The following is a 112,707-nucleotide window of genomic DNA, read 5'->3' as shown; positions in this document are numbered from 1 at the left end:
TCTCCGACCGCTCGGCGAGTTCGCCCAGCACGCGGCAGTCGATCGCGTGGACCTCGATCCCCGCATCCGGCCGGCGCAGGCCGACGATCCGGTCGCCCGGCACCGGGTGGCAGCATGTAGCCAAGTCGTAAGCCACGCCGGGGGTCAGGCCCTTGATCGAGATCGCACTCGATTGCGGCGCCAGCGCATGCGTCACGTCCGCACCCGCCGAGCCCGGCATCAGCGCTTCCATCACCGCCGCATCCGATAAGGTCCGCCGCGCGATCGCCACCATCAGCGACGGTTCGTCCGGCAGTTTCAGCCGCTTCAGCGCGAGCCCGAGCGCCTCGGTGCCGATCTGCGCGGGCAGGCGCGTGACGATGTCGTCGTACAAGGTCTGGCCCAGCGCGAGTTGCTCGACGCGCTCCTTCTGGCGCAGATGCCGGCGGATCGCAGCGAGCGCCTTGCCGGTCGTCGCGACGTTGAGCCATTGCGGCTGCGGCGACTGGCCCTTCGACCGGAGGATCTGCACCTGGTCGCCATTCTCGATCACCGTCGACAGCGGCACGACGCGGCCGTTGACCTTAGCACCGACCGCCTGATCGCCGAGATCGGTGTGCACCGCGTACGCAAAGTCGATCGAGGTCGCGCCCTTAGGCAGCTGGATCAGCTCGCCCTTCGGCGTGAACGCGAAGATGCGATCGGTATACATCGCCATACGCGTGTGTTCGAGCAGCTCTTCGGGACTCTCGGCGGTATCGAGGATCTCGACGAGATCGCGGATCCAGCTCACCTGGCGGTCGCTGCCGTTGATCTGCTGCTTGTACGCCCAGTGCGCCGCCAGCCCGAACTCAGCCTGTGCGTGCATGTCGGCGGTGCGTATCTGGATCTCGATCCGCGCGCTGTCGGCATGGATCACGGACGTGTGCAGCGAGCGATAGCCGTTGCGCTTGGGGGTCGAGATGTAATCCTTGAACCGGCCCGGCACCATCGGCCAGCGCTGGTGGATGATCCCGAGTACCCTGTAGCAATCCTCCTCGGTCGGCACGATCGCGCGGAACGCCATCACGTCGGACAGTTGTTCGAAGCTGATGTGACGCTCCGACATCTTGCGGAAGATCGAATAGGGATGCTTCTCGCGCCCCGAGATTTCCGCCTCGACGCCGGCGCGTGCGAGCACCGCTTTCAACCCGGATGCGATCTTTTCGATGCGGTCGCCGTCGCCCTGCTTGAGCTGTTCGAGGCGGCGGTTGATCGATTCGGACGCTTCGGGTTCGAGCTGTTCGAACGCGAGCGACTGCATCTCGCGCATGAACTCGTACATGCCGATCCGCTCGGCGAGCGGCGCGTAGATGTCCATCGTCTCCTTGGCGATGCGACGGCGCTTCTCGGGTTTGGCGATGTGGTGCAGCGTCCGCATGTTGTGCAAGCGGTCGGCGAGCTTGACCAGCAGGACGCGGATGTCGTCGGACATCGCCAGCAGGAATTTCCGCAAATTCTCCGCGGCGCGCTCGTTCTCGGTCTGCGCCTCGATCTTGCTGAGCTTGGTTACACCGTCGACGAGGCGCGCGACCGAGGCACCAAACAGTCGCTCGATCTCCTCGGGCGTGGCGACCGTGTCTTCGATCGTGTCGTGAAGGATTGCGGTCGCGATCGTCTCGGCATCGAGATGCAGGTCGGTGAGGATTCCCGCCACCTCGATCGGATGGCTGAAATACGGATCGCCGCTCGCACGCTTCTGCGACCCGTGCGCCTGCATCGAGAAGACGTAGGCGCGGTTCAGCAGGGCCTCATCGGCGTCGGGATCGTAGTCGAGGACGCGATCGACCAGTTCATATTGGCGCAGCACCCGCCATAGATGGGGCCGCGTGGGGACTTTTGGCAACAAAAAGCATCGCATCACTGTGATCTAATGATTGGATGACGTGGGTATGATCGGCAGATTAGCGGGGCGTTTCGCTTCTGCGGGTTATGCGGTAGGTTCGCGGTCGACGAGGATGACGTGATGGGCAAATTGCGCGAGCCATTGCTGGAATGCAGCCTGCCCGCCGCGCTGGAGGCGATGGGCGAGCGCTGGTCGTTCCTGATCCTGCGCGCGGCGTTCAACGGCCTGCATCATTTCGAGGAGTTTCAGTCGGAACTCGGCATCGCGCGCAACATCCTGGCGAACCGGCTGGCGCGGCTGGTCGAGCACGGGATACTGGAGCGGCAGCCTATCCCGGAGGATCGGCGGAAGATCGCTTATGGGCTGACCGACAAGGGGTTCGCGCTGCTGCCGACGATGATCGCGCTGCGGCAGTGGGGCGAGCGGTGGGAGACGTGCGTGCCGGCCTTCCCGATCTTGGTCGACGAACGCGATCGGCGGCCTTTGCAGCCGGTGTCGGTGCGGTCGCATGACGGCCGCGTGCTGGGGAAGGGGGACCTGATCTGGGCGCTTCCGGGGGAAGTTGCCGGGGATGGGGTGGAGGCTGCAGCCGAAGCCGAAGCGGCGGAGTAGCCCTTCTGCTCCCCTCCCTGGAAGGGAGGGGCTGGGGGTGGGTCGGCTTGGTGCTGGTGCTATTCTCGCCAACAGGCCAACCCACCCCCTACCCCTCCCTTCCAGGGAGGGGAGACCGTTGCATTAGCCGGTAGGTAGCGACTCCAGCACAGTGCGGATCGCATCTGGCAGGGCTACCGGCCGCCCAGTCTCAAGATCGACGTGGACGCTGACCATGGAAATCACCGTGTGCAACTCCCCCGTCTGCGCATGGGCGAGTTCGAACCGCTTCGTCAGGCTGGTGGTGCCGAGCTTCTCGATCCGCACGAACGCCTCCACCGTATCCCCGAGGCGGAACGGCTTGAGGTAATCGATCTCGGTCCGGCGTACGTTGAACTCGGTGGTCGGCCAGACCTTCGGTAGAGCCTCCGCAATCCCGGTCCATTCCCAGAACTCGGTCACCGCGACGTCGGCATATTCGAGGTAGCGCGAGTTGAAGACGATGCGCTGGCCGTCGATCTCGGCATAGCGCACGCGGAGCTTCGTCGAGAAGGCGAAACCGGGCCGCATCAGAAGATCAGCCGGACGCCGACGATCGCCAGCACGGTGGCGAGGACCGGGACCAGCACGCGGTCCGAGACGCGCGTCGCGATCAGGCTGCCGACGATGATGCCGGGGATCGAGCCGATCAGCAGCGACACCAGCAGGTCGACATCGACCGAGCCGAGGATCCAGTGGCCGATCCCGCCGAGCAGCGTCAGCGGCACCGCGTGCGCGATGTCCGAGCCGACCAGCCGGTTGATCGGCAGCGTCGGGTAGAGGATGAGAAGCGCGGTCATGCCCAGTGCGCCGGCGCCTACCGAGGTGAGCGAAACGAGCACGCCGAGGACCGCGCCGAGCAGGATCGTCAGCATCGCCTGCCGCTCGCCGCCGACGGTGCCCACGCGAGGGGTCAGCCATGCGACGATCTTGCCGCGCAGGAACGTCGCGATCGCCGACAGGATCAGCGTCACGCCGAGCACGACGGTGATCGCGTGGCCGGTATCTGACGATTTCTCGCCGAGATGGTTGAGCACGAGCAACGTCGCGATCGCCGCGGGGACGCTGCCGGTCGCAAGCCTGCGCACAACCTGCCAGTCGACCGTGCCGCGCCAGCCATGCACCGTCGTCCCGACCGTCTTGGTCGCGGAGGCGTAGAGGAGGTCGGTGCCGACAGCGGTGGCCGGGTGGAAGCCGAAGACTAGTACCAGCAATGGCGTCATCAGCGATCCACCGCCGACACCCGTCAGACCGACGATGAGGCCGACGAGCACGCCGGCCACCGAATACAGCGGATTGATATCCACGCGGGAGGCTTAGCCGGCGCCGCGCGCGGGCGTGTTGACGCCCATCGACTGGAGATACTTCTTCACGTTGCGCGCCGCCTGGCGGAGCCGTTGTTCGTTCTCGACCATCGCGATTCTCACATAACCTTCGCCGTTTTCGCCATAACCCACGCCTGGAGCAACGGCGACATGCGCGTGAGTCAGCAATTGTTTGGTGAACTCAAGGCTGCCTAAATGCGCGAGCGCCGGCGGCAGTGGGGCCCAGGCGAACATGGACGCGCGAGGGCTCGGGATGTCCCAGCCGGCGCGGCCGAAGCTCTCGACCAGCACGTCGCGCCGCTTGTGATAGAGCTGGCGGTTGCGCTCGACGATGTCCTGCGGGCCGTTGAGCGCGGCGCAGGCGGCGGCCTGGATCGGCGTGAACGCGCCGTAATCGAGATACGATTTCACCCGGCTCATAGCCGCAATCAACGTCTTGTTGCCGACCGCGAAGCCGATCCGCCAGCCGGCCATCGAATAGGTCTTGCTGAGCGATGTGAACTCGATCGCGATGTCCTTCGCGCCCGGCACCTGGAGGATCGAGGGTGTCGGATTGCCGTCGTAATACAGCTCGGAATAGGCGAGGTCGGAGATGATCCAGACCTTGTTCTCCTTCGCCCATGCGACCAGCCGTTCGTAGAAGGCGAGATCAACCGCCTCGGCCGTCGGGTTCGACGGATAGTTGACCACCAGGATCGACGGGCGCGGGACGGTGAACGCCATCGCGCGCTCGAGACTCTCGAAATACGCCTCGTCGGGGGTCGTCGGTACCGCGCGGATCGTCGCGCCGGCGATGATGAAGCCGAAGGTGTGGATCGGATAGGACGGGTTGGGCGCGAGCACGACGTCGCCGGGCGCGGTGATCGCGGTGGCGAGACTGGCGAGGCCCTCCTTCGAACCCATCGTGACGACGACCTCGGTCTCGGGATCGACGTCGACCCCGAACCGGCGGCCATAGTAGTTCGCCTGCGCCTTGCGGAGCCCGGGAATGCCCTTCGACTGCGAATAGCCGTGCGCGCTGGGCTTGCGCGCGACTTCGACGAGCTTCTCGATGACGTGCTCGGGGGGCGGCAGGTCGGGATTGCCCATGCCGAGATCGATGATGTCCTCCCCGCCCGCGCGCGCCGCCGCCCGCATCGCGTTCACTTCGGCGATGACATAGGGGGGTAAGCGTTTGATGCGGTAGAAGTCTTCGGACATGATCAGCCTCTAGCTGGAGGAGCGGGTGCTGTACCGCAGGTGAGCGGGGGCGTCATCCGCCTCATTCGTCGCGCCTGCAAAAGCTGGGGTATTCCGTTACCAAACCGCGCCGTCACCCCGGACATGTTCCGGGGGCCACCGTTCCGCGTTCTCACGTCTCTCGATTGTGCGGAACGGTGGATGCCGGAACGAGCCCGGCATGACGGAGAATTAAGATGGACTAACAAACGCTCCGCCATCCTGACGAAAGTCAGGATCCAGGGTAACTGGGGATGCGGTTCGTGGCTCTGGATCCTGACTTTCGTCAGGATGACGGGACGGTGTGGGTGACGGGACCGTGCGCCAGCGACCGCCCCGCTTCCGCTCGCCCCGCGACTGCGGTAGGCTCCAGAAAAATCAGAGGATGCCATGGCCGAAACCCAGCCCGACGCGCCGACTCTCCCCGATCTCCAGCACTGGACCTGGGTGATGGGCCGCGCACAGCAGATGATGATGGAGCAGGGGCTCGCGGCGATGCAGGCCAAGCCCGAAGCGATCCCGGCGATCCCCGGCTTTACCGACCCCGCCACGCTGGAACGCGCGCGAGATTTCTGGACCGAGAGCGTGACGCTGTGGCAGCGTTTCCTCGATCCCGCCAAGGCACCCGAACCCGCGCCCGTCACCGACAAGCGCTTCAAGGCGCCGCAGTGGCGCGAGCCGGTGTTCGACCTGATCCGTCAGAGTTACGAACTGATCGGCGACCACATGCTGCGCGGCGTCGAGGCAGTCGACGGGCTCGACCCCAAGCAGAAGGAGCAGTTGCGGTTCGCGACCAAGGGGTTCGTCGATGCGATGAGCCCGACCAACTTCGCGCTGACCAACCCGCAGGTGATCGAGAAGACGATCGAGACGCGCGGCGAGAATTTGCTCAAGGGCCTCAAGAACATGATGGCCGATCTCGGCCGCGGGCAGCTGACGCATACGCCGGAGGGCGCGTTCGAGCTCGGTCGCAACCTGGCGATGACGCCGGGCAAGGTGGTCAAGCGCACCCCGCTCTACGAGCTGATCCAGTATAGCCCGACGACCGAGACCGTGCTGGCGACGCCGCTCGTCATCTTCCCGCCGTGGATCAACCGGTTCTACATCCTCGACCTGACGCCGGAGAAGAGCTTCATCCGCTGGGCGGTGGAGCAGGGCATCACCGTGTTCATGGTGTCGTGGAAATCGGCGGACGCAAGCATGAAGGACGTCGTCTGGGACGATTACGTCGCCGCGCAGGTCGAGGCGATCGATACGGTGCGGGATGCGCTCGACGTGCCGGCGGTGCATACGATCGGCTATTGCGTGGCGGGAACGACGCTGGCTGCGACGCTCGCGTTGCTCACCGCGCGTGACGAGGCGGCGAAGGTGGCGAGCGCGACGTTCTTCACAGCGCAGGTCGACTTCGCGCAGGCTGGCGAGTTGCAGCATTTCATCGACGACGAGCAGTTGAAGATGGTCGCGTCGCTGTCGCCCGAGGGGTTCCTCGACGGGCGGTATATGGCGACGACGTTCAACCTGCTGCGCGGGCGCGATCTGATCTGGAACTACGTCACGCAGAATTACCTGCTCGGCCAGGACTACGTGCCGTTCGACTTGCTTCACTGGAACGGCGACACCACTAACCTGCCGGCGCAATGGCATCTGAGCTACCTGACCGATCTGTACCGCGACAATCGACTGGTGGCGGGCACGATGACGGTGGACGGCACGCCGATCGACCTGACCAAGGTCGCGACGCCGAGCTATGTCCAGGCGGGGCGCGAGGATCATATCGCGCCCGCCCAAAGCGTCTGGAAACTTACCGAACTGTTTGCGGGGCCGCTCAAATTCGTCCTGGCCGGCTCGGGGCATATCGCCGGCGTGGTCAACCCGCCGGCCGCAGGGAAGTATCAGTTCTGGACCAACCCGGCCCCGTACACGACCCTCGACGACTTCGTAGCGGGTGCGACCGAGACGAAGGGAAGCTGGTGGCCCGACTGGATCTTGTGGTTGCGGGCTCTCGGCGCCGAGACCGTCGCTGCGGACGGAGCGCGACTGCCGGGTGAGGGCGCATTTAAGGCGCTCGGCGATGCACCCGGCGAGTATGTTAAGACCCGGTAGCGCTCCCTTACGTGCACGTCATGGTGCAGTGCACAATTCCATTGTGCGCTGCCAGATTACGTGTATGAGCGATCACGACATAACTCCGAAGAGAGGTGCGTGGATGGTGGATATCGTGAAACGGACGGCCAAGGCCGGATCGAAGACTGTCGCCCTCGCGAAGCCGGTCGCGGCCGTAAAGGCCGCGACCGGCAAACTCTCTACCCGGACTGTCGCCAAGCCGGTGAAACCGGCACCCGAGCCGATCGCCAAGACGCCGGCACCTCAACCTCTCGCGGCTGCTTTTGAATCGCCGCAACCGGATACTTCCGCCCCGAATTCGGCCGCTGCGCCCTCGGGGATCCCTGCAAGCGAAACAAAGGACGCCGTTATGGATACGATCCAGAGCATCACCGAGAAGACCAAGGCCCTCTTCACGGGCGCGAACACCGCCGAATTCAACGAGCAGGCCAAGGGCGCGATGGAAAAGTCGGCGAAGATGGCAGAAGATTTCGTCGCATTCGGCAAGGGCAACATCGAGGCACTGGTCGAATCGTCGAAGATCGCCGCCAAGAACGTCGAGGCGCTCGGCCAGGAAGCTGCCGACTACGCCAAGACCTCGTTCGAGAGCGCGAGCGAAGCCGCCAAGACGCTGGCCGCTGCAAAGTCGCCGACCGAGTTCATGAAGCTCCAGGGCGATTATGCGCGCACCGCGTTCGACATGATGATCGCCGAAGGTTCGCGCTCGACCGAGCGGATGCTCAAGATGTTCGGCGAGTTCGCACAGCCGATCTCGAACCGCGTCGCGGTCGCGACCGACAAGATGAAGATCTCGGCCTGAGGCCAGACCGCGCTGCCACCAGGTGACGCAACTACAAAGGGGCGGCCGTCATGCACGGTCGCCCTTTTTCGTGCGCGGTTTTAACGTGGCCTGTGCGGGCGCCCCCTTGCCCTTGCCCCCCGGCATGCCATATTTTGTCGGCATGCTGTTGACCCCTGAAATGAACCTGGCCGTTATGATGGCCGAACGCCGCGACGATGGTGGCGAGGACGGCAATGACGGCACCGGTGCCGGCATCGCAACCAAGACGCGCGCCAAGACGAAACAGCCGACGCCGTACCGCGTGCTGATGCTCAACGACGACTATACGCCGATGGAATTCGTCGTGCTTTGTCTCCAGCGATTCTTTCGCATGGACATGGAAGCGGCGACGCGCGTCATGTTGCATGTCCACCAGAAGGGCGTCGGGGTCTGCGGGACCTTCAGCTACGAAGTGGCGGAAACCAAGGTGTCGCAGGTGATGGACTTCGCCAAGCAGAACCAGCATCCGTTGCAGTGCACGCTCGAAAAGGCGTGATCGTAGTCACAGGGCGAGATGAAGTTCTCTGACGCGTTTCCGCGAGAAGAGCTTGCTTGGTCTTGCCAAACGGGTAGCGGTGAACACCGAGCTAGGTCATTGCTTGCTCCGGCTCTGGCGCCATCTTGTCTTCGGGTAAGAATTGACGAAGACGTTTACCGTGCGGGCGGAAGCCAGCGCAGGTCCAGCCCATCGAACCGGTCGATGTAATTAGCCTCCTGCGCCAGCAGAGTTTCCTTGAGCAGCGTTACCCGACCCGCTTCGCGGCGGATCAACCCGTCCCCCTCGAGTTGGCGCAGCATCCGGTTGACGTGCACCGCGGTAAGCCCGGTCGCGTCGCCGATCTCCTCCTGGGTCAGCCCGAGCGTGAAAGTATCGCCGAGCGCCCGGTTTCGCATGCGCATCCGGTTGCGCATCTCGATCAGCAAAGCCGCGATCCGTGCCTTTGCCGACGTGCGGCCGAGCGCCGCGAGCCGATCGGTCAGCGCCACCTTTTCCATCTGGTTCATCACCATGATGATCGCCGACAGCCGCGGATGATCGGTGACCAGCGCGGTGATCGCGGCGCGATCGAACGGGCACACGGTGCAATCGGTCAGCGCCACCACCGTCTCCGGCGAATCACGATACACCAGGGCGGATACCGCGAGCATGTCGCCGGCATAGAGGAAGCGCAGAATCTGGCGGCTGCCATCGTCAAGCAGCACATAGCTCATCGCCATGCCGCGTTGCAGGATGAAGAGTTCGGCCTGCGGATCATGCTCGCGCACGATAACCGCGCCGCGACGCAACTCGCGCGGGCGACCCTCCATCCGCGCTAGCGCAGCCTTTTCGTTCACCGACAAGTCGATGAGATCGCCGACGCGGTCGGCGAAGCAGCTGTCCGGCACTCTGTAATGGTCCCCAATGTTCGAGAACCACAGAGCAAAGCTGTGATTTGCGCGCATTAAAGTCGATCAAGCGGGGCGTTCCCCGTCCGGACGCCGACCGCGGGGCCCTATCCGTGGACAGCATCCACCTGTCGTTGCGATCCGTGCGGGCCCCTTGCGCAGAACGCCAGCCGCGATACACACCGGCGATGGACCGTATTCTCATTCGTGGCGGCAATCGCCTGTCCGGGCGCCTGCCCATTTCCGGTGCGAAGAACGCCGCGCTCACGCTGATGCCGTGCGCGTTGCTAACCGAAGAACCGCTGACGCTGCGAAACTTGCCGCGGCTGGCGGACGTCGATGGCTTCGGCCACTTGCTCAATCAGCTCGGGGCGTCGACTGCGATCCAGGGTACGCGGCCAGAGGATTTCGGCCGGGTCATGACGATCCGCGCGGGGAACCTGACCTCGACCGAGGCGCCCTACGACATCGTACGGAAGATGCGCGCGTCGATCCTGGTGCTCGGCCCGTTGCTCGGGCGTGGTGGCGAGGCGACGGTGTCGCTGCCCGGCGGCTGCGCGATCGGCAATCGCCCGATCGACCTGCATCTGCGCGCACTCGAGGCGATCGGTGCGGAACTCGAGATGGCGGCGGGCTATGTAAAGGCGACTGCACCGGGCGGACGCCTGACGGGCGGACGGTACCGCTTCCCGATCGTGTCGGTCGGCGCGACCGAGAACGTCGTGATGGCGGCAGTGCTCGCCAAGGGCACCAGCGTGATCGAGAACGCCGCGCGCGAGCCGGAGATCGTCGACCTGTGCAACTGCCTGGTCGCGATGGGCGCGTCGATCGACGGGATCGGCACCGAGACGCTGACGATCGAAGGCCGCGATCGGTTGCACGGCGCGACCTATGCGGTGATGCCCGACCGGATCGAGGCAGGCAGCTATGCCTGCGCCGCGGCGATCACCGGCGGCGACCTGGAACTGGTCGGCGTGACGCAATCGGACATGGGCGCGACGTTCGATGCGCTGGTCGAGGCGGGTGTTTCCGTGACGCCCACGAAGGACGGCGTGCGCGTCGCCTCGGACGGCGTGCTCAAGCCGTTGACGCTGTCGACTGCGCCGTATCCGGGGTTCGCGACCGACATGCAGGCGCAGTTCATGGCGATGCTGTGCATGGCCGACGGCGCCAGTGTCCTGACTGAGACGATCTTCGAGAACCGCTACATGCACGTGCCCGAGTTGGCGCGGATGGGGGCGGATATCCAGGTGCGCGGGCGGACGGCCGTGGTGCGCGGAGTCGACAAGCTGGTCGGCGCGCAGGTTATGGCGACCGATTTGCGGGCCTCTATGAGCTTGATCCTGGCTGGGTTGGCGGCGGACGGCGAGACGTCTGTGGGGCGGGTGTATCACCTCGACCGCGGGTATGAGCGTCTTGAGGAGAAGCTGAGCGCGGTTGGGGCGGATATCGAGCGTGCTAGCGACGGGTGAGGGTGCTTGATGTCGTAGTTTGAGAGGGAGTAGGTTGCGTGGCGTTTGGCGGTGGCATTCTTGTACCTCGCGGACGCTGTGGGGATCGGTCCAAGCGGTGCTACCTGTCCTAGTTCCCCCGCGAAGGCGGGGGCCCAGGATCTAGCAATACCGTCCTTGGTAATCCGGTAGACACCTTACTCAGCGCCGCCGGCAAAGCCGCCGTCGGACGGGTTCGGCTAGCCGACCCGCCGGCCGTGCCGGGCGCTGCCTGCTTCGCTTTGCTCGCGGTCAAATGGCGCGGACGTTGCCGCGCCTGCGCCCGTCAGTACATGTGCTGCCCGCCATTGATGCTCAGCGTCGACCCGGTCACGAACCCACCCTCCTCCGAGCACAGGAACGCCACGCCCCGCGCGATCTCGGTGGCTTGGCCCAGTCGCCCGACCGGGATCTTCGCAACGATCTTCTCCAGCACGTCGGCCGGAACAGCCGCGACCATGTCCGTATCGATATACCCAGGCGCGATCGCGTTGACCGTCACGCCCGCGCGCGCGCCCTCTTGGGCGAGGGCTTTCGTGAACCCGTGGATGCCGGACTTGGCCGCAGCATAGTTCACCTGGCCGTACTGCCCGGCCTGCCCGTTGATCGAGCCGATGTTGACGATCCGCCCCCATTTGCGCGTCCGCATGCCGGGGAACACCGCCTTGGCCATGTTGAAACACCCGCCAAGATTGGTGTCCATCACCTCTTTCCAATCCTGGTACGTCATTTTCAGGATGGTGCCGTCGCGGGTGATGCCGGCGTTGTTCACGACGATATCGACATCGCCCAGATCGGCGGCGACCTGCGCGCAGCCGGCCTGGCACGCATCATAGTCGGCGACGTCCCACTTGTACGCCTTGATGCCAGTACGCTCGGTAAATTCGCGGGCGCGGTCGTCGTTGCCGGCATAGGTTGCGGCTACGGTCAGGCCCATGTCCTGCAATACGAGACTGATCGCTTCGCCGATTCCGCGCGTACCACCGGTTACAATTGCGACGCGTGCCATCAGTCTCTCTCCTCAGTGTTTTGCCGAAGGCTAGCCAGCCCGCACCCATCCTTCAAGCTCGCGCGCCAAAATGCTGCGCAACATTTGCACGCCGACGGGGCTGTCGTTGAGGCACGGGAGATAGGCGAAGTGCGTGCCGCCCGCTTCCTCGAAGCTCTCGCGGCCGCGGATCGACAGTTCCTCCAGCGTTTCCAGGCAATCCGCGGAGAAGCCCGGCGCGAAGATCGCCACCTTGGTCTTGCCCGCCTTCGCCAGCGCAACGAGCGTCTCGTCGGTCGCTGGTCCCAGCCACTTCTGCGGCCCGAATCGTGACTGGAACGCGATCGTCAGCTCGCGCCCCATCCGCTCGCCGAGCAACCGCGCGGTCTTCTGGCAGTGGCAGTGATACGGATCGCCCTGTTGCAACGTCCGCTTCGGCATCCCGTGGAAGCTGGCCACGATTGCGTCCGGCGTGAAATCGAGCGCCGACAGCCCCTCTTCGAGCGAGTCCTTCAGCGCACCGATATACAGCGTGTCGTCATAGTAAGGCGGCAGGGTACGTATCGCCGGCTGCCAGCGCAGACCGGCGAGATGCTTGAACGCTTTGTCGTTCGCGGTCGCGGTCGTTGCGGCGCAATATTGCGGGTAGAGGGGTGCGAGCAGGATGCGTTCGCAGCCCGCCGCCTTCATCGCCGTCAGCCGGTCCGAAATCGACGGATTGCCGTAGCGCATCGCCCAGTCGACGAGCACTTCCGGTCCGAACGAGTATTTCAAAGCCGCCGCCTGCAACCTCGTGATCGCGGCGAGCGGCGAACCGTCCTCGCGCCAGACCTGCGCATAGGCGTGCGCGGACTTTTTCGGGCGCGTGTTGAGGATGATGCCGCGCAGAATCGGTTGCCACGCGATCTGCGGGATCTCCACCACGCGCGAATCGGACAGGAACTCGCCGAGATAGCGCTTCACCGATTTCGCATCGGGGCCATCGGGCGTGCCGAGGTTCATCAGCAGCACGCCGATCTTGGGTTTTGGAATCGGGGGGTGATCGGGGGGCAGGGTCATGACGCGGGTCTTAAAGGCAAATTGCGGATGCGAAAGCCCGTTGACGCATAGAGTGCGTTGGCGATCGCAGGCGCGACCGCGGGAACGCCGAGTTCGCCGACGCCGCCGGGGGCTTCGTCGCTGCGAATGACCTCGACGGTGATGTCCGGCGTGTCGGCGAGGCGGGGCAGGCCGATCGTGTCGAACCCGCGTGCGTCTGCTAGGCCGCGGGTGAAGCCGGTCGGGGCGCCGAGTGCGGCAGCCATGCCGAAGATCAGCCCGCCCTCGATCTGCTGGCGGACGATGTCGGGGTTGATCTGCGCGCCGCAATCGACCGCGGCGACGAGGCGGTCGATCACTGGGCGCTGGTCCGCGCCCATATGCGCCTCCGCCATCACAGCGATGTAGCTGCCGCGGAACGCGTGGGCTGCGATGCCCTGGCCGCTGCCGGCGACGCCGCCGTCCCAGCCGCCGAGCGCTGCGGCGGTCGAGAGACAGCGCGCGAGTCGCGGTTCGCCGCCGAGCATGGGGATGCGGAACGACATCGGTTCGGACTGAGCAGTGCGCGCGAGTTCGTCGAGGAAGCATTCGGTGAAGAACGCGGTGTAGCCATGCGCGCCGCCGCGGAGGTGGCCGGTCGGGATGCCGATCTCGGCGGGGTGATGCTCGATCGCGTAGGCTGGAATGCGATAGACGGGCGCCGCGCCCGCGACGGCGTAGCGATCGCCTTTGACGCCGATCAGCGCGGCTTCGGTTGCGAGGCCCGGCATCATCCGGCGTGCCATCTCGGCGCCGGTGGAGGGGGCTGCGATGTTTGCCGACCAGCCCATGATCGCGCCGTTGGGGGCGAGGCGTGCGGCCATCTTCGCGACGGCGGGTGGGCGGTAGTGATCGTGGAGAGAGTCCTCGCCGCGCGACCAGACGAGGCTGACCGGGCGGCGGAGTTTGACCGCGAGCACTGCCGCCTGTTCGGCAACGTCGTGTTCGAGCGCGGCGCCGAACGATCCGCCGATCAGCATCGGATGGACGACGACGGCATCCTCGCTGAGGTCCGCCGCGCGCGCCGCGGCCGATCGCGCAAGTCCCGGCGCTTGCGTTGCTAGCCAGAGTTCGAGGCGGCCGTTGGAGAATGAGGCGGTTGCGCTGCGGGTCTCGATCGCTGCGTGGAGGCCAAGGCCGGCGCGGTAGGTCGTGGTGACGAGCTTGGCGCCCTGGAAGGTTGCGGCGACATCTCCCGCGGACGCCATCTGCGTGCCGGGACGGGCTAGCGCGGCGTCGAATGCTGCGTCGATAGACCTGGTATCAGGGAGGGGAGCGTCGTTCTCGAACCGCGGCGCGAGTGCGTCGAGCGCCTTTTGTGCGGCCCACCCTGTCGTCGCAACGGCCGCCACCCAGCGCGGGTTCTCGACCACCGACAGCACGCCGCGGATGCGGTCGGCGGCGGCGCGGTCGACCTTTGTCAGGCGCCCGCCGACCGGGCCCTGACGGATCGCAGCGTGGACCATGTCGGCGAGGCGGACGTCGGCAGCGAAATTGGCCGAGCCGTCGACTTTCGAGGGTGTGTCGAGGCGGGGGACCGACTTGCCGACAAGCTTGCCGGCGCCCTGGATGCCGAGCGGGAGTGGATCGGGGAGGGTGAACTTCGCGGCCTCCTCGGCGAGTTCGGCGAAGCGGATGCGCTTGGCGCCGAAGGTGCAGAAGCCGGCGTCGACGTTGACCTGGGTCCAGTCGGCGTCCCAGCGCTTGGCCGCTGCCATGCAGAGCAGCGTGCGGGCGCCTGCGCCGGCCTCGCGACAGGCTTGCTCGAACATCCGGATCGAACTCGACCCGCCGGTGAGCATTGGTTGCGGGAGGCTGTCCGGGAGCCGGTCGAACAGGCCCTCGAACAGGTCGTGCGCGCCGATCGGGTTGGCGTAGAGCGGGTTGAGCGGGGCGGGTTCGACACCGACTGTACGCCAGTCCGCGCCAAGCTCGTCCGCGACGATCTGGGGGAGGGTGGTGTAGACGCCCTGGCCGTGTTCGACCTGCGGGACGGCGATGGTGACGTGGCCGTCGGTGCCGATCTTGAGCCATGCGCCGAACAGGGTTTCGCCGGGGTTGGCGACGAGGTTTGGGGCGTAGGTTCGCGGCCAGAGACCCCAGGCTACGACGAGGCCGATCCCCGCGCCGCCGCCGACGAGTATGCTGCGCCTGTTGATCATGCGGTGCCCTCTAATCCTTCTCCCCCACGGGGAGAAGGTAGCGCAGGGGTGAGATTCCGATCTCGTCATCCTGACGAAAGTCACGATCCAGTGCCATGCAGGTCTCGTTCCGTTACCCTGGATCCTGACTTTCGTCAGGATGACGGCGGTGTGTGGGGGTATCTGCCTGTCTGACTTACTAAGCTAGCGCTCGGTATTTTGCTTTGAGCGACACCTTGTCGATCTTCTCCGTCCCCAGCCTTGGGAGCGGCTGCTCGGAAACCCAGATCCGCTGCGGCACCTTGAATGCGGCAATGTGCTGGTGGAGGAACGCGCTCAGATCGTCGGAGGTCAGCGTTTCGCCGTCCTGCGGGACGACCACCGCGCCGGGGACCTCGCCGAACCGCTCGTCCGCCAGCCCGAACACGGCAGCCTCCGCGACCGCCGGGTGCTCGTACAGCGCCGCTTCCACCTCCTGGCACGAGATGTTCTCGCCGCCGCGGATGATGATGTCCTTTTTGCGGTCGACGATGAACAGATAGCCGTCTTCGTCCAGGTAACCGATGTCGCCGGTCCGGAAATAGCCGTCCGACGTGAACGCCGCGGCGGTCGCGTCGGGACGGTTCCAATATTCCTTGAAGTTGCAGATCGTGCGGATGCAGACCTCGCCGCGCTGGCCTTGGTCGACCGGGTGGCCGGCATCGTCGAGAATGGCCAGGTCGACCAAGGGCGCGCCGGGGCGGCCGGCGGAATTGGGCTTGGCGAGGTAATTGCTGCGCCAGTTGCCGGTGCCGACCGCGTTGGTCTCGGTGAGGCCGTAGCCGATCAGCGGCGCGCTGCCGCCCATCTCCGCGTCAATTCGGCGGACGTGATCGACCGGGCGGGGTGCGCCCCCCGCGGCGAAGTCGGTGACAGTCGACAGGTCGTAGTTCGCGCGATCGGGGTGGTTTAGGATCTCGAAGCTCATCAGCGGCACGCCGACGAAATAGGTCACGCCTTCCGCCTCGATCAGCCGCATCGCCTCGCCTGCATCCCATTTCGGCATCAGCACGAGCTTGCGCCCCATCGCGAAGCTCTGGAGGAACACGGGGACCTCGCCGGTGATGTGGAACAGCGGGATCGTCAGCAGCGCGACCGGCTGGCCGACCGGCGGATTGCCTTGCGCGGTGGCGATCCCGACCATCATCATGACCTGGCCGAGATAGTTGAAGATGCCCTGCACGACCGCACGGTGTTCGGAGAGCGCACCCTTCGATTGGCCTGTCGAGCCCGATGTGAACAGGATCGTCGCATGATCCTCTGGCCCGAGCAGCGGCAGGTCGGCGGTGTGGTCGTCCTTTGCCAACACGGCGCCGAGCGCAGCGTCGAGCGGTCGCGAATCGTCGATCTCGACGACTGGCGCGCGCAAAGCCGAAATCTGCGCGAGGCGCTTCACGCGCGGCGGATCGGCGAACACGAGTGCGCAATCGACCTCGTTGATCGCGGTCTCCAGCTCCTCCGACTGCCACCAGCCGTTGAGCAACGTCGCGACGCCGCCGGCCATGACGATGCCCATGTAGAGGACGATCCACGACGGCGAGTTGCGCATCGCGATGCCGACGCGGTCGCCTTTTGCGATCCCGTACCCGCCGACGAGGGCGCGGGCGGTGCGCTCGGCGGCGGCGTAGAATGCGCCGAACGTCAGCCGTTGGGCGCCCGAGACGAGGAAGACGGCGTCGCGATGCTCGTTGGCGTAGTGCGCGAAATAATAGCTGAGCGCAGGCGGCGCGGCGGCGATCGTCGGCAGCGTGATGCCGAACCGCTCGACCGAACCGAGCGCTAGCATGCCGTCCGGCGCGGTCAGCGCGGCCATCGTCGAATCCATAGCTGCATCGAGCTCGGTCCGCATATCGCTCTCCCACTTGGTCTTATCGTTGTCCGTCTTTATGCAGGGGTGAACGCGTGGGGAAAAGCCTTTGATCCTGTCGACCATTTCAGCTGCCGTCGGCAGTCACATCCGCTTCGAGGATCTGGGGCTGCACCCCGACGTCTTCTCGATCGGCTTCTTCACGCTGCGCTGGTACAGCCTTGCCTATATCGGCGGGATCCTGCTCGGCTGGTGGTATCTGCTGAAGCTGCTCGCGCAGCCCGGCGCACCGATGGCGCGACGGCATGCCGACGACCTGGTGTTCTACGCGACGCTCGGCATCATCCTCGGCGGGCGGCTTGGTTACGTGATCTTCTACGCGCCCGAGATGTTCCTGCATCCGCTGCGGATCTTTCGGCTCTGGGATGGCGGGATGTCGTTCCACGGCGGGGTGATCGGCACGTCGATCGGGCTGATCCTGTTCGCGCGGAAGCACCAGCTCAACTGGTTGCGCGTGCACGATTATATCGCGTGCTGTGTGCCGTTCGGACTGTTCTTCGGGCGGCTGGCGAACTTCGTGAATGGCGAGCTGTGGGGCAAGCCGACCGATGTCGCGTGGGGGATTATCTTCGAGCGCACCGTGCCGTTCGGGATGGTCGAGCCGGCGCGGCATCCGAGCCAGCTGTACGAGGCGGGGCTGGAGGGCGTGGTCCTGTTCGCGCTGCTGTGGTTCGCGTTCTGGAAGACCAAGGCGCGGTATGATCCGGGCAAGCTCGTCGGGTTGTTCGTGCTAGGGTACGGGATCGCGCGGTTTACCGTCGAGTTCTTCCGTGAGCCGGATTCGCAGCTGCGGGCGTTTGCCGAGCATACCGGGCTGCACATGGGGCAGTGGTTGTGCGTGCCGATGATCGTCGGCGGCGCGTATCTGGTGGCGACGTCGGCCAAGCGCCGCGTGCGGGTCGAGCCGATCGCAGGGACGCAGAGCGTCGCTTAACTAGCACCACCTACCCTTCCTTGTTCTCCCGCGAAGGCGGGAGCCCAGATTGGATCCCCGCCTTCGCGGGGACACAAGGCTCTTCTGTGATGACCGACACCGCCCTCCCCGAACGCCTCGCCCGCGCGATCGCGCTCGCCGGTCCGATTCCCGTTGCGCAGTATATGGCGGCCGCCAACGCGCAGTATTATGCGACGCGCGATCCGCTGGGGGCGGGGGGCGACTTTACCACGGCGCCCGAGATCAGCCAGATGTTCGGCGAGCTTGTCGGGCTGTGGTGTGCCGATCTTTGGGACCGTGCGGGGCGGCTGGACACGGCTTGGGTCGAGCTCGGGCCGGGCCGGGGAACGCTTGCTGCCGATGCTGCGCGGGCTATGGCGAAGGCGGGGCTTGAGCCTCCGATGCATTTCGTCGAGACCAGCCCGGCGCTGCGTGACGCGCAGGCCGAGCGTGTCCCCTCCGCGACGTGGCACGATACGATCGACACGCTGCCCACCGATCGCCCGCTGATCGTCGTCGCCAACGAGTTCTTCGATGCGCTGCCGATCCGGCAGTTGGTCAAGCGCGAGCAGTGGCACGAACGCCTGGTCGCGGCGCAGGACCTGCTGTTCCTGCCGATCGCGGGCAAACCCCTCCCCGACGCCGTGATCCCCGAGCCGTTCCGCGACGCGCCCGCGGGCTCGATCCTCGAAACCTCGCCTGCTGCCGTGACGATCATCCGCGGTCTCGCCGAGCGGCTCGTCGCGCAGGGCGGTGCGCTGATCGCGATAGACTATGGCTATGAAGGCCCCGCGCTTGGCGACACGTTGCAGGCGGTGCGCGGGCACGCGTTCGCCAACCCGTTCGAGGCGCCGGGCGAGCATGACCTGACCGCACATGTCGACTTTACCACGCTCGCGGCGGCGGCGCAGGCCGAGAGCGCGGTCGCGTGGGGGCCGGTGACGCAGCGCGACCTGCTCGGTGCGCTCGGGATCGATTCGCGAACGTCGGCGCTTGCCAAGGCGTCGCCCGCGCGGGTGGAAGTATTGGCGGCGGATCGGAGGAGATTGATGGACGACATGGGGACACTTTTCAAAGCGCTCGCGATTACTGCGCCGAATTGGCCGACACCGGCGGCGTTTGCGGGTTCGGGCGCATGATCGCCTATCGCGATGCCGTGCCGGCCGATGGTGCAGAACTCGCCGCGATGGCGAAGCGGTCGTTCACCGACACGTTCGGTACACTGTACCGTCCTGAAGACCTTGCCACGTTTCTCGATCAGACGTTCGGGGAGAAGGGGCTACCGGCTCAGTTGTCCGACCCTGCCTTCACTGTGCGCGTCGCGGTAGACGGGGCGGGTGAGATCGTGGGGTTTGCCAAGATCGGACCTGTCGCGTTTCCCGGTGACTGGCCCGCGACTGCTATCGAACTTCACCAGCTTTACGTGCGTGGTGATCAGCATGGGGCGGGCGTTGGCCCGGCGTTGATGGACCGGGCAATCGATGTCGCGCGGGCTGAGGGGCGGACAGAGATGATCCTGAGCGTGTATGTGGATAACCACCGGGCGCATCGGTTCTACCAGCGGTACGGCTTCGTCGAGATCGGGCGGTATGTGTTCATGGTCGGGGAGCAGCCTGACGATGATCGGATCATGCGGCTCGTGCTGTGATGGTCGGTAGTGCATGGGAATGCGCCGACACTGGCAGAATACACCTCCCCGGCGGAGGCCGGGGCGTAGTTGGAAAGGTCGTGGTAACAGCTTGCTGTCCGTCGCCAGCAACGTCTCCCAACTGGGCCCCGGCCTCCGCCGGGGTGGGAGTTAAGTTTGATGTTGGGTAATATAAAGTGACCATCGAACCCATCCGCGCGAAGGCGCTTGGCGACATCCCGCACGGCTTTCTCGGCCGTCGTGGTGGCGTGTCGACCGGTGCGTATGCGAGCCTCAACGTCGGTATCGGCTCCGACGACGACCCTGCGGCCATCGCCGAGAACCGTCGCCGCGCGAGCGAAGCCGTTCTCCCCGGCGCGAAACTCGTCGGCCTCTACCAGGTCCATTCCGCCGACGCGGTCACCGTGATCGAGCCATTCGACGACGCCATCCGCCCCCATGCCGACGCCCTGGTGACCAACCGTCCCAGCCTTGCGCTCGGCATCCTCACCGCCGACTGCGCGCCCGTGCTGTTCGCCGACGCGCAGGCCGGCGTTGTCGCCGCGGCCCACGCCGGCTGGAAGGGCGCGCTCAGCGGCGTCATGGATGCGACGATCCTTGCGATGGAGACGATCGGCGCGTACCGCGACCGGATCGTCGCCGCGGTCGGACCGTGCATCGCGCGTGCCAGCTACGAGGTGGACGATGCGTTCATCCGCCGGTTCTGCGAGGCGGATCCAGAGAACGAACGCTTCTTCGCCGACGGGCGCGCGGATCATTATCAGTTCGACCTGGAGGCCTATGTCGTAAGCCGCCTCGCCGTTGCCGGGATCGGCCGGATCGAGGCGTTGGGACTCGACACGTATGGGGATGAGGATCGCTTCTTCAGCTACCGACGCGCGACCCATCGCGGCGAACCGTCCTACGGGCGCCAGATCAGCATCATCGGGCTATAACGGGTCCCAAATTCCGCATCGCTCGTTTAGGCTCCGCACATCGGCCCGCGCCAGACGGGCCACGCAGGAGCATATGATGTCCGATATTCCGAATGACGCCGCCGGTACCGAAGCCGATTTGACCGGTGTAGCGGCGCGCGTCGCGCCCAAGCCTGAAGTCGAGAAGATCGGCGGGCGGAAACTGAAGCCGTCGACGCTGATGATGGGCCATGGTTACGACCCCGCGCTGTCGGAAGGCTCGCTGAAGCCGCCGATCTTCCTGACCTCGACCTTCGTGTTCCCCAACGCGGCGGCGGGCAAGCGCCATTTCGAAGGCGTGACCGGCAAGCGTCCGGGCGGTGCGGAGGGCCTCGTCTATTCGCGCTTCAACGGGCCGAACCAGGAAATCCTCGAGGATCGTCTCGGCGTGTGGGAAGAGGCGGAGGACGCGCTCGCCTTCTCGTCGGGCATGTCGGCGATCGCGACGCTGTTTCTCGCGATGGTCAAGCCGGGTGATACCATCGTGCATTCGGGGCCGTTGTACGCGGCGACCGAGACGCTGATCGGCCGCGTGCTCGGCAAGTTCGGGGTGAAGTGGCTCGACTTCCCCGCGGGTGCGACGCGCGAGGAGATCGACGCGGTGATGACCGAGGCAGCGACCGGCAACGTCGCGCTGATCTATCTGGAAAGCCCGGCGAACCCGACCAACGCACTGGTCGACGTCGAGGCGGTCGCGGCCAGCCGTGACGCCATCTTCAAGGGTGAGAAGCCGCCGATCGCGATCGACAACACCTTCCTCGGGCCGCTCTGGTTCCAGCCGCTCAAGCATGGTGCGGATATCGTCGTGTACTCGCTGACGAAATATGTCGGCGGGCATTCGGATCTCGTCGCGGGCGGCGTGCTCGGCACGAAGGAGCATATCAACACGATTCGCACGATGCGGAACACGATCGGGACGATCACCGATCCGAATACCGCGTGGATGCTGTTGCGATCGCTGGAGACTTTGGAACTGCGCATGAGTCGTGCGGGCGAGAATGCGGCGAAGGTCTGCGGCTTCCTGCGGCATCATCCGAAGGTGGAGCGGGTCGCGTATCTTGGGTTTCTCGCGGACGAGCCGGGTATGGAGCGACAGGCGGATATCTATCGTCGCCATTGCACCGGCGGCGGCTCGACCTTCTCGCTGTATTTGAAGGGCGGCGAGCGCGAGAGCTTCGCGTTCCTCGACGCGCTGAAGATCGCCAAGCTGGCGGTGTCTTTGGGGGGGACCGAGACGCTGGCGAGCCATCCGGCTGGTATGACGCATCTGTCGGTGCCGGATGCGCGCAAGCAGGCGCTCGGGATTACTGACAACCTTGTCCGCATCTCGATCGGAGTCGAGGATCCGGACGACCTGATCGCCGATTTCGAGCAGGCGCTGGAGACGATCTGATATCAACCTCCGTCATGCCGGGCTTGTTCCGGCATCCACCGTGCCGCACAATTGATCGAGAATAGTGCGCGGCACGGTGGACCCCGGAACAAGCCCGGGGTGACAGGTTTTTGGGATGAACTCCGCGTCCTGACCCGCTAGCATCCCACCGATGCCAACCTTCACCCCTATCCCGCAGCACGAGTTCGTTGCCGCGATCCACATCCTTGCCGCCAAGTTGGTCGAGGATACCGCGTGGAAACCCGATTACATCATCGGGATCGGTCGCGGCGGGCTCGTGCCGGCGGTGTTCCTAAGCCATGCGATCGGCCTGCCGACCCTATCGGTCGATTATTCGAGTCAGGTGAAGGACTTCGCCGACGAACCGCTGGTGAAGCTCGCCGCTCGGACGCGCGACGGTGAGCGGCTGTTGTTCCTCGACGACATCAACGATTCGGGGCGGACGATCACGCATCTGCGTCGTGCGCTGGCGGCTGCGGGTGCTGTCGAGGGCGCGGTGCGGTTCGCGATGCTGATCGACAATGTCAGCTCGGCCGAGCGGATCGAGTATAGCGCGCGGGTTATCGATCGCACGGTGACCAAGGACTGGTTCGTGTTTCCTTGGGAGGCGGTCGCGCCGGCGTCCGCGATTGCCGAGGATGCGGCGGAAGTGCCTGAGCGGATCGCCTGATTGCGCACCCCCGTCATCCTGACGAAAGTCAGGATCCAGGGTAACTGACCACCGTCGATCGTGGTTCTGGGTCCTGACTTTCGTCAGGATGACGGGGGAATGTTGGGTCCTGCGCTGTCATCGCGGGTATTGCTCGACTGCAGACGAACAAAGGGCCGGCTTCCGAACGGGAAGCCGGCCCTCGCCCTCGATACGCTACGCGAGGGAACTGGGAAACTGGTTGGGCCTGCACGGGCGGGACGTCGGCAGAGCCGTCGCCTGTCCGATCTGGGGTCAGGTCAGGCGCTGCCTGCCCGCCGTCCGTGCCGGCGGCTGCCCGCTTTCGCGAGCACCCGTCCGGCCGGTGCCGGGCTTACCGCCGGCAATATCCGGGGTTGTCCGACTTATCGATCGCGTTGCCGGCCAGGCCACCACCGGCAGCACCGAGGACTGCGCCGAGCGTCCGGTCACCACGACCTGCGATGGTGTGACCGAGCAGGCCGCCGGCGAGGGCACCGATGATCGTGCCGCCGGTGTTGTCGCAACCGCGACGGCTGCGTGCGTTGTAGTTGTAGCGACGATCGTTGCCGCGATACTCGCGATAGCCACGGTCGTAGCCACCATCGCGGTACCCGCCCTGATAGCCACCTTGATAACCGTCGTAGCCACGCTCGTAGCGCGAACCCCAGCGCTGTGCATCGGCAGCGGCGGGAACGAGGGCGGTCGCACCCAATGCGAGGGCACTGGCCGCGAGGGTAAAAGTCTTGAACATCGTGCGTCTCCCGTTGGGGATTTCGGCGGCGGCGGGGGCCGTGCTTCCATCCTCGATGAGCCGCTTATGGGTGATTCGCATTGAGCCGACCCTGAATGTCTCCGTTATCCGCTGTTCATGCTTCCGTGGACCGTCGGACGCCGTATGAGGACGCGATGCGGCGCCTGATCACTGTCCTGTTCGTTTGCGTCAGCGTCTGCGCGATCGTGCCGACCTGGTCCGGGGAAGCGCGGCTCGACCTGCTTGGCAAGAACGCGCAATTGACCGTGACCCGCGTCATGCTCGATGGCACAGACCCGCGGCACGTCCGGGTCGGCGGGCTGACGTATCTAGGCGGCGTGGTGCTCGACAGTCGCGATCCGGCGTTCGGCGGCTTCTCGTCGCTCGATGTCGCGCGTTCCGGCACGGGCAATCGGTTCACGTTGCTCAGCGACGGCGGCAATGTCGTCCGGTTCGACATGGGGCAGGACTGGCGACCGCACGCGCTCGCGTTCGCCAACCTGCCCGCCGGGCCCGGCATCGGTTGGGAAAAAGGCGATCGCGACAGCGAGTCGATGGTGATCGATCCCGGCACGGGCCAGATCTGGGTAGGCTTCGAGTATCGCAATGCGATCTGGCGATATGCGCCCGGCTTTGCGGGATACGAGGCACGCGTAAGCCCCGAGGCGATGCGAAAATGGCCGGCCAATGGCGGTGCGGAATCGATGGCCCGGATGCCGGATGGCCGGTTCGTGGTCGTGAGCGAAGTGGCGCACGTGCGTCCCGCGGACTGGACTCGTTCGGAAGACGAGCGGTTGCACACGCGACAGGCGCTGATTTTCGCGAGTGATCCGACGCGGGCCGGGCCGCCGCAACGTTTCGCCTACGAGCCTTATGGCCACTATGATCCGTCGGACGCTACCGCGCTGCCAAATGGCGACCTGCTTGTGCTCGATCGCGGTTTCAGCCTGCCCTTCCGGTGGTCCAACCGGATATCCCGGGTTGTCGCCAGCGACGTGGCGGCGGGACGCATCGCGCGGGGGCGATTGATCGCGACGATCGATGCACCGCTGATCCACGACAATTTCGAGGGGATCGATACCACCGTAGAGAATGGCAAGACGATCGTCTGGATCGTGTCCGACGACAACCAGATGTTCCTTCAGCGCACGCTGCTGCTGAAGTTCCGATTCGATAGCTGAGGCCATGAACGCCGACGGCCCGCCCTGCGGTGTGCAGGGCGGGCCGCGGTGATCGTCTCGAACGTCGCTGTTAGGCGGCGACTGCCGACGATGCGATCTTCTTCACGACTTCGCGCTTCAAGCGACGAACGCGCAGCGACAACTTGTCGTCCGAAACCTTCACCAGCCAGTTGTCGAGGCCGCCATTGTGCTCGACGGTGCGCAGGCCGTGCGTCGAGACGCGCAGCTTGACGCCCTTCTCGAGCGCGTCGGAGAGCAAAGTGACGTTCTGCAGGTTCGGCAGGAACGTGCGCTTGGTCTTGTTGTTGGCGTGGGAGACGTTGTTCCCGACCATCCGGCCCTTGCCGGTCAGTTCGCAGATGCGCGACATGTGATTACCTATTCAAGTGTCGGGAGGAACCCCGGAAAGGCGCGCGGATAGCCGTCACGCCGGCTTTCGTCAACCGATTGTGCGCATAGCGTGTCTTGCGATCCACGCGAAACGTGTTGTGCAACCGGCTGCGTTCGGCGACGTTGTTACGCTATCGAACTGTTCAATAAAAGGGGATGTCTCATGCGTACGCTCTTGTCACTCGTCGCGATCGCCGTGCTCGTCGTGGTCGGCCTGATGTATTTCGGGATCATCAACATCGACCAGACCCGCCAGGGCGTCGTCCAGGCGCCCAAGTTCCAGGCCGACGTCGCCAAGGTCACGCTCGGCACCGAGAACAAGACCGTGGCCGTCCCGACGATCAACGTCGAGAAGCCCGCCAACAGCCAGGCGCCGAACTGAGGTTTACGTAAGGAAGCGGGGCGGGCAGGGCCTCGGGCCATGTTCCCCGTCCCCGAACCCATGCGCCGCGCGCTCGATGCGGCTCGCGATGCGGCGTTGGCTGGGGAAGTCCCGGTCGGCGCCGTTGTCGTGAAGGACGGGGTCGTTATTGCCGTGGGCGCCAATGCGCCGCGAGCTTTGTGCGATCCGACCGCGCATGCCGAGATCCAGGCGATTCGCGCGGCGGCTTTGGCGCTGGGGAGCGATCGGCTCGAGGGGTGCGATCTGTGGGTGACCCTCGAGCCCTGCGCGATGTGCGCCGGCGCCATCGCACATGCTCGAATCGCGCGGCTCTATTATGGGGCGGCGGATGCGAAGGGCGGCGCGGTCGAGCATGGGCCGCGGTTTTTCGGGCAGCTGACATGTCATCATCGGCTTGAGGTCTACGCGGGGATTGCAGAGACCGAGGCGGCGATGATCCTGCGTGAGTTCTTCGCGAGTCGCCGGTAGAAATTCAGCTCAAGACTGCCAAACCACTCTTCTCCGTCATGCCGGGTTCGTTCCGGCATCCACGCTTCCGCACGTTTGAGAGAATTGCGTTGCGGAACCGTGGACCCCGGAACCAGTCCGGGGTGACAGATGGGTTAGCCCTCAAGACTCTTCGAGGCCTGCTCGAACAGGTCCTTCGACAGCCCCGGCGTCCGTACGATTCGCTCCAGTTCCGCGCGCATCAGCCCCGCGCGCGCCGCATCGAACCGCCGCCATCGACCCAGCGGCGGCAGGAGTTTCGCCGCAGTCTGCGGGTTCAGGCGATCGAGTGCGATCAACTGGTCCGCCAGGAACCGATAGCCGCTTCCGTCCGCCGCGTTGAAGGCGCGCTGGTTCGCCCCGAACGCGCCGATCAACGAGCGGGCGCGGTTGGGGTTGTTCAGGCTGAAGTCGGCATGCTCGGCGAGCGCCGCGACGATCGCACCGGTATCGTCGCGCGACGACTGCGCCTGCGCCTGGAACCACTTGTCGAGCACCAGCGGGTTGTCGCAATATTGGCTGTAGAAGATGTCGAGGGCGGTGGTGCGGATCTCGGACTCGCTGCTTACCAGCGTCGTCAGCGCACCCATCCGGTCGGTCATGTTGTCCGCCGACTCGAACTGCGCGAAGGCCAGGTCCGCCGCATCGTCCGCGCCGCTCGCCGCGATATAGCCGAGCGCGACAGTGCGCAGCCGGCGCAGGCCCTTGCCCTCGGGCGTGTAGGCGTAGGGCTGTCCCTCGCCACGCACGTACGCCTGCCGCCACTTCGCCTCCAGCCGCGTGCCGAGATCGCGGCGCAAGGCATCGCGCGCGCGGAAGATCGCGTCGGGATCGACGACGGCCATCTGGTCGCCGATGAAGCTCTCCGACGGCAGCAATACCGCCTCCGCGACGAACGCCAGATCGAGATCGGTGTCGGCGAGCGTGTTCGCGACCGCGGCGATGACGCCCTCGTGATTCGTCCGCCCCTTCACCGAGGCGACCAGCGTATCGAGCATCAATTGCTGCATCGCCTCGTACCGCGCGAACGGATCGTCGTCGTGCGCGCTGAGGAAGGCGAGATCCGCGGCGCTGCGGTCGCTTTCGACCATCACCGGTGCGGAGAAACCGCGATTGATCGACAGCACCGGACGCTCGGCGAGGCCTTCGAACGTGATAGTGTCGAGCGTGTCGTTGAAGAGCACGAGGCGTTCGTCGGTCAGCGCCGCACCCGACTTCGCACCGAACAGCTTGATCCGCAACGGCAGGACCATCGGCGACTTCACCGGCTGGCCAGGCGTCGCGGGCACCTGCTGTGCGAGGCGCAGGGTCGCACGATCGCCCTCATGCGACAGGCTCGCCGAGACACGCGGGGTGCCGGCCTGCGAATACCAGAGGCGGAACTGGGTGAGGTCGACCTTGCCCCCTTCCTCCATCGAGGTGACGAAATCCTCGCAGGTCGCCGCCGTGCCGTCATAGCGGTCGAAATACAGGTCGGTGCCCGCGCGGAAGCCCTGCGGCCCGAGGATCGCGGCCATCATCCGGATCAGCTCGGCGCCCTTGTTGTAGATCGTCGCGGTGTAGAAGTTGGAGATCTCCTGATACGACTCGGGCCGTACCGGATGCGCGAGCGGGCCGGAATCCTCGGGGAATTGCGAGGCTCGCAGGCCCCGGACGTCCTCGATGCGCTTTACCGCGCGCGAACCTTGGTCGGCGGAGAAGCCCTGGTCGCGGTAGACCGTGAAGCCTTCCTTCAACGACAGCTGGAACCAGTCGCGGCAGGTGATTCGGTTGCCCGACCAATTGTGGAAATATTCGTGCGCGACGACCGCGGCGATCGCGTCGTAGTCGTAATCGGTCGCGGTATCCGGGTCAGCGAGGATGTAGCGCGAGTTGAAGATGTTGAGGCCCTTGTTCTCCATCGCGCCGAAATTGAAGTCGTCGACCGCGACGATGTTGAACACGTCGAGGTCATACTCGCGGCCATAGGTCGTCTCGTCCCACGCCATCGCGAGTTCGAGCGCCTTCAACGCGTGGTCGGTCTTGGGCAGGTCGGCCTCGCGCACCCAGATGCCGAGCGACACCTCGCGGCCCGACATCGTGGTGAAGGTGCTGCGGTTCACCGCGAGGTCGCCAGCGACCAGCGCGAACAGGTACGACGGCTTGGGGAACGGGTCGTGCCAGGTCGCCCAGTGACGGCCGTCGTCGAGGTCGCCCTGTTCGATTGGATCGCCGTTCGCGAGCAGCACCGGGAAGTGCTTCTTGTCGGCGGTCATCCGGACCGAATAGACGCTGAGCACGTCGGGGCGGTCGGGGAAGTACGTGATGCGGCGGAAGCCTTCGGCCTCGCACTGCGTGCAGAGATTGCCGCCCGAAGCGTAGAGCCCCATCAGCTGCGTGTTGCGATCGGGGGCGATCTCGACCTGAGTCTCGACGACGTGCACGGCGCCGGCGAGCGGGATGACGAGCTGTTCGCCATCGATCCGCCAGTCGTTGATCGCGACGCCGTCGACCGCGACCGACAGCGGCTTCTGGCCCGCGCCGTCGAGCCGGAGCGGCTTGTTATGATCGCCGTTGCGCGTGACTGACAGCGTTGCCGTTACACGGGTGGTGGAGGGATCGAGGGCGAAATCCAGTTTCGTCTCGGGGACCAGCCACTCGGGCGGGGTATAATCCTCGCGGCGAATGACGAGCGGGTGGGCGAGACTGTTCTGGATGTCGAGCATATGCCTGCGAATATAGGGCGATGGCCGCCCATCGCCAGCCAAAGCTTGGCGGCCATGCCGTTCGATCACTTGCACCTCCCCGGCGAAGGCCGGGGTCCAGTTGGAGAGGTTGCAGTAACGGAACGCCACCGTCGCCAGCACCGTTTCCGAACTGGACCCCGGCCTGCGCCGGGGTGGTGCTTCTCATCATAGATCTTCTTCGTCATGCCGGGCTCGTTCCAGCATCCACCGTGCCGCAAAATCGAGAGAGTTTGGTTCGCGGAACCGTGGACCCCGGAACGAGCCCGGGGTGACGGAGCAATCGTTTGGCTGTCTTGATCGTTATAACGCTGACGATACGCCGAATATTGATCCGTCCGAGGTCTGAAGCCCCAAAGCTTGCGCGGGTGCCGGTGCATGCTACGCCGCGGCAACACGTTCCCTTTGCAAGGATTTCCGGATGTATCGTCCCATCGGCGCGCTCGCGGTGCTCGCGCTTTCTACGTCCGCTCTGGCGCAAACCGCGCCCCAGGCTACATCCGCGCCTGCACCCAAGGCCGCACCGGTGATGGCTCCGAGCGCCGCCGAGTTGAACGCCAAGCTCGCTGCGCCGCTGCCGGCGGATCAGGCGGCGATGAAGGCGCATGTGCTGTTTCTCGCGTCGGATGCGATGAAGGGGCGCGAGGCGGGGAGCCCCGAGTTCGACATCGCCGCGCAATATGTCGCTGCGCAATTCTATGCCGTGGGTCTGCGTCCCGGTGGCGATCAGGGCGGGTATCTCCAGAACGTGCCGCTCGTGTCGTACAAGGCGGCGAGCAAGGGCGATTTCGTCTGGACCGGTCGCGGGCCTGCGCAGCCGCTCGTGTTCGGTGAGGATTACGTGCCAGCCGCGAATGGCGCGAAGGCGGAAACCAGCGTGTCGGCGCCTGTCGTGTTCGTCGGCTACGGCATCGACGCGCCGCACTATGGCCAGGACGACTACAAGGGCGTCGACGTCCGCGGCAAGATCGTCGCCTATTTTGGCGGCTCGCCCGCGCGGTTCGGCGGCGAGGAGCGCGCGTTCTTTGGGTCGGGCGGCACCAAGGCGGCGACCGCGCAGGCCAAGGGCGCGGTCGGCGTGATCACGCTGGAGAGCCCGCGCTCGGCCAAGGTGCGGACCTTCGCCAAGCTGGCGGACTCCTACGCGACAGCGCGAATGACGTGGGCGAACCCCGACGGCACCGGCAAGGTCGACGCGCCCGGTGCGCCGTCGCTCGGCTCGGTCAGCATGGTCGGTGCGGCCAAGCTTTTCGCCAGTTCGAAGACGCCGTGGAGCCGGATCGTCAAGCAGGCGAACAGCGACAACGGCAAGTTCAAGTCGATGCCGCTGGTCGGCACGCTCACGGTCGCGACCAAGACGAGCTTCGTGCCTGCCGCGAGCAGCAACGTTGTCGGCGTGATCCCCGGCAGCGATCCGGTGGTTGGCAAGGAGGTCGTCGTGCTCTCGGCACATCTCGATCACATCGGCATCACCAAGCCGGTGAAGGGCGACGCACTCAACAATGGCGCGCTCGACAATGCGATCGGCATCGCCAGCCTGATCGAGGAGGCCAAGCGGTTCACGGCCAGCGGGCAGGCGCCGAAGCGGACGATCATGTTCCTCGCCGTAACCGGCGAGGAGAAGGGCTTGGTCGGCAGCGATTACTTCACCAATCACCCGACCGTGCCGCTGACCTCGATCGTCGCGGACGTAAACCTCGACATGCCGATCCTCACCTACAAGTTCGAGGACATGGTGGTGTTCGGTGCCGAGCGTTCGACGATCGGGCCGATCGTTAAGAAGGCAGTGGCGGCGATCGGCGTCGGCCTGTCGCCCGATCCGATGCCGGAGGAGGGTATATTCGTCCGCTCGGATCATTTCCGCTTCGTCCAGAAGGGCATTCCGTCGGTGTTCTTGTGGCCGGGTCAGAAGGGGCCGGGCAAGGCCGCGGTCGCGTATTTCATGGCGAACAATTATCACAAGCCGTCGGACGATTTGACGCAGCCGATCCTGTGGGATCAGGGCGTGCGGTTCGTCGATGCGAACTACCGGATCGCGCGCGAGATCGCCGACGGCGCACAGCGGCCGGTGTGGAATACGGGCGATTATTTCGGGACGCTGTATAAGGGGCCGATGGCTGCCACTGGAGCGGGGAACTGATCGCATGAGCCGTCTGCTCGTCTTTGGATTGGGATATACTGCGTCCCGGCTGGCGGACCGGCTTGCCGCGGACGGCTGGCATGTCGTCGGCACCACGCGGGACGGGCGGGGCGGTACGCTCCGGTTCGACGATGTGGATGCGGTGACTGCCGAGATCGCGGCCGCGACGCATATCCTGTCGTCGGTGCCGCCGGAGCATGAGGCCGATCCGGTACTCGGCCGCTACGGTTCGCTGTTGCTGCGGACGCGGGCGTGGATCGGCTATTTGTCTTCGACCGGGGTGTACGGCGATGCACAGGGCGCGTGGGTGGACGAGACGGCGCCGATCGGTGGCGGGCGCCGAAGCGCGCGAGCGGCGGCGGATGCGGATTGGCTTGCGATCGGTGCGCGGACGTTTCGCTTGCCGGGGATTTATGGGCCCGGCCGCTCGCCGCTCGACAGGGTGCGCGAGGGCAAGGCGCACCGGATCGAGCAACCAGGGCAGGTGTTCAGCCGTGCGCATGTCGACGATATCGTTTCGGGCGTGATCGCTGGGTTCGATGCGCCGGCGGGGGCGTATAATCTGGCGGACAATGTGCCCGCGTCGCAGAACGACGTGGTGGCGTTCGCGGCGATGCTACTCGGCATGCCCGCACCGCCGTTCGTCACGCTGGAGGAACTTTCGGCGATGGGTCGCGGCTTCTATAACGAGAACCGGCGGGTCGCGAACGGCAAGGCGAAGCGGGTGCTAGGCTGGACGCCTGCGTGGCCCGACTACCGCGCTGGCCTGCGCGCGCTGAGTGCGATGACGAGGCCGATGCCGGACAGGATCGCGCCGGCAACCGCCAAGGTCGACCAGTGATAGCGCTCGAAGATCGTCGATAGCAGCATCGCGATCACGGGGACGATCACGCCCGAATAGGCCGCCTTGGCGGGGCCGATCGCGCGGATGACGTTGAAATACAGTGGGAAGGCGAGCGCCGACGCGAACACGCCGAGATAGAGGATGCCGGCGACATAGCCGAAGCGCGGCTCGAACACCGGCGGCCCGGTGGTGATCCAGGCGAACGCCGCGTCGAGGGTCGCGCCGATCAGCATCGCCATCGCCAGCGTCGGGGCCATCGGATAGCGCTTGGCGAACGCGCTGCCCTGGATGACGTTGGCGACCGACGCGGCCATCACGCCGCACAGCGTCAGGACGATGCCGATCGTCGCCGAGCGCGGCCCGTGCGGATCGACCCGCGCCTCGTTGACGAACAGCAACGCGACCCCCGCCATCGCCACCGCACACCCGACCATCAACTGCCGCCCGAGGCGTTGCCCGAGGAATATCCGCCCGAAGATCGCGTTGGGGACGAGCAGAAGCGCGAACACGACCGCGACCAGCCCCGAGGTAACATAATGCTCGGCGCGGTAGACGAAGTTGAAGTTGAAGGTGAATAGCGCCACGCCAATCACCGCCGCGAACGCATAGCCGCGCGCGTCGAACCTAAAGCTCTCGCGCTTGATCCCTGCGTAGATCGCCATCGCGATGCTGGCGACGAGGAAGCGGTAGCTGATCGACCAGCTCGGCGGCACCACCGAAATCTGGTCGCGGATGATGAGCCAGGTCGAACCCCAGAGCAGCGTGACGATGCCGAACGGGACCAGCACCGCCGCGCGGGTCGACTGCGGTGGGTCGGTCGGGCCTGTCATAGCTCGCGGATGGCGTCGGCGAGCAGGCCGACCGCGTCCGCCGGGCTGTCCCATGCGGTGACGAGGCGAATCTCGCCGGCGGCCCAGTCGTAGAAGTCGAAGCCCTTCGCCCGGAGGGCTGCGGCTTCTTCGGGGGTGGCGCGGAGGAAGACTTCGTTCGCCTCGACCGGGTGGACGAGGCGGTCGCCGGCAGCGGCGGCGAGTCTGGCGGCTGCGTCGTTGGCGGCCTTGGCGTTGGCGAGCCAGAGGTCGTCGTCGAGCATGGCGAGGATCTGCGCGGCGAGATACCGCCCTTTCGACAGCAGCAGGCCTGCGCGCTTGCGGCGGTATTGCGTGACGGCGGCGAGCCCGGGCTTGAAGAAGACCAGCGCCTCCGCGCTCATCGCGCCGTTCTTGACGAAGCCGAAGCTCAGCGCGTCGACGCCCGCGCGCCACGTCATCTCGGCGGGCGAGCAGCCGACGCGTGCCATCGCGTTGGCGAAGCGCGCGCCGTCCATGTGGAAGCCGAGCCCGCGCTCCTTCGCCAGCGCGCCGATCTCCGCGACTTCGTGCGGCTGGTAGACGCGGCCATATTCGGTGGCGTTGGTGATCGAGATCGCGTGCGGCTGGACACGGTGGACGTCGTCGGGGATCGCGTCGAGGACGGTGCGGATGGTGTCGGGGGTCAGCTTTGCGCCGTCACCGTCGGCGAGGAACAGCTTGGCGCCGTGCGTGTAGAATTCGGGCGCGCCGCCCTCGTCGTTCTGGATGTGCGCGTCGCGATGGCAGACGATGCCGCCGTGCGGGGGGCAGAGTGCTGCGAGCGCGAGGCAGTTGGCGGCGGTGCCGGTGGGGACCCAGAGGACTGCGACGTCGGTTTCGAACAGCGCGGAGAGGCGGCCGTCGAGCTGCTGGCTCCACGCGTCGCCGGCATAGGCGGTGTCGAGCGTGTCGGCGGCGGCGATCGCGGCCATGACCTGCGGGTGGATCCTGGCGGCGTTGTCGGAGAAGAAGCGCATGCGTGAGACATGCTGCGATGCGGTGGTGGCGTCAACGGGGGGCGTCGGCTCAGGTGAAGATCAAAGCTGCTCTTCCACCCCGGCGAAGGCCGGGGCCCAATTGGGGGCGGTAGGTGGCGAAGGGCTGCGTGTCGTTACCGCGACCTTTCCAATTGGGCCCCGGCCTCCGCCGGGGTGGTGCCTGATAGCCGGGGTAGTGCCTAATCGCTGAGGTGGTGCTGAGTGACGGATGGCGTCGATCAGCAAACTACTGCCCTTCGTCGAACCCCGGCTCTTCCTCCGGCGGCCGGCGATCGTCGCGTGGGGGCGGGCCTTCCTGGCGGTCGCGGCGGGAGGGGCCGACCGAGATGGTGCCGTCCTCACCCATCTTCAGGTTGAGGCCCATTCCTTCGATCTCCCCGCCCAGCGGCAGAATGGAATTCTCTTGGTCTTCCGCCGGCAGTGCGTCCGGATCGACCTCCTCAACCGCCGGAGCAGGCGCTGCGATCGGCGCGATCCCCAGCGCGCTCTGCATGAAGTCGCGCCAGATGCGCGCGGGGATGCCGCCGCCCGACAGGCCGGGGTTCGACGAATTGTCGTCGTTGCCGACCCACACGCCGACCACCAGATCGCGCGCGAAGCCGACGAACAGCGCGTCCTTGTTGTCCGAGGTCGTGCCGGTCTTGCCGAACGCGTCGACCGTCAGGTTCGCGCCACGCCCGGTGCCGTTCCGGATCGAGGCCGCCAGCAGGTCGAGCATTTCGTCGTGGATCTTGCTCGGCATCTCGGTCGCGCCGCCGGTCAGCGACTGGTACCAGCCCTTCTCCCGCACGTCGGCAAGGCCACGCGGCTGGACCGGATATTGCTCGCGCGCGATCGCGGCATAGGCGGCGGTCAGTTCGAGCAGCGACACGGTCGAGGTGCCGAGGCCGATCGTCGCCTCGCTCGGGATCGGCGTCGAGATGCCGAGATCGCGTGCCGCCTTGATGACTGCCTTGACGCCGACCTGTTGCGTGAGCCGCGCCGCGGCGACGTTGGACGAGCGCGCGAACGCCTGGCGCAGCGTGATCGTCCCCTGATAGCGGCCGTCGCTGTTCTTCGGGGTCCAGTCGCCAATCGTCACCGGGCGATCCTCGATCGTCGAATCGGGGGTGAGTCCCTGGCGCATCGCGGCGAGGTAGACGAACAGCTTGAAGGTCGAGCCGGGTTGGCGCCGCGCCTGCGTGGCGCGGTTGAACGGGCTTTTTGCGTAGTTCTTGCCGCCGATCATCGCGACGACGCGGCCGTCGGGTCGCATCGCTACGAGCGCGACCTGTGCCTGACGCAGACCTGCGCGCGAAACGGTGCGTTCGGCGGCGCGTTGCAGGCGTGGATCGAGGGTGGTTTGTACGGTGGTCTCCGTTTTGACCTCGCCAGCCTGGTCGCGCGCTTCGGGGAGAATCCAGTCGGCGAAATAGGTGCCGTTCGGGAGTTGCGACGGGCGGCTACCGAGCACGCGCTGCGGCTGGACCGCGTCGCCCTCCGCCTTGGTCAGGAAGCCGGCGTCGACCATCGCGCCGACGACGACCGCCTCGCGCTTGCGCGCGCCTTCGAGGTTCGAGGTGGGGGCGAGTCGCGACGGCGCCTTGACCAGGCCGGCGAGCATCGCTGCCTGGCCGACGTTCAGCTTGTCGGGGGTACGGCCGAAATAATGCTTGGCGGCCGCGCTGATCCCGTAGGTGTTGTCGCCGAAATAGACGTTCGAGAGATAGCGCGAGAGAATCTCGTCCTTCGATAGCCACGCCTCCAGCCAGAACGCGATCATCGCCTCGCGGATTTTCCGCGTCGCGGTGCGGTCCGAATCGAGGAAGGCGTTCTTCGCCAGCTGTTGCGTGATCGTCGAGCCGCCCTGGCGGACGCCGCCCGAGCCCATGTTCGCCCACGCCGCACGCGCGATCCCGCGCGGATCGACGCCCCAGTGCGAATAGAAGCGCCGGTCCTCGATCGCGAGAAACGCCTGCGTGACATGCGGCGGGAGCTTGGCCGCATCGACAGACTTGCCGATGATCGCACCGCGTCGCGCGATCGGGGTGCCGTCGTCCGCGGTCAGCGTGATCGAGGGCGGGGTCGGCGGTTGCAGCGACTTCGACAGCGGCGCGGTAATCGCCAGCCAGATGATCGCGATCACGAGAAGGACGATGCCGACGCCGGCACCGCGCAGGATCCAGCGACCGATCGGGCGGCGCGGTCGCGGCGCTACAGGGGCCGCGCCAAACTCACGCTCATAGGGATCGGGATCGTCGCCCGTCCGCTCCGCCTCGTATTTCTGGCGCAGGCGTTCGCGTTCGGTGATCAGCCGTTCGCGTTCATACGCATAGGGCTCGCGGTCGCCGCGCGAACTCGAACGGTCGGGGTCGAAGGGATCGGGGCGCATCAGGTCGTTCCAGCGGGTCGGCCAACGGGCGGACCTTTAGTGTGTTATCGTTATATGACAGTTCGGGCAAGTCTATGCACATGCCTAACGTGTACCCGGGCTTAGCGACAGCGCTTGCGACACGGGTGAGCAAGAACCGGTCGAACGCCTGTTGTCATCGCGCGGCGAAACGGGGAAGAGCGTGGCGATGACGTTCGAACAGGGTGATATCGTGACCGCTTCCGAAACTCTTCCCCCCGTCTTGCCGCTGGTGGTCGGCATTGGCGGCACGATCGGTGGCGTCTCGTCGACCGAACGTGCGCTGCGGATCGCGCTCGATGCGGTCGAGAAGGAAGGATATCGCACGCAGATGTTCGGCGGCGCCGACATGGCGCGGCTGCCGCTGTACGATCCGAAGGCGACGACGCGCACGCCCGACGAACAGGCATTCGTGGCGGCGATCCGCGAGGCGTCGGCCGTGATCATTGCCAGCCCGGGCTATCACGGCAGCATCTCGGGCGTGGTCAAGAACGCGCTCGACCTGCTGGAGGAAACTGCGCGCGATCCGGAGCGGTCGTATCTGGCGGATATGCCGGTCGGGCTGATCGCCACCGCCTATGGCTGGCAGGCGACGGGCAGCACGATCGCGGCGCTGCGGTCGATCGTCCACGCGCTGCGCGGCTGGCCGACGCCGTTCGCCGCCGCGATCAACACGCAGATCACCAAGTTCGACGACGAAGGCGGTGCGAACGATCCTGCGGTAGTGGAGCAGTTGCGTCTGGTCGGGCGTCAGGTGGCACGCTTCGCGCCGCTTTCGGAGCCGGCGAACTAAGGCGATCTTCAATCCTCCCCCGCTAGGGGGAGGTGTCGCCGTAGGTGACGGAGGGGGAGGACACGGAACCGGCGTTACCTCGTCCTCCCCCTCCGTCTGGCAAGGGCCAGCCACCTCCCCCTGGCGGGGGAGGATCGAGGTCTAGCGCACCGCCGCGCGCAGGGTGGCGCGGACGCCGTTGTGGGCGGGATCATATTCGACGATCGTCTGCAGGCTCTGCGCCATAGCCCGAATCAGCTTCGTGCCGAGACCGGTGCCGCGCGGGACGGCATCGTCGGCGATCCCGCAGCCATCGTCCTCGACCGCCAACAGGAAAATGTCGTCGTCGATCCTGCGCAGCGCGACGCGGACTTCGCCGCCGCCGGTGGGATAGGCGTATTTGCAGGCGTTGGTGACGAGTTCGATCACGATCACGCCCAGGGACACGGCACGGTCGGTCGGCAGGCGGATCGGCTCCGCAGCCAGGCTGAGCGCGCGCGGCAGCGCTTCGGTCGACCAGGTCTCGGCGAGTTCGTCGACCAGCGCGCCGAGATATTCCTGCATGTCGACGCTCTCGACGTCGTTGCTCGTGTAGAGGCGGCGGTGGACCTGTGCGATCGCCTGGATGCGGCGCTGCGTATCCTCCAGCGCCTCGCGTGCGGACGGATCGGTCAGCGCGGTCGCCTGGAGGCGGACCATCGCCGAGACCAGTTGCAGCGAGTTGGCGACGCGGTGGTTCACCTCGCCGAGCAACGCCTCTAGCCGCGCGTTCGTGGCGCGGAGATCGGCCTCGGCGGCCGCCTTCTCATGCTCCAGCAGCGCGCGGGCGCGAACCTGTTCGAACGAGGCGGCGAGCAGATCGAAGAAATCCTCGCCGACCGTCTTCACGACGTAATCGGCAGCGCCGGCCTTCAATGCGGCGACCGCGATGCGGCCTTCCTCCGAGCCGGTGACGTACACCACCGGGGGCGGATCGGGCAGGCGGCGGAGTGCGTCCAGCGTTTCAAGGCCGTCCATGCCGGGCATGTAGTGATCGACGGCGATCAGGTCGAACCGCTCGGCGGCGGCCATGACGACGCCCTCCGCGCCCGTCTCGGCAAGGGTAATGCGGTAGCCGCGACGCTTCAGGGCACGCGCCGCCAGCCGCCGGATCCCGGCATCGTCGTCGATATAGAGGACGGAAGAGGCGGGCGTCTCGGTCACTCAGCTCTCGGCTTCGGGAACCTGGATAACCGACAGGAAAAGGCCGAGCTGACGGATGGCCTGCGCGAAACTCTCATAATTGACCGGCTTGGTGATGTAGACGTTGCAGCCCAGATCGTAGCAGCGCTCGATCTCGACCTTGTCGTCGGTGGTGGTGAGCACGACCACCGGCGTCCGGCGCAGGGGGCTGCCCTCCGCCTTGATCCGCACAAGAATGTCGGTGCCGCTCATGTCGGGCAGGTTGAGATCGAGCAGGATCATCGCCGGGCCGCTCTTTGCGGGGCCGTCGGCGGCGTTGAACAGGAAGTCGAGCGCGGTGGTGCCGTCCGTGAAGTGACGGATATCGTTCAGGATGCCGGCGCGCCGGATGTTCTTCTCGATCAGGCGAGCATGACCCTCGTCATCCTCGATCATCACGATACCGACGGTCTTGTGATCGTTCATGCTGCGTCCTGAATGGTCATGTGGGCCGGCAGGTTAAGCCGGAAGGTCGCGCCGTCGCCGAGCGTCGACTGCACGTCGATCGTGCCGCCCAGACGATAGGCGAGTGCGCGGACATGCGCGAGTCCGATACCTTCGCCGGGCTGGTCCTGCGCGCCCGACCGGCGGAACAGGTCGAACACGCGCTGATGATCGCGCGGATCGATGCCGCGGCCGTTGTCGACCACCGATAGGATGACCCGGCCACGTTCGGTCTGGCCCTTCACCGTGATCTCGCCGGGGCGGCCGGGGTGCAGGTATTTGGTGGCGTTCTCGATCAGGTTCGACAGGATCTGTTCGAGTGCGAGGCGATCGGTGACGATCGCCGGCATCGGTCGTTCGACGTGCACCACGGCACCGCGATCGTCGACGATGTGCTGCATCGACCCGATGATCGCGTCGACCAACTGCGCGGGATCGATATGTTCGGGGGCGATCGTCCGGCGTCCTTCGCGCGCAAGCTTCAGGATGGCGTTGATCAGCCGGTCCATCTTCTGCGTCGAGGTGCGGATGAAGCCGATCGCCTCGGGCAGGTCCTCGCGTGCCGCCAGCCGTGCATCCTCGGTGAGGATCTGCGGTGCGTCCGCCTCCGCACGGTCGACCAGTTCGGACAGCGGCACCGTCGCGGCGGCGAGTTCGGCGGTAAAGCCCATCACGTTGACCAGCGGCGAGCGAAGATCGTGGCTGACGATATAGGCGAAGCGCTGGATTTCCTCGTTCGCGCGGCTGAGGTCGGCGGTGCGCTCCACGACCTGTTCCTCGAGCGTCTCGTTCAGATCGCGCAGGCTGTTGCGCGAGCGGGCGAGGTCGGCGGTGTAGCGGCGGATCAGCAGGACCGCGAGGATCGCGACGACCAGCAGAAGCGCAGCGGCCAGTCCGGCGACCGAGAGGAACAGCGCGCTGGTCCGCTCCTGGCGCTCGGTTCGGACCGCGAGCAGGCGGACCTCGTCGGCAGCCATCGCCTGGAGTCGGTAGCGGATGCTGCGCATCAACGGCACGCTGGCGTCTACCGCGAACCGGCGCTGCGCCTCGACTGTCCGGCCCGCTGCGACCAACGCCATCGATCCCGTACGCAGCGCGCGGAGCCGGACGAAACGCGGCTGGATGAGGTCGAGCCGGGCGACCTGCCGTGGATTGTCGCGGGTCAAATGCCGCAGCTTGCGGATCGACGGCACCAGATTGCCCGCGGTCCGCGCATACGCCGCGGCGAACAGGGGTTTGCCGGCGAGCAGATAGCCTCGACGCGCCGTCTCCGACTGCTCCATCTGGACCTGCAGCGTGGCGATCGCCTGGCGAACGTCCTGCGTGTGGAGGATCTCGGCGGTATAGGCGCGATTGCGAACGGTGATCCAGCCGATCGCGATCGCCGCTGCGGCCAGCGCGATAAAGCCGAGCGTCATGAACGCGACCAGCCAGCGCGCGACACGCCCCTCCGAAGACGGCAATTTCAAGCGAGCGCGGACCATAAGCCTTGGGGTGTAAGCCGAGGCCGATCGTTACGCCAGCGATACCGTCGCTCTGCCGCCTGCGACCATATTAATCTAGAGCAGCAGGTCCTGCGCGCTGGCCTTGCCGACGCGACCACCGCCGCTGCGCCGGTCCATCTCGTGGTTGGCGGTGAAGCGGATGTCGGGATCGCGGTCGGTCATGAACGCCATCAGCGTCTCGTGGTCGAGTTCCGACCATTCCTTGCCGCGGTCGGGGCCGTAGCGGACGCGGGGAATGAGACCCGGATCCCGCGACCATTCGACGAGTTGTGCGAAGCTCGCCTCGTTGAGCATGTCGCGCAGGTGGAATGCGGTGACGTAGGCGTCGGGGAACGCGCGGTGCGCCGGGAGTCCGCGTTCGTGCTCCATGCCGTGCGGTTTGCGCCAGTAGCGCAGCACCTGGTTCGAGAAGCTCGGCGAGTCGGGCCAGAGCCGCAGCGCGCATTTCCAGGTGCAGATCCATTCGGCGTCGCGGGTCAGCGCGGGAGTGCAGAACTTCTGCTCGAAATCGGCGCGGTGCGCGGCAAGTGCCAAGCGGCGCGGCCACGGGTCGAGTACCTGGCGCGCGCAGTCGTGCCACCACGGCGCGTCGGCGACATGCTCGTCGAGGATGTGGTGGATGGCCTGCGTGATCGGCGGGATCAGCCGGCCGGGGTTGACGAGCAGGCTGCCGCCTTCGCCGTAGATTTCCCAACGGCCGTCCTCGCCGAGCGCGACGTCCTGCCAGCCGATTTCGCAGACGCCGTGCGCGGGCGGGGCAGAGCCGGTCGTCTCCAGGTCGACGACCCGGATCATCTGCGGCTGTGCTTTGGGCTTGGGATAGGGAGGCGCCATGCCCGTCATGTGGCGACGAAAGCGCGCTTAATCCAGCGCGTATGCGTCCTCATGGTCGATATCCATCTCGCGCACCCCGCGGCGCTGGCGGGCGCGATCGACCAGTTTGCGCAGGCCCTCGCGGCGATCGCGCGCCATCGGAATGTCGCGCAGGGTGAACTCACCGACGCTGGTCGTGCGGTCGCTCGAGGTGAGGATGATCGTGCCGATGTCGGTCATCTGGTTGAGCAGCGAGTAACCGAGGCGGACGTCCTTGATCCGGTAGAGTTCGATCTCGTCGATCGTCTTGAACAGGATGCCGCGTTTGACGATCAGGCGCTGGTCGGTGATTTCGTACGACGCGCTGCGGTTCTTGAGCCAACGGACGCCGATGATGACGAAGCCGATGCCCGCGAGGCAGGTGAGCAGCGTGCCCCAACCGGCGAAGCTGCCGAGTAGCCAGCGGCGCGTGCTGGAGCGGAATTCGTCGACTGGGCGCTCCATTGGGGACTCCTTGGGGTGGTGACGAACGGTAGGCGAGGGCGGTGATGAGTCAATCGCTCTCCCGTTCTCCCGCGAAGGCGGGAGTCCAGGGTTCCAGGCGGCGGCGTTCGTGGCTTCTGGACCCCCGCCTTTGCCGGGAAGGTGGTCGTGTTAGGGTGCCGATCTCACAACGCCGCTCGCCGCGAGCTGCGCGTCGACTTCCGCGAGCAGCGCATCGAGTGCTGCCTGGTTCTTCGCCTCGGCCCGCACCGTCAGCATCGCCTGGGTGTTCGAGGCGCGCAGGAGCCACCAGCCGTCGGCGGTCGTGACGCGTGCGCCATCGGTGAGGATCATGTCCGCCCCCGCGGCCTCTAGTCGCGCGATAACCTCGTCCACGACCGTGAACTTGCGGGTGTCCTCCACAGGAAAGCGCAGATCGGGTGTCGCCACCAGCGCCGGCATCGCGTCGCGCAACGCAGTCAGCGAGCACCCCGACAGATGGACCGCGTGGATGAGTCGGACGGCCGCGTAATGCGCGTCGTCGAACCCATAATAGTCACCGGCGAAGAACAGGTGTCCGCTGAGCTCCCCGCCGATCGGTGCGCCGGTGCGGGTCATCGCGGTCTTCATCAGGCTGTGACCGGTCGGCGCCATCACCGGTTCGCCGCCCAGCGCCGCGATTCGGTCGAACAGCGCCTGCGAGGACTTCACGTCGGCCACGATCGGCGCGCCGGGGTGTTCCATCAAAGCAGGTTCGACCAATATGGACAGGATCTGGTCGCCCCAGATCACGCGTCCCAAGGCGTCGACCGCGCCGATCCGGTCGCCGTCCCCGTCGAAAGCTACGCCGAAATCGAGGTTCTTGTCCGCGACGAGGCGTTTCAGATCGGCGAGGTTCGCTTCTTCGGTAGGATCGGGATGATGGTTGGGAAAATTGCCGTCGACATCGGCGAAGATCACATGATGCTCACCCGGCAGGCATTGCACGAGCATCTCGATCACCGGGCCGGCGGCGCCGTTGCCGGTGTCCCAGCCGATCCGGTACGCGCCGCCCGCATAGCCTGCCATCAGCCGGCCGACATAGGCGTCGAGCACATCGGCGGTCGTGACGTCGCCCGCGCCTTCGCTCCAGGCGCCCGAGGCGGCGAGCGCGGCGAGGTCCTGGATGTCGTCGCCGAAAAACGGCGCGTGGGCGTGCACCATCTTGAAGCCGTTATATTCGGGGGGATTGTGGCTGCCGGTTACCTGGATGCCGCCATCCACTTCTAGCGTGGCCTCGGCGTAATAGAGCATCGGCGACGTGCTGAGACCGATGCGGACGACGTCGACGCCGCCTGCGGTCAGGCCGGCGACGAGTGCGGCTTCGAGCTCCGGGGAGGAGGTGCGGCCGTCATAGCCCACGGTCACGCGCCTTCCCCCTGCGGCGCGGATGCGAGTGGCGAAGCCGCGGCCGATCGCGACGGCGTCGGCGGGGCCGAGCGCCTTGCCGACGATCCCGCGGATGTCGTATTCGCGCAGCGAGGTCGGGTCGAACTGGTGGGTCATGGGCCTCTATCCGATTATGTCTCACTGCTGTTCCCCCGCGAAAGCGGGGGGCCAGGAGCCAAGAGCGATAGCGTTCGTAACCCTGGGCTCCTGCGTTCGCAGGAGAACGGTTTAGCGCGCGCGCTTCAGCAGCAGGTCGCGGGCCGCGTTCACCCGGCGGGTCAGGTCGGTCGAGCCGCCGCGATCGGGATGGACCGAGGCGATCAGGCGGCGGTGCGCGCTGCGGATCGCGTCGGCGTCCGCGCTGTCGTCGATGCCGAGGATCGAGCGCGCTTCCGCCTCATCCGTGACGATGCGCTGTTTGGGTTTCGGCTTGGGGCGCAGATAATGCCAGGCCAGCCAGATGAAGGCGGCGGCGACGATCCACTTCACGCAGCCACGCCGGGCAGCGGGGGCTGTTCCGCCACGATCTCGGGCAACTGCAACGCCGCCATCATCTCGCGCAGTTCCTGGCGAGCGGCGACGTGCGCCAAGCCCATGCTGCCGAACGCCTTCGCATCGATCATCGTCAGGCCGGCGGGAAACATCTCGCGGTAGATCACGCGTTCGCCGAGCCCCGGGATGATCCGGAAGCCGACGCGCTTCGCCAGCTGCGCGAGCGCATCCGACACGCGGCGCATGTTGCGCGCCTCGATATGCTGGAGGCGGTTGCGCAGCACGACCCAGTCGATCGTCGTGCCGTCGGCGCGGGCGCGCTGTTTCCGCGCGTCCCAGATCAGTTCGGAATAGAAGCTCGGGCGCGTCACCTGATACGTCTCGGGATCGACCTGCCCGATCAGGTCGAAGTCGACGAAGCTGTCGTTCATCGGTGTGACCAGCGTGTTGGCCAGCGCGGCCGCGGTCCGCGCGAACGGATCGTCGCGGCCGGGCGTATCGACGACGAGGAAGTCCGAGCCCTCGCACAGCGAATGCCACAGGTCCTCGAACTGATCGTCGGTCTGCGCGGACAGCGTCGCGTGGCGCGGCATCGGCAGGACGGAGCCGTTGCGCTTCATCGTCTCGGCGCGGTTGTCGAGATAGCGGCCGACGGTGCGCTGGCGGTGATCCAGATCGAGACACGCGACGCGCGCACCTTTTGCGGCGAGCGCGATCGCGACATGCACCGCAGTCGTCGATTTACCGGTGCCGCCCTTTTCGTTGGCGAACACGATCACGTGCGTCGAAGCGGCCGTTGGCAGGGGGGCGGCAACGGGCGTAGAAGCGGGGGTCTGTTCGGGGCCCGTGGCCAACGCGCGTTTCCTTATTGATCGTGGAGTTCACCCTTCATAGAAGCCGCGACCGCACTTATCGAGTAGGAGTTTCACGTGGACACCGTCCGGGACCTTAATGCGTTGCGCGAAAGCGTCGCCGCCTTTCGTGCGGCGGGGCAGCGCGTCGCGCTCGTTCCGACGATGGGCGCGCTCCACGCCGGCCATGTCGCGCTGATCGAGGCGGCGAAGCGGCCGGGGACGAAAGTCGTCGCGTCGATCTTCGTGAACCCGACGCAGTTCGGAGCGAACGAGGATCTGTCGCGCTATCCGCGGCGCGAAATGGCCGATATCCGGATGCTCAACGAAGCCGGGTGCGACCTGCTCTGGCTGCCGTCGGTCGAGACGATGTACCCCGACGGTTTCGCAACGTCGGTGCGCGTCTCGGGCGTCAGCGACGGGTTCGACGGCGCCTCGCGTCCAGGCCATTTCGACGGTGTCGCGACGGTCGTGTCGAAGCTGTTCAACCAGGTCGGCCCCGACGCGGCGTATTTCGGCGAGAAGGACTACCAGCAGCTGGCGGTCGTCCGGCGGTTCGTCGCCGATCTCGACTTCGCGATCGACATCGTCGGGGTGCCGACGCAGCGCGACGACGACGGTTTGGCGATGTCCTCGCGTAACATCTATCTCGACGACGAGCAGCGCAAGCAGGCGGTGGCCTTGCCGCGCGCGCTGGGTGTCGCGGCGCGGGCGATCGCGAAGGGCGAGGATGTCGACTCGGTGCTGTACGACGCGCGGACGACCTTGATTGGCGCGGGATTCACGATCGATTACGTCGCTTTGGCCGACGCGGAAACGCTGGCGGAGAACCCGGCGGCGGATCGCCCGCGGCGGTTGCTGGCGGCGGCGCGGATGGGCGCGACGCGACTGATCGACAACATCGCGATCGACCCGCCGGGCGAGTTGTAAAAATCGCCTGTTAACCCATTAACCATTTCGTAGCCCGAATCACCGCAGGATGCCCTCAAGAACTTTGGGGGCAAGACCATGGGCAGCAGTCTCAAGAATGCGAATTTCGTGATCGAACGCCGTCTGGCGGATGCCGCGCGCGGCGACGACAGGGCGTGTTACGAACTGGGGATGGTGTATTCGACGGGGACGTCGGGCGTCGTCCTCGACCTGATCGAGGCGCATAAGTGGTTCAACCTTGCCGCGGTCTCGGGGAATATCGCGGCGCAGGAATGCCGGGCCGAGATCGCCGAGGACATGACCGCGCGGGAGATTTCGGTGGCGCAGCGGGCCGCGCGGGATTGGATGCAGACGACGCAGCGGCGGGCTGCTTGAACGGGGCCGGGGTTCGGCTGACACGACAACCGACATCTGCCCGTCATGCCGGGCTCGTTCCGGCATCCACTGTTCCGCACGCTCGATAGTCGTTAGCTCGCGGAACCGTGGACCCCGGAACACGTCCGGGGTGACGGAGTGTACGGGGGGCGGATGACGCAGCGGCGGGCGGCTTAATCCTCCCCGGAACGGGGAGGGGGACCGTTCGCCGCTTGGCGAAGGGTGGAGGGGGATTGCCGCGAGCGTAGCGTTCGTGGGGCTTACCTTACGCAGCGGTACGTATGGGGAAGCCCCCCTCCACCATCCTTTGGATGGTCCCCCTCCCCTTGCAGGGGAGGATTAGGCTTCCACTTTCTTCTTTGGGGCGGCTTTCTTGGCAGGGGCCTTTTTGGCGGCCGCCTTCTTTGCTGGGGCCTTGGCCTCGGCCCCATCCTTGGCTGCCGCGTCCTTGGCCGGTGCCTTCTTCGCTGCCGGCTTCTTGGCGGGCGCCTTCTTCTTCTTCGCGGCAGGCGCCGCAGCAGCCCGCGCGTCGATCAGCGACGCCGCTTCCTCGAGCGTCAGCTGGTCCTTCTCGATCGACTTGGGCAGCGTCGCGTTGGTCGTGCCGTCGGTGACGTACGCGCCGTAACGCCCTTCCATCAGCTTGATCTCCGCCTCGGTGCGCGGATGGTTGCCGAGTATCTTCAGCGGCGCCTGTGCGCCGCGTTGCTGGCGACCGCCGCCGGCTGCCGCCTCAGCGAGCTTCACGACTGCGGCGTTCATGCCCGTCTCGAACACGTCAGCGGTCGTCTGGAGCCGCGCGTATTTGCCCGCGTGCTTCAGATACGGCCCGAACTTGCCGATCGTCGAGATGATCGGCTCGCCGGTCTCGGGGTGGTTGCCGACGGTCCGTGGAAGCGACAGCAGCTTGACCGCCCATTCGAGATTGAGTTCGCCGATGTCCTTCGGGATCGACGCCATCTTGCGGTCTTCGCCTTCACCGATTTGCAGATACGGGCCGAAGCGTCCCGACTTGCGCTCGATCGGCTGCCCGGTGTCGGGATGCGTGCCGAGCGTCGACGGGCCGGCATCCGCCTCGGCGTCGCCACCCGGCTGTGCGAAGCGACGCGTGTACTTGCATTCGGGATAGTTCGAGCAGGCGATGAACGCGCCGAACTTGCCGCCACGTAGCGCGAGCTGTCCCTCACCGCAGTTCGGGCAAAGGCGGGGATCGCCGCCGTCTGCCTTTGCCGGAAACAGGTACGGCGCAAGGAAGGTGTCGAGCTCGGCGGTGATCGCGGAGGGTTGCTGCTCCATGACCTCGTTGGTGCGCGGCTTGAAATCGCGCCAGAACGCGTCGAGCACCGACTGCCACTGCGCGCGGCCGCCGGAGACATCGTCGAGTTCCTCCTCCAGCTCGGCGGTGTAGTCGTAGCCGACATATTTCTCGAAGAAGCGTTCCAGGAACGCCGTTACCAGCCGACCGGATTCCTCGGCGAAGAAGCGGTTCTTCTCGATCCGGACATAGGCGCGGTCCTTCAGCGTCTTGATGATCGACGCGTAGGTGGACGGGCGGCCGATGCCGAGTTCCTCCATCCGCTTGACCAGCGAGGCTTCGGAGAAGCGCGGCGGCGGCTGGGTGAAATGCTGCTCGGCGTCGACCTTCTTTTTGGCGGGCGCATCGCCTTCGCGCATCCGCGGCAGGCGACGGGCGTCCTCATCCGCGGAATCGTCCGACCCTTCCTCGTAGAGCGCAAGGTAGCCGGGGAAGAGCACGACCTGGCCGGTGGCGCGCAGGATGTTGCGGCCGGTGCCGTCGGCCATCTCGACCGTCGTGCGCTCCATGCGGGCGGACGCCATCTGGCTCGCCAGCGCGCGCTTGAAGATCAGGTCGTAAAGCCGCGCGTGATCGCCACCGCCGGCCTTGTCCTTGCCGAAGTCGGTCGGGCGGATCGCCTCGTGCGCTTCCTGGGCGTTCTTCGCCTTCGACTGGTATTGGCGGGGCTTGTCCGGGACATAGCTCGCGTCGAAGCGGTTCGCGACGGCCAGGCGCGCGGCGCTGATCGCGCTGCCGTCCATCTGCACGCCGTCGGTACGCATGTAGGTGATCGCGCCGTCCTCGTAGAGGCCCTGCGCGATCCGCATCGTGTGATCGGCGGAGAAGCCGAGTTTGCGCGATGCCTCCTGCTGGAGCGTCGAGGTGGTGAAGGGCGGCGGCGGGTTGCGGCCGGCGGGCTTGGTCTCGACCGACTGGACCGAGAAATTGCCGTCGACGACCGCTTGCTTCGCGCGCAGGGCATCGCCTTCGTTGCCGATCGAGAGGCGGTCGAGCTTGGTGCCCTCGAACTGCGTCAGGCGCGACGTGAAGGCGGTGCCGTCATGCTCCATTTCGGCCGTGACGGACCAATATTCCTGCGGCTTGAAGATGTCGATTTCGCGCTCGCGCTGGACGATCAGGCGCAGCGACACCGACTGGACGCGGCCGGCCGACTTGGCGCCGGGCAGCTTGCGCCACAGCACCGGCGACAGCGTGAAGCCGACGAGATAATCGAGCGCACGACGGGCGCGGTAGGCGTCGATCAGGTCGTCGTCGAGCTCGCGCGGGTTCTTCATCGCCTCGGTGACGGTCGCCTTGGTGATTGCGTTGAAGGTGACGCGCTCGACCTCCTTGGGCAGCGCCTTCCGCGCGCGCAGCACTTCGCGGACGTGCCATGAAATCGCCTCGCCCTCGCGATCCGGATCGGTCGCGAGGATCAGGCGGTCGGCGAGCTTGGCGAGATCGGTGATCGCCTTCAGCTGCTTCGACTTGTCCGCGTAATTCTCCCACGTCATCGCGAACGCATCGTCGGGATCGACCGAGCCGTCCTTGGGCGGCAGGTCGCGGACATGGCCGTAACTGGCCAGGACGCGGTAATCGCTGCCCAGATACTTCTCGATGGTTTTGGCCTTGGCAGGCGATTCGACGATGACAAGCTGCATGGGGAAACCGGGGTCCTTACGTGTACGCGTACGAGGGTGGCGGTGCAGGGGCGGTGCCGTCAACCCGGAGAGGGTCTAGAGTGAAGTTCACAAAGTGCAGACGCTGGTGACGGTTTTCCAGAGGGTGGCACAAGGCTGCAGCGATTTTGCGGGGACGGGTGGTTCGGGGTGCGGTCGTATTGCCACGATAGCGTCCTTTACCGGTTCGAGTTGCAGGAGCGTGCCGTCGATGTTGGCGTGAGGTCGCGATTGGGCACCGGACGGTATGCACGACCATTTTCGTGTAGGACATGTTTGGGGTCGATGCGTCACGACTGCCTGCGCCATTCCTCGTCGTTCACATCAAGCGCAACGTGATCCATAAGCAGACTTTCTGTCACCTGTGGATCCTGCGCCGATGACATTCGTAGACCGTTTCCAGCTCACGCTGCCTTTGATCCAGGCGCCTATGGCAGGTGTTTCGACGCCCCTGCTGGCAGCGTCGGTTTCAGAGGCGGGAGGACTTGGCTCCATAGGCGTGGGCGCGACCGATGCCGCCGGTACGCGCGCAATGATCGAGGAAGTGCGTGGCCGCACGGGCCGGCCCTTCAACGTCAATCTCTTCGTTCACGGTAGCGCGCAGGCCGATCCCGTCCGGGAGCAGGCGTGGCTCGAAAGCCTTGCGCCACTCTTTGCCGAGTTCGACGCGGTGCCCCCGACGCGGCTGCGCACCATCTACAAGAGCTTTGCCAACGATCCCGACATGGTGGCCACGCTCGTCGACCTAGCGCCGCCGGTGGTCAGCTTTCACTTCGGCCTGCCGTCTCCGGACGTGCTGTCCGCGTTACGCTCGCGCGGCATGTATCTCATGGCGAGCGCCACCAACCTCGAGGAAGCGCGCGCGATACAGGAGGCTGGCGTCGATGCGATCGTTGCCCAAGGTATCGAGGCCGGCGGGCATCGCGGCGTTTTCGATCCGGGCGCGCCCGATGATGCGCTGGGTACGGCAGTACTCACCCGGTTGCTGGTTCGCGAGATCGGCATTCCGATCATTGCCGCCGGCGGGATCATGGATGGCGCCGGCATCGCTGCGGCGCTCGACCTGGGTGCGGTGGCGGCTCAGCTTGGCACCGCGTTCGTGGCATGCCCCGAGTCCGGTGCCGACGCTGCATATCGCGCCGCCCTGATGGGTCCGGGCGCGTATCACACGACGCTGACCTCCGTTATTTCGGGCCGACCGGCGCGTGCGCTTGCCAATCGGTTCACGGCCGTTGCCGATCAAGTCGGCGCGCATCTGATCCCGGATTATCCGATTGCCTACGATGCCGGGAAAGCCTTGCATGCGGCGGCTAAAGCGAAGGGCGAGCATGGTTTCGGTGCGCAGTGGGCCGGACAAGGTGCGCCGTTGAGCCGTGCCATGCCTGCCGCGCAACTCGTTCGGACGCTACAGGACGAATATCGTCGCTGCGTAGCAGAAGCGGCTGCCCCGTGTGAAAACTGAAACGCTACTTGCCCCCGATCGCGGCCATGTGTTCTGATCGGGTCAATGGTCAGACGACGCTTACCCTCCCGCCGGCGTGGCGTTCCAATCGACCGCCGAGTTCGAGTTCCAGCAGGACGGTGTGGACGACGGCGGGGGCCAGGCGTGACTGGCGGATGAGTTCGTCGATCGCGACGGGGACGGGGCCGAGCAGGTCGGCGATCCTGCGGCGGTCGGTGTCGGTGGCGTCTTCGGGAGGCGCGGCGGCGTAGGCGTCGATCGGGGAGCGGACCGAGCGCGGGTCGAACGGGCGGATCTGTTCGAGGATGTCGGCCGCCGATTGTACGAGCGTGGCGCCTTCGCGGATCAGCAGGTTGCAGCCTTGCGCGCGTGGGTCGAGCGGGCTGCCGGGAACGGCCATGACCTCGCGGCCGGATTCGTTGGCGAGGCGCGCGGTGATGAGCGAGCCGGACTTGGGGACGGCTTCGACCACCACGGTGCCGATCGCCAGGCCGGCGATGATGCGGTTGCGCGAGGGGAAGTTGCGCGCCTTGGGCTCGGTACCGGGGGGCTGTTCGGCGAGGAGCAGGCCTTCGCTGGCGATGCGTTCCTGTAACGCGGTGTTGTCGGGCGGGTAGGCGATGTCGATGCCGCTGGCGATGACGCCGATCGTGGCGCCGCTGCTGCCGGCTCCGAGCGCGCCGATATGCGCGGCGGTATCGATCCCGCGGGCGAGGCCGGAGACGATCGTCGTGTCCTCTTCTGCGAGTTGCAGCGCGAGCTGGCGGGCGAAGCGGCAGGCGGCAGCGGAGGCGTTGCGTGCGCCGACCATTGCGATGCAGGGGCGAGCGGCGTGGGCGATGTCGCCGCGCAGGATGAGGGCCGGGGGGGCGGTCTCGATCTCGGCGAGCAGGCGCGGATATTCCGGGTCGTCGAGGAAGAGATAGCGGGCGCCCAGCCTGGCGGTCGCGGCCATCTCGCGTTCGGCAAGCGCGGCGTCGACGATTCTGGGCGCGCGTCCGCCGCCGCGTTGCGCCAGCATCGGAAGCGCTTCGATCGCGGCGTCGGCGCTGCCGAAGCGAGCGATGAGCTGGCGATAGGTGACCGGTCCGATCCCGGTCGTGCGGATGAGCCGAAGTCGTGCGACGGTGGCGTCAGTCACCCGGTGGTCGTTTTGCGCGGCCGATGCGGGGTTCGGTGCCGGCGAACAGGCGGTCGACGTTCTCGCGGTGCTTCCACAGGACGATCAGCGCGAGCGCGAGGAGGAGCAGGACGAGGTCGAAGCGACCGAACAGCGCGGCCGCGAACGGTGCGCTGAGCGCGGCGGCGATACCGGCTACCGAGGAGATGCGCAGGCCGGCGAGCAGGCCGAGCCAGACGACCGCGTAGACCAGCCCGAGCGGCCAGTAGAGCGCGACGACGATGCCCATGAGGGTGGCGACACCCTTGCCGCCGTTGAACTTCAGCCAGAGGGGGTAGCAGTGGCCGATGAACGCACCCGCCGCGCCGAGCAGTATGTTGCCGGGGAACAGGTGCGCGACGAGCATTACGGCGACCGCGCCCTTGGCCATGTCGAGCAGCAGCGTGGCCGCGGCGAGGCCTTTGCGGCCGGTGCGAAGCACGTTGGTGGCGCCGATATTGCCCGAGCCGATCGTCCGCAGATCGCCCGCGCCACCGAGTCGCGTCAGGATGACCCCGAACGGGATCGAGCCGAGCAGATAGCTCAGCACGAGCGATAGCGTGGGCGCGACCCAGAGAATTTCCGTCTGCAAGTATGTCCCCCGTTCCGGGGCGCTTATAAGCTACCCGGGGCGGACGGCAAATGGCGTCGCTGGGCATCGATCTCTCACCATCCGTCATCCCGACGAAAGTCAGGACCCAGGATTACAGGCAGCAACGTTCGTGGCTCTGGATCCTGACTTTCGTCAGGATGACGGGAGGTCTGGTTCAGACGCGGCGAACCAGCCTAAGAGCGCGCATGGACACACGCCCCATCCTGTTCTTTGATTCCGGCGTCGGCGGGTTGTCGATTGTCGGGCCGGCGCGCGCGGCGCTGCCCGATGCGCCGTTCGTGTATGCCGCCGACTCGGCCGGCTTTCCCTATGGCACCAAGAGCGAAGCGGAGATCGCCGCGCGGGTGCCCGTACTGCTGGGGCGGTTGGCGGAGCGGTATCGGCCTCGGCTGATCGTGATCGCGTGCAATACCGCCTCGACGATCGCGCTGCCGGTCGTGCGGGCAGCGCTGGATCTGCCGGTGGTGGGAACGGTGCCGGCGATCAAGCCGGCCGCCGCGCTGTCGGTCACGCGGACGATCGGCGTGCTCGGGACCGAGGCGACGGTTCGGCAGGCGTATGTCGACGATCTCGCGGCGAAGTTCGCGGGCGATTGCACGGTGCTGCGGTACGGATCGGCGGCTTTGGTCGAGATGGCGGAGGCCAAGCTGCACGGCCGCGTCGTCGCGCCGGAGCGCTATGCCGCGGTGTTGGACGGGCTGTTCCGGCAGCCCGGCGGCGACGCGATCGACGTCATCGTCAACGCCTGTACGCATTTTCCGCTGGTCGAGGTTGAGCTTGCGACGGCCGCCCCTGGCGTGCGGTTCGTGGATGGAGGACCCGGGATCGCGCGGCGGATCGTCCATCTGATGCAGGGGCAGGACTGGACGGGAGCGGGCGACGGTATCGCCGTCTTTACCCGGCTGGGCGACGACGAGCGCGCGCTGGCACCGGCCTTGGCGGCGCGTGGCTTCGCCACGATCGAGCAGCTTTGAGCGCGTGGGTAAGACACTATGGCACCTTGCGTAGCGGGCGCATCGTGGCAATGTGCTGCCGGGATGAGGAAAGCGATCACCGTAAGAGCGGTATTGCGCTGGAAACGAGTGAAAGCGAGGCGTAGTGCCCAAGGCCATGAGTATCAACGGCATCTCGGCAACGGAGTCTACCCAGGGTCCGCGAGTCGATTATTCGCGCGTGTTCACACAGGCGATCGACCGGTTGCATGCCGAAGGGCGTTACCGCGTGTTCATCGACATCCTGCGCAACAAGGGCGCGTTCCCGAACGCGCGGTGTTTCGCGGGGCATAACGGGCCGAAGCCGATCACGGTGTGGTGCTCGAACGATTATCTCGCGATGGGCCAGCACCCGAAGGTGATCGCGGCGATGGAGGAAGCGCTGCACGACGTCGGCGCGGGCTCGGGCGGCACGCGCAACATCGGCGGCAACACGCATTATCACGTTGATCTCGAAGGCGAGCTTGCCGACCTGCACGGCAAGGAAGCGGCGTTGCTCTTCACGAGCGGGTACGTCTCAAACGAGGCGACCTTGGCGACGCTTGCCAAGGTGCTGCCGGGCTGCATCATTTTCTCCGACGAACTGAACCACGCGTCGATGATCGCGGGCATCCGTAATTCGGGCTGTGAGAAGCGCGTGTTCCGTCATAACGATCTCGCGCATCTGGAGGAGCTGCTGGCCGCGGAAGATCCCGCCGTGCCCAAGCTGATCGCGTTCGAGAGCGTGTATTCGATGGAGGGCGACATCGCCCCGATCTCGGCGGTGTGCGACCTCGCCGACCGGTACAACGCGCTGACGTATTGCGACGAGGTGCATGCCGTCGGGATGTACGGCGCGCGCGGCGGCGGCATCTCGGAGCGGGACGAGGTCGCACACCGAATTACGATCCTCGAGGGTACGCTCGGCAAGGCGTTCGGCGTGATGGGGGGCTATATCGCCGCCGATCGCACGATCGTCGACGTGATCCGCAGTTATGCGCCGGGGTTCATCTTCACGACCTCGCTGTCGCCGGTGCTCGTCGCTGGCGTGCTCGCGAGCGTGCGGCATCTGAAGGCGTCCAGCGTCGAGCGCGAGGGGCAGCAGGCGTCTGCCGCGATGCTCAAGGCGATGTTGAAGGACGCCGGGCTGCCGGTGATGATCGGTGATACGCATATCGTGCCGCTGATGGTCGGCGATCCGGTCAAGGCGAAGAAGATCAGCGACGTGCTGCTCGCTGAATACGGCGTGTACGTGCAGCCGATAAACTATCCGACCGTGCCGCGCGGCACCGAGCGGCTGCGGTTCACGCCGGGGCCTGCGCATACCGAGGCGATGATGCGCGAACTGACCGATGCGCTGGTGGAGATCTGGAGTCGGCTGGACTTGCGGAAGGCGGCCTGAAGCGGGGCCCGCCTACGGGCCGAACCGGTCAGTCGATCGTGATGGTGCCGTCGGTGCCGGGAACGTTGAGAGGTTCGCCGAAACTCACTGAATGGAACCGCGTGTAATCGCCTTCCACGGGTTCGGCGTAGACATGGACGATGGAGCGGTTTCCATCGACAACCCAGTAATTAGGGATGCCGCCGCCGGCGTATGCGAAGCGCTTCATTGTCGTGTCGCGAGCGACGGAGGTTTCCGCGACTTCGATGACGAGTAGGAACGCGTCAGCGACCAGCAGGCGGTTACCCTCGACTGGTTCGCGCAATACGGCAACGTCACAGCCGAGCACGGTATCGTTGCCGAGATCGACGCCAATTTCGCCCATAATCCGAGCTTCGGGTAACAGGCGCGAAAGACGGATGCCGATCTGCATCTGCCGTGCAGCATGTGCTGTCAAAGGCGGGTTCATCCGTTCGAGTTCCCCATCGACCAGTTCGACCTTGATGTCGTCGAACGCGCCGGACTCACCCATGCGCAGGAACTCGGCGGTCGTGAAACGCGCCTTTTCCTGCCGATCGGTGCGGAGACTCGCGGCGGATGTATTCATGACCGATTCGTACCATGAATCGAGCCAGCCCGCGAATCGTGTGGCGCGGCGCCTAAAGCGCGGCGGCGAGCATCGTCAGGACGCCAAGGCCGAGCGACAGGGGTATGCGCAAGGTCATCCAGCCTGGTGGGGCGATGCCGGCGCGAACCAGCGCTCGATCTACCAGCAGCGCACCGATCAGGCTGATGCCGAGCACGACCAGCGACGGGCCGGGCCAGCGCTGGCCGACCATCCAGGGCCAGGCGGTGGCCAGCGCGATCAGCGATGGCGCGACGCTCGCGAACCATAGCCAGCGCGGCGGCGCGTCGGCGCGTGCGGCCAGGCCCCACCAGAGGCCGCCTAGGAAGCTCAGGATGATCGCGGCATAGGCGTAGGCGATGGCCAGCGCGGAGAACCGGCTTTGCGGATCGCCGCTCAGTAACAGCGCGACCGCCGCGAGTTGCGGGAGCAGGCCGCTCAACCCCAACAGCCGCGCGATCGGCGGGATACCGCCGGTCGTGGGAGGTCGCTCGGTCATCACACGGGCATCAGACGCGTGCGACCACGCCGGTGGCGACGACCGGACCGGTCGGCAGGCCGGTCGGCGAGCCACCGAGCGGTTCGACCGAGATGGCGAGCGTCGCGCCGGGGGCTATGCGACCGCGGTCGACACCCTTCGGCGCCAGCGACGTCGGACGTCCCGACAGCAGGCCAAGCGAATGCGGTACGCCGTCGCCGCCGATCACCCAGAGCTGCGCGACGCGAGCGTCGGGAACACCGGGGCCTGCGGCGACGCGGAGCGCGCCGTTTGCTGGATCATAGACCGCGGCGATCGGCGACTTCGCATCGCCGAGCATCGCGACGAGCACGCTGGTCGGGCGCGCGGCAGGTGCCGAAGGGGCGACCGGTTGCGAGACCGGCACGGTCGGCTCGGGTCGGACCATGACGAACAGCAACAGCGACGCGGCGATCGCGCTGGTGACGGCGGCGAGCGCCGGCCAAGCGAAGCGATTGGTTCTGGCGGGTGCTGCGGCCCCATCGAGGCTGGCTTCGATCCGCGCGGCGAGATGCAGTGGTGCGAGGCGTTCGGGCCAGAGGTCGAACAACCCGGCCAGACGCGCCCGCCACCATTCGACCTGAGCGGCAAATCCGGGTTCGGCGAGCACGCGGCGAAGTGCTGCTCCTCGCTCCTCGCCTTCGAGCAGGCCGAGTGCGAGTTCGGCGGCGGCAACGTCCTCAGGCACGCCGGTATCGGTGGTCGGATTAACCATCGAGGCAATCCTTCAGGCGGGCGAGGCCGCGGCGGACCCAGCTCTTCATCGTTCCCAAGGGCACGGCGCGCTTGATCGCGAGTTCGGCGTAGGTGATGCCGTCGAAGAATGCGGTGCGGATTGCATCGCGCTGCTGCGGTTCGAGACCGTCGAGGCATTCGATCAGTTCGCGCGACGATTCGGACGCCAACATACCCGCTTCGGCGCCCTCGCCGGGATCGGCGATGTCTGGCGCGTCGTCGAGCGGACTCGTGCGGCGGACGCCCTGCGCGCGCTGCCAGTCGATGGCGCGGTTGCGCGCGATCGTCGCCAACCAGGTTATCGGGCTCGCGCGGCCGGGTTCCCAGGCACCGGCGCGTTTCCAGATCGTGAGATAGACCTCGTGCAGCACATCCTCCGCGGCTTGGGCGTTGCCACAGATACGGTGGGTGATGCCGAAAAGCTTCGCGCTGGTCAGCGTGTAGAGTTCGCGAAACGCGTCGCGATCCTCTTGGCCCGTACGCAGCAGCACTTCGGAAAGGTGTGCGCGGGCGGCGTCCGCGTTGGCCTGGGGGGCGTTAGGATGTGCGATAGTCACGACGGGGAACCTAGCGGTTAAGTCCGTCGCGGCAATAGCCTTCGCCGGGCTTGACGGTGAGGCAGTCGGTTTTGCCGAAGAGATATTTCAGCCCGGTCGCGTTGCCGTCGGTGGGACGCAGGGTTTCGGGGACGTTGTTGCGGATGAAACCGACGGTCTGGCCGTTGGCGATGCCGTCGAATTTGCCCTTGTTGTCGAGGTCCCATTGCATGGTCAGCGCGTAGTGGCCGGGGGTGTCGGTGGGGGCGATGTCGAGAAACATGCCTTCGACGCCTATCCAGCGGCCGGTGTAGTCGGGCGCGTTGGGTTTGGCTTCAGCGACTTTGCGTTCGACCGATCCGGCGGAGGTCATGTTGCTGTCGCTGCTGGTATCGGGGGCGGGGCCTGAGCAGGCGGTCAGCGCGACGGCTGCAAGCAGAGTTAGGGCTTTCATGGATGTCTCCTTTAGCGCGGGCGGGCGAGCCGGCATCGTGCTCCGTCATCCTGACGAAAGTCAGGACCCAGAGTAACGCAGAACCGCGCTTTGTAACCCTGGGTCCTGACTTTCGTCAGGATGACGGAGCGAAATGGAATGCCGTCGTCCATCACGACTCGCGAACAGTTGTGGCAAATCTGGCCCCGGGCCGGTAAGGGCTAGGCCCCGATCTCCCGTCACAGGAATACGCCAGGTGCGCATCGCCATCGCATCCGATCACGCCGCCGTTTCGTTGAAAGCGGTGCTGGCCGCGTGGCTGCGCGAGGCGGGGCATGACGTGCTCGATCTCGGGCCCGAGGGTACTGCTAGCGTCGATTATCCCGATTATGGTTTCGCGCTGGCGGCGGCGATCGCCGATGGTCGCGCCGAGCGTGGCATCGCCCTATGCGGGTCGGGCATCGGCATCTCGATCGCCGCCAACCGCAATCCCGCCTGCCGCTGCGCGCTCGTCTCCGAACCGTTGTCGGCAAGCCTAGCGCGCATACATAACGATGCGAACGCCATCGCGATGGGCGCGCGCCTGATCGGCGAGGAAATGGCCAAGGCGTGCGTCGAAGCCTTTCTGTCCGCCGATTTCGCCGGCGGCCGTCATCAACTCCGTGTCGACAAGTTAAAGGTCCCCGCATGAGCACTCAGCCCCGCGAACTCCATGACGTCCAGCCCGACGGCTTTTTCACGCGCACTCTCGCCGATGCGGACGCTGCCGTGTTTGCCGGTGTCGCCGCCGAACTCGAACGCGAGCAGACGCAGATCGAGCTGATCGCGTCCGAGAACATCGTCTCGAAGGCAGTGCTCGAAGCGCAGGGGTCGGTGTTCACGAACAAATATGCGGAAGGGTATCCGGGCAAGCGCTATTACCAGGGCTGCGCACCGTCGGACACGGTCGAGACGCTGGCGATCGATCGCGCCAAGCAGATCTTCGGCTGCGGGTTCGTCAACGTGCAGCCGCATTCGGGCGCGCAGGCGAACGGCGCGGTGATGCTGGCGCTGGTCAAGCCGGGCGACACGATCCTCGGCATGAGCCTGGATGCCGGTGGTCACCTGACGCATGGCGCCAAGCCGGCGCAATCGGGCAAGTGGTTCAACGCGATCCAGTACGGCGTCGATGCCGAGACGCACCTGATCGACTATGCGCAGGTCGAGGCGCTGGCGATCGAGCATCAGCCGAAACTGATCATCGCGGGTGGTTCGGCGTACCCACGCGTCATCGACTTCGCGAAGTTCCGTGCGATCGCGGACAAGGTCGGCGCGTATTTCATGGTCGACATGGCGCATTTCGCGGGGATCGTCGCAGCCGGGCTGCACCCGACGCCGTTCGGCCACGCGCATGTTGTGACGACCACCACACACAAGACGCTGCGCGGTCCGCGCGGTGGCATGATCATGACCAATGACGAGGCGATCGCAAAGAAGATCAACTCGGCGGTGTTCCCTGGGCTCCAGGGTGGGCCGCTGATGCATGTGATCGCGGCGAAGGCGGTCGCGTTCGGCGAGGCGCTGCAGCCAGACTTCAAGAGCTACATCGCCGCGGTGGTCGAGAACGCCAAGGTGCTGGCGGCGACGCTCAAGGAGCGCGGCTCGGACGTCGTCTCGGGCGGCACCGACACGCATCTGGCGCTGATCGACCTGACGCCGCTGGGCATCACCGGGCGCGATGCGGACGAGGCGCTGGAGCGTGCAGGCATCACCTGCAACAAGAACGGCATCCCCAATGATCCGCTGCCACCGGTGAAGACCAGCGGTATCCGCGTCGGCTCGCCTGCGGGCACGACGCGCGGCTTCGGCCCGGCCGAGTTCCGTGAGATTGGCAACATGGTCGCCGACGTGCTGGACGGCCTCGCGAAAAAGGGCGAGCATGGGGACCCGCAGGTCGAGGCGGACGTTCGGATGCGTGTACGTGCCCTGTGCGCGCGCTTCCCGATCTATCAAGGATAACGCCATGTCGAAGTTCGACGAAATCCAGAACGACGTGAAAAGCACCCCCGGCCTCGGCAAAAGCATGGCCAAGTGGAGCGCGCTCGGTGCGGTGGTCGCGATCCCGGTGCCGGTGGTCGGCCCGATCTTCGGCGCACTCGCGGGCGCGGGCTACGCCTATTACAAAGGCAAGAAGAAGGTCTGAATGCGCTGCCCCTTCTGCGGACATGAAGACAGCCAGGTTAAGGACAGCCGCCCCACCGAAGACGGGGCGGCGATCCGGCGCCGGCGTCAGTGCGAAGGCTGCGCCGCGCGTTTCACGACGTTCGAGCGCATTCAACTGCGCGAACTGTTCGTGTTGAAGAGCGAGGGGCGCAGGGAGCCGTTCGACCGGGAGAAATTGCTGCGGTCGCTGTCGATTGCGACGCGGAAGCGGGCGATCGAGGCGGGGCGGATCGAGAAGCTGGTGAGCGGGATCCAGCGGCGGCTGGAGACTCTCGGCGAGAATGACGTGACGTCGAAGCGGATCGGCGAGATGGTGATGGACGGGCTCAAGGGGCTCGATTCCGTGGCGTATATCCGGTTTGCGAGTGTTTACCGGGATTTTAGCGAGGCTAAGGACTTCGAGGCTTTTGCTGGGAGTGTGGAGGAGGTTGGGCGGGTGGAGTGAACTTGGCCTGCTTCGCGGCCAAGCGAGGTACCCTTCGACTTCGCTCAGGGCGAACGGAAGGGGATGGGCATTCCTTCAAGGAGGGCCTGTCGCAACGCGAGAAAGTCCACCTCCCCACCCCCGTTCGTCCTGAGCGAAGTCGAAGGACTTGTCCGAACGCCACGCCCCCGCGTAAGCCGCGACCATGACATTCTGGGCCTATGTGGTGCGCTGCGCCGACGACAGTTATTACACCGGGCATACCGATAACCTGGAGCGCAGGATCGGCCAGCATAATGCCGGCGAGATTTCGGGATACACTCAGACGCGCCGTCCGGTGACGCTCTTGTGGTGCCAGGATTTCGGCAGCCGACAGGAAGCGCTCGCGGCGGAGTTCCAGGTCAAGGGCTGGTCGCGGCGGAAGAAGGAAGCGCTCGCGCGGGAGGATTGGGCGGATCTGCACGATGCGGCGATCCCCCCGCGGGAACGTGCCCTTCGACTTCGCTCAGGGCGAACGGAAGGGGGGGAGGGCATCTCTCCGGAAGATAGGGGGTGTATGCCCTCGGAAGGTGGGGAGAGTATCCTTTCGGAAAATGGGCAGGGCATCCCGTCGGAAGGGGAGAAGCGTATCCCCTCGGGCGGGGAGAGCGGTGTCCGATCGGAACAGGGGAAGGATGCGGCATCTTCTCCTCCCGTTCGTGCTGAGCGAAGTCGAAGCACCTTGGCGGACGAAACCCCACCTCCCGTCATCGTCCTAGTCCGCCCCCAACTCGGCGAGAACATCGGCAAGGCCGCGCGCGCGATGCTCAACTTCGGGCTTACCGAAATGCGCCTCGTCTCCCCGAGAGACGGCTGGCCCAACCCCTCCGCCGGCCCGGCCGCCAGCGGCGCAGACATCGTGCTCCAGAACGCCAAGGTCTACGACAGCGTCGCCGCGGCTACCGCCGATTGCGCGCAGGTGTTCGCCACCACGGTCCGCAAGCGCGGCGTGACCAAGCCGGTCGTCACCCCCGAACAGGCCGCGACCGAGGTCCACGCTGCCCCTGGCCGCTCTGCTATCCTGTTCGGGCCCGAGCGTTCCGGGCTCGAAACCGACGACGTTGCGGTCGCGCGGACGATCATCACGGTGCCGATCAATCCGGAGTTCGGATCGCTCAATCTCGCCCAGGCAGTGATTCTCGTCGCTTATGAATGGTCGAAGGGCCTCACCGCCGAGCGCGAACTGTCGCAGCCGTCGATCAACCCAATCATGCCGCCCGCCCCGCAGGAGGAACTCGACGGGATGATCGGGCAGCTCGATGCGATGCTGATGGGGGCGGGGTTCTTCCATCTGCCCGACAAGATGCAGTCGACGCGGCGGACTCTGCGCACGCTGCTGACGAAGCCGGGCTGGTCGAGCCAGGAAATCCGGACTCTCCGCGGCGTGTTGTCATCGCTGGCGGGGAAGAAGCCACGGGCTTGATTTTTCCCCGCGCGTTTGTGGCTAGCTTCGGTTTGCCCCAACTCCGTTCGCCCATCCCCCCCGTTCGCCCTGAGCGAAGTCGAAGGGTGTGACCCAAGCGAAGGTGTTTCGATTTCGCTCAGCACGAACGGGGTTGGGGAAAGCATCCCCCGGAGCGCCTAACGGCGGTCGAACGCGGTCAGCTCGTAGGCGATCGAGGCTTCGACCAGCCGTTCCCACAGATCTGCGATAGCCGCGTCCGGCAAGCCAAGCTTTACCGCCTCCGCCCGTGCGTTTTCGATCACCTGCGCCTTGCGCGCCTCGTCGCGGACGTGGCCGCGCTCGGGCTTGATACGCGCGGCGGCGTCCATGTACGCGAAGCGCCTGGCGAGCAGGGCCACCAGCTCGAGGTCGAGCGCGTCGACGCCTGCGCGGACCTCGGTCATTGTCGTGCAGTCGGGGCCGGGGAGGATGGTCATGTGCAGCCTCATGCCGAGCCGTTCGCGGCCTGTCCAGCTTGACTCTGGACCGCGCCCCGTCTAGGCGCCCGCCTTCGCAATGGCCCTGCACCCCGGTGAAGCGGTGGCCCTGCCCTGTCTGGACCTCAGCGTCTCGTACAGCCAGCAGAGCGATACCGGGAAAACCCCGCCTTCCCGCGCCTAGTGGGAACCGGTCTTCGGATCGGGAGGCGGATACGTCGTTAGCATTTGCAAAGGTTACACTATGTCGAAGCGTCAAAGCGCCAAGTACAAACTCGATCGCCGTATGGGCGAGAACATCTGGGGTCGTCCCAAGTCGCCGGTCAACAAGCGCGAATACGGTCCGGGCCAGCACGGCCAGCGCCGCAAGGGCAAGGTCAGCGATTTCGGTATCCAGCTGCGCGCCAAGCAGAAGCTCAAGGGCTATTACGGCGACGTGACCGAGAAGCAGTTCCGTGCGTGCTACCACGAGGCTGCGCGTCTGAAGGGCGATACCTCGCAGAACCTTATCGGCCTGCTCGAGCAGCGTCTCGACATGATCGTCTACCGCGCCAAGTTCGCGCCGACGATCTTTGCGGCCCGCCAGATCGTCTCGCACGGCCACATCCGCGTCAACGGCGTGAAGTGCAACATCGCCTCGCGCCGCTGCTTCGTCGGCGACGAGATAACGCTGGGTTCGAAGGCGCAGGAAATGGCGCTGGTCATGGAAGCACAGAGCCTCGCCGAGCGTGAGATCCCCGACTATGTCGCCACCGACGGCGCGGCCAAGGTCACCTTCACGCGCGTTCCGACGCTCGACGAGGTGCCTTATCCGGTGAAGATGGAACCGAATCTGGTCGTCGAATTTTACTCGCGTTAAGCCGAGAAAATTCGTCGACCGGCCGGCGTCGTTCAGGCGACGTCCGACGACGTGGCTTTGCCACGGCGCGGTTTGGAACAGAAAAGGGCGGTCCTGCGGGGCCGCCCTTTTTCGTTGCCCATTTCGCTCCGTGACATGAGCCCCCGGCTTTGCCAGAACGCGCGCAACTTATCGGGGGAATGACCATGCGCGCTGCCATCCTGTCTTTGTTGCTGCTCGGGACCGCCGCGTCGGCGCAGACCGCCCCGGCCATCTCGGTCGAGACGCTGAAGACCGTGACGCAGGTGCTGTCGTCGGACGCGTATGAAGGCCGTGCGCCGACCACGCCCGCGGAGGCGAAGACGGTTGCCTATATCGTCGAGCGGATGAAGGCGGCGGGGCTCAAGCCCGGCAACAAGGGATCGTGGACGCAGGACGTGCCGATGGTGGAGATCACCGCCGGCAACGTCGCGCCGTTCAGCTTCACCGGCGGCAAGGTGCCCGTCAGTCTCGCCTATCGCACCGACATGGTCACCGGCACCTACCGCGTGGCGCCGAAGTCCGCGGTGGCGAACAGCGACGTGGTGTTCGTCGGCTACGGCATCACTGCGCCCGAAAAGGGCTGGGACGATTATGCCGGCGTCGATGTGAAGGGGAAGACCGTCGTCATCCTCATCAACGACGCCGATTGGCAGACGATGTCACGCGAGGGGCCGTTCGAGGGCCGCGCGATGACGTGGTATGGGCGCTGGCCGTACAAGTTCGAGAACGCGGCGAAGCACGGCGCGGCGGCTGCGATCATCGTCCATGATACCGAGCCGGCGGCGTATCCCTGGGCCGTCGTGCAGTCTTCGTGGACCGGGCCGCAGCTGGAGCTGGACGAGAAGGGCGATCATCTCGACCAGTCGCAGATCGTCGGCTGGATGCAGAAGCCGGCGGCCGAGCGCGTGTTCGCGAGCGCGGGTAAGGATTATGCGACGCTGGCGGCGGCGGCGAAGGTGAAGGGGTTCAAGGCGGTCCCGCTCGGACTGAAGTTCGCTGGTGGGTTCGACAATGCGATTCGGCGGCAGGCGTCGAAGAACGTGATCGGCGTGCTGCCGGGCACGCCAATAGCTCAAGGGGGCGCTCCGAACGATTACGTGATGTATTCGGCGCATTGGGATCATCTCGGGCGTTGCGACGCGGTCGATGGCGATGACATCTGCAATGGTGCGGCGGACAATGCGACCGGTGTCGCCGGGCTGATCGCGCTGGCCGAGGCGCAGGCCAAGGCGGGCCCGGCCAAGCGCTCGATGGCGTTCCTTGCGGTGACGGCGGAAGAGTCCGGCCTGCTCGGCTCGCGCTATTATGCCGAGCACCCGATCTATCCGCTCGCGCACACCGTCGGGGGCGTGAACATGGACGTGCTGAACGTCGACGGGCGCGCGAAGGATTTCGTGCTGGCCGGTGCGGGCAAATCCGAGATCGAGGATCTGGTGAAGCCGTTCGTCGCCGCCGAGGGGCGCGTAATCGGTGTGGAGGCGAACCCGGAACGCGGCGGCTATTACCGCTCCGACCATTTCAGCTTCGCCAAGCTGGGCGTGCCGATGCTCGATGGCGGCAGTGGTGAGGACCTTGTCGTCGGTGGCACCGCGGCTGGGCATGCCGCGCGCGAGGATTATGTCGCGAACCGCTATCACAAGCCGGCGGACGAATATGACGCCAAGTGGGATTGGTCGGGCGCGGTCGAGGATCTGACGATCTATTACGGGCTCGGTCGCAAGCTCGCGGACGATACCAGTCTGTGGCCGAACTGGTATAAGACCGCCGAATTCCGCGGCATCCGTGACCGCGATCGCGCAGGAGCCAAGTAAGTGACCCCGACGACTACCGCAGTCTCTACCCCCGCCGAATGGGCGCACCACAAGGCCGTCTGGATCGGCTTTCCGAGCCATGCAGACCTGTGGCTGGAGGATCTGGAGCCCGCGCGGGACGAGGTCGTCGCGTTTGCCAAGGCGGTCCACGCGGACGGCAGGGGCGAGACGGTGATCCTGGTCGCGGCCGATGTCGGGTCGGCGACCACCGCCAAGCGGCTGGCGCCGTTCGCGGACGTGGTGGTCGAGCCGTTCGGCGACATCTGGTTGCGCGACACGGCACCGATCATCGTCGGCGACGGCAGCGCGCGGGATTTCCAGTTCAACGGCTGGGGCGGGAAGTACGACCTGCCGGGTGACGACACGATCGGGCAGCGGCTGGCGGCGAGCCGGGACACGCGCGTCGAGGCGTGCGACTGGGTCCTCGAAGGCGGTGCGATCGATGGCGACGGTACGGGAACGGTCGTCACGACCGCGCAGTGCCTGCTCAACCACAATCGCAATCCGTCGCTGAGCAAGGTGGAGATCGAGGCGCGGCTGGCATCCGATCTCGGCTATACCCGCGTGGTGTGGCTGGGGGACGGGCTGGTCAACGATCATACCGACGGCCATGTCGACAACCTCGCGCGGTTCGTCGGCGTCGGGCGTGTGGCGATCCCGCAGGCGACCGATAACGATCCGAACTGGCAGGTGTACCAGAACGCGGCGCGCGATGCCGAGGCGGCTGGGCTGGAGGTCGTGACGATCCCGTCGCCGGGGCGCGTGCTTCGCGACGAGGAGGTCGTGCCGGCGAGCTACATGAACTTCTATATCGGCAATGCTGCGGTGGTGGTGCCGCTGTACGGGGCCGAGAACGACCAGGCGGCGGTGGTGGCGATCCAGGCGCTGTTCCCGGATCGTGAGGTGGTCGGCCAGCGGGCGGACCATATCCTGACGGGCGGCGGAAGCTTCCACTGCATCTCGCAGCAGATCCCGGGATAATTGTGCTCCCCTCCCTGGAAGGGAGGGGCTGGGGGTGGGTCGGCCTGAGGCAGGTGCCGGCATCCGCCAAGCGGCCGACCCACCCCTAACCCCTCCCTTCCAGGGAGGGGGATGCCTGACTCAGCGGCTCCAGCGTGCCCAGATTGCTGTGGGGAGAGTCAGGCCGCGGGCTTCTTCGCGGACGCCCAGTTCGCCGACTTCGACCTTCCCCGGCAGGTCTGCGAACACCTGGTTGAGCAGCTCGCCTATCGCCAGCGCAGACATCCGCACCGCGTAGACCGTGAGGAACAAGAAGCGCGAATTCTCGTCGAGCAGCTTGCGGCAGTCGGCGATCAGCTTCGGCAGGTCCTCCTCCAGCCGCCAGACCTCACCCTCCGGCCCCCGCCCGTATTTGGGCGGATCGAGCAGGATACCGTCATACCGCCGCCCACGCCGGACCTCGCGCGCGACGAACTTCGCGGCGTCGTCGGTCATCCAGCGGATCGGCGCGTCGGCCATGCCGGAGAGCTTGGCGTTGGCCTTGGCCGCCTCGACCGACTTCTTGGACGCGTCGACATGGACCATGCGAACGCCTTTGGTCGCCATCGCCAGTGTGCCGACGCCGGTGTAGCCGAACAGGTTCATACATTCGGGCGAGTCGAGCCCCGCCACGCGTTCGCGCATCCAGCTCCACACCGGCGCCATGTCGGGGAAGAAGCCGAGGTGGCGGAACGGGGTGGCCTGCGCGGTGTACGACACCTCGTTCCACTTCAGTGTCCAGCCTTCGCGCGGCACAGGCTCCGAAAATTCCCAGCGACCGCCGCCGTCTTCGTCGGAACCGGGGACGAATTCGCCCTGCGCCGTCCAGTCGGTCGAGGCGGGCGCCCACATCGCCTGCGGCTCGGGGCGGATGAAGCGGAAGCGGCCATAGCGTTCGAGCTTCTTGCCGTGGCCGGAGTCGATCAGGCCGTAATCCGCCCAGGGTTCGCCGATAAGGGTTTCGAGCTTCATGGTCTCTTCAGGCCGACGGGGTTGCGCGTTCGGCGATATAGGCGGTGATCGCCTCGAACGTCGCGGGCAGCGTGACGTAGCGCTCCTCGCGGTCGAACAGGTCGCCGACACGGGCCGGCAGCGAGGGACGGACGCCGGTGGCGCGCTCGACCGCGTCGCCGAATTTGGCGGGGTGCGCGGTGGCAAGCGTCACGATCGGCACGCCGGCGGGGACTTCGGTGCGTAGCGCGGCGGCCAGGCCGATCGCGGTATGCGGGTCGATCACCTGGCCGGCGCGCTCGTGGGCCCAGCGCATCGCCAGCGTCATGTCGTCGAGGTCGATCCGCTCGCTCTGGAACAGCGCCGACGCCCCCTGCGACTGTGCGTTGGTGAGGCGCATCGCTCCCGAGGCTTCGAAGCCGGCCATCTGCGCGGCGAGCGCTGCGCCATCACGATCGCCGAGGTCGAACAACAGGCGTTCGAAGTTCGAACTGACCTGGATGTCCATCGACGGGGTCGGGGTCTGCTGCACGCCGCCCTTGGAATAATCGCCGGTGCTGAGCGCGCGGTGGAGGATGTCGTTGACGTTCGTTGCGACGACCAGCCTCGCGACGGGGAGGCCCATGCGCGCCGCGACATAGCCGGCGAACACGTCACCGAAATTGCCGGTCGGGACGGCGAACGCGACCTCGCGATCGGGCGCGCCAAGGCGGACGGCGGCGTAGAAGAAGTACACGATCTGGGCCATCAGGCGGGCCCAGTTGATCGAGTTCACTGCCGACAGCGCGTACGTGTCCGAGAAGGCGGGATCGTTGAACATCGCCTTCACGAGCGCCTGCGCATCGTCGAAGCTACCCTCGATCGCGATATTGTAGACGTTGGGGCTGAGTACCGTGGTCATCTGCCGGCGCTGCACGTCGGAGATGCGGCCGACCGGGTGGAGCATGAAGATGTCGATACCCTCGCGCCCCGCGACCGCGTCGATCGCGGCCGAGCCGGTATCGCCACTGGTCGCGCCGACGATCGTCAGGCGCTTGTCCGTGCCGGCGAGGAAGCGTTCGAAGAAGAGGCCTAGCAGCTGGAGCGCGACATCCTTGAATGCGAGCGTCGGGCCGTGGAAGAGTTCGAGTAGCCACTGGTCGTGGTCGAGCTGCACCAGCGGCGTGACCGCGGCGTGCGAGAAACGGCCATAGGCCTGCTCGCAAAGCGCCTTCAGTTCGTCGCGCGTCATGGCGTCGCCGACGAACGGGGTCATCACCGCGACCGCGGTGTCGACATAGGAGAGGCCCGCGAGCGCGGCGATCTCGTCGCGGGTCAGCGTTGGCCACGTCTCGGGGAGATACAGGCCGCCGTCCGAGGCGAGGCCGGTCAGCGTTGCCGCTTCGAAATCGAGGATGGGCGCCGAGCCGCGGGTGCTGATGTAACGCATGTTCCGTCGGTTAGCGGGCTGAGCGGAAGGGAACAAGCTGCGCGCCTTCCGTTTTCCTGCGAACGCAGGAATCCAGGGTTACGCAGGGATGCGCGCGGTACCCTGGGCTCCTGCGTCCGCAGGAGAACGGCTAGCGAGGGCGTCGGCGGAGCGCGAGGGTGTAGATGATCGCGGCGATGGCGGCGAAGAAGAACCATTGGCCGGCATAGGCGAGGTGGTTGTTCGGGACCGTGGCGAGGTCGGGCTTGCCGTTGGGGCCGAGTGCAGGGCCCGTCAGATTGGATGGCGGCGTGTCCGCGACCAGCATCAGGCGTTGCGGCGTGTGATCGAACAGCGAACCGATCAGCGACCGACCATCGGGGGCGTGGCTGATGTAGCCGGACACCTCGCCGCCGGGCCAGCCGACCTTGGCCATCGGATCGCGGGTAGTGCCGAGCTGGACGACCATGCCGGGACCCTCCGCGCCGGTCCTGCATTCCGCGATCGCGCGGAAGCCGGATTTACCTGCACCGGCGAGCTTGATCTCCGTCGGCTGGAGGCAAAGGCCCGAGGCGCGGCGGAAGAGGAGGGTCTCGTCGGGGAAGCGCGGGAAGGCCATTGGCGGCTTGGCGGGGTTGGCGGCGAGCTGCGCGAGGAACGCTTCCTTTTTCGGGAGGCGGTCGAGGAGTTGCCACAGGCCCAGGCCTATCATCGCCGCGATCGTAAGCGTGACGAGGATGGTCGGGATGACGGGGATGCGTCGTACGGGTCGGGTCACGGGTCGATTCGGCCTTCACGGGCTGCGTTGCGGTATTCAGCGGACATCAGCGCGCCTTTGGCGGCTTTTAGCGAAAGGATGACTCCGCCCGCGGTGAACGGGATCCAGATCAGCATGTGCAGCCAGAGCGGGGGGTGGACTTTGAGTTCGAGCGTGATCGCGAGGATGACCACGAGCGCGCCGAGGATCAGGGTGAGGAAGGCCGCCGGGCCGTCGCCGACGTTGAACTTGCTGAAGTCGAGCCCGCAGTTCGGGCAGCGGTCGGCGAAGTTGGACCATTTGGCGAAGAGGGTGGGCTTGCCGCAGCGGGGGCAGAGGCCTTTCAGCGCGACCTGGGCGATCGAGGGGGCGTTGGCGAGGGGGTATGGGTTTTCGGTCATGGCTTTACTGAGCCCCGCCTCACTTGTGTCCCCGCGAAGGCGGCCCAGACTGGGCTCCCGCCTTCGCGGGAGAACAAGGGTAGGGGGCTGCCGTCAGCATGCGGCAATGCCATACCACGAAACGCTACCACCCCGGCGGAGGCCGGGGCCCAATTGGGGGACGTTGCCAACGGATGACTGCGCTTCGTTACTACGACCTTGCCAATTGGGCCCCGGCCTTCGCCGGGGTGGGAAGTAGTAACCCTCAACCGCCGTGGACGGGGGCGCCCCAGCCGCCCCAAACATAGACGGTGACGAACAGGAACAGCCACACGACGTCGACGAAATGCCAGTACCAAGCAGCCGCCTCGAAGCCGAAATGCTGCTTCGGGGTGAAGTCGCCGCGATACGCGCGCACCAGGCAGACGACCAGAAAGATCGTGCCGATCAGCACATGGAAGCCATGGAAGCCGGTCGCCATGAAGAACGCCGCGCCGTAGTTGATGCCCTTGAACGGGAACGGCGCATGGACGTACTCGTACGCCTGGATCGCGCTGAACAGGGCGCCAAGGATCACCGTCAGCCAAAGGCCCTTGAGCACGCCGTCGCGGTTGCCGACGCCGATCAGGCCCCAGGCGCCGGTCTTCTCGCCGCCGCGCTGGTTGTGGATCAGCGCGTGATGCGCCCAGGTCACCGTGGTGCCCGAAGTCAGCAGGATCAGCGTGTTGAGCAGCGGCAGTTCGAACGGGTTGATGACCGTCAGGCCCTTTGGCGGCCACTGCGCGACCATCGCCGCACCGCCTTCGACCGCGCGCGTGACGGTGCCGTCTGCGTAGGTCATCGCGGTGGGGAACAGCGAGAAGTCGAAGAACGCCCAGAACCAGCCGACGAAGAACATCACTTCGGAAGCGATGAACAGGATCATGCCGTAGCGGAAATGGAGCTGGACGACGGGGGTGTGATCGCCCGCACGCGCCTCCTGGATGACCTGCGCCCACCAGCTATAGAAGGTGAAGAGCAGCCCGGCGAGTCCGATGAAGAAGATCCAGCCGCCGCCATTGGGCTTGTCGACATGGCCGCCGTGCATCCACATGATGCCACCGACCGCCATTATCAGCGCGGAGAACGAGCCGACCAGCGGCCAGACGCTCGGCGGCAGGATATGGTAATCATGGTTCTTGGCGCCGGCCATCGGTAGCTCCCCTAATTATCTTTGGCGACGTTCTAGCTGGCAGCTTTCGCAGAATCCACCGGGTAAAACGTATAGCTGAGCGTGATCGTCTGGATATCGGCAGCATCGGGATCCGTCAGGATCTTCGGATCGACGAAGAATATCACCGGCATCCGCGCGGTTTCGCCGGGTTTCAGCGTCTGCTGCGTGAAGCAGAAGCACTGGATCTTGGTGAAATACTTGCCGGCCTGCGCGGGCTGGACGTTGAAGGTCGCGGTGCCGGTCAGCGGCTTGTCAGACGTGTTGGTCGCCGTGAAGAACGCCATGTCACGCGCGCCGATGTCGATCGTGTCGGAACGATTTTCGGGCGTGAACTTCCACGGCAGCTTGGGGCTAACGTTGGTGTCGAAGTCGACGGTAATCTTGTGATCGACCGCACCGGGGGCGACGAGTCCGCGCTGCGTCGTGCCGTTGAGGCCGGTGACCGAACAGAACAGGCGGTAAAGCGGCACGCTGGCCCAGGCGAGCCCGGTCATGAAGCAGATGAAGAGCACGGCGAGCGCCGCGGTGCGGTTGGTGCGCGACATGGCCTTCCAGCCGGCCATCAGTGCGGCATGCCTGCGCGGATCTTTGCGATCGAGATGGCGAAGACGAGGATGACGAACGCGCCCAGCAGCAGCGCCATGACCCGGGCACGACCGCGCTGGCGGCTGCGGATCAGATCGGCCTGGTTCGGGTCTGAGGGCGTCATGCGAACCACCGGTCGACGACCAGCGCGCCGAACATCACGAACAGATACAGGATCGAGTATTTGAACAAGGCCTTCTCCGGTTTCATCGCATCGTCGGCATGCGTGGTGCGTCTCGCGATACGGAAGGCGAGCAGCGCGAACCAGCCGGTCAGCAATACGGCCGCGACACCGTAGATCTGCCCGGTCAGTCCGAGCGGCCAGGGCAGGATCGCAACCGCCGCCATCGGTATCGTATAGAGGCCGATCTGCGTCCGCGTGGTCCGCTCGCCCGACACGACGGGGAGCATCGGCACCCCCGCCGCGGCGTAATCGCTCTTCATGAACAGCGCGAGCGCCCAGAAATGCGGGGGCGTCCAGAGGAACACGAACAGGAACAGCAGGACCGGCAGCAGCGCGATGTCGCCGGTCGCGGCGGCCCAGCCGATCAGTGGGGGGAAGGCGCCCGCCGCCCCGCCGATGACGATGTTCTGCGGCGTGCGGCGCTTCAGCCAGACGGTGTAGACCAGCACGTAGAACAGGATCGAAACGGTAAGGATCGCGGCGGCGACGATATTCACAGCGACGCCCATGAAAAGCACCGAGAATGCGCCGAGACCGACCCCGAAATGCAGCGCCGCCTGCCGATCCATCCGACCATCGGGGAGCGGGCGCTTCTGCGTGCGGCGCATAACCGCATCGATGTCCGACTCATACCATTGGTTGAGTGCGCCTGCCGCGCCGGCGCCGAGCGCGATGCAGAGGATCGCGGTGAAGCCGATCACCGGATGCACGCCGACCGGCGCCGCCAGCATCCCGCAAAGTCCGGTGAAGACGACGAGCGTCATCACGCGCGGCTTGGTGAGCGCGAGAAAATCGCGCCAATGCGCCGGCGGCAGGAGGGGCGTGGCAATAGTCATGGTTGAGGTACGCTATACGCCTTGCGGTCGACGTCGGAAAGCCTTCGCGTCGTTGTGGCTCAAGGGTTTGACCGAGACCCGGGTACGGCCTGATGGACGACGGCGGTATCGTCTGCGTAGATCCGTCGCCATGCGGGGTCTTGGTCGAGCAAGGCGACGATCGGCGAGCGTGGCGGCAGGATAGTCCAGCGAAAATGCCAATACGCATTCGCTGCGCGCCAGCGTTCGACGTCCCCCGCCGCGATCCTGAAATAGTCGAGCGTGAACGGGTCTCCGTACATATCCGACCGGCCGTCGAGTGAACGCGGAAGCGGCGAGGAGGGCGGGGGGCGAGCGGGGTATGCGGGTCGTTGTTTTCTAACGGGCTTTGGCCGGCGCGCTCGGCATGGGAGCGGGGGTAGCGCTATTGTCCTCTGGAATGGTAAATGGTGGCGTTTGAGGCGGGGCCGGGCTGAACCTCTCCTGTGGCTCCAGCCCCCTCCCGTCATCCTGAACGCTTCCCGTACTCCAGCGAGAACCGAGTTCTCCTGTTTGGCGAGCGCCCGGAGTCACTGGGGTGAGATCCCAGCTTTCGCCTGGATGACCGCGCTGGGATGACGTGGGTAAGGTATCCTGCCTCTCCTTGTTCTCCCGCGAAGGCGGCAGCCCAGGCTGGGTCCCCGCCTTCGCGGGGAAACATGGTTTGGTTTCAGGACGGCTATTCAACAAAAACGCCTCGGGTTTCCCCGAGGCGTCTTCATTTCGGCTGGCTCCAACAGGTGAGCTAATCCCGTGTCGTCGGACGCGGCGTTGCCGCGCCGGCCGGGGGCGTGATGACCCTTGTCCGCCTCAATCGATCTTCGGCAGGGTCTCGAACTGGTGATACGGCGGCGGCGAGGAGATCGTCCACTCGAGCGTCGTCGCGCCGTCGCCCCAGGGATTGTCGCCCGCCGGCTTGCCCGCAATCATCGACCAAATCAGGTTGACGAAGAACACCACCATGCCCGCGGCCATGATCATGTAGCCGACCGAGGCGACCGTGTTCCAATGCTCGTACTGCGGCGTGTAGTCCGGGATGCGGCGCGGCATGCCCTGGAGGCCCAGGAAATGCATCGGGAAGAACATCACGTTCACGCCGATGAAGAACACCCAGAAGTGCACCTGGCCGAGGAACTCGTTGTACATCTTGCCCGACATCTTCGGGAACCAGTAGTAGAAGCCGGCGAACAGCGAGAACACCGCGCCGAGGCTCAGCACATAGTGGAAATGCGCCACTACGTAATAGGTGTCCTGCATGTAATCGTCGATGCCGCCGTTCGCGAGCACCACGCCGGTCACGCCGCCGACGGTGAACATGAAGATGAACCCGATCGACCACACCATCGGCGTCTTGAAGGTGAGCGAACCGCCCCACATCGTCGCGATCCACGAGAAGATCTTGATGCCGGTCGGCACCGCGATGACCATCGTCGCCGCGGTGAAGTACATCTTGGTGTTCACGCTGAGGCCGGTGGTGAACATGTGGTGCGCCCACACGACGAAGCCGACCACGCCGATCGCAACCATCGCATACGCCATGCCGAGATAGCCGAAGACCGGCTTGCGGCTGAACGTCGAGATGATCTGGCTGACGATGCCGAAGCCCGGCAGGATCATGATGTAGACTTCGGGATGGCCGAAGAACCAGAACAGATGCTGGTACAGGACGGGGTCGCCGCCGCCGGCCGGATCGAAGAAGGTCGTGCCGAAGTTGCGATCGGTCAGCAGCATCGTGATCGCCGCGGCGAGCACCGGCAGCGCCAGCAGCAGCAGGAACGCGGTGACGAGCATCGACCACACGAACAGCGGCATCTTGTGCAGCGTCATACCGGGCGCACGCATGTTGAAGATCGTCGTGATGAAGTTGATCGCACCGAGGATCGACGATGCGCCGGCCAGATGCAGCGCGAGGATCGCCATGTCGGTCGACGGCCCAGGCTCGCCGTACGTCGAGAGCGGCGCGTAGAGCGTCCAGCCGTTACCCGCGCCACCGAAGAACGGCGAGGCGAGAAGCAGCGTGAAGGCCGGGATCAGCAGCCAGAACGACACGTTGTTCATGCGCGGGAACGCCATGTCCGGCGCGCCGATCATGATCGGCACGAACCAGTTGCCGAAGCCACCGACCATCGCCGGCATGACCATGAAGAACACCATGATCAGGCCATGCGCGGTGATCAGCACGTTCCAGAGATGGAGCGATTCGTCGAGGCTGGCGCTGCCGCCGTGGAGCATGCTCGCCCAGCCCTGCAGATACTGGATGCCGGGATGCGCGAGCTCGGCGCGCATCAGGCCCGAGACCGAACCACCGATGATCCCCGCGACGATCGCGAAGATCAGGTACAGCGTGCCGATGTCCTTGTGGTTGGTCGACATGAACCAACGCGCGAAGAAGCCCGGCTTGTGATCGGTATCGTGATGATGGTCGTGCGCGTCGTGCGAAACGAACGCCGACGGGGTGATAGCGGTGTCGGTCATCTTAGAGTCCCGCGTTGCCGGCGCCGGCCGGGTTTGAGGTGGCGCCCTGCGTCGTCGCAGGCGCCGTTGCGTTGGCGGGGGCGGCCACGTTCTCGACCGGGCCGGTGGCGTTGGCGGTCTCCGCTGCCTCCTCGACCTTCGCCGCAGAGCCGTCGGCGCCGGGCTGTGGGATCACCTTGTCGGAGGCCTTGCCGGGGGTCGGCATCGTGCCGCCCTTGGCGCGCACCCACGCGGCGAACTGCGCCGGGGGCACCGCTTCGACGGCGATCGGCATGTAGCCGTGACGTGCGCCGCACAGTTCGGAACACTGACCGAAATACAGGCCGGGCTTGTCGATCGTGAAGCTCGTCTCGTTCAGGCGGCCCGGGATTGCGTCGAGCTTGATCCAGAACGCGGGGACGGCCCAGCTGTGGATCACGTCGTTGGCCGTAGTGATCAGGCGGATCGGCACGCCGACCGGCAGGACGATGCGGTTGTCGGTCGCGAGCAGCTTCGGACCGTCGGCATCGGTGCGGGCGCGTTCGCCGGCGGCGACGTCGCCCTTTTCCTTCAGCATGTTGGCGGTGATCTCGAAACCGCCATTGTCGGGATACTGGTACGTCCAATACCATTGGTTGCCGATCGCCTTCAGCGTCACGGCGCCGGAGGGTGCCGGCTTGAACTGCGCTTGCAGCAGCCCGATCGACGGCACGGCGATCAACACCAGGATCACCACCGGCGCGAGCGTCCAGAGGATCTCGATGGCGGTATTGTGCGACGTTTTCGACGCGACCGGACTGCGTGCGCGACGATAACGGAACGACACCCAGAATAGCAGCGCGAGGACGAACAGGCAGATGATCGTGATCGTCGGCACCAGGATCGAGTTGTGCATCCAGTGCGCGAAGACGCCGTTCTTGGTAACCTGCGGCTGGAGGCCGTAGAGCCCGTCGGTCGGCTGGCCGATCATCGGCGTGGCCGTCATCGCCGGCGCACCGTCCATTGCGAGTTCAGGGCTGGACGGATTGGCGGTCGGCGTCGCGGCGGCTGTGGTCGGCGCGGTATTCGAAACCCCGCCCGGTGCCGCGGCAGCTTGCGGTGTCGGCGCTGGTGCAGGTGCTGCCGTCGGCGTGCTCGCAGGCTGGGCCGCGTGCCCGGCGACACTCCCGGCGACACCACCGAGACTCGCCAGTGCGAGCCCCGCTGCCATCGCAAATCCTCTCATCCCCATCTTGCGCATCGTTGTTCTTGACCCCGGTTTATAGCGAACCCGATATCACGGACGCGCGGATGTCTATTTATCATTTTGCGGCAGCATACCCGGCGGGGGGGCTAGCCTCAAGCGTTGTCTGGACATGCGATGCTTGGGTGCCAAGGCGTTAGGTCATATTGCGGTTGTCGTTGCACGCGGTTTCGCGCGCTCGTATCAGCGCGGCAGACCATGTGGAGCGAATGACCCGCGATGACCGAAGACGATGTGCTCGCCGAATTCCGCGCTGCCGAAGCGCTGCTCGAAGGGCATTTCATCCTGTCCTCCGGCCTGCGCAGCTCGCGCTACCTGCAATGCGCGCGGGTGCTGATGGACCCGGCGCGCGGTGCCCGGTTGTCCGAGGCGCTGGTGGCGTCGATTCCGGTCGCGTTGCGGTCGCAGATCGACATCGTGGTGTCGCCGGCGATGGGCGGCGTTATCGCGGGGCATGAAATGGGTCGCGCGCTGGGCGTCGAGGCGGTGTTCCTCGAGCGCCCGGACGGCGTCTTCGAACTGCGCCGCGGTTTCCGATTGGCGCCCGGCCAGCGCGTGCTGATGATGGAAGACGTCGTCACCACCGGCCTGTCGTCGCGCGAGGCGATCGCGGCGATCGGGCGTGCGGGCGGCGTGACCGTCGCGGCGGCGGCTCTGGTCGATCGCTCGAACGGGACGGCGGACCTGGGCGTGCCGTTTTTCCCGCTGATCCGGCTCGACGTTCCGACCTATCCGGCGAATGCGTTGCCGGCCGAACTGGCGGCGATCCCGGCGATCAAGCCCGGTAGCAGGGCGGCATGAGCCGGGACCTGCGCCTTGGTGTGAACATCGACCACGTCGCGACGGTGCGAAACGCGCGGGGGGCGGGGTATCCCGATCCGGTGCGCGCGGCGCTGGTCGCGGCGGCAGCGGGCGCGGACGGCATCACCGCGCATCTGCGGGAAGATCGCCGGCATATTACCGATGACGACATCGCACGGTTGTCGGCCGAGCTGACGATCCCGCTGAACCTGGAGATGGCGGCGACCGACGAGATGCTCGGCATCGCGCTGCGCCACAAGCCGCACGCCGCGTGCATCGTGCCGGAAAAGCGCGAGGAATTGACGACCGAGGGCGGGCTCGACGTCGCCGGGCATTACGACCGGATGGCGCGGCTGGTCGACGCACTGGCGGGGGCGGGCATCCGCGTGTCGCTGTTCATCGAACCGGATGCGCGGCAGATCGAGGCCTCGGTTCGGCTTGGGGTGCCGGTGATCGAGCTTCACACCGGGCGGTATGCCGAGCTTTCGGGTGAGGCGCGGACGGCGGAGTTGCGGCGGCTGACCGATGCGGCGGCGCTGGCGGCGAAGAACGGCATCGAGGTGCATGCCGGCCACGGGCTGACCTACGACAACGTCGCACCGATCGCGGCGATCCGGCAGGTGCGCGAGTTGAACATCGGGCATTTCCTGGTGGGCGAGGCGCTGTTCGTCGGGCTCGGCGACGCGGTGCGGCTGATGCGCGAGGCCATGGATGCGGCGCGGTAGACAGGAAGGTTTGTTCACGCGGAGACGCGGAGACGCGGGGCAGAAGGGGGCTTCGCTGCCGCCTTCGATCGGCTTTCTCTATTCTCCTACGCCGCTCTTGCGGCTCTCATACTCTCCGCGTCTCCGCGTCTCCGCGCGAACAGAATCTTTTGTCTTCCGACTCCAGGCCGTGTCGTGATCATCGGGCTCGGGTCCGACCTGTGTAACATCGAGCGGATCGCGGCGTCGGTCGCGCGGTTCGGCGAGCGGTTCGAGCAGCGGGTGTTTACCGACGTCGAGCGCGCGAAGGCGGCGCGGCGGCCTTTCACCAAGGCGGGGACGCTGGCGAAACGGTTCGCCGCCAAGGAAGCGTTTTCGAAGGCGGTCGGGACCGGGTTTCGTGCGGGCGTTTTCATGCGGGACATCGGTGTGGTCAACGCGGCGAGCGGCGCGCCGACGCTGGCGCTGACCGGGGGCGCCAAAGCGAGGCTTGACGCATTGACGCCCGAGGGCCACGCGGCGCGTGTGCATTTGACCATGACCGATGATCATCCCTGGGCGCAGGCCTTCGTGATCATCGAAGCTATACCCTTGATATTCGCGGACATGGGCCAGGATATGAATCGATGAAGGACGCGGCGTTGGACGGCAATGAGTTCCCCGAAAAGCCCCTCGCGCAGACCACCGCGGCCGATCCCGTCGCACCGGCCGCCGCCCCAGCAGTCGGTACCGCGGCACCGACACGCCGCCGCGGTACCGACTGGTGGGGCGAGGTGAAGGGCATATTCTGGCTGATCCTGGTCGTGCTCGGCTTCCACAGCTTCATCGCCAAGCCCTTCTATATCCCCAGCGAATCGATGCTGCCGGGCTTGCGGATCGGCGACCGGCTGGTGGTGACCAAGTTCGCCTATGGCTGGTCGTTCGTGTCGCCGACGATCCCCAACCCGGTCGCGATCTTCAAGGGTGTCGTGCTGCGCCAGCAGGAAGACAGCTGGAGCGTGTCGCTGCCGTTCATCCACGGTCGGTTGTTCGGATCGCTGCCGACGCGCGGCGACGTGGTGATCGTGACGCCCCCGGGGACGCACAACGACTATATCAAGCGCGTGATCGGGCTGCCCGGCGACAAGCTGGCCGTCCGCGGCGGGATCGTGTTCCTGAACGGCGTCGCGGTGAAGCGTGGGCCCCTGCACGACACGCTGATCCCGGTCGATACGAACAGCCCGTGCAGCGAGATCGATTATCCCGGTGCGCGCGAGACGCTGCCCGACGGCCGCGCGATGTGTCGCCTGCCGACCTATACCGAGACGCTGCCGAACGGTCGCCGCTACGAGACGGTCGATCTGGAATCGGACAGCCAGGGCGACAATTTCGCCGAGATCACGATTCCCGCGAACCATGTCTTCCTAATGGGCGACAACCGCGATCGCTCGGCCGACAGCCGGTTTGCGCTCAGCCAGCTCGGGCTCGGCGGGCCTGTGCCGTACGAGAATCTCGGCGGCCGTGCGGAGTTCATCACCTTTAGCTTGGACGGCGATGCGACGTTCAATCCGCTGAGCTGGTGGGGGTCGCTGCGCCCGGATCGCGCCGGTACCTCGCTGCATCCCGCTAAGGCGAGCTGAGATGGCCGAGACGAAGGCCGTCGACGAACTCAGCCCGGTCGAGATGCGCGATCCGTTCCTGCGCAAGGAAGTGAAGCGCGCGGCGATCTGGCTCGGGCTTGCTTGCGGCATCGCGTTGCTGATCGTGCTCGTCCAGCCGCTTCTGATCATCTTCGCGGGAATCGTGCTTGCCGCACTGTTCGACGGCGGCGTGCGGCTGCTCGGGCGGGTGTTGCCGATCGGGCGCGGCTGGCGGTTGTTGATCGTCGTGCTGCTGGTGTTCGCGTTCCTGGTCGGGACGTTCGTCCTGACCGGCGTGCAGGTCACCGAACAGGTGAACCAGCTGCGATCGACGCTGGAATCGCAGGCGAACCGCTTTGCCGGCTATCTGACGTCACAAGGGCTGATGCCGGGCGCATCGGACGTCAACGGGATCGTCAAGGAGGCGCTGGGCTCGGTCGGGCGCGTGACGTCGTGGGTCGGCACCGCGATCGGCGCGATCACGAGCATGTTCATGATCCTGATCCTCGGGCTGTTCATCGCGATGGACCCGGGCACCTATTCGCGCGGACTCCAGTGGATGGTGCCGAGCGACCTGCGGCCGGAGTTCGCCAAGACCTTGGTCAAGATGGGCGACACGTTGCGCAAGCTGCTCGCCGGGCGCCTGCTCGGGATGGCGGTCGAGGGTGTCGCGAGCGGCATTGCGCTGGCAGTCGGCGGCGTGCCGATGGCGATGCTGCTCGGCATCATCGCCGGCATCCTGGCGTTCATTCCCAACGTCGGCGCGATCGTGACCGGCGTGCTGATGGTCGCGGTCGGGTTCAGCGCGGGCGTCGACACGGGCTATTGGGCGATCGGCACGTACCTCGTGGTGCAGACGATCGACGGCTATGTGATCGTGCCGATGGTGGCGAAGCGGACTGTGGATCTGCCTCCGGCGTTGACGCTGGGTGCGCAGATTTTGGCGAGCGCGTTGTTCGGGATTTTGGGGCTGGCGCTGGCCGATCCGATGACCGCGATGCTGAAGACCGCGCTGGAGCGGCGGTCGGAGCGGGAAGCGGAGAGGGCCGAGGCGGTTGGTGAGGCTACGGCCTGATCGGCTATTGGCCCCCCGTCCCAATTAATCTGGGTTCAAGCTCCCCCCGTCATCCCCGCGTCCGCGGGGATGACGGGGTGAGGGCCGGGGACGTCGATGGGGCGGGTAATCAGGTAGGAAGTTACCGGCTTACCAGCTGGTCGAAGAGGGCGAGGTAGCGGTTGGCTGAGTCCGCACCCGGTTGGGCGACTGGTTCGGGTCGCTGCCGAGTTGGGTCCAGCCACGTATCCAGCGCTACAACCAATGCAGCAGCGTCGTCCCTTGCGACGATCGTGCCGCGGTCGGGCCGGTCGACGATCTCCGCCACCGCCGCACTGGAGGCGGTCGAGATTACTGGCGTCCCGACCGACAGTGCTTCGCGCAGTACCCCCGGCACGCCCTCGTAATCGGACGTCAGCACTAACACGGTCGCACGCGCCATGACCGGGAGCGGATCGGTGCTGTGGCCGAGCAGGAAGACCCGGCTATCCAGGCCGAGGTCGCGGACCTGTGCCTCGATCGCCGCCCGCTCGCTCCCGTCGCCCAGGATGACGAGCGGCGTCGTCCGGTCGGCCAGCAGCGGAAGCGCGGCGATCAGGCGGTCCCAGCGTTTTTGCGGTTCGAGCCTTCCGACGCCGAGGAAGAAGCGCGGCGGCAAGTCCGGCAGCGCGCCGGGGATCGGCACCGCCGGCGGGTTCGGGATGACGCTGGTGCGGCCAACCATGCGGGTCGCTCGCGCCGCTTCGTCCGCGGTCGCCGGTGTCATCGCGACGAGGTGATCCAGGAAGGTGCCGTGCCGCGCGAGCCAGACCTGATGGGCGGCGTGCATCAGGCGGCCGTGATCGGCGCGCGCGGGGGCGTTGGACATCTTGGCGACGATCGGCGGGCAGGCCTTGCCGAGCCGCAGCCGCGTCCACGCCGCGATCCCCGTATAGAAATTGCCGGGGCAGAAGATCACGTCCGGCGCGACACGCCGCACCATCGTCGGCAAGGCGAGCAACCGGGACGGCGCGATGATCTCCAGCCCGTCGGGCAGTTCGGCCGCCAACGGCCCGGAAATGTCCTCGATCGCCAGCGTCACCCGCCGCCCCGCCGCCAGCCAGGCGCGTGCGAGGCGCAGTTGCGCGCGCTCGACTCCGCCGCCGCGCAGGTCCTCGGCATAGGTCAGGATGTGCTGGGCGACCGGCGACATACACGGGACTGAAATATTGGGGTCATCATGATGCGCGATTGGTAGAGCGGAGATCGCGATCGAATGAAACCGACTTTACGTGCACGGCTGATGACGAAAGGCTATGGCGCCATGCCGTTACCGACACGGGTCGGTGCGCCGGGCGACCTGTGCAGATCTGACTTGAGGACAAGCGATTGACGACGCGACCGCCGATTGCGGCCGATACCGCCCGTTATGCCGATATCGCAGGTGTCGGGCTGGAGCCGCTCAAGACGGTCCGCAGTCGCTGGCCGGCGATCATCGGCGCGGTGCTTACCGGGGCGATGATCGTCGGGCTGGTGCGCGAGTTGTTCGGCCATGGGCTGGCGGGGCTCGGCCGTTCGGTTCCCGGCGACCCGCGGTTCTATGTGTGTTTCGCACTGCTCTACATGGCGTCGCCGACGGGGGATTACGTGATCTTTCGCCGGCTCTGGGGAATCCCGCTCGGCGGGCTGGTCGCCCTGATCAAGAAGCGGATCGCGAACGAGGTCGTGTTCGGCTATTCGGGCGATGCGTATTTCTATGCCTGGGCGCGGGCGAAGGCGCGGATGGTCGCGTCGCCGTTCGGCGCGGTGAAGGACGTCTCGATCCTGTCGGCGATCGCCGGCAATGCGGTGACGTTGCTGCTGGTCGCGATCGCGCTGCCGTTCGGGCGGGGGCTGCTGACGCACGATCAGTTTCGCGCGGTGCTGGCGTCGGCGGGCGTCACGCTGCTGATATCCCTGCCCTTCCTGATCTTCTCGCGGCGGGTGTTCTCGCAGGCGCGGCCGGTGCTGTGGTGGGTGTTTTCGGTGCATTGCATCCGGTTGCTGATCGGGTCTTTGCTGATCGCGCTCGCCTGGCATTTTGCGTTGCCCGCGGTGTCGATCGGCATGTGGATGTTCCTAGCCGCCGGGCGGCTGCTCGTGTCGCGGCTTCCGCTGGTGCCCAACAAGGACCTGTTGTTCGCCAACGCAGCGATCCTGCTGATCGGCCAGGATCAGGCCTTGTCCGAACTGATCGCCTTCACCGCCGCGCTGACCCTGCTCGTGCATGTCGTGCTGATCGTCGCATTCGGCGCGCACGCCATCGCGACGCGGGCCCCCGTCAGTGCGTCGAACGGGGCCGGGGCATGACGCGGTCTGCTACCTTCTTCCGATCGGCACTGATTGCGGCGTCGCTGGCGAGCGCCCCGGCAGGCGCGCAGGCGATGCTCGGCAGCGATGCGGCGGCATGCCAGCCGGGCGGCGGGTCGGCGATCGCGGTCGAGGTCACCGGGCTGAAGGATCGCACGGGCGAGCTGAAGCTGGAACTCTATCCTGCCGAGGAAGCGGATTTCCTGAAGGACGACCATGTACTGCTCGCCGCGGGCAAGACGTTCCGCCGCGTGACCGTATCGACACCGGCCGCCGGCGCACCGGCGCTGTGCATCCGAGTGCCGAAGCCGGGGCGCTATGCGCTGTTGCTGACGCATAATCGCGACGGGAAGAACAAGTTCAGTTTCTGGACCGATGGCGCCGGGTTTGCGAGCAACAGAAAGCTGGGGCGGTCGCGGCCGAAGGTACAGCAGGCGCTGGTCGAGGTCGGTGGCGGCGTGACGACGGTGCGGATCACCGTGCAGTATCTGCGCGGGCTCGGCGGCTTCGGGCCGATCGGATGATCGCTCGATGGGGATCGCTCCTGTGAGGATCGTCCCCATGCGGATCGCGCCTTGAGAATCGTCGCGTGAGGATCGTCGACGTCAACGAGTTCTACTCGCCGACCGGCGGCGGCGTTCGGACCTATGTCGATCGGAAGATGGGGATCATGGCCGGTCTCGGTCACGAACTGATCGTGATCGCACCCGGTCGCGAGGACAGCGTCGAGGAACGGCCCGGCGGCGGGCGGATCCTCTATCTCAGGTCGCCCGGCATGCCGTTCGATCGCAATTACGGGCTGTTCTGGGACGAAGGGGCGATCCACCGCGTGCTCGACGATCTCGATCCGGACGTGGTCGAGTGTAGTTCACCGTGGCGGCCGGCATGGTTCGTCGGCAACTGGCAGGGCCGTGCGGCGAAGTCGTTCTTCATGCACAACGACAATGTCGCCGCCTATGCGCAGCGCTGGTTCGCCGGCGTCGCCAGCCATGACCAGATCGAGCGCGGGTTCGCCTGGTACAGCCGGTACATGAGCCGGTTCCTCGAGAAATACGATGTCGTCGTTACCAACGGCCCGGCACTGGAAAAACGGCTGCGCGCGCGGGGTCTGCGGATCGATGCGGCGATGCCGCTCGGCATCGAGCGCGGGCATTTCTCGCCGGACCTGCGCGATGCCCGATTGCGCGCGGCGTTGCTGCAGCAATGTGGGTTGCCGGAGGACGGTATGCTGTTGCTCGGGCTCGGGCGGCATCACGGCGAGAAACGCTGGCCGCTGGTGGTCGATGCGGTGGCGCGGGCGGGGTCGACGTTGCCGGTCGCGCTGGTCCTGATCGGAACGGGCGCGCAGAGCAACGCGATCCGGCGGCGGATCGGGGGATCGCCGCACATCCGGATGTTCGCGCCGGTGTACGACCGCGAGCGGCTGGCGCGGATCATGGCGAGTTGCGATGCGCTGATCCACGGGTCGGAAGCGGAGCCGTTCGGGTTGGTCGCATCGGAGGCGATGGCGTCGGGCCTGCCGCTGATCGTGCCGGATACGGGCGGCTGCGCGGAAGTCGCGGACGCCAATGCGAGCGAACTTTACGCGGCGCGCGATGCCGAGAGTGCGGCGGCGGCGATCGGACGGTTGTTCGCGCGCGATCCGGCGCTGCTGCGGCGGGCGGCGGCGGTGGCGGCGCGGCATGTCCGCAGCGACCGCGAGCATGCGGTCGAACTCATGGACTATTATGCCGGGGTGGTCGCGACGAAGCAGGGCTTGCGACGTACAGCGTGAAGCGGGTGTCGGGAACGGCGATCGCGCGATAACCCTGCCGAATCGCGTAGGTGGCGAGCGCCGCGTCGATCCGGTCGTCGCCGCTGCTCCAAACGCCTTCGCCGCCGGTCAGGATCGCGGGCGGGTAGCCGACGAGATGCATCCTCGCCTGCGATACGAGGTGCAGCCGGTATTCCTGGCTCGCGTTCAACAGCGCGGTGCTGCGAAAGTAGAAGGGCCCGGTGGCGAATCGCTGATCGATCGCACGGGCGGGGAGGAATTGCGGGGACAGCGTCGCGACCGGGCCGGTGAGGTGTTCGCGGTCCATCGTCTCGCGAACCAACGCGGCTGCGCGCGTCGCGTCGAGCATGGGGATACCGCCGCCGCTCGCGATGGCTTCGATCGTGGGGGCTAGTCCGGCGCAGGCGAAGACGACGGCCGCGATCCGCATCGCCTTGCCGGGCGGATGCGCGTGCCAGACCAGCGCCAGCCGCACGAACAGCGCTGGCAGCATTGGCAGCAGATATTGCCGCCATGTCGGCACCGGCGCGAGCGCGGCGATCAGGCCGGCGAGGATCAACAGGTCGAGGATCAGGTGCCAGCGATGGCGCCTGCCCGTCGTGGCGACGATCGCCAGCAGGGCCGGGCCGAGCGCGAGGAACTTCAATGTGTCGATGATCTTCGCCGCGTTCGACAGCTTCCACGGGCGGGCCTGGTACCATTCGGTCGGCGCCTGTCCCGGGAACGCGAGCACGCCGAACAGGAAGCCGTCGGGGGCGTGGACGAACAGCGCGCCGACGAATGCGACGAACGGGAGCGTGCCGAGCAGGGTCCACCAAGGGCGACGGTCGGCACGGAACAGCGCCCAGATGCCGTAGGTCAGCGCGGGCAAGGCGTACGAGATTTTCGCGGTCGCGGCGGCGGCTAACAGCGCGCCGATCAGGATCGCATCGCGGCGGCTTGCCTGATCGCGCGCGGTCCTGACGATCGCGGGAAGGGCCAACGCGAGGCAGGCGGCGGGAAGCGCGTCGTTGCGCGCGGTGCCGATGCTGAAGAGGAGGATGTCGCAGGTCGCGAACAGCGCGGCGGCGATGGCGGCGGCGCGGGGGCCGGCGCGACCGATACGGGCGGCGCGGTGGACCGCGGTGATCGTGGCGAGGCCGAGCAGGGCGTTGGCGATGCGGAGCGCCGGCCAGGTCCAGGCGCCTGCGAGGAGCGCGATCGGGGCAAAGAGGTAGGGCTGGAGCGGGGTCTGGAGGTAGGCGAAGTCTCGGTAGGGGATGAGGCCGCGCGCGGTGAGGGCGGCGGCGGCGACGTACTGGCTTTCGTCGTGGTCCACTGGGCGGAGGAGGGCGAGGATGATGAGGAGGACAGCTAACCCCAACACCAAGAGTATGTTCACCCGCGAAGGCGGGTGTCCAGTCTGGGCACCCGCCTTCGCGGGTGAACAGGGTTGGCGCGGGGGCTTAGCCACGAATGCCACCACTCTCACCGGCCCCACCCCGGCCTTCGCCGGGGTGGTGGAGAAGGCCGGGGTGGTGGCGTGTAGGGCAAGGTCAGGCTTTTATCGCGGTCAGGAAGTAATCAAGGTTCGTCGAATCACTGAGCGTGAACCCCGTCGCGGGCGAGAAACTCAGCCCGCGCGTGTCCGTCACCCTCAACCCCGCGTCCTTCAGCAGCGCCGTCAGTTCCTCGGGCGTCAGGAACTTGTTCCAGTCGTGCGTGCCCTTGGGGATCACCCCAGTACCCTCCGCCACGGTGATCATCGCCAGCCGCGACAACGGCGTCCGGTTGGGCGTCGACAGGATCAGCAACCCGCCCTCGGCCAGCGTCCGTGCCAATCCGCGGACGAAGCCGGCGGGGTCGCTGACATGCTCGATCACCTCCAGGCTGGTGACGAGATCATACTGGCCGACAAGCCCCTCGACTCCCCCCGCGCGGTAATCGATCGCCAAGCCGCTCTGCGCCGCATGGATCTCCGCCACCGCGATATTCTCGGGCGCGGCATCGATCCCCGTCACCGCCGCACCTAGCCGCGCGAGCGGCTCGCACAACAGTCCCGCGCCACAGCCGACGTCGAGCGCGGTCTTGCCCGCCAGCGGCGTGAAGGTCGAACCGTCGCCGCCCCAATGCGCGTCGACCTGCTCGCGGATATAGCGCAACCGCGGTGGATTGAGCTTGTGGAGCGGCGCGGACGAGCCCTTCGGATCCCACCAGTCCTTGGCCATCGTGCCGAAATGCGCGGCCTCGCGCGGATCGATTGTTGCGCCGTTTACGGTGTCACTTGCCAGTATCATGCGCGCTACCTATCAGGGCCGCCGCTTCGACCCAAAGGGATTTGCGCTGCCAATGGCCCGTATCGTGATGAAATTCGGTGGGACGTCGATGGCCGGGATCGAGCGTATCCGCAACGTCGCCGCGCGCGTGAAGCGCGAAGTCGACGCGGGTAACCAGGTCGCCGTCGTCGTCTCCGCGATGGCCGGCGAGACCGATCGGCTGGTCGGCTTCTGCCGCGAGGCGTCGTCGCTGTACGACGCGAAGGAATATGACGTCGTCGTCTCGGCCGGCGAGCAGATCACGAGTGGCTTGCTCGCGATCGCGCTCCAGGCGGCCGGGTGTAAGGCTCGGTCGTGGCTCGGCTGGCAGCTGCCGATCAACACCTCCGACGCACATGGCTCGGCCCGGATCGGCGAGATCGACACGGCCGCACTCGACGCGAGCCTTGCCGAGGGCGTCGTGGCGGTGATCCCCGGTTTTCAGGGCGTCGCGGACGGCCAGCGCGTCACCACCTTGGGGCGCGGCGGTTCGGATACGTCGGCGGTCGCGATGGCGGCGGCGATGAAGGCGGACCGCTGCGACATCTATACCGACGTCGACGGCGTCTACACGACCGACCCCAGGATCGTGCCGCGTGCGCGCAAACTGAGCAAGGTCACGTACGAAGAGATGCTGGAACTCGCCAGCGTCGGTGCCAAGGTGTTGCAGACGCGGTCTGTCGGCCTGGCGATGAAAGAGAATGTGCGCGTGCGCGTGCTGTCTTCGTTCGAAGACGGCGATACCAATGACGGACATCGTGGCACGCTCATCGTGGGCGAAGAGGAAATCGACGATATGGAACGCCAGCTCATCACCGGCATCGCGCACGACAAGAACGAGGCGAAGATCACCCTGACCCAGGTCAACGATCGGCCGGGCTCGGTCGCCGCGATCTTCGCGCCGCTCGCCGATGCGGGGATCAACGTCGACATGATCGTGCAGAACGTCGCGCATTCGACCGGCTCGACCGACGTGACGTTCACGGTGCCGGCGGCGGATCTCGCGCGCTCGCTCGACGTGATCGACAAGGCGAAGGCCGCGATCGGCTATGCGACGATCGTGCACGATACGCGCGTCGCCAAGGTGTCGGTGGTCGGCGTCGGCATGCGCAGCCATGCGGGCGTGGCGGCGACGATGTTCACCACGCTGGGCGAACGCGGCATCAACATCCAGGCGATCGCGACGTCGGAGATCAAGGTCAGCGTGCTGATCGAAGAGGATTATACCGAGCTGGCGGTGCGCGTGCTGCATACGGCCTATGGTCTCGATGCCGAGGATGCGGCTTGATTCTTCACGCCGTCATCCCAGCTTTCGGTCAGTGGCCGTGCTGCGACGACGCCGACGATAACGACACGATCCCGGCACTGGCCGGGACGACGGAGATGGATGCATGACGATCGGTAGTGAGCGGCTGCAACGCCGGATGGCGCGCGGCGCTACGTTCCTCGGCTCGGAGGTCGCGATCCTTTGCGGTGCGATGTCGTGGGTGAGCGAACGTAACCTCGTCTCCGCCATCTCGAATGCCGGCGGGTTCGGCGTGATCGCATGCGGGGCGATGACGCCGGCGCTGCTCGATACCGAGATCGCCGCGACCAAGACGATGACGGACAAGCCGTTCGGCGTGAACCTGATCACCATGCATCCCGATCTGTTCGAGCTGATCGCGGTCTGCGCCAAGCATAAGGTGGGTCACGTCGTGCTCGCCGGTGGCCTGCCGCCCAAGGGCAGCATCGAGGCGATCAAGGAAACGGGCGCGAAACTGATCGCGTTTTCGCCTGCATTGGCGCTGGCGAAGAAGCTGATCCGCAGCGGCGTCGATGCGCTGGTGATCGAGGGGATGGAGGCCGGCGGCCATATCGGCCCGGTCTCGACCAGCGTGCTCGCGCAGGAGATGCTGCCCGAGATCGCCGAGCAGGTCCCGGTGTTCGTCGCGGGCGGGATCGGTCGCGGCGAGGCGATCGCGGGCTATCTCGACATGGGTGCGGCGGGTGTCCAGCTCGGCACGCTGTTCGTCTGCGCGACCGAATCGATCGCGCACGCCAATTTCAAGAAGGCGTTCATCCGCGCGTCGGCGCGCGATGCGATCGCCAGTGTGCAGATCGACGCACGCCTTCCCGTCATCCCGGTCCGCGCGCTCAAGAACGCGTCGAGCGAGCTGTTCACCGCCAAGCAGCGCGAAGTCGCTGGCCATCTCGACGGTGGCCGCGTGGAAATGGCCGAGGCGCAGTTGCAGATCGAGCATTACTGGGCGGGCGCGCTGCGCCGTGCGGTGGTCGACGGCGATGTCGAGCATGGCTCCGTGATGGCGGGCCAGTCGGTCGGCATGGTCAAGCGCGAGGAGCCGGTCGCGGACATCATCGCCGGCCTGATGGCGCAGGCCGCCGCCGCGCTGGAGTCGCGCACGGCCTAAACGCCGACTGATCGCGATGCTTTTCCCGATCCTCTCCCGGCCAGGGGGAGGATCGGCGTGTTTCGCGACCCATCTGTGCCGATCGATGCCCTCTCCAGCCCGGCCCGTCCTCCGCTCGCCGCAAATCGCGTACGGCTTACGCATCGTTAACCTTCTGCGTGGCAGAGATGTCCCGTCGGGGGACACTATGAGGTGGTTGCGATGAGTCGTCGGTTTGCATTGCTGTCTTTTACCGCGCTGGCCTTGGTGGCCGGGTGCGCGCCGAAGCCCAAGACGGTCGCTGTCGTTGCCCCTCCCGTGGTCATGGTACCGGTGACTGCGCCGGCGATGCCGAAGGGCGCGTCGCCGACCATGGTGATCCCGGTGGCGTTGCCCGATGGCACCTATCCCACGCCGAATCGGAACCTGACCCCGGCCGCCAAGGTCTGGCATTTGCGCGCTGCCCTGAACGTCGCCGCGCTCGCCTGTCGTGGCCCACAGGAGGGCGCGATCATCGCCGGTTACAACGCTATGCTGTCGGCGCAGAAGCCGGTGCTGGCCAAGGCCGAGGCGACCTATGCCAGCGAATGGAAGTCGGGCGGCCGCGACTGGCAGGACCGGTACGACGACGCGATGACGCGCCTGTACAACTTCTTCTCGCAATCGCCGGCGCGCGACGATTTCTGCGCAGCCGCAAGTACCGTCCTGGCGCAGAGCGCCGGCGTGTCGGCCGCGACGATGCCGGCGTTCGCAGCGCAGCAACTGCCCACGCTCGAACGGCCGTTCACCGATTTCTATCGGGCCTTCGATGCCTGGCGCGGTCGTGCCGTGCCGACGACGGTGTTTGCCCAGCGGTCGCAGCCAGCGCTGGCCTCGCGCCAATACGCGTCGAACATGACCGTCCAGCCGATCACGCAGGCACGGCTCCAGCCGATCTCCCAGCCGGTCCCGCCGCCGCAGCCCAGGTTGAAGCTCGATCCCAGCGTCTTTCAGTAGTCACGGGGCCGACCGGGGCCGCGACGGAACGCTTTCCTGACGGCTTAAGGTTGGCTTCCCCGCAAAGACTGGGTTAACAGCCCGAGCGATGGCAGGCGCACTCCAGGACCAACCGACCGGCGGCCGCTTCGAAGGGAGCGAGCATCTGTTTCCGGTGCGCGTGTATTTCGAAGACACCGATCTGTCGGGCGTCGTCTACCACGCCAATTACCTGCGCTACATGGAGCGCGCGCGGTCGGACATGCTGCGCGTCGCGGGCGTCGACCAGCGCGCCGTGTTCGAAGCGGGCGAGGGCGCCTACGCGGTCGCCGACCTCGCCATCCGCTACGCCGCACCCGCAAAGCTCGACGACGCCCTGCTGGTCGTCACGCGGCTGACCCGGGTCCGCGCAGCCGGCGTATCCATTCATCAACGAGTCATGCGCGACGCGGTTGTCTTGACCGAGGCGGATCTGGTGGTGGCGCTCGTCGCCCCCAGCGGCCGTCCGACACGCCAGCCGCGCGCCTGGACCGAAATCTACGAACGCCTTGTCTGGCAGGGGGAAGCATGAATCCGGTGTTGACTATGGATAGCGCGACGCTGTCGCCGATCCACTTGTTCCTTCAGGCCGACTGGGTGGTGAAGGGCGTGATGATCGGGCTGCTGCTCGCCAGCATCTGGACCTGGGCGCTGATCGTCGCGTTCTGGCGGCGGATCGGCAAGACGCGCAAGGGCATGACGCGGTTCGAGCGCGACTTCTGGAAGGCCGAGGATATCGACGTCTTCTACAAGGCGGAGGGCGAGAACGACCTGCCGTCGGCGCGGGTGTTCGCCGCCGGCGTGACCGAGTGGCGGCGCTCGACCGCGGGCGGCACGATCGACAAGAGCGGCACGCGCGAGCGGCTGGCGACCACGATGGGCGCAGCGGTCGCGGGCGAGATCGACAAGATGTCGGACCGGCTGAACGTGCTGGCGACGGTCGGCTCGGTCGCGCCGTTCGTCGGGCTGTTCGGGACGGTGTGGGGCATCATGCGTAGCTTCACCAGCATCGCGGCGGCGCAGAACACGTCGCTGGCGGTGGTCGCGCCGGGCATCGCGGAGGCGTTGTTCGCGACCGCGATCGGCCTGTTCGCGGCCATCCCCGCGGTGATCGCGTACAACCGCTTCAGCCACGGGATCAACCGGATCGAGGCGAGCCTCAACCGGTTCGCCGACGGGTTCCACACCACCCTCTCGCGCCAATTGGACGGCTCGCGATGAGTGCGACGCAAATCCTCCCCGGCACGGGGAGGGGGACCGCGACGCGTAGCGGCGTGGTGGAGGGGGATCTCCCCGCAGCACAGCGCTTGCGGGATCAGGCCCTCCACGCCGTGCAGCGTTTGACGCACGCCCCCACCACCAGCTTCGCTGGTCCCCCTCCCCGCGTGCGGGGAGGGTTCTAAGGTGGCGATGAACCTTCCTTCGTCGCGGGGGCGCGGTCGTCGCGCGCCGATGGCGGATATCAACGTCACGCCGCTGGTCGACGTGATGCTGGTGCTGCTGATCATCTTCATGGTGACCGCGCCGTTGATGACTGCGGGCGTTCCCGTAAATCTTCCCGATGCGCGCGCGAAAGCGCTCGACCAGGAGCAGAAGCCCGTTGAGATCTCGATGGACGGGACCGGTGCGCTGTTCATCGACAAGGATCAGGTGACCGACGACGCGCTGCCGATCCGGCTCGCGTCGATCGCCGCCAGTCGTGCGGTCGGCGATGAACCGCAGGTATTGCTGCGCGCGGACCGCAAGCTCGACTACGGCCGTGTGATGCGGGTGATGGGCGAACTCAACCGCGCCGGGCTGAACCGGGTCGCGCTGGTCACCGTCGAGGGTAATCAGAACTGATGGGCTTTCGGTGATGGGCCTTATCTGATGGACCGCTCGGAAAAGATCGGGCTCGGCGTTGCCGTCGTTGGCCATGTCGTGCTGTTCGGCCTGTTGTCGATCGGGTTTCTCAGCGCGCCCGAACTGCCGAAGATCCAGCAGCAGCCGATCGACGTGAGCCTGGTGCCCGACGTCGCGCTGGAGGCGACCGCGCCGCAATCCGCCGAGACGCCCGCGCAGTCGATCGCGCCGGACGAGGGCGCGCCCGAGAATGCGGCACCGCCCGCGCCCGAGGAGGCCGAGCCCGAGGCAAAGCCGGACCCCGTGCCACCCGCGCCGCAGCCCAAGCCGGCGCCGCCGAAGCCTGCACCCAAGCCGCAACCGGCGCCGGAACCGGTGGCCAAGCCGCAGCCCAAACCCAAGCCTGCGCCACCAAAGCCTGCCGCCAAGCCTGCTCTGGTCTCGAAGCCCGTGGTGAAGCCGCAGCCCAAGCCGACCAAGGCCAAGCCGACCGAGGCCGCGCCGACGAAATCGGCACCGGCGAAGACCGCGACGAAATCGAAGGACACGGCCGCCAAGTCGTCGTCGAGTTCGGCCAAGTCCGCCAAGCCGTCGTCGACCAAGGGCAGCGGATCGACCGCCGAGGCCAAGACCTCGCGGCCCCGCGGTTCGCGGCTCGGCGACAATTTCCTGAAGGGTCTGTCGGCCGATCCGTCGCCGAGCAAGTCGGAGGCACCCAAGGCGGCCAAGCTCGGCGCGCAGGCCGCGGCGAACATCGGCTCGGCGATCCTGCGACAGGTGCAGCCCTGCGCCAACCGCCAGGTCACGCCGGGGCCGGGTGCGGAGCGGATCCGCGTGACGATCAACCTGAAGCTCAACCGCGACGGCACGCTCAAGTCGCGGCCGACGATCACCGGTCATGCCGGCGTCGACGACGACAACCGACGCTATGTCGACCGCGTCGACGATCTGGCGATCGCGACCTTCGTCGGGTGTTCGCCGCTACGCGGTTTGCCCGACGACCTGTATGACGTGCAGAACGGCTGGAGCAATTTCAGCCTGCGCTACAAACTTCCCGGCTGAGGATGTCCGTAATGACTCGATTCGATCTGGGTTTTCCCCCTTCATGCCAGAGCCTTGCGGTTACAGGTGGCCGCCCGTCGCAAGACAACCACCCCGGCGGAGGCCGGGGCCCAATTGGGAACGTCGATGTAACGATGCGCGGACCTCAGTCAGCGGTGTCCCCCAATTGGGCCCCGGCCTTCGCCGGGGTGGTGTTGGGTGGGCGTAAGGCTCGATCGGTTCTGGCTTCGGTTGGGCTGCTCGCGTTCGTATCTGGCGGTGCCGCTTACGCACAGGACGCACCGGCACCTGCACCCGCTCCCCAGCAAACCCCCGCTGACCCCGCAGCGCCAGCGCCGCCGGCAGGCGATCAATCCGGCGGGCTCGTGGTCGACGTCACCGGCGGCATCTCCGCACCGATGCCGATCGCCATTCCCGTCATGCCAACCGCCGCCGTCGTCTCCACGCCAGCAGGTTCGACCGACGTGCTCGGCCGCCAGCTCGCCGATATCGTCACCAACGATCTTCGCAACTCCGGCCTGTTCACGCCGTTGTCCCCGGGCCAGCTCCGCCCGATCACCTTCCCCGAAGTCACCGCGCCCGGGTTCGATTACTGGGGCAGCACCGGCGCACAGGCGCTGGTGCAGGGCTTCATCCGCGCCAACGGTGACGGCAACCTGACGGTCGGCTGCTACCTCTACGACGTGTCGTCCAAGGCCGAACTGACGCGGACCGGCTTCGTCGTGTCGCCATCGGACTGGCGTCGTGCGGGGCATAAATGCGCCGACATGGTCTACACCCGGCTGACCGGCGAGGGCGCGTATTTCGACAGCCGCGTCGTCTACGTATCCGAAACCGGCCCCAAAGGCCGCCGCATCAAGCGGCTCGCGATCATGGATCAGGACGGCGCCAATCACCGCTTCCTGACCAACGGCCAGTCGATCGTGCTGACGCCGCGCTTTGCGCCGAACCAGCAGTCGATCGTCTATATGAGCTATCTCAACAATCGCCCCGCGATCTATGTCTACGACATCGGCTCGGGCAAGCAGCGGCTAGTGGTGGCGAACGCGAACCTGACGTTTGCGCCGCGCTTCTCGCCGGACGGTCGCAACATCCTGTTCTCGATGGCGCAGGGTGGGAATACCGATGTCTACCGCGTGTCGTCGCAAGGGGGCACGCCGCAGCGGCTGACGAACTCGCCGGGGATCGATACCGGCGGCAGCTATTCGCCGGACGGCTCGCGTATCGTGTTCGAGAGCGATCGCTCGGGTGGGCAGCAAATTTACGTGATGAACGCGGACGGGTCGAACCAGCAGCGGATCAGCTTCGGCGGCGGGCGGTATGCGACGCCGGTGTGGAGCCCGCGCGGCGACCTGATCGCGTTCACCAAGCTCGGCGGCGGCTTCCGGATCGGCATCATGAGCCCGAGCGGCGGCGGCGAGAAATTGCTGACCAACGACTGGCAGGACGAGGGGCCGAGCTGGTCGCCGAACGGGCGCGTGATCAACTTCTATCGCTCGGGGCGCGGCAGCGGCGGCAAGGCGGACCTCTGGTCGGTCGACCTGACTGGCGTCAACGAGCGCAAGATTCCGACGCCGCTCGACGGGTCGGATCCGGCATGGGGCCCGCTGCGGCCGTAAAGCTGCTATGGGAACTGCTACGGGAAACGTGATTTCTACGGGAGACTATCTATGTCGAAGCTTTCCAACATCTTGCTTGCATGTACCGCGCTGATCGCCGTGTCGGGCTGCGCAAAGAAGCGTCCCGCCGTGTTGCCGCCGGCACCGGTCGACAACAATGCGCCGGTCGATCCGAATGCAGGCCAGAACGGCGGCAATGTCGGCGGCGCGATCGTGCCGGGGTCGGATGCCGACTTCCAGCGCTCGGTCAGCTCGAACACGGTGAATTTCGGTCTCGACATGTACGACATCGATCCGACCGCCCGCGCGATCCTCGACAGCCAGGCGCAGTGGCTCGCGAAGTTCCCGAACCAGCGCATCACGATCGAAGGCCATGCCGACGAGCGTGGCACGCGCGAATACAACCTCGCGCTCGGCGATCGACGTGCGAACGCGACGAAGAACTACCTTGCGGCGAAGGGCGTGTCGTCGTCGCGCATGACGACGATCAGCTACGGCAAGGAGCGCCCGGTGGCGATGGGCTCGGACGACCAGAGCTGGGCGGCGAACCGCCGCGCAGTCACGGTCGTGCTGAACTAAGACGATTGCAGCGCGTGCTCGGAAGACAATCGGACGCCAGCACGCGCCGCACATAGCCCGTCATCCTGACGAAAGTCAGGATCCAGAGCCAAGATGGACAACGCCCGTTACTCTGGATCCTGACTTTCGTCAGGATGACGGTATTTTGAAGGGTCGTGCGACGCACTCACCTTCACGAGATGGGTCAGCCTAAGGCCTTGTCGAGCAGTTTCGCCAAGCGGATCCCGCCACGGCGGACTTCCTCGCGCGACACGGGCACCATCTTCGTGATCGTCGCCTCATCCATCTTCACCCGCGCTGGCACCGCACCACACGCGTCGCCCCCCAGCGCCGCCGCATACGCCGTATGCGAGGCTTCCCACGACTCGCGGCTCCAGTCGATCACCGTCCCCGCGCCGATCTTCGCCCGCTCGGCCGCCGGATACCGCCGTACCAGCGACGGCGGCGTCGAGATCGCACGCTCGGCCAGCGGGCCGTCCCAGATCGAATGCAGGTTGAACCGCGCCGGGCCGTAGATCCCGTAATCCGCCTTCACGTCGTTGCCGCCCTTGTCGTGGCGGTCGCCGGCGTGGAGCGGCTGGTGGAGATCGCCGACGAAGTGGATCAGGAACGCCAGCGCCTGGACGCGATCCTTCGGCGACGTGGTGCGATCGCGCAGCAATTTCACGTCGCGATCGATCTGCGCGGAGACGCAGTCGCCGTTCTTGCACGCGGGCGTCAGGTCGAACGGCGCGCAGACGTCGGCGTTCTGGTAGTGCCAGCTATACGCGAACCCGAAGCGCGACGTGCCGTCGGCGGTCTTCAGCGGCTTGATGCAGTCCGCCCAGACGCTCGCTTCTTCGATCGTGCCCGCCGGGCATTCGGGCGTGTCCAGCAACGCCTGTTGCGCGAGCAGTCGCCGGATCGCGACCTTGGTCTTCGGTGTGACATTGGCATAGGCGATCTGCGCGACGGTCTGGTGGCCATACTCCCAGAACGCGGTGGCGGGGGAGGCGAGGCCGAGCGAGGCTATCGCAGCGAGGAGAAAGCGCTTCATGCCGGCTCGTTAGCGTAGATCGCGACGGTCCGGCTACCCTCGGACGACGCGCGTCCGCGGTACATGCCGACGGTGTTGAAGCCCCACGCCATGTCGCCGTCCGGCCCCGCGACGATCACCCCGCCGGTGCCGCCGAGCGCCTTCACTTCGGCAAGGACGGCGTCGGCGGCGACTTGCAGCGACTCGCCCGACAGGCGGACGCGCGCGGCGATCTCATGGCCGACGCCGACGCGGAGGAAGAACTCGCCCGAGCCGGTGCAGGACACGGCGCACGCCCGGTCGTCGGCGAAGGTCCCTGCGCCGATCACCGGCGTATCGCCGATCCGGCCCCAGCGCTTGCCGGTGACGCCGCCGGTCGAGGTGGCGGCGGCGACATGGCCATGCGTGTCGCACGCGACCGCGCCGACCGTGCCGTATTTCATGTCGACGTCGAAACCGCCGCCATCGGCCTGGAACTCGGCGAATTGCCGGCGGCGTTCGTCGGTGGCGAACCACGCGGCGTCTGCCTGCGGCAATTCACGATCGCGCGAGAACGCGTCGGCTCCCTTGCCGGCCAGAAACACGTGGCGTCCATCGTCGAGAATCGCGCGGGCGAGGCCAACGGGGTTTCGGGTCGTCGTGGCTGCGGCCACCGCCCCTGCCGCCCGCGTACGGCCGTCCATGATTGCGGCGTCCAGCTCCAGCGTGCCGTCATGCGTGAAGACCGCCCCGCGCCCCGAATTGAAGTGCGGGTCGTCCTCCAGCACGCGCACCGTGGCTTCGACCGCGTCGAGCGCGCTGCCGCCGTCTGCCAGCACCTTAGACCCTGCGTCGAGCGCACGCGACAGCCCGGCCCGCGCGCCCGCCTCCTGCTTGGGCGAGACCATCTCGCTGTCGAGTTTGCCGGCGCCGCCGTGGATGACGAGGGTCCAGGTCATGCTGAATCTTTCGAAGGAAGGGCGCGAAGGCCGATAAGGGGGCGGAGCGGCACGATGCTGCGACCGATCAGGTAGAAGGCGACGCAGCCGATCACCGTCGCGCCGAGCAGGCACGCGAACTCCGCCCAACCCGGCAAGCCTGCGGGAAGCAGCGCGTACATGACGAGGACGATGATCGTCTGGTGGATCAGGTAGAACGGGAACACCGCCTCGGTCAGCACCGGGCGCCAGCGATGGTCGCGGTTCCAGTGGCGCTCGGCGATCCCGATCAGCGCGACGATCGCACCCCATTGCTCGAGCGCATGGGCGACGCCGTAGCCGGGATAGATCCAGCGCGGCGCGACGATGTCGCCGGGCCATTCCAGTTCGACGCCGATGATTGCGACATAGCCGAGCACTGCGGCGCCTGCGCCGACCTTCCACCAGCGTGCGATCGCCGCCATCGCGGGCTCGGACCGGGCAAGGCCGAAGCCGAACAGGAAGGCGGGGAAATAGGTGACGTGCGCGACCCAGTCGCCGAACAGGGCCTGGCTCTCGGCGGCCATCTGGAACCACCAGGCGTGGACGAAGACGAGCCACGCGACCGGCAGGACCAGTACCGCGACACCCTTGAGAAATGGGCCCGCAAAGATCCAGTCGAATGCGCGTTGCAGCCACTGGCCGCGGACGACGACCAGCCCCAGCGTCAAAACGCTCGTGTAGACCCAGAGATAGACGACGAACCAGAGGTGGTTCCAGGTCGGCAGCGACAGCCCGGCCAGCTTGCCGAACCGGAAATAGTCATGGCTCCAGAAAGTCAGATAGCTGCCGGCATAGGCATGCTTGGTGACCAGCTCGACCCAGGGCTGCGGCGGGACGATCACCGCCACGCCGAACAGCAGCGGCACGAGCAGGCGGTAGCAGCGGTTGGCGAAGAACCTCGCCGTGCCGCTCGACCGGTTCAGCAGCGCGCGGCTGGCATAGCCCGAGACGACGAACAGCAACGTCAGCCGCCACGCGTTGCTCGCCAGCATCGGCAGGCGCACCCAGTCCTCGACGTGGAGCGACTTCACATGGAAGTTCCACGGCACGAAGACCATGCCGATATGGTAGAGGATCAGCAGCGCGAACGCGCCGATCCGCAGCCAGTCCATGCCGTAATGCCGGGTCATCGCGTGGCCCTACGGGGCGGGTGGCATCGCCGCAAGCGCAGGCCGGCTGGGCCGTTCCCCGCGTCGGTTCACGCCTTCATGCGCGGCGTGCCGAGGAAGTCCCGCTTGCCGATCTGCAGCCCCTGCGCGCGCAGGATCGCGTAGGCGGTGGTGGCATGGAAATAGAAGTTCGGCTGCGAGAACGACAGCAGGAAGTTCGCGCCGGTGAACGGCATGACGAACGTGCCGAACTCGAACTTGGTGTCGCTGTCCGCCAGCGTGTCGAACTCCTCCCGGTCGATCGCTTCCAACGTCGCGATGGCGTCGCGCAGGATGGCGTGCAACCCGGCGAAGTCGGTCGGCCAGGCTGACCGGTCGGGCGAGAAGGTGCCGCCGCGGACGCCCTCGATCCCGCCCACCGAATGTGCGGCGCACGACTTCACCTGATAGCCGAGCGGCAGCATGTCGTCGGCGAGCTTCGCATCGATCAGCCCGGCCGGCTCCATCCTCTTCTCGGCGGCGAACGCCTCGGCCTTGTCGAGCAGCGCATCGACCGCGCGCAGGATCTGGAGGTTCGAGGGGATCGTCGCATCGTAAAGGGAAAGCGTCATCGACGTGGCTCCGTATAGGATCGTGTTTGGCACGCGCAGCTATGGCCGACGTTCGCCCTGCCCGCCAGCGATGTTCCGTTCCGCCGCCTGCCACGCTATATGAGGCGGTGAACCCACGAGGAATCTTCATGTCCCTTCGTCCCTGGCGCGATATCACCCGCCGCAAGAGCCGCCAGATCATGGTCGGCAACGTCCCCGTCGGCGGTGACGCTCCTGTCACGGTGCAGACGATGACCAACACGCCGACCGACGACGTGCGGGCGACGGTCGACCAGATTCGGCGTTGCGAAGACGCGGGTGTCGACATCATTCGCGTGAGCTGCCCCGACGTCGAATCGACTACCGCGCTGAAGCAGATCGTTCGCGCGAGCCGCGTGCCGATCGTCGCGGACATCCATTTCCACTATAAACGCGCGCTCGAAGCCGCCGACGCGGGCGCGGCCTGCCTGCGGATCAATCCGGGCAATATCGGCTCGGCGGCGCGGGTGAAGGAAGTGGTCGACGCGGCGAAGTCGAATGGCTGCGCGATCCGGATCGGCGTCAACGGCGGTTCGCTGGAGCGGCATTTGCTCGAGAAATACGGCGAGCCTTGCCCCGACGCGCTGGTCGAGTCGGCGCTCGATCATATCAAGCTGTTGCAGGACCATGACTTTCACGAGTTCAAGGTCGCGGTGAAGGCGTCCGATCTGTTCCTCGCGGTCGCGGCGTACCAGCAGCTTGCCGAACAGGTCGATTGTCCGCTGCATCTCGGCATCACCGAGGCGGGCGGGTTCGTTGGCGGCACGGTGAAGTCGGCGATCGGGATGGGCAGCCTGCTCTGGTACGGCATCGGCGACACCATCCGCGTGTCGCTCTCGGCCGAGCCCGAAGAGGAAGTCCGCGTCGGGTTCGAGATCCTCAAGGCGCTCGGCATCCGCAACCGCGGCGTCCGCGTCGTGTCGTGCCCGTCGTGCGCGCGGCAGGGGTTCGACGTGATCCGCACGGTGCAGGCGCTGGAAGAGCGGTTGCAGCATATCCGCACGCCGATGTCGTTGTCCGTGCTCGGCTGCGTGGTGAATGGCCCCGGCGAAGCGCGCGAGACCGATATCGGCATTACCGGCGGCGGCAACGGCAAGCATATGGTGTATTTGTCGGGGGTAACCGACCACCACGTCCAGGATGCCGACATGGTCGACCACATCGTCCGGCTGGTCGAGGCGAAGGCCGCGGAGATCGACGCTGCGGACGAGGCGATGGCGGCGCTGGTGCCGGTGCCGGTGCCGGTGGCGGCGGAGTAGCGGGTTACCACCACGCCCCGTCATCCTGACGAAAGTCAGGATCCAGGGTAACGAACACCGACCTCAATGGCTCTGGATCCTGACTTTCGTCAGGATGACGAGAGATCGGGCGCATGCTCTTCTCGTTCTGCCGCGAAGGCGGGAGCCCAGGGTAGCAGGCGATGACGGTTGCGGCTCCTGGACCCCCGCCTTCGCGGGGGAACCGCATCCGTGCGGATCGACATCCACGATCGGCGAAGTTGGCCGATCCTCTCCCTTGAATGGGCAGGCATAGCCCGACGGAGGGGGCGGTGGGATGACCGTCATCTCGCTCCGCCGCCTCCGTCGCATTTGGCACCACCCCCCTGGCGGGAAGGGATCGACAAATCGAATGTCGATCCCTTTGAGCAACGTGCGGCGATGGCGTGCCGGTTCGATGCGGCGTATGGGATACGCATGATGACGACCGCCGATCTCGATGCACTGACCGCGTTGGATCGGGCCGCGACGCCCGGTCCTTGGTACGTGCGGGCGATGGATGACGACAACGCAACGTGCGCGACGGCTGTCGCGACGAAGCCCAACACGTCGGGTGATAACGACGATCTATCGGGCTCGACCTATCACGGCGTTGTCGCTGCGACCTCCATCCAGCATCACGATTATGTCGTTCCCGCTGATGGGCGGTCGCTGGACAACGCGGCGTTGATTGCGGCCGTCAGGACGGCGCTTCCCGAATTGCTGCGACTGGCGCGGATCGGTGCCGCAGCCGATCGCGCCTGACATCCGCCTGTTCCGATGACATCGCGCGTCGTTTCTCCAGCGTTGGCCTTCGCGATCGCCGCGCTGGGCATAGGCCTGTTCTCCATGATGGATGCGGTGATGAAGTCGCTCGTCCTGGCGATCGGCGTCTACAACGCGCTGCTCTGGCGGCAGATGATCAGCGTCGGCCTTGGCGCGGTCGCGTGGAAGCTCGGGAACAGCGGGCGGCCGAGCGGGCGCGCGCTGAAGCTGCATCTGGCGCGCGGGTTGGTGACGACGGCGATGGCGGTGCTGTTCTTCTGGGGGCTGGCACGCGTGCCGATGGCGCAGGCGATTTCGCTCACCTACATCGCGCCGATCCTGGCGCTGCTGCTCGGTGCGGTGACGCTGGGCGAGCGGGTGGGGCGCAAGGCGGTCGTCGCGTCGATCGCGGCGCTGGCCGGCGTGCTGGTGGTCATGATCGGGCAGGGGCGCGGCGTCGCGGGGCCGGAGACGTTTCACGGCGCGCTGGCGGTACTCGGGTCGGCGGTGCTGTATGCGATCAACCTGGTAATCGCCCGACTGCAGAGCCAAGCGGCGCGGCCGGGGGAGATCGCGTTCTTCCAGGCGCTCGTCATCACCGCGACGCTGGCGCTGGCAGCGCCTTGGCTGGCGGTGATGCCCGAGGCGGCGCAGTGGCCCAAGCTCGTGCTGGCCGCCGGGCTCGCGACCGCATCGCTGTGGCTGCTCGGCTGGGCGTATGCGCATGGCGATACCGGGTTCCTGGCGACCACCGAATACACGTCGTTCGTCTATGCGGCCGCGCTGGGTTACCTGGTGTTCGGCGAGCGGGTATCGGCGTTCACGCTGGCGGGCGCGGCGATCATCGTCGTCGCGTGCCTGTACGCGGCGCGGCGGCGTGACATCGCGCAGAGTTCGATCGAGGCCAGTGCATGACCCATATCCGTTCCGCCACCCGCGCCGATGTCGGTACGATCCTGCGCTTCGTCCGCGAACTCGCCGCGTTCGAGCGCGAACCGGATGCGGTCGAGGCGACCGAGGCGACGCTGGAAGAGGCGTTGTTCGGGGAAAAGCCGGCAGCGGAGGCTCTGATCGCGGAGACCGCGAACGGTCCGCTGGGGTTCGCGCTGTTCTTCCACAATTTCTCGACCTGGACGGGCAAGCGCGGGCTGTATCTCGAGGACCTGTACGTGACACCGGAAGCACGCGGGCAGGGGGTCGGCGCTGCGCTTCTGTCACATCTGGCCGGCGTGGCGCTCGATCGCAGCTGTGCGCGGTTCGAATGGTCGGTGCTCGACTGGAATGCCGACGCGATCGCGTTCTACCGCAAGGTCGGCGCGGTCGGGATGGAGGACTGGACGATCCAGCGGATGTCCGGCGCTGCGCTGGTTCGGTTGGCGGGGCGGTAGCCCTATCGTCATGCCGGACTTGTTGGCATCCACCGCTCCGCACACTCGATGGTTTCGATCGTGCGGAACGGTGGACCGCGGAACAAGTCCGGGGTGACGAGGCCTGCGTAACGGCGGCGCTTACCGCCCTGCGGCGTTGTCCGCGTTCATCGGCTCTTCGCCCTTGGCCTTCTCCGCTTCATAACGCTCGATCGCCTCGATCGTGATGCGCTTGGCCTCCTCGGCGTCGCCCCACTTGCCGACGCGGACCCACTTCGTCTTCTCCAAATCCTTATAGTGCGTGAAGAAATGCTCGATCTGCTCGAACACGATCTCGGGCATGTCGGCGCGCTCGCCGATATTGGCGTAATAGGGGAACACGGCGTCGACCGGTACGCAGACAAGCTTCTCGTCACCGCCGGCCTCGTCCTCGAGGTTCAGCACCGCGATCGGGCGGCAGCGGACGACGCAGCCCGGGATGAACGGCGAGCGCGCGATCACCAGTGCGTCGAGCGGATCACCATCGGGGCTGAGCGTGTGCGGCACGAAGCCGTAGTTCGCCGGATAGCGCATCGGCGTGTGCAGGATGCGATCGACGAACAGCGCGCCCGAGGCCTTGTCGAACTCGTACTTCACCGGCTCGCCGCCGGTCGGCACTTCGATGATGACGTTCAGGTCCTCGGGCGGGTTCTTGCCGGTCGGGATGAGATCGATACGCATGGCGGTCCTTTCGATATGACGGTGCCGGCGCTCCTCGTCTGGGGAGCGACCGGCACCGGTAGATTTCAAAGGCTCAACGCGGCGTCAGCAGCCTGTCGAGCCCGCCTTCCCCTGTACCGACCTTCTGGAGGCGCGGATAGCGCGGCCCGTCATGGTAATCGAGCGTGATGTCCCGGAATCGGTCGTTGTTCTTGACCGTCAGGCGAATCGGCAGCTTCGTACCCTGGGCCGCGAGGATCGCCGCCTTGATCCGGTCCGACGAGTATGCCTCGCTGTTGACCGCCTCGATTTCGGTGCCGACGTCGAGGCCCGCCTTGAACGCGGGGCTATCCCAGATCGACGAAGTCACGACGCCGTCCTTGTTGATCACCAGCCCGAGCGAATAGCTGACATCGGTGCCGCGGGTCTTCTCGGCCTGCTTCAGATACGGGCTCTGTTCGGGGCCATAGACCAGCTTGTAGCCGTTCATTGCAAAGCCGTTGATCGGCGCGGGCTTGCCCGTCTCGGTCAGGCGGGTGTTGAGGAACGTCGCCCAGTCATAGGGGACGATGCCGTTCAGCGTCCTGGCGACGTCGGCGAAGGTGTAGGTCAGTTCGCCGTAATCGCCGTCGCGGACGCCGAAGAAGGCTTTCGCGAAGTCGTCGATCGACTTGGTGCCGCCCGACTTCTGGCGGAGCATCGCGTCGACCTCCATCCAGACCATCAGGCCCTCGTTGTAGTAATCCTCCGAGCGCTGCCAACTGGTCCAGCCCTTTGGTTTCCGCGCCGAGATCACCGGATCGTTGGTGGTATCGATCAGCGGGCGCCATTCGCGACCCTTTGCGCTGTCGTAGACGCCGAGGATCGAGGCATAGCCGTCGAGCGTATCCTGCTTGCTGACCAGCCCCGACCGCGCCTGGAGCACATAGCCCCAGAACTGCGTCTGCCCTTCGTACACCCACAGCAGCGAATCGCGCATCGGCGTGCGGAAGTCGGGCGTCCACAGATCGGCGCCGCGGCGGAACTTGCCGTCCCAGCTATGCGTGTACTCGTGCGGCAGCAGGTTGCGCGCGGCGGCCCCCGTGTCCCACTCGGTGAAATAGCCGGGTTTCACGCCGTTCTCGGAACTGCGGTGATGCTCGAGGCCGATGCCGCCGAGCTGATCGGTGATCGACAGCAGGAACTCGTAATGATCGTAATGCTGCGCGCCGAAGGTCTTCACCGCCTGATCGACGAGGCGCTTGTGCGCGTCGATCTGCTCGGGCTTGGCGGCGAGCTGGTCGGGGCTGTCGGCGAAGACGTTGAGATCCACGCGGGGGCTGAGCGGCCAGACCTTGCCGTACTTGCCCGCCAGCGTCGGCGAATCGACGAGGATCTCGTAGTTCGTCGTGTCGTAGCTGTAGGTCGAGCCCGACACCTTCGCCGGCACCGCACCCGCTGCGGTCCAGCCGGTCGGATAGGTGACGGTCATCTTGATCGGAATCTGACGCGTGAAATAGCCGGCCGGGTACAGGCTGACGAGGTTGGGTTCGAGGCTGACCATCGTCGGCGTCATCACTACGCGGCCCTGGTCGGGTTTGGTCGCGGAGATGAACTGGAATTCCGCGACCAGCGTCTTGGCGCCGGTCGGCACGTCGATATGGAAGGCGAACACGTCGACCGGGTCGCGCGTCCAGGGCACGACCTTCCCGTTGGCGCGGATCACGAGGCCGGCGAGCTTCTCGATCTCGCCACGCGGGGAATGCGCGCCGGGCAGCCACTTCGGGTAGAGCAGCGCCATAGGCCCAGCCTTGGCCGGGATCGTCTGCTTCACGCGGAAGATGCCACGCTCGGTATCGGTCGCATCGACGTCGAGCAGCAGTGTGCCCGGATAGGGCGTGTCGACCGCGTCGGGGATGGTGTCGACGAACGGCACCGGCTGCGGCGCGGTATTGCCGGCGGGGACTTGCGCGATTGCAGGAACGGCAGACGCGAGCAGGGACGCGACGATAAGTTTGCGGATCAAGGAAGGGCCTTCCGGCTGAGAGACGATGTCACAAGGTGTAATCGTCGGAAAGGGCAGCCGTCCAGTCCTTTGCCGGGGGAAGTTCGGGGCCCTGCGCTCGCCAAACCCCTTCCCGTCATCCTGACGAAAGTCAGGACCCAGAGCCACGCAGTGCAACGCCAGTAACCCTGGGTCCTGACTTTCGTCAGGATGACGACGGGGGAGAGCTCAGCCGCTCCCAAGCACGTTGATCGTAAACGCCAGCACGCCAATGTTGAACACGAAGGCCGCCATGCACTGCCCGAGTGCAGCCTTTCGCACCCGGCGCGAGGTGATCTCGACGTCCGACGTCTGGAACGTCATCCCCAGCGTGAACGCGAAATACGCGAAGTCCCAGTAATCGGGCTCGTCGCAGTTCGGGAAGTCGAGGCCCTTCGCGTCCTTCCCGTCCGGATCGTCGATGTAATAGAGATGCGCGTAGTGCAGCGTGTAGATCATGTTCGAGAACAGCCACGCGAGCGCCAGCGTCGCGATCGTCAGCGCGATTCCGACCGCGTCGTTCTTGCCCTGCAGTTCCTTGGCGACGGCGACCAGAATCACCAGCATGATCGTGCCGCTGAACCCGAGCAGCACCGCGCGGTTGGCGTCGTTCTCGTCGGCGGCGCGGCGCATGCGCTCGGCGCTGCCATTGCGGAACAGCGTCGAGACCGCGATCAGGAACACGACCGCGGCGATGTCGAACGCGGTCATCGTTCCGCGTCCCAGGCCCAGCGGCGGGATCAGCGCCACCAGGCCGATCACGAAGACCAGCGCGAACAGGATGAAGCGCGGCGGGGCGACGCGTTGGCCGAGGCCCCAATATCTGGCTTTCTCAGTCATGCCACAGCGCTAGCGCTTCGCGGGGACGTCGCCTAGATACGCGCGCATCATGGCAAAAATTGAAACTCCGCGTCGTATCCGCGGCACCCAGGACATTTTCGGTGACGAACAGCGCCGGTTCGCACATGTCCTGTCGACGTTCGAGCGCGTGCGGGCGCTGTATTGCTTCCAGCGCGTCGATATCCCGGTGTTCGAGTCCACGGCGGTGTTCGCGCGCTCGCTCGGCGAGACAACCGACGTCGTGTCCAAGGAGATGTACACGTTCGAGGATCGCGGCGGGGATTCGCTGACGCTCCGCCCCGAGTTCACCGCCGGTATCGCGCGCGCCTATCTGACCGAAGGCTGGCAGCAATTCGCGCCGCTGAAGCTCACCACCAGCGGACCAGTGTTTCGCTACGAACGCCCGCAAAAGGGCCGCTTCCGGCAGTTCCACCAGATCGATGCCGAGGTGATCGGTGCGGCCGAGCCGGCGGCGGACGTCGAACTGCTCGTGCTGGCGGACCAGTTGCTGCGCGAACTCGGCATTTCCGAGGGCGTGACGTTGCAGCTCAACACGCTGGGCGACGCCGCGACGCGCGATGCGTGGCGCGAGGCGCTGGTCGCGCATTTCGAGGCGCACCGCGGCGAACTGTCCGAGGACAGCCTGACCCGGCTCGAAAAGAACCCGATGCGGATCCTCGACTCGAAGGACCCGCGCGACCGCCCGATCGCCGACAGCGCGCCCGATATCGACGCGTATCTGACCCCCGAGGCGCGCGCGTTCTTCGAAGCGGTGACCGCCGGGCTCGATGCGGCGGGCGTCGCGTGGGAGCGCAACGCACGGCTGGTCCGCGGCCTCGATTACTACCGCCACACCGCCTTCGAGTTCGTGACCGACAAGCTGGGTGCACAGGGGACGGTCCTAGCCGGCGGCCGGTATGACGGGTTGATCGGGTCGCTCGGCGGGCCCGAGACGGCGGGCGTGGGCTGGGCCGCGGGTGTCGAGCGTCTGGCGATGCTGCTGGACGAGCCGGCGGCGCCAACGATCGACGCGGTCGTCGTGCCGATGGGCGCTGATGCCGAAACGCGCGCAACCGGGATCGTCGCGGATCTCCGGCGCGCGGGCGTGGCGGTCGAGATGGCCTACAAGGGCAAGATGAAGGCGCGGATGGCGAAGGCGGATGCGCTTGGCGCCCGGTTCGCGATCATCATCGGCGACGATGAACTGGCGAAAGGTGTCGCCGCGGTGAAGACACTTGGTGCAGGCACGCAGGCCGAAGTCGCATTTGCCGATCTGGCGGAGGCGTTGCGTTGACCCCCGCCGTCATCCCAGCGAACGCTGGGATCCAGAGCCACAAATGCTGCACTACGTTACTCTGGATCCCAGCGTTCGCTGGGATGACGGCGGGGGAGGGCGTTTTCGCATGACCCAAATATCCCCCGACCGCATCCGCGCGATCGAGGCGCGGCGTGACGAGCTCCAGGCGCTGATGTCGACCGGCGATCTCCCCTCCGACCGCTTCGTCGCGGTGTCGAAGGAATATGCCGAGCTCGAACCCGTCGCCCAAGCCGCCACCGAGGTGCGCCGGCTGCGGCAGGAGGCCGAAAGCCTCGCGTTCATGGCCGAGGATGCCGACGACGAACTCCGCGCGATGGCGTCGGACGAACTGCACGAGAACCGCACGCTGCTCGAGACCGCGGACCGCAAACTCGCGCTCGCGCTGTTGCCGCGCGATTCCGCGGACGAGCGCTCGGCGATGCTCGAAGTCCGCGCCGGCACCGGCGGCGACGAAGCGGCGCTGTTCGCGGGCGACCTGTTCCGGATGTACCAGCGCTATGCCGAATCGCAGGGCTGGCGGGTCGAGATGATCTCCGGCTCGTCGTCCGATGCGGGCGGCTTCAAGGAAGTCGTCGCCAGTGTCACCGGCCAGGGCGTGTTCGCCAAGTTGAAGTTCGAGAGCGGGGTGCACCGCGTCCAGCGCGTGCCGACGACCGAGGCCGGCGGCCGGATCCACACCTCGGCGGCGACCGTCGCGGTGCTGCCCGAGGCGGAGGAGGTCGACGTCAAGATCGACGACAAGGACCTGCGCATCGACGTCTATCGCTCGTCGGGGCCGGGGGGGCAGTCGGTCAACACGACCGACTCCGCCGTGCGGATCGTCCACATCCCGACCGGCTTGACCGTGATCCAGCAGGACGAGAAGTCGCAGCACAAGAACAAGGCCAAGGCTTTGCGCGTGCTCAGGACCCGGCTGTACGAGGCGGAGCGTGATCGGTTGCATGCCGAGCGGGCAGGGGCGCGTAAGTCGATGGTCGGCTCGGGTGACCGGTCTGAACGGATCCGCACGTACAACTTCCCGCAAGGCCGCGTCACCGATCACCGCATCAACCTGACGCTGCACCGCCTGCCGGAGATCGTCGCAGGCGAGATGGACGAACTGATCGGCGCGCTGGTCGCGCAGGACGAAGCGGACCGCCTGGCGCAGCTTGATGGCTGAGCGTTCCTACTTCCCCCCCTCCCGCAAGCGGGAGGGGGCCGGGGGGTGGGCTCGCGGCTGGTTCCAGACGGGCGGGTCGCTCTGGTCTGTCGAAACTTCGCAGCCGGTGCATCCGCGGTGAGCGCGTGCCCACCCCCCAACCCCCTCCCGCAAGCGGGCGGGGGGGTAAGGACAGCGCTCGCCACCGCCGCTGGGCAGTTCGCGTTCTCCGCCACCCCGCGCCTCGACGCGGAACTCCTGATGGCGCACGCACTTGGCGTCGAGCGTAACGCGATCCTCCTCGACCCGGATCGCCACGCCGTCCCCGACACCTTCGCCGCGCTCGTCGAACGCCGTCTCAACCACGAGCCGATCGCCTACATCACCGGCACCCGCGGCTTCTGGTCGATCGACCTCGCCGTCGGCCCCGGCGCACTCGTCCCCCGCGCCGACAGCGAAACGCTCCTGATCGCCGCCCAAACGCACTTCGCCGGCCGCGCCCCCGCAACGATACTCGACCTCGGCACCGGACCCGGCACGCTACTCCTCGCCGCGCTCGACGAATGGCCCGCGCAAGGCCTCGGCGTAGACTATTCCCCCCAAGCGCTCGCCTACGCCCGCGCCAACGCCGCAACCCTCGGCATGGCCGACCGCGCCCGCTTCATCCACGGAAGCTGGGCCAGCGCGATCGCCGGCCAGTTCGACCTGATCCTCGCCAACCCGCCCTACATCGCCACCGACGAACGCCTGCCAGCCGAAGTCCATAACCACGAACCCCATGCCGCACTCTTCGCCGGCACCGACGGCCTCGACGACTACCGCATCCTCGCCGAGCAACTCCCCGCGCTGATCGCCCCCGGCGGCGCAGCGGTGATCGAGATCGGCTCGACCCAAGCCGCCCCCGTCACCGCGCTCCTCGAAGCGCAAGGCCTGCACGTTGCGCTCCACCACGACTATGGCGGCAACGCGCGCGCGCTGGTCGCTACCAAAGACGCCACGACGTGAACAATATGGGGCTAAACCCCACATTTCGCTTGTAGTAGGCCCCTTCCGGCCGCTATCACGCGTGCAGGGGCACGCAATCTCGACATCATGGTCGGTTTTGAGCGTTGACCCGCATCCTTCGCTTTGAGGTCGCTGCAGTCCGGCGGCCCTGGCAAGTTCGACGCACCGATCTCGTATAGATCGTCGGTGCGCGACGGGGGTTTGCACCGCATTTCGGAGCACGACCAGATTTTGGTTCGACGACTGAGGACACAAGCTTGATCAACAACCGGCAAGCCGGCCGCCGTCGCGGTCGTGGCAACAATAATAATGGCGGCGGCGGTAGTGGTGGCGGTCAACGCCAAGGTGGCGGTGGCGGCCAGGGTGGTCGCGATACCGGCAACCGCATCGACAGCCGCGCGCGCGGCAACGCGAGCCAGCTGTACGAGAAGTACAAGAACCTCGCGCGCGACGCGCAGCAGCAAGGCGACCGCGTCAACATCGAATATTACCTCCAGTTCGCGGATCATTATTTCCGCGTCCTGAGCGAAACCCGCGCCCGCTTCGAAGAGAGCCAGCCGCAGGCGCAGCAGCAGCCGCGTCGCCAGCAGCCTTTCGATCTCGACGGGGACGACGATTACGGCGACGAGGGCGAACCGATCCGCTCGGGCGAGCAGCAGGGTGGCCAGGCTTCGGCTGAGCAGAACCGTGGCGAGAATGGTGGCCAGCAGAACGGCCAGTACCAGAACGCGCCCCGCCAGAACCGCGAAGGCCAGACTCGCGACAACCAGAACCGCGAGGACCGCCCTCAGCGTGACGATCGTCCGCAGCGCGAAGAGCGTCCCCGGTACGAGAACAACCGCTATGACGGTCAGCGCAACGAGGGCCAGCGCAACGAGGCGCAGCCGCGTAACGAAGGTCAGCGCGACGACCGCGTCCGTGGCGACAACTCGCGTAACCAGCGCAACACCCCGCGTGATGCCCAGCCGCGCGACGACCGCACCGGCGAAGAGCAGGGTCAGGCTCGCGAAGCGCAGGCGCGTGAGACCCAGCAGCGCGAGACGCAGCCCCGCGACGAGCAGGTCCGCGAGCCCCGCAGCGAGTACCGCGACACGCCGCAGCGCGAGACGGTCCGCCGCACACCCCGCGTGAGCGCACCGGTCGCCAACGCCAACCAGGATTCGGAAGCGGACGCGGTCCGTTCGGTAACCGAATCCGCCGAGCAGGCGGCCCAGCCGAACGAAGCCGTCGAGACGACGATGCCCGTCGCCGCGACCGAGGAGCAACCCCGCCGTCGCGGTCGCCCGCGCCGCGATCGCAGCCTCGACGCACCCGTCGCGCAGGATCAGGGCGCACGGGATCAGGGCGGGCAGGACGAGCACGCACCGACCGCGTTCGACGCGGATCGCCTGCCGCCGTCGCTCGGCATCTCGGCAACGGTCGCCCCTGCACCATCGCCGGCGCCAGCACCCGAAGCCGCCGCCGCTCCAGCCGACGCCGCTGCGGAGGAAAAGCCCCGCCGCCGCCGCGTTCGCGCGGTACCGGACGAAGTCCAGGCTGGCTGAGCCTCGCGCCGACGTCGGTCCGAGGATTGAAAAGGCCGGTACCGCCTAGTGCGGTGCCGGCCTTTTTCGTCAGCGGGGGTGTTTCAGCAGGGGTGGGTGGCTAATCGCCTCCACACCCGCTCGCGGGGAGGGGGCTGGGGGGCTCGCGCTATCCACGTCCGCACTGGTCGAGACCGCGTGCCCACCCCCGGCCCTTCCCGCGAGCGGGAGGGGGAAGACAGTGCGCGATTTTAGCCCCGGCTTGCCGCCCCCTCAGTCGATCCGGGTAACGTCCTCGTCGTGCCCGCTGCCCGAACTCAGGAATGCGAGGCCCATCAGCAGGCCCGCCATCATCACCGATCCGCCGACGCCGCCGATCACCGCGAGCATCGTCACCAGATGCAGCGGCCCCTGGATATGCGCCATCGCGGCGATGATCGCGGCTACGCAGATCGCGGCGGCCAGGACCATCCACGCCATGATCCTGCGAAACCGCGCCCAGGCAAAGGCGGCATAGTGCGGGTCGTCCAGGCCGGGCGGCGGATTGCTCATCGCTTCCCATTGCCGCGCAAACATGGTTTCTTCAATCTACGCGCTACGAAGACGCGGGAGATGGAGAGGCGAACATGACGATCGCGGCAATCCTGGGCGGCAAGCGAGCGGGGGACGTCCTTACGCTTCATCGCGATTCGACGGTGGCGGACGCGGTGGCGTTGCTCGCGGACAAGCGGATCGGCGCGGCGCCCGTGCTCGAGGGCGGGCAAGTGGCGGGCATCTTCTCCGAACGCGACGTCATTCACTGTCTTCAGGCAGACGGCGCAGCGGCGCTGGCGCGTCGGATCGGCGACGTGATGACGACTGCGGTGCAATCGATCGGCCCGTCCGAATCGGCGATCGGCGCGCTGTCGCTGATGACGCAGCGTCGGATCCGCCATCTGCCGGTGATCGACGGCGATACGCTGGTCGGGTTCGTGTCGATCGGCGATCTCGTCAAATACCGGATCGACCGGATCGAGGCCGACGCGGCGGCGATGCGCGAGTATATCCAGTCGGCGTAAGGTGATGGGGGGCAGGGGGCTGGATGAAGCGGCCCCGGATCAGGCAGGAAGCGGCCGCTTCCGCGCGATCGCGATGGCCTCGTCGATCGTGGCGCGCGCGAAGACGAGCATCCAGCTCGCATACACGGCGGCGCCGATCGGCACGAGTATCGCCAGCCGCCAGTGCGCGTCGAGCGGCGGCAGGTTGCGGTCGACCAGCAGGACCACCAGCGCCATCGCGATCCCTCCGAGCGCCGGCGTTGCGACAGCGGATCCGACGTCGCGCGCACGGACGCCGATCACCGGCAGCGTGCGCCACGCGCTGATCGAGAGATAGAGCGGATAGGCGACGATCCAGGCGACCCCCAGGCCGATGGGGCCCCAATGCACGCCGACCAGGAACGCGGTGGCCAGGATGACCGCGCCGGTCGCGCCGTTCCGCACGCCGATCCCGGGGCGACCCCGCGCATCGGAGGCCGGCGTGAACAACACCTGCAACGTCATGAACGGCATCGCGAGCGCGAGCAGGTGCACCACCGGGGCGGTCTCGCGCCATTTGTCGCCCAGCATCGTCAGCACCAGGGGCTCCGCTGTCGCCGCCAATCCCATGTAGAACGGCATCGCGACGATCATCACCATCCGTACCCCCCGCACGAAGGCCCGGGCGATCGCGTCGGGATCATGCTGCATCCGCGCATAGGCCGAAAAGGCGACTTCGTTCAGCGGGGGGACGAACTTCGAGACGAAGATCTGCGTCAGGAACAGGCTGGTCGTATAGATGCCGAGCATGTGCGGCGAAAAGCTCCGCCCGGCGATGAACACGTCGGCCTGGCTCTGCAGGAACCAGAACAACTGGCTCGCCGCCATCACGCCGCCATAGCGCGCGATCGTGCCGGCACCTCGAAAGTCGAAGCTCGGCCACACGAGCGAACGCGCCGACCAAGTCATTATCGCGCCGCGCACGCTGAACAGCACGAGCGGCGCGAGTACCAGCGTCCAGACCCCGAGCCCATACAGCGCACCGCTAAGGGCCGCGCCGGCCGACGCTATCGATGCGATGATGTTCGCCTTGGCCTGATGGCGGAAATCCATGGCGCGGGACAGCAAGGCATAGGGCAGGGCGATGAACGGGGTCGTCAGGTAGAGAAGCGCCTGCACGCGCAGCATGTCGCCGACGATCGGCTGGCGATAATAGGCGGCGGCAAGCGGTGCGAGCGAAAGCTGGGCGATCGCCAGCGCCACGTTCAGGACGATGAGCATCCCGAACAACTGGCGCACTTCGCGGTGGCTGATCTCCTTCTGCTGGATCAGGCCGCTCGCCAGCCCGTAGCCGTTTAGCATCGCCATGAAGGTAAGGATGACCTGGCACATCGCGAACAGGCCATAGTCCGCAGGCGCAAGGATGCGGATCACCAGGAAGGTGGCGCTCCATTGCACCAGCTGCGCCACGATCTGACTGCCCGACCGCCAGATGAGCGCGCTCCGAACCTGCCCGGCAAGCGAGGGCTCATCCTTGGTAGGAAGCGAGGAGGGCGTCGAGATGTTCATCGGGACGGGCATGTAGCGATATGCCCCTTCACAACGAATTAAGGCGAGGCCTTAAAACTGTGGCATGGAAGGAGGTGGCGTCGCGGGTACAAATTCCCGGTATATCCAATATCCTAGCGGTCCAGGGATTCCCGATCGAGGGCGTCATAAACGCGCCAGCCGGAGAAAATTGCCACAAATATGCAAGATTGTGTTTGACGCGAATCGCAGACGCCCCTAGAGGGGTGTCACCGCAGCGAACGACCCCAGGGTCTGGACGCAGCGGTCGCAGAAAACCAGATGCTCCAAGCTTTCCGAGAGGAGGGTTATGCGAGTGTCGGTATTTTTGTCGGCTCTTTGACATTGTAGGTTAAGATGAAGGGACATGTGGGCGGCGGCTTGCGGTTTCTGGGGTCCTCAAGGCTCCGGAGTATCGTTTAAAGCTAAGTCGTTCTCATATGTCCTTCACATATTCCATATGTAATGGATGATTGTTGCGGTTTTCGGACTGTAGCGATTGTCTGAATGATATTGTGCAGAGCGGCTCCTTGAGATGAGCTGGTTGATCGTGGAATTCCACTGCGATTGGCTGGTGACATAAACTTGAGAGTTTGATCATGGCTCAGAATGAACGCTGGCGGCATGCCTAACACATGCAAGTCGAACGAAGGCTTCGGCCTTAGTGGCGCACGGGTGCGTAACGCGTG

At 66.3% G+C, this 112,707-nt stretch carries 111 protein-coding genes and 1 rRNA gene (1 of these 112 only partly in view); 57 read left to right on the top strand and 55 right to left on the bottom strand.

The genetic code is table 11. The features are described 5' to 3' along the window. Positions 1-1,828, bottom strand: partial view of a RelA/SpoT family protein gene (locus U1707_RS09815; RefSeq protein WP_332799904.1) — the 5' portion only. 278 nt of this gene lie to the left of the window's left edge; the window shows 1,828 of its 2,106 coding nt (coding positions 1-1,828); it begins with the start codon at positions 1,826-1,828; the stop codon falls past the left edge of the window. Between the two features lie 156 nt (positions 1,829-1,984). Between U1707_RS09815 and U1707_RS09810 the strand changes: the two genes are divergently transcribed. Next, positions 1,985-2,476: a winged helix-turn-helix transcriptional regulator gene (locus U1707_RS09810; RefSeq protein ID WP_332799903.1), complete on the top strand. Its 492-nt coding sequence runs from the start codon at positions 1,985-1,987 to the stop codon at positions 2,474-2,476. Between the two features lie 123 nt (positions 2,477-2,599). Here the strand turns inward: U1707_RS09810 and U1707_RS09805 are convergent, their stop codons facing one another. From U1707_RS09805 to U1707_RS09795, 3 genes are read right to left on the bottom strand one after another with little or no spacing between them, the layout of a single operon-like run. After that, the gene (locus U1707_RS09805) at positions 2,600-3,025 is read right to left on the bottom strand and encodes an acyl-CoA thioesterase (RefSeq protein ID WP_332799902.1); all 426 of its coding nucleotides are present in this window, start codon (positions 3,023-3,025) and stop codon (positions 2,600-2,602) included. Then, positions 3,025-3,801: a sulfite exporter TauE/SafE family protein gene (locus tag U1707_RS09800; protein WP_332799901.1), complete on the bottom strand. Its 777-nt coding sequence runs from the start codon at positions 3,799-3,801 to the stop codon at positions 3,025-3,027. The genes U1707_RS09805 and U1707_RS09800 overlap by 1 nt, the downstream gene beginning before the upstream one ends. A 9-nt stretch (positions 3,802-3,810) precedes the next feature. Further along, positions 3,811-5,019, bottom strand: a complete 1,209-nt coding sequence (locus tag U1707_RS09795) for an LL-diaminopimelate aminotransferase (RefSeq protein WP_332799900.1) — start codon at positions 5,017-5,019, stop codon at positions 3,811-3,813. 408 nt (positions 5,020-5,427) lie between these two features. Between U1707_RS09795 and U1707_RS09790 the strand changes: the two genes are divergently transcribed. The 3 genes from U1707_RS09790 to clpS all read left to right on the top strand — a co-directional run bounded on the left by U1707_RS09790 (position 5,428) and on the right by clpS (position 8,477). After that, a complete protein-coding gene (locus tag U1707_RS09790; RefSeq protein WP_332799899.1) occupies positions 5,428-7,140 on the top strand; it encodes a PHA/PHB synthase family protein in 1,713 nt (570 codons plus the stop codon). A 370-nt stretch (positions 7,141-7,510) separates the two neighbouring features. Then, positions 7,511-7,960: a phasin family protein gene (locus tag U1707_RS09785; RefSeq protein ID WP_332799898.1), complete on the top strand. Its 450-nt coding sequence runs from the start codon at positions 7,511-7,513 to the stop codon at positions 7,958-7,960. Between the two features lie 178 nt (positions 7,961-8,138). Beyond that, on the top strand, positions 8,139-8,477 hold the full coding sequence (gene clpS / locus U1707_RS09780; protein WP_332800472.1) for an ATP-dependent Clp protease adapter ClpS: 339 nt from the start codon (positions 8,139-8,141) through the stop codon (positions 8,475-8,477). Positions 8,478-8,632: 155 nt separating this feature from the next. Here clpS and U1707_RS09775 read toward each other — a convergent pair whose 3' ends face one another. Beyond that, a complete protein-coding gene (locus tag U1707_RS09775; protein ID WP_332799897.1) occupies positions 8,633-9,367 on the bottom strand; it encodes a Crp/Fnr family transcriptional regulator in 735 nt (244 codons plus the stop codon). Between the two features lie 188 nt (positions 9,368-9,555). Between U1707_RS09775 and murA the strand changes: the two genes are divergently transcribed. Next, complete coding sequence (gene murA, locus U1707_RS09770; protein WP_332799896.1) at positions 9,556-10,839, top strand: UDP-N-acetylglucosamine 1-carboxyvinyltransferase; 1,284 nt, start codon at positions 9,556-9,558, stop codon at positions 10,837-10,839. Between the two features lie 304 nt (positions 10,840-11,143). On the opposite strand, the gene phbB is transcribed toward murA, so the two are convergent. The 4 genes from phbB to U1707_RS09750 form a co-directional block, all read right to left on the bottom strand. Beyond that, positions 11,144-11,866 carry an acetoacetyl-CoA reductase gene (gene phbB, locus U1707_RS09765; RefSeq protein WP_332799895.1) on the bottom strand — a complete coding sequence of 241 codons (723 nt, stop codon included), beginning with the start codon at positions 11,864-11,866 and terminating at the stop codon, positions 11,144-11,146. A gap of 30 nt (positions 11,867-11,896) precedes the next feature. After that, the gene (hemH, locus tag U1707_RS09760) at positions 11,897-12,904 is read right to left on the bottom strand and encodes a ferrochelatase (protein WP_332799894.1); all 1,008 of its coding nucleotides are present in this window, start codon (positions 12,902-12,904) and stop codon (positions 11,897-11,899) included. Continuing rightward, complete coding sequence (locus U1707_RS09755) at positions 12,901-15,084, bottom strand: xanthine dehydrogenase family protein molybdopterin-binding subunit (RefSeq protein WP_332799893.1); 2,184 nt, start codon at positions 15,082-15,084, stop codon at positions 12,901-12,903. Before U1707_RS09755 ends, hemH begins: the two co-directional genes overlap by 4 nt. A gap of 178 nt (positions 15,085-15,262) precedes the next feature. Next, complete coding sequence (locus U1707_RS09750) at positions 15,263-16,951, bottom strand: class I adenylate-forming enzyme family protein (protein WP_332799892.1); 1,689 nt, start codon at positions 16,949-16,951, stop codon at positions 15,263-15,265. 70 nt (positions 16,952-17,021) lie between these two features. On the opposite strand from U1707_RS09750, the gene lgt reads away from it, so the two are divergent. The 6 genes from lgt (at position 17,022) to U1707_RS09720 (ending at position 22,567) form a co-directional block, all read left to right on the top strand. Continuing rightward, positions 17,022-17,903 (top strand): prolipoprotein diacylglyceryl transferase, encoded by an 882-nt coding sequence (gene lgt, locus U1707_RS09745; protein ID WP_443025694.1) that lies wholly within the window; start codon positions 17,022-17,024, stop codon positions 17,901-17,903. A gap of 89 nt (positions 17,904-17,992) precedes the next feature. Continuing rightward, positions 17,993-19,042 (top strand): class I SAM-dependent methyltransferase, encoded by a 1,050-nt coding sequence (locus U1707_RS09740; protein WP_332799890.1) that lies wholly within the window; start codon positions 17,993-17,995, stop codon positions 19,040-19,042. Next, positions 19,039-19,551, top strand: a complete 513-nt coding sequence (locus tag U1707_RS09735; RefSeq protein ID WP_332799889.1) for a GNAT family N-acetyltransferase — start codon at positions 19,039-19,041, stop codon at positions 19,549-19,551. The genes U1707_RS09740 and U1707_RS09735 overlap by 4 nt, the downstream gene beginning before the upstream one ends. A 176-nt stretch (positions 19,552-19,727) precedes the next feature. Further along, positions 19,728-20,486, top strand: coding sequence for a peptidoglycan editing factor PgeF (gene pgeF / locus U1707_RS09730; protein ID WP_332799888.1), 759 nt, complete (start codon positions 19,728-19,730; stop codon positions 20,484-20,486). Between the two features lie 76 nt (positions 20,487-20,562). Continuing rightward, complete coding sequence (locus U1707_RS09725; RefSeq protein WP_332799887.1) at positions 20,563-21,897, top strand: cystathionine gamma-synthase family protein; 1,335 nt, start codon at positions 20,563-20,565, stop codon at positions 21,895-21,897. A 151-nt stretch (positions 21,898-22,048) separates the two neighbouring features. Beyond that, positions 22,049-22,567: a phosphoribosyltransferase gene (locus U1707_RS09720; protein ID WP_332799886.1), complete on the top strand. Its 519-nt coding sequence runs from the start codon at positions 22,049-22,051 to the stop codon at positions 22,565-22,567. 352 nt (positions 22,568-22,919) lie between these two features. Here the strand turns inward: U1707_RS09720 and U1707_RS09715 are convergent, their stop codons facing one another. Continuing rightward, the gene (locus tag U1707_RS09715; RefSeq protein ID WP_131587732.1) at positions 22,920-23,318 is read right to left on the bottom strand and encodes a glycine zipper 2TM domain-containing protein; all 399 of its coding nucleotides are present in this window, start codon (positions 23,316-23,318) and stop codon (positions 22,920-22,922) included. A 155-nt stretch (positions 23,319-23,473) separates the two neighbouring features. Between U1707_RS09715 and U1707_RS09710 the strand changes: the two genes are divergently transcribed. Then, positions 23,474-24,499 carry an esterase-like activity of phytase family protein gene (locus U1707_RS09710; RefSeq protein WP_332799885.1) on the top strand — a complete coding sequence of 342 codons (1,026 nt, stop codon included), beginning with the start codon at positions 23,474-23,476 and terminating at the stop codon, positions 24,497-24,499. Positions 24,500-24,569: 70 nt separating this feature from the next. Here the strand turns inward: U1707_RS09710 and rpmB are convergent, their stop codons facing one another. Beyond that, positions 24,570-24,869, bottom strand: coding sequence for a 50S ribosomal protein L28 (rpmB, locus tag U1707_RS09705; RefSeq protein ID WP_332799884.1), 300 nt, complete (start codon positions 24,867-24,869; stop codon positions 24,570-24,572). Between the two features lie 183 nt (positions 24,870-25,052). On the opposite strand from rpmB, the gene U1707_RS09700 reads away from it, so the two are divergent. Beyond that, positions 25,053-25,271: a hypothetical protein gene (locus U1707_RS09700; RefSeq protein WP_132895927.1), complete on the top strand. Its 219-nt coding sequence runs from the start codon at positions 25,053-25,055 to the stop codon at positions 25,269-25,271. A 39-nt stretch (positions 25,272-25,310) separates the two neighbouring features. Next, positions 25,311-25,760 carry a nucleoside deaminase gene (locus U1707_RS09695; protein WP_332799883.1) on the top strand — a complete coding sequence of 150 codons (450 nt, stop codon included), beginning with the start codon at positions 25,311-25,313 and terminating at the stop codon, positions 25,758-25,760. 134 nt (positions 25,761-25,894) lie between these two features. Here U1707_RS09695 and pepN read toward each other — a convergent pair whose 3' ends face one another. After that, positions 25,895-28,483 carry an aminopeptidase N gene (pepN, locus tag U1707_RS09690; protein WP_332800471.1) on the bottom strand — a complete coding sequence of 863 codons (2,589 nt, stop codon included), beginning with the start codon at positions 28,481-28,483 and terminating at the stop codon, positions 25,895-25,897. A gap of 439 nt (positions 28,484-28,922) precedes the next feature. On the opposite strand from pepN, the gene U1707_RS09685 reads away from it, so the two are divergent. Next, a complete protein-coding gene (locus U1707_RS09685) occupies positions 28,923-30,641 on the top strand; it encodes a M28 family metallopeptidase (RefSeq protein ID WP_332799882.1) in 1,719 nt (572 codons plus the stop codon). A gap of 4 nt (positions 30,642-30,645) precedes the next feature. Next, positions 30,646-31,482, top strand: a complete 837-nt coding sequence (locus U1707_RS09680; protein WP_332799881.1) for a Rossmann-fold NAD(P)-binding domain-containing protein — start codon at positions 30,646-30,648, stop codon at positions 31,480-31,482. On the opposite strand, the gene U1707_RS09675 is transcribed toward U1707_RS09680, so the two are convergent. The 3 genes from U1707_RS09675 to U1707_RS09665 form a co-directional block, all read right to left on the bottom strand. Further along, positions 31,395-32,315, bottom strand: a complete 921-nt coding sequence (locus tag U1707_RS09675) for a DMT family transporter (protein ID WP_332799880.1) — start codon at positions 32,313-32,315, stop codon at positions 31,395-31,397. The genes U1707_RS09680 and U1707_RS09675 overlap by 88 nt on opposite strands. Next, a complete protein-coding gene (locus tag U1707_RS09670) occupies positions 32,312-33,313 on the bottom strand; it encodes a threonine aldolase family protein (RefSeq protein ID WP_332799879.1) in 1,002 nt (333 codons plus the stop codon). The genes U1707_RS09675 and U1707_RS09670 overlap by 4 nt, the downstream gene beginning before the upstream one ends. Positions 33,314-33,560: 247 nt before the next feature. Beyond that, complete coding sequence (locus U1707_RS09665) at positions 33,561-35,705, bottom strand: PBP1A family penicillin-binding protein (RefSeq protein ID WP_332799878.1); 2,145 nt, start codon at positions 35,703-35,705, stop codon at positions 33,561-33,563. Between the two features lie 187 nt (positions 35,706-35,892). Here U1707_RS09665 and U1707_RS09660 point away from each other — a divergent pair, with 187 nt between their 5' ends. Beyond that, positions 35,893-36,516 carry an NADPH-dependent FMN reductase gene (locus U1707_RS09660; RefSeq protein ID WP_332799877.1) on the top strand — a complete coding sequence of 208 codons (624 nt, stop codon included), beginning with the start codon at positions 35,893-35,895 and terminating at the stop codon, positions 36,514-36,516. 141 nt (positions 36,517-36,657) lie between these two features. On the opposite strand, the gene U1707_RS09655 is transcribed toward U1707_RS09660, so the two are convergent. The 8 genes from U1707_RS09655 to U1707_RS09620 form a co-directional block, all read right to left on the bottom strand. After that, on the bottom strand, positions 36,658-37,698 hold the full coding sequence (locus U1707_RS09655; protein ID WP_332799876.1) for a sensor histidine kinase: 1,041 nt from the start codon (positions 37,696-37,698) through the stop codon (positions 36,658-36,660). Continuing rightward, positions 37,699-38,142 carry a response regulator gene (locus U1707_RS09650; protein WP_332799875.1) on the bottom strand — a complete coding sequence of 148 codons (444 nt, stop codon included), beginning with the start codon at positions 38,140-38,142 and terminating at the stop codon, positions 37,699-37,701. It lies immediately after the preceding gene. Further along, positions 38,139-39,644: a sensor histidine kinase gene (locus tag U1707_RS09645; protein WP_332799874.1), complete on the bottom strand. Its 1,506-nt coding sequence runs from the start codon at positions 39,642-39,644 to the stop codon at positions 38,139-38,141. The genes U1707_RS09650 and U1707_RS09645 overlap by 4 nt, the downstream gene beginning before the upstream one ends. A 75-nt stretch (positions 39,645-39,719) precedes the next feature. Continuing rightward, positions 39,720-40,499, bottom strand: coding sequence for a 3'-5' exonuclease (locus U1707_RS09640; protein WP_332799873.1), 780 nt, complete (start codon positions 40,497-40,499; stop codon positions 39,720-39,722). A 27-nt stretch (positions 40,500-40,526) separates the two neighbouring features. Continuing rightward, entirely contained in the window at positions 40,527-40,982 is a 456-nt protein-coding gene (locus U1707_RS09635) for a PH domain-containing protein (protein ID WP_332799872.1), read from the bottom strand. A 150-nt stretch (positions 40,983-41,132) separates the two neighbouring features. Continuing rightward, entirely contained in the window at positions 41,133-42,506 is a 1,374-nt protein-coding gene (gene pgmG / locus U1707_RS09630) for a phosphoglucomutase/phosphomannomutase PgmG (protein WP_332799871.1), read from the bottom strand. Positions 42,507-42,617: 111 nt separating this feature from the next. Continuing rightward, on the bottom strand, positions 42,618-42,878 hold the full coding sequence (locus tag U1707_RS09625; protein WP_332799870.1) for a DnaJ domain-containing protein: 261 nt from the start codon (positions 42,876-42,878) through the stop codon (positions 42,618-42,620). Beyond that, positions 42,875-43,684, bottom strand: coding sequence for a division plane positioning ATPase MipZ (locus tag U1707_RS09620; protein WP_332800470.1), 810 nt, complete (start codon positions 43,682-43,684; stop codon positions 42,875-42,877). The genes U1707_RS09625 and U1707_RS09620 overlap by 4 nt, the downstream gene beginning before the upstream one ends. Before the next feature lie 126 nt (positions 43,685-43,810). Between U1707_RS09620 and panC the strand changes: the two genes are divergently transcribed. Both panC and U1707_RS09610 read left to right on the top strand, forming a co-directional pair. Further along, positions 43,811-44,662: a pantoate--beta-alanine ligase gene (gene panC / locus U1707_RS09615; RefSeq protein ID WP_332799869.1), complete on the top strand. Its 852-nt coding sequence runs from the start codon at positions 43,811-43,813 to the stop codon at positions 44,660-44,662. A 78-nt stretch (positions 44,663-44,740) separates the two neighbouring features. Beyond that, a complete protein-coding gene (locus U1707_RS09610; protein ID WP_332799868.1) occupies positions 44,741-45,037 on the top strand; it encodes an SEL1-like repeat protein in 297 nt (98 codons plus the stop codon). A 339-nt stretch (positions 45,038-45,376) separates the two neighbouring features. Here the strand turns inward: U1707_RS09610 and topA are convergent, their stop codons facing one another. Further along, complete coding sequence (gene topA, locus U1707_RS09605) at positions 45,377-47,995, bottom strand: type I DNA topoisomerase (RefSeq protein ID WP_332799867.1); 2,619 nt, start codon at positions 47,993-47,995, stop codon at positions 45,377-45,379. A gap of 397 nt (positions 47,996-48,392) precedes the next feature. On the opposite strand from topA, the gene U1707_RS09600 reads away from it, so the two are divergent. Continuing rightward, entirely contained in the window at positions 48,393-49,475 is a 1,083-nt protein-coding gene (locus tag U1707_RS09600; protein WP_332799866.1) for an NAD(P)H-dependent flavin oxidoreductase, read from the top strand. Between the two features lie 49 nt (positions 49,476-49,524). On the opposite strand, the gene dprA is transcribed toward U1707_RS09600, so the two are convergent. Together dprA and plsY are read right to left on the bottom strand one after the other, a co-directional pair. Next, positions 49,525-50,616: a DNA-processing protein DprA gene (gene dprA, locus U1707_RS09595; protein WP_332799865.1), complete on the bottom strand. Its 1,092-nt coding sequence runs from the start codon at positions 50,614-50,616 to the stop codon at positions 49,525-49,527. Beyond that, positions 50,609-51,226, bottom strand: coding sequence for a glycerol-3-phosphate 1-O-acyltransferase PlsY (plsY, locus tag U1707_RS09590; RefSeq protein ID WP_332799864.1), 618 nt, complete (start codon positions 51,224-51,226; stop codon positions 50,609-50,611). The genes dprA and plsY overlap by 8 nt, the downstream gene beginning before the upstream one ends. 206 nt (positions 51,227-51,432) lie before the next feature. On the opposite strand from plsY, the gene murI reads away from it, so the two are divergent. Then, the gene (gene murI, locus U1707_RS09585) at positions 51,433-52,221 is read left to right on the top strand and encodes a glutamate racemase (RefSeq protein WP_332799863.1); all 789 of its coding nucleotides are present in this window, start codon (positions 51,433-51,435) and stop codon (positions 52,219-52,221) included. Between the two features lie 136 nt (positions 52,222-52,357). After that, the gene (gene hemA / locus U1707_RS09580) at positions 52,358-53,620 is read left to right on the top strand and encodes a 5-aminolevulinate synthase (protein WP_332800469.1); all 1,263 of its coding nucleotides are present in this window, start codon (positions 52,358-52,360) and stop codon (positions 53,618-53,620) included. Between the two features lie 28 nt (positions 53,621-53,648). On the opposite strand, the gene U1707_RS09575 is transcribed toward hemA, so the two are convergent. Genes U1707_RS09575 through U1707_RS09555 form a run of 5 tightly spaced genes read right to left on the bottom strand, consistent with a single transcriptional unit; the run spans position 53,649 to position 56,466 of the window. Beyond that, complete coding sequence (locus U1707_RS09575) at positions 53,649-54,206, bottom strand: Uma2 family endonuclease (protein ID WP_332799862.1); 558 nt, start codon at positions 54,204-54,206, stop codon at positions 53,649-53,651. A gap of 52 nt (positions 54,207-54,258) precedes the next feature. Then, positions 54,259-54,723, bottom strand: coding sequence for a DUF3429 domain-containing protein (locus tag U1707_RS09570; RefSeq protein ID WP_332799861.1), 465 nt, complete (start codon positions 54,721-54,723; stop codon positions 54,259-54,261). Between the two features lie 10 nt (positions 54,724-54,733). Next, positions 54,734-55,456: an anti-sigma factor gene (locus tag U1707_RS09565; protein ID WP_332799860.1), complete on the bottom strand. Its 723-nt coding sequence runs from the start codon at positions 55,454-55,456 to the stop codon at positions 54,734-54,736. Beyond that, entirely contained in the window at positions 55,449-56,033 is a 585-nt protein-coding gene (locus tag U1707_RS09560; RefSeq protein WP_332799859.1) for a sigma-70 family RNA polymerase sigma factor, read from the bottom strand. Before U1707_RS09560 ends, U1707_RS09565 begins: the two co-directional genes overlap by 8 nt. Positions 56,034-56,043: 10 nt before the next feature. Further along, the gene (locus U1707_RS09555; protein WP_332799858.1) at positions 56,044-56,466 is read right to left on the bottom strand and encodes a hypothetical protein; all 423 of its coding nucleotides are present in this window, start codon (positions 56,464-56,466) and stop codon (positions 56,044-56,046) included. A gap of 235 nt (positions 56,467-56,701) precedes the next feature. On the opposite strand from U1707_RS09555, the gene rpiB reads away from it, so the two are divergent. The 5 genes from rpiB to U1707_RS09530 all read left to right on the top strand — a co-directional run bounded on the left by rpiB (position 56,702) and on the right by U1707_RS09530 (position 60,533). Continuing rightward, on the top strand, positions 56,702-57,136 hold the full coding sequence (gene rpiB, locus U1707_RS09550; protein WP_332799857.1) for a ribose 5-phosphate isomerase B: 435 nt from the start codon (positions 56,702-56,704) through the stop codon (positions 57,134-57,136). Beyond that, complete coding sequence (locus U1707_RS09545; RefSeq protein WP_332799856.1) at positions 57,133-58,443, top strand: serine hydroxymethyltransferase; 1,311 nt, start codon at positions 57,133-57,135, stop codon at positions 58,441-58,443. Before rpiB ends, U1707_RS09545 begins: the two co-directional genes overlap by 4 nt. Positions 58,444-58,447: 4 nt before the next feature. Next, entirely contained in the window at positions 58,448-58,627 is a 180-nt protein-coding gene (locus U1707_RS09540; RefSeq protein ID WP_131586903.1) for a hypothetical protein, read from the top strand. Then, positions 58,628-59,092 (top strand): transcriptional regulator NrdR, encoded by a 465-nt coding sequence (gene nrdR, locus U1707_RS09535; RefSeq protein WP_332799855.1) that lies wholly within the window; start codon positions 58,628-58,630, stop codon positions 59,090-59,092. It begins immediately after the preceding gene. Between the two features lie 184 nt (positions 59,093-59,276). After that, positions 59,277-60,533 (top strand): TrmH family RNA methyltransferase, encoded by a 1,257-nt coding sequence (locus U1707_RS09530; RefSeq protein ID WP_332799854.1) that lies wholly within the window; start codon positions 59,277-59,279, stop codon positions 60,531-60,533. 158 nt (positions 60,534-60,691) lie between these two features. Here U1707_RS09530 and U1707_RS09525 read toward each other — a convergent pair whose 3' ends face one another. Next, positions 60,692-60,991 (bottom strand): chorismate mutase, encoded by a 300-nt coding sequence (locus U1707_RS09525; protein ID WP_332799853.1) that lies wholly within the window; start codon positions 60,989-60,991, stop codon positions 60,692-60,694. A 244-nt stretch (positions 60,992-61,235) separates the two neighbouring features. Here U1707_RS09525 and rpsD point away from each other — a divergent pair, with 244 nt between their 5' ends. From rpsD to U1707_RS09510, 3 genes are all read left to right on the top strand, one after another. Beyond that, positions 61,236-61,850, top strand: a complete 615-nt coding sequence (gene rpsD / locus U1707_RS09520; protein WP_056053294.1) for a 30S ribosomal protein S4 — start codon at positions 61,236-61,238, stop codon at positions 61,848-61,850. Positions 61,851-62,035: 185 nt separating this feature from the next. Next, a complete protein-coding gene (locus U1707_RS09515) occupies positions 62,036-63,682 on the top strand; it encodes a M28 family peptidase (RefSeq protein ID WP_332799852.1) in 1,647 nt (548 codons plus the stop codon). Continuing rightward, positions 63,683-64,663: an agmatine deiminase family protein gene (locus tag U1707_RS09510; protein WP_332799851.1), complete on the top strand. Its 981-nt coding sequence runs from the start codon at positions 63,683-63,685 to the stop codon at positions 64,661-64,663. Positions 64,664-64,783: 120 nt separating this feature from the next. Here the strand turns inward: U1707_RS09510 and U1707_RS09505 are convergent, their stop codons facing one another. From U1707_RS09505 to coxB, 11 genes are all read right to left on the bottom strand, one after another. Beyond that, positions 64,784-65,653, bottom strand: coding sequence for a class I SAM-dependent methyltransferase (locus tag U1707_RS09505; RefSeq protein ID WP_332799850.1), 870 nt, complete (start codon positions 65,651-65,653; stop codon positions 64,784-64,786). A 7-nt stretch (positions 65,654-65,660) separates the two neighbouring features. Beyond that, positions 65,661-67,061, bottom strand: a complete 1,401-nt coding sequence (gene thrC, locus U1707_RS09500) for a threonine synthase (RefSeq protein ID WP_332799849.1) — start codon at positions 67,059-67,061, stop codon at positions 65,661-65,663. Between the two features lie 130 nt (positions 67,062-67,191). Beyond that, complete coding sequence (locus U1707_RS09495; protein ID WP_332800468.1) at positions 67,192-67,752, bottom strand: SURF1 family cytochrome oxidase biogenesis protein; 561 nt, start codon at positions 67,750-67,752, stop codon at positions 67,192-67,194. A 62-nt stretch (positions 67,753-67,814) separates the two neighbouring features. Continuing rightward, the gene (locus U1707_RS09490; protein ID WP_332799848.1) at positions 67,815-68,198 is read right to left on the bottom strand and encodes a DUF983 domain-containing protein; all 384 of its coding nucleotides are present in this window, start codon (positions 68,196-68,198) and stop codon (positions 67,815-67,817) included. Positions 68,199-68,442: 244 nt separating this feature from the next. After that, on the bottom strand, positions 68,443-69,369 hold the full coding sequence (locus U1707_RS09485; RefSeq protein WP_332799847.1) for a cytochrome c oxidase subunit 3: 927 nt from the start codon (positions 69,367-69,369) through the stop codon (positions 68,443-68,445). A gap of 32 nt (positions 69,370-69,401) precedes the next feature. Next, positions 69,402-69,953: a cytochrome c oxidase assembly protein gene (locus U1707_RS09480; RefSeq protein ID WP_332799846.1), complete on the bottom strand. Its 552-nt coding sequence runs from the start codon at positions 69,951-69,953 to the stop codon at positions 69,402-69,404. Next, entirely contained in the window at positions 69,953-70,099 is a 147-nt protein-coding gene (locus U1707_RS09475; protein ID WP_332799845.1) for a cytochrome c oxidase system small membrane protein, read from the bottom strand. Before U1707_RS09475 ends, U1707_RS09480 begins: the two co-directional genes overlap by 1 nt. Continuing rightward, positions 70,096-70,995 carry a heme o synthase gene (locus U1707_RS09470; RefSeq protein WP_332799844.1) on the bottom strand — a complete coding sequence of 300 codons (900 nt, stop codon included), beginning with the start codon at positions 70,993-70,995 and terminating at the stop codon, positions 70,096-70,098. The genes U1707_RS09475 and U1707_RS09470 overlap by 4 nt, the downstream gene beginning before the upstream one ends. 59 nt (positions 70,996-71,054) lie before the next feature. Then, positions 71,055-71,276, bottom strand: a complete 222-nt coding sequence (locus U1707_RS09465; RefSeq protein WP_332799843.1) for a hypothetical protein — start codon at positions 71,274-71,276, stop codon at positions 71,055-71,057. A gap of 547 nt (positions 71,277-71,823) precedes the next feature. After that, entirely contained in the window at positions 71,824-73,488 is a 1,665-nt protein-coding gene (ctaD, locus tag U1707_RS09460) for a cytochrome c oxidase subunit I (RefSeq protein WP_332799842.1), read from the bottom strand. A 1-nt stretch (position 73,489) separates the two neighbouring features. Continuing rightward, positions 73,490-74,677, bottom strand: a complete 1,188-nt coding sequence (coxB, locus tag U1707_RS09455; protein ID WP_332799841.1) for a cytochrome c oxidase subunit II — start codon at positions 74,675-74,677, stop codon at positions 73,490-73,492. Positions 74,678-74,929: 252 nt separating this feature from the next. Between coxB and pyrE the strand changes: the two genes are divergently transcribed. The 5 genes from pyrE (at position 74,930) to U1707_RS09430 (ending at position 78,909) form a co-directional block, all read left to right on the top strand. Then, complete coding sequence (gene pyrE / locus U1707_RS09450; protein ID WP_332799840.1) at positions 74,930-75,511, top strand: orotate phosphoribosyltransferase; 582 nt, start codon at positions 74,930-74,932, stop codon at positions 75,509-75,511. Then, positions 75,508-76,236 (top strand): pyridoxine 5'-phosphate synthase, encoded by a 729-nt coding sequence (locus U1707_RS09445; protein WP_332799839.1) that lies wholly within the window; start codon positions 75,508-75,510, stop codon positions 76,234-76,236. Before pyrE ends, U1707_RS09445 begins: the two co-directional genes overlap by 4 nt. 174 nt (positions 76,237-76,410) lie before the next feature. Next, positions 76,411-76,845: a holo-ACP synthase gene (gene acpS, locus U1707_RS09440; RefSeq protein WP_332799838.1), complete on the top strand. Its 435-nt coding sequence runs from the start codon at positions 76,411-76,413 to the stop codon at positions 76,843-76,845. Beyond that, on the top strand, positions 76,842-77,834 hold the full coding sequence (lepB, locus tag U1707_RS09435; RefSeq protein ID WP_332799837.1) for a signal peptidase I: 993 nt from the start codon (positions 76,842-76,844) through the stop codon (positions 77,832-77,834). The genes acpS and lepB overlap by 4 nt, the downstream gene beginning before the upstream one ends. A gap of 1 nt (position 77,835) precedes the next feature. Then, positions 77,836-78,909, top strand: a complete 1,074-nt coding sequence (locus tag U1707_RS09430; protein ID WP_332799836.1) for an AI-2E family transporter — start codon at positions 77,836-77,838, stop codon at positions 78,907-78,909. Positions 78,910-79,030: 121 nt separating this feature from the next. On the opposite strand, the gene U1707_RS09425 is transcribed toward U1707_RS09430, so the two are convergent. After that, the gene (locus tag U1707_RS09425; RefSeq protein WP_332799835.1) at positions 79,031-80,080 is read right to left on the bottom strand and encodes a glycosyltransferase; all 1,050 of its coding nucleotides are present in this window, start codon (positions 80,078-80,080) and stop codon (positions 79,031-79,033) included. Positions 80,081-80,256: 176 nt separating this feature from the next. Here U1707_RS09425 and U1707_RS09420 point away from each other — a divergent pair, with 176 nt between their 5' ends. From U1707_RS09420 to U1707_RS09410, 3 genes are all read left to right on the top strand, one after another. Further along, entirely contained in the window at positions 80,257-81,216 is a 960-nt protein-coding gene (locus tag U1707_RS09420) for a hypothetical protein (RefSeq protein ID WP_332799834.1), read from the top strand. Next, on the top strand, positions 81,213-81,740 hold the full coding sequence (locus U1707_RS09415) for a DUF2141 domain-containing protein (protein WP_332799833.1): 528 nt from the start codon (positions 81,213-81,215) through the stop codon (positions 81,738-81,740). The genes U1707_RS09420 and U1707_RS09415 overlap by 4 nt, the downstream gene beginning before the upstream one ends. Positions 81,741-81,805: 65 nt before the next feature. Beyond that, on the top strand, positions 81,806-82,990 hold the full coding sequence (locus U1707_RS09410; protein WP_332799832.1) for a glycosyltransferase: 1,185 nt from the start codon (positions 81,806-81,808) through the stop codon (positions 82,988-82,990). Here the strand turns inward: U1707_RS09410 and U1707_RS09405 are convergent. Both U1707_RS09405 and ubiG read right to left on the bottom strand, forming a co-directional pair. Next, positions 82,932-84,356 (bottom strand): glycosyltransferase family 39 protein, encoded by a 1,425-nt coding sequence (locus U1707_RS09405; RefSeq protein WP_332799831.1) that lies wholly within the window; start codon positions 84,354-84,356, stop codon positions 82,932-82,934. The two genes, U1707_RS09410 and U1707_RS09405, sit on opposite strands and share 59 nt — an antisense overlap. Before the next feature lie 169 nt (positions 84,357-84,525). Further along, the gene (ubiG, locus tag U1707_RS09400; protein ID WP_332799830.1) at positions 84,526-85,266 is read right to left on the bottom strand and encodes a bifunctional 2-polyprenyl-6-hydroxyphenol methylase/3-demethylubiquinol 3-O-methyltransferase UbiG; all 741 of its coding nucleotides are present in this window, start codon (positions 85,264-85,266) and stop codon (positions 84,526-84,528) included. Positions 85,267-85,318: 52 nt separating this feature from the next. On the opposite strand from ubiG, the gene U1707_RS09395 reads away from it, so the two are divergent. From U1707_RS09395 to pal, 9 genes are all read left to right on the top strand, one after another. Continuing rightward, a complete protein-coding gene (locus U1707_RS09395; protein ID WP_332799829.1) occupies positions 85,319-86,572 on the top strand; it encodes an aspartate kinase in 1,254 nt (417 codons plus the stop codon). A gap of 103 nt (positions 86,573-86,675) precedes the next feature. After that, positions 86,676-87,695 carry an NAD(P)H-dependent flavin oxidoreductase gene (locus U1707_RS09390; protein WP_332799828.1) on the top strand — a complete coding sequence of 340 codons (1,020 nt, stop codon included), beginning with the start codon at positions 86,676-86,678 and terminating at the stop codon, positions 87,693-87,695. Positions 87,696-87,896: 201 nt separating this feature from the next. Beyond that, on the top strand, positions 87,897-88,670 hold the full coding sequence (locus U1707_RS09385) for a hypothetical protein (RefSeq protein ID WP_332799827.1): 774 nt from the start codon (positions 87,897-87,899) through the stop codon (positions 88,668-88,670). 88 nt (positions 88,671-88,758) lie between these two features. Continuing rightward, a complete protein-coding gene (locus U1707_RS09380) occupies positions 88,759-89,220 on the top strand; it encodes a YbgC/FadM family acyl-CoA thioesterase (protein ID WP_332799826.1) in 462 nt (153 codons plus the stop codon). Next, on the top strand, positions 89,217-89,909 hold the full coding sequence (gene tolQ, locus U1707_RS09375) for a protein TolQ (protein ID WP_332799825.1): 693 nt from the start codon (positions 89,217-89,219) through the stop codon (positions 89,907-89,909). The genes U1707_RS09380 and tolQ overlap by 4 nt, the downstream gene beginning before the upstream one ends. 183 nt (positions 89,910-90,092) lie before the next feature. After that, entirely contained in the window at positions 90,093-90,530 is a 438-nt protein-coding gene (gene tolR / locus U1707_RS09370; protein ID WP_307087538.1) for a protein TolR, read from the top strand. A gap of 27 nt (positions 90,531-90,557) precedes the next feature. Next, positions 90,558-91,592: a cell envelope integrity protein TolA gene (tolA, locus tag U1707_RS09365; RefSeq protein ID WP_332799824.1), complete on the top strand. Its 1,035-nt coding sequence runs from the start codon at positions 90,558-90,560 to the stop codon at positions 91,590-91,592. Positions 91,593-91,726: 134 nt separating this feature from the next. Next, positions 91,727-93,211: a Tol-Pal system beta propeller repeat protein TolB gene (gene tolB, locus U1707_RS09360; RefSeq protein WP_443025682.1), complete on the top strand. Its 1,485-nt coding sequence runs from the start codon at positions 91,727-91,729 to the stop codon at positions 93,209-93,211. A 51-nt stretch (positions 93,212-93,262) separates the two neighbouring features. After that, positions 93,263-93,790: a peptidoglycan-associated lipoprotein Pal gene (gene pal, locus U1707_RS09355; RefSeq protein ID WP_277983126.1), complete on the top strand. Its 528-nt coding sequence runs from the start codon at positions 93,263-93,265 to the stop codon at positions 93,788-93,790. A gap of 184 nt (positions 93,791-93,974) precedes the next feature. On the opposite strand, the gene U1707_RS09350 is transcribed toward pal, so the two are convergent. From U1707_RS09350 to U1707_RS09335, 4 genes are all read right to left on the bottom strand, one after another. Then, entirely contained in the window at positions 93,975-94,826 is an 852-nt protein-coding gene (locus U1707_RS09350) for a S1/P1 nuclease (protein ID WP_332799823.1), read from the bottom strand. Then, positions 94,823-95,743: an isoaspartyl peptidase/L-asparaginase family protein gene (locus U1707_RS09345; protein WP_332799822.1), complete on the bottom strand. Its 921-nt coding sequence runs from the start codon at positions 95,741-95,743 to the stop codon at positions 94,823-94,825. Before U1707_RS09345 ends, U1707_RS09350 begins: the two co-directional genes overlap by 4 nt. Continuing rightward, positions 95,740-96,894 carry an acyltransferase family protein gene (locus U1707_RS09340; RefSeq protein WP_332799821.1) on the bottom strand — a complete coding sequence of 385 codons (1,155 nt, stop codon included), beginning with the start codon at positions 96,892-96,894 and terminating at the stop codon, positions 95,740-95,742. Before U1707_RS09340 ends, U1707_RS09345 begins: the two co-directional genes overlap by 4 nt. Before the next feature lie 68 nt (positions 96,895-96,962). Next, a complete protein-coding gene (locus U1707_RS09335; RefSeq protein ID WP_332799820.1) occupies positions 96,963-97,484 on the bottom strand; it encodes a DUF1993 domain-containing protein in 522 nt (173 codons plus the stop codon). 128 nt (positions 97,485-97,612) lie between these two features. On the opposite strand from U1707_RS09335, the gene ispG reads away from it, so the two are divergent. The 4 genes from ispG (at position 97,613) to U1707_RS09315 (ending at position 100,911) form a co-directional block, all read left to right on the top strand. Further along, positions 97,613-98,761, top strand: coding sequence for a flavodoxin-dependent (E)-4-hydroxy-3-methylbut-2-enyl-diphosphate synthase (ispG, locus tag U1707_RS09330; RefSeq protein ID WP_332799819.1), 1,149 nt, complete (start codon positions 97,613-97,615; stop codon positions 98,759-98,761). 435 nt (positions 98,762-99,196) lie between these two features. Beyond that, positions 99,197-99,523: a hypothetical protein gene (locus tag U1707_RS09325; RefSeq protein ID WP_332799818.1), complete on the top strand. Its 327-nt coding sequence runs from the start codon at positions 99,197-99,199 to the stop codon at positions 99,521-99,523. A 15-nt stretch (positions 99,524-99,538) separates the two neighbouring features. Beyond that, positions 99,539-100,438 carry a DMT family transporter gene (locus tag U1707_RS09320; RefSeq protein ID WP_332799817.1) on the top strand — a complete coding sequence of 300 codons (900 nt, stop codon included), beginning with the start codon at positions 99,539-99,541 and terminating at the stop codon, positions 100,436-100,438. Further along, the gene (locus U1707_RS09315) at positions 100,435-100,911 is read left to right on the top strand and encodes a GNAT family N-acetyltransferase (RefSeq protein WP_332799816.1); all 477 of its coding nucleotides are present in this window, start codon (positions 100,435-100,437) and stop codon (positions 100,909-100,911) included. Before U1707_RS09320 ends, U1707_RS09315 begins: the two co-directional genes overlap by 4 nt. A gap of 120 nt (positions 100,912-101,031) precedes the next feature. Here U1707_RS09315 and ppa read toward each other — a convergent pair whose 3' ends face one another. From ppa to U1707_RS09300, 3 genes are all read right to left on the bottom strand, one after another. Then, complete coding sequence (gene ppa, locus U1707_RS09310; RefSeq protein WP_332799815.1) at positions 101,032-101,610, bottom strand: inorganic diphosphatase; 579 nt, start codon at positions 101,608-101,610, stop codon at positions 101,032-101,034. A 73-nt stretch (positions 101,611-101,683) separates the two neighbouring features. Beyond that, on the bottom strand, positions 101,684-103,594 hold the full coding sequence (locus U1707_RS09305) for a M61 family metallopeptidase (protein WP_332799814.1): 1,911 nt from the start codon (positions 103,592-103,594) through the stop codon (positions 101,684-101,686). A gap of 207 nt (positions 103,595-103,801) precedes the next feature. Next, positions 103,802-104,452 (bottom strand): DUF1345 domain-containing protein, encoded by a 651-nt coding sequence (locus U1707_RS09300; RefSeq protein ID WP_332799813.1) that lies wholly within the window; start codon positions 104,450-104,452, stop codon positions 103,802-103,804. 49 nt (positions 104,453-104,501) lie between these two features. On the opposite strand from U1707_RS09300, the gene hisS reads away from it, so the two are divergent. The 4 genes from hisS (at position 104,502) to U1707_RS09280 (ending at position 109,457) form a co-directional block, all read left to right on the top strand. Continuing rightward, positions 104,502-105,746: a histidine--tRNA ligase gene (hisS, locus tag U1707_RS09295; protein ID WP_332799812.1), complete on the top strand. Its 1,245-nt coding sequence runs from the start codon at positions 104,502-104,504 to the stop codon at positions 105,744-105,746. Positions 105,747-105,855: 109 nt separating this feature from the next. Continuing rightward, positions 105,856-106,929, top strand: coding sequence for a peptide chain release factor 1 (gene prfA / locus U1707_RS09290; RefSeq protein ID WP_056053173.1), 1,074 nt, complete (start codon positions 105,856-105,858; stop codon positions 106,927-106,929). A 117-nt stretch (positions 106,930-107,046) separates the two neighbouring features. Beyond that, positions 107,047-107,913, top strand: coding sequence for a peptide chain release factor N(5)-glutamine methyltransferase (gene prmC / locus U1707_RS09285; RefSeq protein ID WP_332799811.1), 867 nt, complete (start codon positions 107,047-107,049; stop codon positions 107,911-107,913). 257 nt (positions 107,914-108,170) lie between these two features. Continuing rightward, entirely contained in the window at positions 108,171-109,457 is a 1,287-nt protein-coding gene (locus U1707_RS09280; RefSeq protein ID WP_332799810.1) for a DUF4167 domain-containing protein, read from the top strand. 252 nt (positions 109,458-109,709) lie between these two features. Here the strand turns inward: U1707_RS09280 and U1707_RS09275 are convergent, their stop codons facing one another. Beyond that, positions 109,710-109,988, bottom strand: coding sequence for a hypothetical protein (locus U1707_RS09275; RefSeq protein ID WP_332799809.1), 279 nt, complete (start codon positions 109,986-109,988; stop codon positions 109,710-109,712). 74 nt (positions 109,989-110,062) lie between these two features. Between U1707_RS09275 and U1707_RS09270 the strand changes: the two genes are divergently transcribed. Continuing rightward, positions 110,063-110,494 (top strand): CBS domain-containing protein, encoded by a 432-nt coding sequence (locus U1707_RS09270; RefSeq protein WP_332799808.1) that lies wholly within the window; start codon positions 110,063-110,065, stop codon positions 110,492-110,494. 39 nt (positions 110,495-110,533) lie between these two features. Here the strand turns inward: U1707_RS09270 and U1707_RS09265 are convergent, their stop codons facing one another. Continuing rightward, entirely contained in the window at positions 110,534-112,033 is a 1,500-nt protein-coding gene (locus U1707_RS09265) for a lipopolysaccharide biosynthesis protein (protein WP_443025681.1), read from the bottom strand. A gap of 566 nt (positions 112,034-112,599) precedes the next feature. Between U1707_RS09265 and U1707_RS09260 the strand changes: the two genes are divergently transcribed. Then, positions 112,600-112,707, top strand: a 16S ribosomal RNA gene (locus U1707_RS09260); the annotation flags it as partial.

It is taken from the genome of Sphingomonas sandaracina (assembly GCF_036663695.1).
Lineage (GTDB): Bacteria > Pseudomonadota > Alphaproteobacteria > Sphingomonadales > Sphingomonadaceae > Sphingomonas.
Note: the sequence above shows the minus strand (reverse complement) of the source record. Positions and strands in the feature narration are given on the sequence as shown.

Excerpts from the sequence above, each read along its gene's own strand:
- tolQ (WP_332799825.1), top strand. The coding sequence starts at position 89,217 with ATGAATCCGGTGTTGACTATGGATAGCGCGACGCTGTCGCCGATCCAC.
- U1707_RS09275 (WP_332799809.1), bottom strand. The coding sequence starts at position 109,988 with ATGAGCAATCCGCCGCCCGGCCTGGACGACCCGCACTATGCCGCCTTT.
- ubiG (WP_332799830.1), bottom strand. The coding sequence starts at position 85,266 with ATGATACTGGCAAGTGACACCGTAAACGGCGCAACAATCGATCCGCGC.
- U1707_RS09540 (WP_131586903.1), top strand. The coding sequence starts at position 58,448 with ATGTCGAAGTTCGACGAAATCCAGAACGACGTGAAAAGCACCCCCGGC.
- U1707_RS09475 (WP_332799845.1), bottom strand. The coding sequence starts at position 70,099 with ATGACGCCCTCAGACCCGAACCAGGCCGATCTGATCCGCAGCCGCCAG.
- rpmB (WP_332799884.1), bottom strand. The coding sequence starts at position 24,869 with ATGTCGCGCATCTGCGAACTGACCGGCAAGGGCCGGATGGTCGGGAAC.
- U1707_RS09660 (WP_332799877.1), top strand. The coding sequence starts at position 35,893 with ATGACGTTCGAACAGGGTGATATCGTGACCGCTTCCGAAACTCTTCCC.
- U1707_RS09725 (WP_332799887.1), top strand. The coding sequence starts at position 20,563 with ATGTCCGATATTCCGAATGACGCCGCCGGTACCGAAGCCGATTTGACC.
- rpsD (WP_056053294.1), top strand. The coding sequence starts at position 61,236 with ATGTCGAAGCGTCAAAGCGCCAAGTACAAACTCGATCGCCGTATGGGC.
- U1707_RS09610 (WP_332799868.1), top strand. The coding sequence starts at position 44,741 with ATGGGCAGCAGTCTCAAGAATGCGAATTTCGTGATCGAACGCCGTCTG.
- U1707_RS09335 (WP_332799820.1), bottom strand. The coding sequence starts at position 97,484 with ATGACGCTTTCCCTTTACGATGCGACGATCCCCTCGAACCTCCAGATC.
- U1707_RS09750 (WP_332799892.1), bottom strand. The coding sequence starts at position 16,951 with ATGCGGACCGAGCTCGATGCAGCTATGGATTCGACGATGGCCGCGCTG.
- murI (WP_332799863.1), top strand. The coding sequence starts at position 51,433 with ATGGACACACGCCCCATCCTGTTCTTTGATTCCGGCGTCGGCGGGTTG.
- U1707_RS09805 (WP_332799902.1), bottom strand. The coding sequence starts at position 3,025 with ATGCGGCCCGGTTTCGCCTTCTCGACGAAGCTCCGCGTGCGCTATGCC.
- U1707_RS09425 (WP_332799835.1), bottom strand. The coding sequence starts at position 80,080 with ATGTCGCCGGTCGCCCAGCACATCCTGACCTATGCCGAGGACCTGCGC.
- U1707_RS09785 (WP_332799898.1), top strand. The coding sequence starts at position 7,511 with ATGGATACGATCCAGAGCATCACCGAGAAGACCAAGGCCCTCTTCACG.
- U1707_RS09650 (WP_332799875.1), bottom strand. The coding sequence starts at position 38,142 with ATGAACGATCACAAGACCGTCGGTATCGTGATGATCGAGGATGACGAG.
- U1707_RS09430 (WP_332799836.1), top strand. The coding sequence starts at position 77,836 with ATGGCCGAGACGAAGGCCGTCGACGAACTCAGCCCGGTCGAGATGCGC.
- hisS (WP_332799812.1), top strand. The coding sequence starts at position 104,502 with ATGGCAAAAATTGAAACTCCGCGTCGTATCCGCGGCACCCAGGACATT.
- ppa (WP_332799815.1), bottom strand. The coding sequence starts at position 101,610 with ATGCGTATCGATCTCATCCCGACCGGCAAGAACCCGCCCGAGGACCTG.
- U1707_RS09545 (WP_332799856.1), top strand. The coding sequence starts at position 57,133 with ATGAGCACTCAGCCCCGCGAACTCCATGACGTCCAGCCCGACGGCTTT.
- U1707_RS09555 (WP_332799858.1), bottom strand. The coding sequence starts at position 56,466 with ATGAAAGCCCTAACTCTGCTTGCAGCCGTCGCGCTGACCGCCTGCTCA.
- ctaD (WP_332799842.1), bottom strand. The coding sequence starts at position 73,488 with ATGACCGACACCGCTATCACCCCGTCGGCGTTCGTTTCGCACGACGCG.
- U1707_RS09480 (WP_332799846.1), bottom strand. The coding sequence starts at position 69,953 with ATGGCCGGCTGGAAGGCCATGTCGCGCACCAACCGCACCGCGGCGCTC.
- U1707_RS09720 (WP_332799886.1), top strand. The coding sequence starts at position 22,049 with ATGCCAACCTTCACCCCTATCCCGCAGCACGAGTTCGTTGCCGCGATC.
- U1707_RS09350 (WP_332799823.1), bottom strand. The coding sequence starts at position 94,826 with ATGAAGCGCTTTCTCCTCGCTGCGATAGCCTCGCTCGGCCTCGCCTCC.
- tolB (WP_443025682.1), top strand. The coding sequence starts at position 91,727 with ATGCGCGGACCTCAGTCAGCGGTGTCCCCCAATTGGGCCCCGGCCTTC.
- U1707_RS09670 (WP_332799879.1), bottom strand. The coding sequence starts at position 33,313 with ATGCGCTTCTTCTCCGACAACGCCGCCAGGATCCACCCGCAGGTCATG.
- U1707_RS09340 (WP_332799821.1), bottom strand. The coding sequence starts at position 96,894 with ATGACCCGGCATTACGGCATGGACTGGCTGCGGATCGGCGCGTTCGCG.
- murA (WP_332799896.1), top strand. The coding sequence starts at position 9,556 with ATGGACCGTATTCTCATTCGTGGCGGCAATCGCCTGTCCGGGCGCCTG.
- lepB (WP_332799837.1), top strand. The coding sequence starts at position 76,842 with ATGAAGGACGCGGCGTTGGACGGCAATGAGTTCCCCGAAAAGCCCCTC.
- phbB (WP_332799895.1), bottom strand. The coding sequence starts at position 11,866 with ATGGCACGCGTCGCAATTGTAACCGGTGGTACGCGCGGAATCGGCGAA.
- U1707_RS09515 (WP_332799852.1), top strand. The coding sequence starts at position 62,036 with ATGCGCGCTGCCATCCTGTCTTTGTTGCTGCTCGGGACCGCCGCGTCG.
- U1707_RS09575 (WP_332799862.1), bottom strand. The coding sequence starts at position 54,206 with ATGAATACATCCGCCGCGAGTCTCCGCACCGATCGGCAGGAAAAGGCG.
- U1707_RS09570 (WP_332799861.1), bottom strand. The coding sequence starts at position 54,723 with ATGACCGAGCGACCTCCCACGACCGGCGGTATCCCGCCGATCGCGCGG.
- U1707_RS09790 (WP_332799899.1), top strand. The coding sequence starts at position 5,428 with ATGGCCGAAACCCAGCCCGACGCGCCGACTCTCCCCGATCTCCAGCAC.
- U1707_RS09640 (WP_332799873.1), bottom strand. The coding sequence starts at position 40,499 with ATGGCGCCTCCCTATCCCAAGCCCAAAGCACAGCCGCAGATGATCCGG.
- U1707_RS09735 (WP_332799889.1), top strand. The coding sequence starts at position 19,039 with ATGATCGCCTATCGCGATGCCGTGCCGGCCGATGGTGCAGAACTCGCC.
- U1707_RS09675 (WP_332799880.1), bottom strand. The coding sequence starts at position 32,315 with ATGACAGGCCCGACCGACCCACCGCAGTCGACCCGCGCGGCGGTGCTG.
- pyrE (WP_332799840.1), top strand. The coding sequence starts at position 74,930 with ATGACCGAAGACGATGTGCTCGCCGAATTCCGCGCTGCCGAAGCGCTG.
- U1707_RS09530 (WP_332799854.1), top strand. The coding sequence starts at position 59,277 with ATGACATTCTGGGCCTATGTGGTGCGCTGCGCCGACGACAGTTATTAC.
- coxB (WP_332799841.1), bottom strand. The coding sequence starts at position 74,677 with ATGGCAGCGGGGCTCGCACTGGCGAGTCTCGGTGGTGTCGCCGGGAGT.
- U1707_RS09715 (WP_131587732.1), bottom strand. The coding sequence starts at position 23,318 with ATGTTCAAGACTTTTACCCTCGCGGCCAGTGCCCTCGCATTGGGTGCG.
- U1707_RS09810 (WP_332799903.1), top strand. The coding sequence starts at position 1,985 with ATGGGCAAATTGCGCGAGCCATTGCTGGAATGCAGCCTGCCCGCCGCG.
- U1707_RS09385 (WP_332799827.1), top strand. The coding sequence starts at position 87,897 with ATGAGTCGTCGGTTTGCATTGCTGTCTTTTACCGCGCTGGCCTTGGTG.
- U1707_RS09710 (WP_332799885.1), top strand. The coding sequence starts at position 23,474 with ATGCGGCGCCTGATCACTGTCCTGTTCGTTTGCGTCAGCGTCTGCGCG.
- U1707_RS09445 (WP_332799839.1), top strand. The coding sequence starts at position 75,508 with ATGAGCCGGGACCTGCGCCTTGGTGTGAACATCGACCACGTCGCGACG.
- U1707_RS09415 (WP_332799833.1), top strand. The coding sequence starts at position 81,213 with ATGACGCGGTCTGCTACCTTCTTCCGATCGGCACTGATTGCGGCGTCG.
- U1707_RS09795 (WP_332799900.1), bottom strand. The coding sequence starts at position 5,019 with ATGTCCGAAGACTTCTACCGCATCAAACGCTTACCCCCCTATGTCATC.
- pal (WP_277983126.1), top strand. The coding sequence starts at position 93,263 with ATGTCGAAGCTTTCCAACATCTTGCTTGCATGTACCGCGCTGATCGCC.
- U1707_RS09685 (WP_332799882.1), top strand. The coding sequence starts at position 28,923 with ATGTATCGTCCCATCGGCGCGCTCGCGGTGCTCGCGCTTTCTACGTCC.
- U1707_RS09680 (WP_332799881.1), top strand. The coding sequence starts at position 30,646 with ATGAGCCGTCTGCTCGTCTTTGGATTGGGATATACTGCGTCCCGGCTG.
- U1707_RS09325 (WP_332799818.1), top strand. The coding sequence starts at position 99,197 with ATGATGACGACCGCCGATCTCGATGCACTGACCGCGTTGGATCGGGCC.
- U1707_RS09300 (WP_332799813.1), bottom strand. The coding sequence starts at position 104,452 with ATGACTGAGAAAGCCAGATATTGGGGCCTCGGCCAACGCGTCGCCCCG.
- U1707_RS09390 (WP_332799828.1), top strand. The coding sequence starts at position 86,676 with ATGACGATCGGTAGTGAGCGGCTGCAACGCCGGATGGCGCGCGGCGCT.
- U1707_RS09380 (WP_332799826.1), top strand. The coding sequence starts at position 88,759 with ATGGCAGGCGCACTCCAGGACCAACCGACCGGCGGCCGCTTCGAAGGG.
- hemH (WP_332799894.1), bottom strand. The coding sequence starts at position 12,904 with ATGACCCTGCCCCCCGATCACCCCCCGATTCCAAAACCCAAGATCGGC.
- topA (WP_332799867.1), bottom strand. The coding sequence starts at position 47,995 with ATGCAGCTTGTCATCGTCGAATCGCCTGCCAAGGCCAAAACCATCGAG.
- U1707_RS09485 (WP_332799847.1), bottom strand. The coding sequence starts at position 69,369 with ATGGCCGGCGCCAAGAACCATGATTACCATATCCTGCCGCCGAGCGTC.
- thrC (WP_332799849.1), bottom strand. The coding sequence starts at position 67,061 with ATGCGTTACATCAGCACCCGCGGCTCGGCGCCCATCCTCGATTTCGAA.
- U1707_RS09635 (WP_332799872.1), bottom strand. The coding sequence starts at position 40,982 with ATGGAGCGCCCAGTCGACGAATTCCGCTCCAGCACGCGCCGCTGGCTA.
- U1707_RS09395 (WP_332799829.1), top strand. The coding sequence starts at position 85,319 with ATGGCCCGTATCGTGATGAAATTCGGTGGGACGTCGATGGCCGGGATC.
- nrdR (WP_332799855.1), top strand. The coding sequence starts at position 58,628 with ATGCGCTGCCCCTTCTGCGGACATGAAGACAGCCAGGTTAAGGACAGC.
- U1707_RS09755 (WP_332799893.1), bottom strand. The coding sequence starts at position 15,084 with ATGATCAACAGGCGCAGCATACTCGTCGGCGGCGGCGCGGGGATCGGC.
- U1707_RS09345 (WP_332799822.1), bottom strand. The coding sequence starts at position 95,743 with ATGACCTGGACCCTCGTCATCCACGGCGGCGCCGGCAAACTCGACAGC.
- U1707_RS09465 (WP_332799843.1), bottom strand. The coding sequence starts at position 71,276 with ATGTACGGAGACCCGTTCACGCTCGACTATTTCAGGATCGCGGCGGGG.
- U1707_RS09700 (WP_132895927.1), top strand. The coding sequence starts at position 25,053 with ATGCGTACGCTCTTGTCACTCGTCGCGATCGCCGTGCTCGTCGTGGTC.
- U1707_RS09695 (WP_332799883.1), top strand. The coding sequence starts at position 25,311 with ATGTTCCCCGTCCCCGAACCCATGCGCCGCGCGCTCGATGCGGCTCGC.
- U1707_RS09645 (WP_332799874.1), bottom strand. The coding sequence starts at position 39,644 with ATGGTCCGCGCTCGCTTGAAATTGCCGTCTTCGGAGGGGCGTGTCGCG.
- U1707_RS09600 (WP_332799866.1), top strand. The coding sequence starts at position 48,393 with ATGACATTCGTAGACCGTTTCCAGCTCACGCTGCCTTTGATCCAGGCG.
- hemA (WP_332800469.1), top strand. The coding sequence starts at position 52,358 with ATGAGTATCAACGGCATCTCGGCAACGGAGTCTACCCAGGGTCCGCGA.
- U1707_RS09525 (WP_332799853.1), bottom strand. The coding sequence starts at position 60,991 with ATGACCATCCTCCCCGGCCCCGACTGCACGACAATGACCGAGGTCCGC.
- pgmG (WP_332799871.1), bottom strand. The coding sequence starts at position 42,506 with ATGACCCACCAGTTCGACCCGACCTCGCTGCGCGAATACGACATCCGC.
- clpS (WP_332800472.1), top strand. The coding sequence starts at position 8,139 with ATGGCCGAACGCCGCGACGATGGTGGCGAGGACGGCAATGACGGCACC.
- U1707_RS09320 (WP_332799817.1), top strand. The coding sequence starts at position 99,539 with ATGACATCGCGCGTCGTTTCTCCAGCGTTGGCCTTCGCGATCGCCGCG.
- U1707_RS09270 (WP_332799808.1), top strand. The coding sequence starts at position 110,063 with ATGACGATCGCGGCAATCCTGGGCGGCAAGCGAGCGGGGGACGTCCTT.
- pepN (WP_332800471.1), bottom strand. The coding sequence starts at position 28,483 with ATGCTCGACATCCAGAACAGTCTCGCCCACCCGCTCGTCATTCGCCGC.
- U1707_RS09740 (WP_332799890.1), top strand. The coding sequence starts at position 17,993 with ATGACCGACACCGCCCTCCCCGAACGCCTCGCCCGCGCGATCGCGCTC.
- U1707_RS09505 (WP_332799850.1), bottom strand. The coding sequence starts at position 65,653 with ATGAAGCTCGAAACCCTTATCGGCGAACCCTGGGCGGATTACGGCCTG.
- U1707_RS09665 (WP_332799878.1), bottom strand. The coding sequence starts at position 35,705 with ATGCGCCCCGATCCCTTCGACCCCGACCGTTCGAGTTCGCGCGGCGAC.
- ispG (WP_332799819.1), top strand. The coding sequence starts at position 97,613 with ATGTCCCTTCGTCCCTGGCGCGATATCACCCGCCGCAAGAGCCGCCAG.
- U1707_RS09470 (WP_332799844.1), bottom strand. The coding sequence starts at position 70,995 with ATGACTATTGCCACGCCCCTCCTGCCGCCGGCGCATTGGCGCGATTTT.
- U1707_RS09265 (WP_443025681.1), bottom strand. The coding sequence starts at position 112,033 with ATGCCCGTCCCGATGAACATCTCGACGCCCTCCTCGCTTCCTACCAAG.
- U1707_RS09490 (WP_332799848.1), bottom strand. The coding sequence starts at position 68,198 with ATGACCGAAAACCCATACCCCCTCGCCAACGCCCCCTCGATCGCCCAG.
- U1707_RS09495 (WP_332800468.1), bottom strand. The coding sequence starts at position 67,752 with ATGATAGGCCTGGGCCTGTGGCAACTCCTCGACCGCCTCCCGAAAAAG.
- U1707_RS09315 (WP_332799816.1), top strand. The coding sequence starts at position 100,435 with ATGACCCATATCCGTTCCGCCACCCGCGCCGATGTCGGTACGATCCTG.
- tolA (WP_332799824.1), top strand. The coding sequence starts at position 90,558 with ATGGACCGCTCGGAAAAGATCGGGCTCGGCGTTGCCGTCGTTGGCCAT.
- prfA (WP_056053173.1), top strand. The coding sequence starts at position 105,856 with ATGACCCAAATATCCCCCGACCGCATCCGCGCGATCGAGGCGCGGCGT.
- U1707_RS09565 (WP_332799860.1), bottom strand. The coding sequence starts at position 55,456 with ATGGTTAATCCGACCACCGATACCGGCGTGCCTGAGGACGTTGCCGCC.